Genomic DNA, 115,003 nt, shown 5'->3' with positions numbered 1-115,003 from the left:
GAAAAAAGTACCAAATGAATTACCCGAATGGGCAATGATTCAAAAAGATCAAGTTTCTTTAATGTTTCAATCTACCAACTCATTAACCACTGAATTTCCTCAGCTAAAAGGTCAAACAAGTGGCAAATCTTTAACTTTATGGATTCAAACCGAAAATATTGCTAATTACTATGATAAGATTAAGGGTAAAGTAAAAATTATCAAAGAGCTTGGAATTACAAAGTATAATGGAGCTACAGAATTTGTTATTGAAGACAATAATGGCTTTATCCTCCATTTTTCAAATATGGAACTATAAAAAATACTGCTAATAATCTAAACCATGTGCAGTAGTGTAGGTGTTTAGCCCCTTGCAAATAACTTCATACAGCAACATGGGATATAAACCGGATTTTATATTCACACCTTTTCATCAGCAACTGTTGGTAGAAATTCTAAAAAGAAAGTATGCTTATTCTCTTTTACCATGATATACTATCACCTGATTATACCCGCTGATAAGCTACTGTTTAGTTGCAGAGGAAGGGTGGGCTATAGGAGGCTTTCTCATTTTGAAAAATTATATGCGTTTTGATTTATAAGTAAATCGAACAATACTGACCGTTAATGTACAGTAATTTTGATTTTTTGAAGTATGGTCAATTTTAGAATACCTGGGCTCTTTATTTTTTGAGTGAATACGTAAAAATAGAATTTTCAGTACCACTATGATTCAGAAAAGATGAATATAATTTTTTTATCAAAAGACTATGGTGCTCAAAATACCTGCTCAGAATTACCAATAAGGAATAATTAGAGGCAAACCAGTACTATTCCCACCTGTTGTTGGAAATTTTCCACAACTAAACCACGCTTACAATTATGTTAAAAATTTCGAATGATTTGAAGGAGTGATTTTTCGTGACATTTTGATTTTGGGCGGTTCACCCGGTCTTCTGGCCGGCTGGTCTGGTTTTTGGAAAATCACATTCCTAAAAATCTGTTGACTTAAATTCTAAAGCCTGTGTTTTACCAAAAGATCGCACCTTGTGAACCCTTGAAAGAGCTGGTCAGTCATTATTGGGCTGCAAGCTGGGATTCACGATTATCTCATCGAAAATCCATCTATTATACAATAGCAAACACCTTAACTGACATCACATTTGCTTTTAATGATTCAAGTTCAAATTCTCAACTGCTTTTTACTGCTGTTCAGGTGCATACCGAGCGGCCAAACCAAATTAAGGTGCCTGGATTTAATCATTTGGTAGGAGCCTCTTTATTCTCTCATGCGATACCTGAACTTTTGGATCGTACCCCTGATGGTTTGAAAGGGGAATTTATTCCTTTAAAGGATGTATTGGGAGCAGATGCCGACCGGTTGGCCGGACAATTAGAGGATGCTCCGAATCTTTCATGCCAAATCCAGGTGTTAAATAATTTTTTTTACCAACGTCTGAATCCCAAAAAAGATTTAGATGGCCGGATGGCCTATGCCATTCAATTGATTCAATCGAATCAGGGTCAAAAAAGGATTCCGGAATTAGCCAGTGCCTGTAGCCTTTCGCAAAAGCAGTTCGGGCGGATATTTAAAGCTTATACTGGTTTTAATCCAAAATTATTTTCCAGAATTGTCAGGTTTGAGGCGGTGGTTAAATCTGGAAAAACCTGGAGTTCCCAAACCGAAGCCGCCCATGAACTTGGCTACCATGACCAGGCTCATTTCATACGGGAGTTCAAGTCTTTTACAGGATTGATTCCCAAGGATTTCTGGAAATTAAGTGAGGCTTAAAAATGATGTCCGATTTATACAGATTTTAGGCTGTGCAGCCAACAAAATTGCTACCCCATATTAAAACACCACATATGAAAATATATCCCTGCGGTTTTCATCACAAGAAGACATTTCTTGAAAATACTAAAAAGTACAGCTGTGCTGAGCCGTTTGGTAAGCTTGAACCAAACAACTTAGAAGTTTATCTATGGAATAATAGCGCTACCCTTTACGGTGCCATCCAAAAAGAGAAGTACGATTTTTATATCCCTAGACGTGGACAAAATGACCAGTTCAGCTTTATTCACGCATGTTTGAGCCCTGAAAGGTCAAGACTGGGTACTTGCTGAAGCACTGGATATTGATCATCAAAGACTTCCAAAAACTGTGATTTAACCAAAATGGAAGTTTTAGTACATCGGAAAAGCATTTACAAGACTATTTAGACCCCAACTTTATCCTTTCCCCATTTGAAACTTCAATCCACCTCTATTCAAGAACGCATTCCCAGTCTGGACTTTCTCCGGGGTATAGCCGTTTTGGGAATCCTTTTGATCAATATAGAATCCTTTGCCTATCCTAACCCCTGGAGTTCCTGGCAGTATGGTTATGAAAATGAGATAGACTACCATGTTCGTTTTTGGGTGTACTTCTTAACACAAGGTAAATTTTACACCATGTTTGCCCTGTTATTTGGAGTGGGCTTTGTAGTGTTTTTGGACAGAGTCCAAAGAAAAGTTGAAGGACTTGATGTGCTGGATATTTATGCGAGGCGCATTTTCTGGCTTTTTATAATGGGGTTGATTCATTCCTATTTTATTTGGGATGGTGATATCCTGTATCATTATGCCATATGTGGATTATTGCTTCTTCCATTTCGGTCCATGAAGCGTAGGAGTATTGTTATCGCACTATTTCTTTTGCTGGCCATCCCGCTTTTCAAATCCTATGAAAACGTGGGCAAACGCCAGGATACTTTTCAGAAGTACAGCCAGGCCGTGGGCAAGAGCCCTGAGAAAAGATCCGCAGCGGAAGAAAAAACAGTTAAGAATTGGGAAAATCGATACGCTGAAAAAACTTTTGAATACAAGGAGGTTGAAGCACCTAGGCAGACATATTGGGAGGGAGTGAAGCATTCTTTTAAAGAAGGGCAAGTATTGGATGGTGCATTCTATTATGATTCCATCATATTCTCCTCGCTGATAGTGATGTTGGTTGGTATGCTCTTTTACAGATCCGGGATTTTTTCAGATTATCGCGTTTGGCAATTTTATTGGCCTATAGCTATTGGAGTATTGGTCTTGGGATTAGCGGTCAATGCCTTCCGTTATTATCATTGGACCTACCTGGATCACGAACCCATACTGGAGTTCTGGAAAGGATGGAGTTTTACGTTTCCAAAGGAGATCTTAGGAATAGGGTATGTTCTGATTTTAAATGGAGTATATCAAATGTTTTTAAAGTCATGGAAACTGGGATGGTTGACAGCCATCGGGAGGACTGCCCTCTCGAATTATATAGTTCAAAGCCTGATACTGGGGATTCTGTTTTATGGATATGGATTTGGGTTGCATAATCAAATTTCCCGTGTTGAATTATTGGGTTTTGTGATCGGAATCTGGATCCTCCAAATTATACTGACTAAAGTCTGGCTGAGATTTTATACCCAAGGTCCCTTGGAAATGATCTGGAGGAAATTGACTTATGGTTTCTTGGCACCTAAGGAAACTTAATAACAACAATATGAGATCGATCCGTCGAATATTCTTAGTAAGCCTTCCTATCTACTATATAGTCTGTCAAAAAGACATTGAAACGAATCCGATGTTTTCCAATGTCAATACGGGATTTAGAGAAATTTTGAGGAAGATTTCCTCGGAAAACATACAATCGGGTATGTCGAAAACGACACACAATGGGATGATTATTCACCGTGCGAGATTCCATATGACCGCTGAAAAACAAATTATAATCAGATGAAATACCCATGACGGGCGGACGACACACAGGGGGATGATTATTTACCCCTAGAAACTCGCTCGACTACCGTCCTAAATGAACTAAAAAATCTAACTTATAAACATATGACCCTAAAAACCTTCCTTGGCTTCAGTATGATTTTATTGGGTAGTATCAGTGTGATGGCCCAAACAGACAGTTTGGACAGGACAATAGCCTCCATTCTTAAAAAATACCAGATACCTGGGGCGGCTATCACCTTGGTGGATAAAGATACTGTTCTTTATACGGGATATTTTGGTAAGTCGGATTTAATGGGGAATAGGTCGGTGGATGGTGCCACCAAATTTACCATCGGCTCTATTTCAAAGACATTCTTGGCCTTGGGAATAGTAAGTGCACAAGAACAGGGGCTATTGAGCATTTCAAGTCCATTGAGGGAAATGTCACCTGGATTCAATTTTACAAACCAGTATAGTCAGGAACAACTGACACTGGCCCATCTCCTGGAGCATACCTCCGGATTTGATGAAGCCCATTTCGATATTTTTGCTCGCGCAGATGCCAACACCCCTTTCCAATCTGTATTGGGACAAAGCCAGCATGCCTTGACCACTCGTTGGGCTCCGGGAAGTTATTTTAGTTATAACACACTCAATTACATAGCTGCCGCTGCCATCTTGGAGGATAAAGTGGATGGTGATTTTGTTGGTTTTATGAGAGAAAATATCCTGGAGCCACTTGGGATGAATGATGCTACTTATCATCCAGAGGCGAACCCTGATTGGTCAAAAGGATATTCATCTGCTTATGAAGAGCCTTTTCCGAGCCTGCCTCAGTGGCCAGCCGGTAGCTTGACTACTAATTTGAAAGGGATGCAGAACTTTACCCGGTTTTTCCTCAATGAAGGGTCCTACAATGGAAATCAAGTGGTTTCATCCACTTCTATTCTAGCAATGGAAATCCCTGAAACCTCACTTCTGGCGAGAAATGGGGTCAAATTCGGGTATGGCAAGGGCCTGATGCAGGAGTTTATCGGGAATTCGGTTTTTTATGGACACAATGGAAGCTATGGAGGCTTTCTTTCCGGATTTGGATATTCAAGGGATCTGAATATCGGTTATGTGATTCTGATTAATGACAGAGAGGGGTCCAAAGCTATCAAGGAGATAAAAAATGAATTGCTAAAACCTTATCGGAGTGACCCTACTCCGGCGAATGAAGCTACTCATTCCCCGCCCCAGAAATTTGAGGGTGCTTATCAGCCCATTACGTTTAATGTAGAAGTGCTTTATCCTTTTATGCGGTTAATCGACTTGCAGGTATTAGATGCAGAAGGAGAGCACCTGATCCAAAGCAGTATGATGGGAGGTGCTATTCGATGGACAGCAGTTGATGAGAGGAAATTCCAAAAAGACAATGAGCCTCAGGCATCCACTGTTTTTATTGAGGAAAATAGGGATACCATGTGGTTGGGCGAAACTAGTTACATCAGAATTTCAAAAATAAGTGCATATATCCAGTTTTACCTGGCTTTGCTTTGTATTGCGATTCTCATTTTCTCGTTCTTTAGCCTGGGGATTTCCTGTATAAGAGCACGTGTAATGAAAGGAAAAGTGAACAGGGGAGTATTGTTTCCTTTCCTGGCGTGTATATTCCTGATGGTTTCCTTTACGGGTTTAGTGTTTTTTTATGATCCTGAGAAGCTATACAGCGCCGGTGCAATGGTTTATTATTTCAGCAGCTGGTTATTTCTGGTATTTTCAGTGATTTCTGGTTACTTCTTTGTTCACGGTCTCTTTGTAAAGCCATCTTTAGGTAAATGGATGCGGTTTCAGGTGAGAATTGCCAGTGTGGTGAATCTGATTATCGCATCCTATTTCATGTATTGGGGACTTATAGGTCTGACGCTATGGAACTACTAAGCGGATTAAATATCTATTGAATGGTTTCTGGTCTCTTATTAATATTTATAAAAGCGTAGCAAAATCTCAAATGAAAAAAAGTCTTTTAGTCAACATCGGATTTATTATATCGGCATTACTTTGTTTAGCAGCTAAGGATGGTTATTCCCAGAATTCACTTTATTCCACTATTCAGCAAATTTCAGACACAAGTAGCGGTCAACTAGGTGTAAGTATCTTGCACTTGGAGTCCGGTGAAAAAGTCTCACTAAACGGAGATAAGAAATTCCCTATGCAAAGCGTCTATAAATTTCCCATAGCAATGGCAGTGTTGCAGGAAATTGATAAGGAGAAATTTTCATTGGATGATAGTATAGCTATTCACAAATCTGAATACATTCCTAAAGCAGGGCATAGCCCCATACGTGATCAATTCCCGGAGGGTGTTACCATGACACTCCGTGATATCTTAGCATACAATGTTTCCCACAGCGATGGTACAGCCTGTGATGTGTTGCTCAGGATTCTGGGGGGTACCGAAAAAGCGGAAAAAAAGATCCATGGCTTAGGGATAAAAGATATCGCTATTTCCACCACTGAGATGGTTCAGGTAGCCCATGATACGATCCAGTATCAAAATTGGTCTACTCCTGATGCAATGAATGACCTGTTGGTTGTTTTTTTTAAGGGCAAGGATCTGTCAGAAAACAGTCGTCAATTTTTATTGAAGCTCATGTCCTATTCAAACCCATGGTTTGACCGAAGGATTAAGGGCTTGCTGCCAAAGGAAACCCCTCTTGTCCATAAAACTGGAACTGCAGCCACCTACAATGGCCTTACAAGGGCAACCAATGATGTGGGAATTATTACCCTTCCGGATCAATCGCATCTGGTGATTTCGGTATTTATTTCTGATTCCTACGATTCCCAATCCAAACGGGAATCGATTATTGCGAGTGTATCCAAGGCCGCTTTTGATCATTGGAGCTTACCAAACTAATCCTCGAATTGTAATGAAAAGCAGTATGGAGAAAGAAAAATACCTAAGAAATTGTGTCATCATATATTTCAGTAATAAGTATAGGCTGATGATGGGCGCACTGTTATTTTTTTTGGTTGGAGCCTTGAGCTGCTCATTTAAGAAAAATGACTTGGTTTATTTTGGCCAACAACCTCCTGGTCTAACTCCTGAGATTTTTGCACCTGGATCGATTTCATTGGCTGATCGCTCTGAATTCGGGTCGGTATTCAATGCGGCGGCTAACGAGTTTTATTTTGGGATAGATAGGGATGGAACTTCAGAGATTTGGTGGTCAAGATTGGAATCCTCCGGAGAATGGTCAGCTCCCCTTTTATTAATAGGGGGACAAGATTATAGTTGTAATGATCCCTTTCTCTCTACTGATGAAACCAAACTGTATTTTATTTCCAACCGATCGGCTATTGGAGAAACTCCCAAACAGAATTATGATATTTGGTATATCCAACGGGGAGGAAGTGGCTGGGATACGGAAATGGTCGCCCTGGATACTGCAATAAATTCGCCTGGCAATGAGTACTATATGTCCTTCACCGCCAATGAATCCATATATTTTTCTTCCAATTGGCGGGCTGATAAAAAAGCAATGCGGGATTTTAATATCTATAGATCAGACTATAGGGAAGGTGGATACCAAAAGGCACAAATACTGCCTCAAGAGATTAATTCTTCTTCCTACGAGGCCGATGTGTTTATTTCCCCGGATGAATCCTATATGATATTTTGTTCAATCCGGGAGAATGGTCTTGGGGAAGGGGACCTGTATATCAGCTTTCAGGATGCCAGTGGGAACTGGAGTGATGCTGAGAATTTGGGGGACAAAATCAATACACCCGGTCATGAGCTCTGCCCTTTCATAAGTCGGGATGGGAAGTATTTTTTCTTTACCAGTAACCGGGATATCTATTGGGTAGATGCCAAAGTCATTGAAAGTTTTAGAAATTAATTTAACTGCTATGAATAGAATAATTGTGTTAGGTATTTTTATTTTTCTAGGCTATGGAGCATTTGGGCAACAAAAATCCATTTCCATCACGATTGATGATGTTCCGAATACGTTAAAGTTTCATGATGATGGGTTCCGCTCTGTTTTATTGGAAAGACTGGATTCTGTGGATATTCCATTTACCATTTTCATCAATGAGAGCAGGATATTTCAAAATGAAATAGCTGAGAAAAACAAGATGCTATTGGTTCGTTGGATTGCCCATAGGAATTCCTCCATAGGAAACCATGGTTTTTCTCATTTGCGCTATTCTGAAGTGGGGTTTGACCGCTTTGTGGAAGATGTCCAAAAGGGATCCGTACTATCTGATTCTATAGCTTCTCATTATGGGAAATCCATTGGTTCATTTCGCTTTCCTTTTAATGATCTGGGAAAGGATTCCACCCAGCAGGTACAAATCAAGGAGTATTTAAAAGCTTCTGACGGGCAGATAGCACCTTTTACCGTTGAGAGTTCAGACTGGATGTTTGATTCAGTGTACTGTTATTACCTGGAGAAAGAAGAGTATGAAAAAGCAAAGGAGCTCGGTGAACTTTATGTGGCGAAAACCATGGAGCTTTTAAGTTTTTTTGAAGGCATGGCTGAGGAAATTTATGGAAGACCTATCAGTCAGATTTACCTTTGCCATGACAATGGGATCAACGCGGATTATTTGCCTGAGCTAGTCTCGGCACTGAGGAATGAAGGTTATGAGATAGTTGGATTTGAAGATTCGATGAAAGATCCAGTATACAGCCAAGATGATAAATACAATCAAAAATGGGGAGTGAGTTGGCTTTATCGCTGGATGCAGACCCAAGAGGAGCGGGTTCAGTGGATGAAGCAGGAGCCGGACCTGACTGAGATTCAACAGTTGTTTGAAAAGGTTTCGGATTCTGGTAACCTTTCTGACAAATTAAATTGAGATTGACTATTTTTTACAATTTTCCGGTTTTCCACGTGCCTACTTTTGAGACTTTATAAGCTGAAAACCAAATCTAGATAGTTTGGAGCACCAGTCTTAATCCAGTCATTTCAATTTTCTAAACCGATGCAACAATCAAAAAGAGATTCCAGAATCATTGGGATTTTGATTTTAGGTTCATTTGTAACAGGTCTTTTAAGTGTCGCACCATCGGTGGACTCTCCCGACTTTATTCAACTTGCTGCAGGTGAGGCAACCCAGACCGTCTGGGCAGCAGTTTTTCAGTTCTTGATGGGCTGTTGTTATGCAGGCATTATCATTTTATTCTATCCTAGGATCAAAACCGTTGCTCCCAAATTGGCTTTGGGAGCACTCAGCTTCCGTTTTCTATCCATTGGATTAAGTTTGGTCGGTACTATATTACTGGGAGCTGTGTTGATTTTTTCACAGCAATTCGTGGATTTAGGCATGCCCGAAGATGCTATTTGGATTGGAGTGGGAACGACCCTAAAACAAACCCGGGACATGATCAACCATGGTTGGATGATCATGTCATTAGGCATTGGAAATTTTATACTATATGCCGGTCTTTTGAAAGGTAGGTTAATTCCAGCGTGGATGGGTTGGCTGGGTGTTTTTGGAACCGCCTTATCCTGCCTGGCCAGTGTTTTTATCTTATTCCAGATGGTGGAAGTCATTTCAGAGGCCTACTTATTAATGAATTTACCTACGGCAGTCTTCGAGCTGATTTTGGCGGGATGTTTAATTTTTCGAGGATTAAAGACGTAGAGGTTTCATTTAAAATCCAATTCCTATTTGGGGGCTATTTTGGTAAGCGGTATGCACCCTGTCATTTTTACCCTTACTTACCATTATTCTTATCTCCTGAAGCTCATTACTGTAGGGACTTGCAGGGTCCGCCACTACATTAACCTATTGAACGGGTTGACGGCCTTGTGATTTTAGTTAAGTTCAGTGCAGGTTGGTATTTTCAGGCTCCGAAACCCACCCGAACAAGCCAGCGTTCCTTAGTACCTATGCAGACAAACTTACTCTGGACAGGACAAGAATATTATTCATTAGAGAACTGTTTATTAACCGGTACTGATAAAGGTTCACAGATTAACTCAGTAATAGTCGGCCAATACATGGATTCTATTTATAGGGATGAATATGATATCATTACAAACCGCAATTGGGAAACAACTTTTGCAAAAATAAAAAGCCAGCAAAATAATCAATTTGGAGACCTTACATGGGTAAGCGATGGAAAAGGCCACTGGAAAGTAGGAGGGAACTCCAATGCGGAATTTGAAGGTTGCTTGGATGTGGACATTTCCTTAACCCATTTCACAAATACTTTACCGATAAATCGGCTGATGTTAAATGTAAATGAAAGCAAGGTTATCAGGGTAATTTTCATCGATCTTCTACAGCAAAAAGTTACACTTGTAAGACAGAAATATATTCGGCTTTCAAATACACAATACTGCTATGAGAACATACCGGAAGATTTTGAAGCTACAATAACAGTGGATGATATGGGATTGGTGTTAGATTATCCTTCACTGTTTGTAAGAACAAATTGGTTGGATACTGATTATCCTCAGGCAAATCGATAAATTCGGTCTCACAGAGTCAAACTGGGCCTTAGAAGGGCAGTTTATTAAAGGTTTTGTGGTTCGTTAGTCAGAATTTGAAGAATAAAAAATGAAATGGTAGGGATTCTAGTAGAACTGATAATTTCTTGGGCACTACTTTATCTGATAGAGAGGAAGAGTATCCTGTACCTAGGATTTTTACCACTTACAAAAAGACTAAAGCAATTGGCAATCGGGTTTTTAATTACAGCAATACTTTGTATTGGTGTAGGGTCTCTAGAAATACTTTTGAGATCCTCAAGTTTGCATTTGAATGAAAACTCCAGCACGTCCTTAATTTTAACTATGTTCTGGTGGGACTTTAATTCTGTGTTGACAGAAGAATTACTTTTTAGAGGAGCATTGCTATTTATCCTGATAGAAAGAATTGGACCAAGAAAAGGAATTATGATTTCTGCAGTGGCGTTTGGGATTTACCATTGGTTTTCATTTGGAATATTTGGAAATATTTTCCCGATGTTTTTTGTATTTATCGGGACCGGATTGATGGGGTATGCCTGGGCATTGGCATTCTCAAAAACTAAATCTATTTTTCTGCCCATGGGTCTTCACCTGGGTTGGAATTTTACTTTTAACACCATTTTTTCAAAAGACCCGTTGCAGAAAGGATTACTGGTTTCAGAGGGTAGGATTATAATTAGTGATTGGTTTTCATTAATTGGGCTTTGGGGTGTCCCCGTAATTCTGTTGGTAATAATTAAATTTTCGATCCAAAAAGAGAATACTGAATTAACCGTTAAGGAAGTAAAAACTACCCCCAATATTGTATAAGTGTAATGTGGACCGAGCTGATAGAGGTGTGCGTTTTTGCCCTAAACAAATTTTGCGGTGGGCGTATAGTGGGTCGCATAGAAACCCTCCAAGCGATTATACCTGACCCTTGTTTGCAAGCTGGAGAAATTTCAATCTGACAATAAAATATTGAACAAAATGGGGAATAATAGAATTGAAAATACCGATTTCAAAAAACTAATCGGAAAATGGAAAACTGAAGGTCGGATACTGAAAGCTGGGAAGAGTCCCGAAATGAAAATAACGGGGACGGATACTTATGAAGCCATACTTGGTGGATTTTTCATTTTACACACAGCAGACGTGCTAATGGGAAATGAAAAAAGCCAAACATATGAAATTATTGGATTGGACAAATCTAATGACCAAGCCATACTGCAACATTATAATAACCAGGGTTCATCGGGCAAAATGAAAGGAACTTTAAAAAATGATAAATTTGAAATTAATGGCGAAGGACTTCGTTTTAACGGTCGGTTCAAGAACAACGATAATGAAATTGCAGGAACCTGGGAAAAATTGACCGACCAAAGTAATTGGGTGGAATTTTTAAAAATAAATCTTACCAAAACAGAGTAGGAGTTATAATTAGAGCGGAATGGCCGACAGCATAACAACTAGTTGAACTTCCTTAAAGCAGAGTTTGGCCAAAGCCATGCGGAATATTTTAAGAACCTAGAATGAGAAATTTTAAAGGATTTATCCGTCGGGGTCATCGTGTTAAGTTTGGGGGGGTGGATTTTTGAAAGCTGCAATCGAAATGTTTGAAAACCTCAGAAAGGATAAAAATACTTTGCCCAACAACTATATTTTTGTTTCGTGCAGATCACCGCTTGCGTGCCTTGGGGTGAACAATGCTGTATTAAGTTACTTTTCAGGATATTATCAGACCCAATGATAATAATTGCGACCTGGCTTATGCAGTGCTGAACTACCACCTTAAAAAAGTGAATATTGTCAAGGAGGTTACCCAAAGCGGTCAGCTGATTTACCACAATCCTACCTGGGTACCATGTCACAATTTAATTCATGGGAAAATAGGTTTACCCAAGGGTACTGTTACCAAAACAGTCATGCTCCCGACGGAAACGTATAAATCCTAACGGTGATGACGAAGTGGTGTTCCTTGAATAATCAAAGGTTCATTTTCTGGCTTTTTTTCTTTGTTTAGTTTTTTTAGACTTGATTGCCTGTTTTTTGGACTGGTTGAAAGAAGTCAGGAACGGGCAAGGCGCTGCCTTGCGGGTGGCTTGTCCACTCGCCTTGTTCTTTACTTCTGAAGTATCAGTCCATTTTAACCGCAGTGATTTTTCTATTTGTTTTTAATCCTTTCTTCAAAACGGAAACCTGCCATATTCCGGAGCTGCTTTTTTCGATGAGATTCCTTTTTGGTAGACTGTGGATTCCTTTTTGGTCGCACTGGGCGTGGGGCTAGCATAGTGGTACACACTTCTATAGTATACGCAGATTAATCAGAAATTTTTCATACGTATAACGAAGTGCTGCATCCTGCCGATGTTGCTCTCCGGGGTGAAATGGTCCAACCCTTACAATGCCAAGGCATTTATAGAAGAATCCCTGAGCCCGGAATGGATTGGATCTACGGGACAGGGATTTAAGGATGAGGCTGCTGAAGCTGATCCTGACCTTGGGGATATTAGCTGTTAAAAAGAATCAAGAAATTCTAAGTATAACGGTATACTCCTCTCAATCCATTCTTCTGAGGTATTTAATTCAATACCATAATAAGCAAAAAGAGGCTGATAATCAGCTCTTATGTATTCAAATGTAAGTTCTAAAGGACTGGTCAACTCCTTTAATGTATACTTGTACTTTTCAGTGGACTGATATTCGTGCTCATCAATCCCAGCCGAGATTGCCAGGGCAATTTTTTTTCCGGAAACCTTATACCCACTTTTACTTCCGTAGGCCCACCCATAGGTCAATACCTCATCAATCCATTTCTTCAGCAATGGTGGACAGCTGAACCAATACAGAGGAAACTGAAACACGATCTTGTCATATTGTTCAACCAGTTTTTGCTCTGCGCCTACATCAATTTTCTCATCAGGGTATATCTGGTACAGCTGATGAACAACGTATTTATCAGGATGACCGCAAAGCTCTTCTATCCACCTCTTGTTAATATTCGAACTGTTAATAGCTGGATGGGTTACAATTATTAATATTTTCATTAGCGTTATTCAGGACTGTGATAGGGCAAAAGTAGAGCGCTCTCTTCGAATTTTGTATATTACCAACCCATTGTTATATACTATCAAAAATGTAAGTAATGTCAAAAATTAAGGTAACCTCAACAAATCACGCGAACAAACAGGATTTAGCGGAAAGATGCGTAGAAGTTTACGCTGCCCAGACTATAGGGGGACAGTGGGCTTTAGTGATCAGCTGTTGGCTGATGCACGGAAAACTAAGGTTCGGAGAATTGAAAAAGTTGCTTCCCAACATAACTGAACGGATGCTTACACTCCAGCTGCGTAAATTAGAAGCAGATGGAATCGTAACGCGTACAGTCTTTGCTGAAGTTCCTCCCAGGGTAGAATATGAACTGACTCCCATAGGTTACGAACTTAAGCCGGTCCTGGACCAACTTGAGAAATGGGGTGATAAACACAAAAAATTAAGACAAAAGTAAAACTATGGTTTCTGATTTATCGGGAATGTAAACTTGGTCAAGCCGTACTTTTTTGTTAGGGAGTATTTTTAGGATTCTGGGGTTAGGTGTTTTTTAAAGTGTTTAGCAGTGAATACGGTATAAAAAACCCGAAAGTACATATCATCCGTGGTTTGCATACACCATGCAGGGTTTTGCTTACAGGTCTTTATGCTCTTTTATTGAACTTTGTGTTATCATTAAAACAGAGATTTATGGATATCAAGAAAATAGCATTGGGAAGCCAGGGGCTTATTGTTCCGAAAATCGGTCTGGGCTGCATGGGTATGACAGGCTTTGGGGAAGGGAATATGTATGGCAAAGTTGACGAGAAGGAAGCGGTGGCAACGATTCATCGGTCATTTGAACTGGGAGGAAACCTCCTGGACACTGCGGATCTATATGGCCCGCTCAAAAATGAACAGCTTATCGCCAAAGCAATCAAAGGTAACCGGGGCAACTACCTTATTGCCACCAAATTCGGCTGGGAGATAGACGATAACAACACCGTGACCTGGGCAATCAACGGGAAAAAAGGATATGTGAAAAAAGCGGTAGAACGCTCGCTGAAGAATCTAAATACCGATTACATTGACTTGTACTACCTGCATCGTCTTGATAAGAATACGCCCATCGAAGAAACTGTTGAGGCAATGGGCTTACTGGTGAAAGAAGGAAAAGTGGGGTACCTGGGACTTTCTGAGGTGTCATCTGAAACCGTCAAAAGGGCCCATGCCGTGCATCCGATCACAGCAGTGCAAAGTGAATATTCCTTATTTGAGCGTACGGTGGAAGAGCGGGGTGTGCTGCAGACCTTAAATGAACTGGGAATAGGTTTTGTAGCGTACTCCCCATTGGGCAGAGGGTTTTTATCGGGAAACATCCGCAGTCTGAGTGATTTGCCGGAAGATGATTTTCGGCGTGCAATCCCACGTTTTCAGGAAGCGCATTTTCACAAGAATATTGAGTTGGTGAAATTAATTGAGACTATGGCGGAAGAAAAAGGAATTTCCTCCTCACAACTGGCGTTGGCATGGATCATGAGCAGGGATATATTGCCGATCCCAGGGACTAAACGCAGAAAATACCTCGAACAGAATATTGCTTCGGTAGAAGTCGAACTGAGTCAGGCGGATCTGGCAAAGCTGGAAAGTATAGTGCCTTTGGGTACAGATACAGGTTTGCCCTACGATGAGTTCAGCATGGGGCTTATTGACTAAGCTGTGTTGGCGGCTGCATTTCCAAATGCGGTCGCTGTTTTCTTACAACCCTTCATCTTACAATCCTTTAGTTTTTAGAGTAACACAATGAATACCATTAAATCAATCTCAGAATTTCACCGCTTGCTTTCTCTGCCCGAACCCAGGCATCCGATGGTGAGCATGATCAACCTTGCCGAAAGCATATTTCTGGAGGATGAGGTGTGGAAAGGTTTTGTAAACAACTTTTACTGTGTAGCCTTAAAAAGAGACGCAAAAGGCAAAATAAGATACGGGCAGCAGCACTACGATTACGACAAGGGGGTGTTGAGTTTTACAGCGCCCAATCAGGTTCAATCCTTAGATGTCCAGACCATGGAATGTGGCTCGGGATATCTACTGATTTTCCACCCGAACTTTCTTATAAAGCATCCGCTGGCCCAAAACATCAGCAGCTACGGATTTTTCTCTTATGCCACGAATGAGGCCCTTCATCTATCTGCGGGGGAGGAGGAGGATCTTATGTCCATACTTATGAAAATAGCTAAGGAATGCTCGCATATTGACAGGCATACCCAGGAAATTATCCTTTCTCAGATTGAATTGTTGCTGAATTATTCAAAACGCTTTTACGAGCGTCAGTTCATTACCCGCCAAAACAGCAATCATCAGGTGCTCATTAACTTTGAACGGGTGGTAAACAGATATTTTGAAAATGGGCAAACGGACTTATTGACGGTTCAGCATATAGCCAAACAAATGAACTTCTCCCCAAACTATCTGAGTGACCTGTTGCGCGTGCATACCGGCCAAAGTACCCAGCAGCACATCCATGGGAAACTAATTGAAAAGGCAAAGGAAAAACTTTCTACGACCAGCCTTTCAGTAAGTGAAATCGCTTATGCGTTGGGCTTCGGGCATTCCCAGTCATTCAGTACGCTATTCAAAAAGAAAACCTCGATGTCACCTTTGGAATTCCGTCAGTCATTCAATTGATGTTTTCCGTTAGCTGGACAAAAAAAAACGAATATAGGGTAGGACGTTTTTCAAATCCCCACGCCGCCAAGCCAAACGCCGTAACGGTAAGAAGGCATTTTAAGCGAACTTCTTTATCCAATAGAGAGGTATATTCTTAACATCAATTCAGCTTAACCCACACTCTCCTTCAGTAAAGAAGTCACCAGCTCTACGCTCAATGGTTTCTTGTTTGCTTTTTCCCGGAGTGTATCAAAGGCGTATCTAAAGTCACAACCTTCTTTATAGGCACTGCATCCATAGGCTGTTTTGCCCCTTATTATGGTCCCTTTATTGCACAATGGGCAGGAAATGACCGGAGGGGTATTTTTAGAAGTCGGAGAGTCGGCCGGTTTCTTTTCTTCCAAAAGAAGTTGAAAGCTATCATCGAAACGTAACAATCCTTCCTTATCGCCTGTCGGGGTTTTAAATCCTTTTAAGTTGACAGTAGATCCTTTCTGAAGCAATCGAAAATACTGATTCTCTGAAATTTTCTTTCCTTCGAAGGAAAAGGGAAGCAAAAAGCCGCATCCATTTTTATAGGCGCTGCATCCGTAACTCGATTTTCCTTTTAGCAGCGTCCCTGCCTTGCATTTTGGACAGGCATGTCCCACAACGGCAGTGGTTGGTTTTTCTTTTTCAGGAACCTTGGTTTCAGTGGGGTGGGATAGTTTGGTATGGCTTTGCTCCATCAGAACCTCGACCACCAATTTCTCCACCATATGCTTCATGTTCTTCACAAAGGAACCCGCGTGGAAATTCCCTTTTTCGATTTCCTTGAGTTGTTTTTCCCACTGGCCTGTCAGCTCTGCGGAGGTCAGCAGATTGTTCTTAATGATATCGATCAATTGGACCCCTGTTTCGGTGGGCAAAATCTGTTTCTTGTTCCGCTCAATGTATTGTCGCCTGAAAAGTGTTTCAATAATGTTTGCCCGGGTAGAAGGACGGCCGATGCCGTTCTCTTTCATCAACTCTCGCATCTGTTCATCGTCCACCTGTTTGCCGGCAGTTTCCATGCCCCTTAACAAAGTCGCTTCTGTATAGTGCTTAGGTGCTTTGGTCTCTTTCTCCAGGAAAGAAGGTTCATGCGGCCCTTTTTCTCCCTTTTTAAAGATCGGGAGCTCATCTTTCTCTTTTTTATCCTTGCCATCGGCAGTTTCAAAAACAATCCTCCAGCCTTTTTCTAAAATTACTTTTCCGGTTGTTTTAAACGGAACTGTATCCACTTTTCCGAATACTGTGGTATTGGCCACCGTGCAATCCTCATAAAACACTGCGATGAACCGCCTGGCAATAATGTCATATACTCTTAGGTGATTGCCGTGCAAACCACCTTGCATCCCTGTAGGGATAATCGCATGGTGGTCGGTTACTTTTTTATCGTTGAAAACCTTGGTGGACTTTTTTAATTTTTTGCCCAAGACGGGTTGGGTCAACGGCTGATAAGCCGTTAGCTTCTCTAATATTCCCGGTGCTTTGGGGTAAATATCGTTCGGTAAAAAAGTGGTGTCTACTCTTGGGTAGGTGATTACTTTTTGTTCATATAGTTGCTGGGCTATTTTAAGTGTTTCCTCGGCAGAAAGACCAAACTTATTATTGCAATACACCTGTAACCCCGTCAGGTCAAAAAGCTTTGGAGCGTACTCTTTTCCTTTTTTCTTATCAATGGAGAGAACTTCAAAGTCATGTTCCTTTACTGCGTTGGCAAAAGCCTCCCCCTCTTCCTTCTTTAAAAATTTCCCCTCTTCACAGTTAAATGTTGTCTCTCTATACAGCGTTTGTAATTCCCAGTAAGGTTGTGGCTGAAAATTTTGGATTTCTTTAAACCGGTTAACAATCATAGCCAGGGTAGGCGTTTGGACCCTGCCGATGGACAACACTTGTTTGTATCCGCCATGTTTCACCGTATATAAGCGCGTGGCGTTTATTCCCAACAACCAATCCCCGATTGCCCTGGAATATCCGGCATAATATAGATTGTCGTACTTTGCTGAAGGCTGAAGTTTTTCGAAGCCTTCTTTGATGGCCTCTGTGGTCAACGATGAAATCCATAACCGCTTGACTTCCCCTTTGTACTGCGCCTGTTCGATTACCCAGCGTTGGATCAGCTCTCCCTCCTGGCCGGCATCACCACAGTTGATCACAAGAGTGGCTGTTTCAAACAGCTTTTTTACAATGTCAAATTGCTTCTGGATCCCTGCATTGTTAACGATTTTGGTTTTGAACTTTTCGGGAAGCATAGGAAGGTGACTGAGGCTCCAACTCTTCCAATGGGGGTTATAATCGTTCGGCTCAAATAAGGTACAAAAGTGTCCAAAAGTATAGGTTACACTATATCCATTCCCTTCATAGTACCCTTCATGCCTGTTATTAGCTCCCAGAACAGAGGCAATTTCACGGGCGACACTTGGTTTTTCGGCAATACAAACTATCATCTGAAGCAAAAATAGTTAAAAAAGGATAAGCTGAGTGGACTGCCGGCCTAGTAAAACGCTGGAAAATGATGTAAACCGGGTGCGATGGAGTGTATGGAGATATTTAAGCAGGCTGAGAATTTTAAAAAGTATCAATGGGGAGATTATTCCATATTATTCAAGGATAAATTGGTCAAATCCTGTGGAATTATAATTTATAAGATTTTTAAACTGAAATAGGTAATGTGTTTACGTATTTAGAAGATAAAAACTTGATAAAATACATTTTCTTAGGGGCGGACTTTTATACCTTTAATTCTTGATCCAATCCTAAATTTTTTATTCTGTGCATGGGCAGGAGTTTTAGGTTCACCGGTAATTTCGGAGAAAATCTATTGCCTATACAGAGTGAATGGACATTTGCGTATAAATGGAAACACTGAACTATGCCTAAAAAGTCTACATCCATTCCAGTAAATACACTCTCCGAAGAGTCGGAACACGGAGTTGCCTTTGGCAGAATAGCGATAAAAAATAACCGTATTTTCAAGGAGGCAGCGTATGCGCACAGACACGATTTTCATTTGTTTTTCTGCCAGGAAGAAGGAATGACTCCGATAGAAATTGATTTTCAGCGGTATCAGATGGAAGCACTCTCTTTGGTTTATATCCACCCTTCCCAGGTACATAAGATGGATTCGGTGGACAAAGGTGTGGTGGCAGGTTGGGCAATCAATAATGAAAACCTGAATCCTGAGTATTTAAAATTGCTTGAGGAGATTGCCCCGGCAGGTCCAATGGTTATGGATCAGGAAACTTTCACATTGATTTCCGAGACGGTATCCCTTTGTATCAAATTCACTGCAAGGAAGCAAGAAAGGCTCTATCGGTCATTATTGAAGGATAGTTGTAATGTATTGGTCGCGTTGGTTGTTTCCCAATACCTGGGAAAGGATAAAGCAAAGGATTATTCCCCACGCTTTGCGGAAATCAACAAGGCTTTTAAAGCGGGGCTGGAGCATAATTTTCCCAGGCTTAAAAGGCCTGCATCCTATGCCCAGCTGCTGAACATTTCTACGGCTTACCTGAATGAATGTGTGAAAAAGGCTACAGGTCAATCTGTGTCTTACCATATTCAGCAACGGATCATTCTGGAAGCCAAACGTCTGCTTTACCATTCTGATAAATCCGTAAAGGAAATTGCCGGAGAACTTGGCTATGAGGATTATCCTTATTTTTCAAGACTCTTTGCCAAGGTTGCCGGAATGACTCCCTTGGCATTTCGCAGGTAAAACCGCGATTAGTCCAATAGCTACCCCCTTATTACCCTTGTTTGCCTCTTTGGCTACCCGTTTCTTTGCAGTGGACTAAAAGCTGTAACAGATGATATCAAGTATGCCAAAATGGGTAGGGGATTTAGTTAAAGGTCTTATGGTGCCCAAGGTACGGGTCGTGAAGATTTCCTTGATTAGCCCCCAACTAAAGAAAATCCGTTTTCAAGGCCAAATTGACCGGATGAACTTCCAGATCGGTTATGCCAATGTCATAAGGGTCAGCGAAACGGAGTATAGAAACTACACGGTAGCCTATTATGATGTAAAGGAGGGAATTATGGATTTTGTATTTCACATACATGGCAACGGGATAGGAAGCCGTGTTATAGATGCCTTGAAAATAGGGGATGAACTGTTCATCACCGGTCCGAGAGGAAGGAAGGAATATGACCCAGCAATCAAGCGGTACCTCATCTTCGGAGACGAAACTTCATTGGGACTAGCCTGTGCTTTTCTGCCAGTTCTCCGACGAAACCACCATCTGTTCCAGTTTTCCTTTGAGCTGGATGAAGCAAACAGCAATGCGCCTGCCATGCTGGGTTTGGAGAATTATACTGTTTTTCCAAAAGATGGCTCCTTCAGAAATGGGGAATGGGTCAGTAGGCTCCCCGTTTTTAATCAGCTGGGCTGGAATGAGGCACGTTTTGTACTGACCGGTAATGTAAGATCTGTCCAGACCTTCCGGAAGGTTGTGAAAAACAAAGCAAAGGGTAAAGCCAGCCACCAGGGGTATTGGCTGGAAGGTAAAAAAGGACTTTAAAGAAATAACTGAACAACACTAACTAATTATAGTTGATATGGGACATCATCATGGGCATAGCCATTCAGGCGACAACGGGCTTTCTTTGGCTTTTTGGCTCAACCTGTTATTCTCGGTCATCGAAGTAGCCGGAGGAGTGCTGACCAACTCCACAGCCATAGTTGCTGACGCCTTTCACGACTTTATGGATGCGCTTGCCATCGGGACAGCTGTGTTGCTGGAAAAGCTCTCTGGCAAAAAGCGGACAACAGGGTTCTCTTATGGTTACAGAAGGTTTTCCCTGCTATCAGCTATAGGAATGTCCCTCTTTTTATTGATCGGGGCAGTGGTGATGTGTATAAGCGCAATCGGATCTTTCTTTGATCCTGAACCTGTAAACAGTACAGGAATGTTAGGACTGGCCGTGTTGGGAATCGCTGTCAATGGCTTTGCCTTTCTTCGGATCAAAAATTCAGGAACCCATTCGCACCATCACGGCCACACCCATCCGGAAGATCATAACAGCAAGGCGATTATGCTTCATTTACTGGAGGATCTGTTGGGATGGCTTGCGGTGCTGATCGGGGCAGGTATCATGTACTTTACCGGCTGGTACTGGATAGATGGTGCGCTGACCTTGGCTATTTCGGTATTTATAGGTTTCAATGCGGTTAAAAACCTGGTTGGGACCATGGGGATATTACTTCAGGCTGTTCCGGAACAGGTAAATCTGGCGCAACTTCAGCATGAACTCTCTGAACTTGAAGGGGTAGAAAATGTCCATGATGTGCATGTGTGGACGTTGGATGGCAGCTATCATATAGCCTCGCTGCATGCGGTGTTAAATTCAATGGAGAAGTCAGATGAAGCTAAAATTCTATCAGCTATAAACAGCCTTTTGGAAAAGAACCATATCCAACACCCTACCATACAGTTGGAATCGGCTTCGGCTCCCTGCAATTTGGTTGACTGTTGATCAACGACGGATATTCTGATTCTTATATGTAAGGATAGAATTAAAAGTCCCTTTGAGGATAGTTATTCAAGTCAGGAGACTGCTGGCGTCGTAAAGTACCTGAAAATGAAGTAAACCAGGTGTGGACCTGCTACATTTGATTGGACAGTAAGTTAAGCCTCCTTAACTTAGAACCAATGAAAAAAAGAGAAAGAAGATCCTTTGACAAAGACTTCAAATTGATGGTGGTGGAACTGCATAAAAGCGGAAAATCCTCCAATGAAATCAGCCGTGAGCTTGGTGTTCCTGCCGATATGGTACGGCGGTGGAGTCGCGAGTATTCATCCGCTGGAGAAGGCAGTTTTGCCGGTAATGGAAAGCCCGTTATGACTGCCGAGCAGCGGGAAATAGCCCAATTGAAGAAAGCTTTAAAGGAAGCAGAGATAGAAAGGGACATTCTAAAAAAGGCGGTAGGCATCTTCTCGAAGAGCGACAACAAATATTCCGGTTCATGAAAGACAACCAACAGGTATTTGCAGTCGGGAAGATGTGCCGAGTCTTTCAGGTTTCCAGAAGTGGGTATTATCACTGGCTGAACAGAAACCCCTCCCGAAGAGAATTTGAAAACCAAGAATTGCCTACTAACATTCTGGAAATCCAGAATGGTCTTAAAGAACCTAGTGTTAAGTTAATTATGAAATGACGTATTTATCTTGTGTCTTTAAAAGAAACTATGAAAAGATACGAGATAAAATTAACCCGGGAAGAGGTTGATGAGCTTATGTCTATCATCAATAAAGGGTCCCACACCTCTCATACTTACCGTGCAGCCTATATCCTGCTGAACTGTGATCAGGGAGAATATTCTGATAAGGCTACCAACGAGCAGATAAGCAAAATGCTCAAGGTTGGTATGAGAACCATTGACCGGGTCAAGAAAAGGTTTCTGGAAGAAGGTCTGGAAGGTGTATTGGAGCGTAAGCCGAGTTCCAGAATTTACGACAAGAAGATTGATGGGGACACGGAAGCCAAACTGGTCCAGCTATGCTGCAGTGATCCTCCTGTCGGCCATGCCAAGTGGTCACTGAGGCTTTTGGCCGACAAGATGGTAGAATTGGAATATGTCGAGAGCATCTCCTATGTTTCAGTCAGAAACATTTTAAAAAAAACGAACTTAAACCCTGGAAAGTAAGGGGCTGGGTTATACCTCCGGGCAGGAACAGCGAATTCGTAGCCCCAATGGAGCAGGTTTTAGATGTTTACAAACGGCCTTATGATAGCAAAAGACCCGTTATTTGTATGTACGAATCGCCAAAACCGTTGATTTCCGGCGCAAGGTCGCCCATACCGATGGAGCCTGGCAGAGAAACACGTGTTGATTTTGAATATGTAAGACCCGGGATGGTCAATATCTTTATGGCCAATGAACCTCTGGCAGGAAAAAGGATGGTGGAAGTGACCGACTTTAAAGAAAAGCAGGACTGGGCTATGTTTATCAAAAGGATATCGGAGGAGATGTGCCCGGATGCTGAAAAAATAAAGTTGGTAATGGATAATTTCAAGACACATTCGGCCTCTGCTCTTTATGAGAACTTTGGCCCAAAAGAAGCCAAAAGCCTTTGGGACAGGTTTGAATTTGTATTTACTCCTAAACACGGGAGCTGGCTGAACATGGCAGAAATAGAGCTTCATGTACTGAACGGGCAATGCCTGAACAGACATATCCCTTGCAAGGAGAAAGTAGAACAGGAAGTCTCTGCCTGCCAAAAGCAGAGAAATACCAAAGAAGCAAAAATAAACTGGCGGTTTACAACCAAAGAGTCAAGAATAAAATCAAGAAAATTATTTCCGTCAATTTTAACTTAACATAACACTAGAAATAATTATAACAGATGTAGCGCCTCCAAAAATGGCACAGATGTTTATAAGAATGTGATGTTGGAATAGATTTAGTTCAAGATCCGCTGTAACTCAATGCGCCTGACGGACAATTGGCTATTTGACTCTTTAATTCCTGTTTTGAGGCATTTTCAGGCTTAATCCACGGTTTTGTTTTCGGTTCATATACCTTAGGGAGCATTTTAACGCAGACTCCGGCGTGGATGCACTTTTTTGCGTTCCAGACTATTGTTAAATCGTCTTTTTGGTATTCTTTGATAGTTTCCATGATCGAATAATTTAGGATTTTAATACGTCCCTGATGTCTTTCAATTTTTTGAACATAGCTGCTGCAAAAGGACAAAGGGGAATAATTTTTCTGTTTTTCTCTCTGGCCATTTCTACAGTTTTGTAAAGCAGTTTCTTGCCTACACCTTTACCATTATAAGCTTGCTCAATTTCTGTATGGTCTATGATAATCAATTCCGGCCCTGCGATGGAATAGGTCATTATCCCTGCGCGTTTACCCTTATCCCGTGCCATTGCAAAGCCTTTAGCACCATCTTCTTTTAATAATATTTCCATGGTTCTTTTTTTAAGCCGTTACACTGATTGGTGAAGAAGTGGGATAACCTTTTTACCAATCAATTCAATGGAATGCAACAATTGGAGGTGTGATAAACCTGCATTATCCATTTGAAACGTAAACCGGTCTATACCACCTAGTGCTTTACTATGTCTAAGCAATTTTTCAGCAACATGTTCTGGCCCGCCTACCACGAGTACTCCTTTGGGAGCAATTAATGTATTGAATTGCGATTGGGTAACCGGTGGCCATCCTCGCTCTCTGCCTAATTTTGTCCATAGCTCAGCATATCCAGGGTAATAATCTGCAATTGCCTGCTCGGTGCTTTCGGCCACATAACCCGGTGAATGAAGCCCCACTTTCAATTGATTTGGTGAATAACCTGCTTTTTGCCCTGCTTCGCGGTATAAGTCCACAAGAGGCCGGAAGCGTTCGGTTTCTCCCCCTATGACCGCCACCATCAGCGGCAGGCCTAAAGATCCCGCACGGACAAAAGACTCAGGAGTACCCCCAACCCCAAGCCAGACTGGCAGCTTTTCCTGCAGTGCCCTTGGATAAACGGGCTGGTTGTCCATTGCAGGCCTGAACCTGCCCGACCATGTTGTAAATTCATTGTCACGAACCTGGAGCAATAGCTCCAGTTTTTCTTTAAAGAGTGCATCATAGTCCTTCAGGTTGAAGCCAAAAAGAGGATAAGCTTCAATCGCAGAGCCACGGCCAACGACCAATTCGGCACGTCCGCGGGATATCAGGTCCAGGGTGGCAAAGCTTTGGTACACCCGTACAGGATCATCCGTGCTCAATACCTTTACTGCGCTGCCTAATATAATCCTCTTGGTTCTGGCAGCTGCAGCGGCGAGAATTACTTCCGGTGCAGAATCTAAAAATTCCTTCTTATGATGCTCACCGATTCCAAAAACATCTAGCCCGGCCTCATCCGCCTTCACGATGCGGTCCAGCAGCTGTTCCATGGCATCTGCCCCATTGAGGTTACTGCTGCCATACATTGCAGATGCAAAACTGTCTATTCCTATTTCCATTTGTATTGTTTGTTGTTTACTTGATTATGAAAGCCCATTGGGCGGTAGTCCTCCCGCCGACCAATACTTATATTCAGATAATTCCGTGAATTCTTGATTGTCCTAAAATACATTATCATGTTTCTATAATTAATTGATACGTGATAAATATAAAGCTTAATCCTGCTCATTTAAGGCATGTCATCACCCTTTATCAAGGCATAAGTATTTTCTTCAAAGTTCAGATTTAACAACTAAAATGAAGATGATATATGTCGAAATAAAACGTATACAAATGTCTACAAGATGACCTTAACTACTTTTCTCGCTTTTAAAATTCAAGGATTTTCCGGCACCTGCGCTAAGATCTACAGTGTAATAAAAAAAGGTTAATTTTACTGTCGGAGGAAATGATGGAACAACTATTCGACTATATCAACAGCTATTCGCCTGGTGGTATTTCAAAAAGCGATTTTGAAATTGTCAAGAGCTATTTTACTCATAAACGACTACGTAAAAGACAGTATTTTTTACAGGAAGGGGAAATCTGCAAATATTTTGGGTTTATCCTAAGTGGCGCAATGCGTCAGTATACGGTGGATGACAAGGGTAAAGAATATGTAGTTCAATTATCCATTGAAAATTGGTGGGTAGGAGACAGGGAAAGCTATACAACGTCAAATCCTTCAATTTATAATATTGATGCCTGGGAAGATACGGAGCTTTTGCTTATCTCAAGACCAAGAGTACTGGAGCTGCTTCAGCGCTGCCCTGCATTTGCGGAGACGAGCAGAATTATGGACGAAAGGAATAGTATTGCCAGTCTAAAAAGGCTTACGACCTCGATAAGTGCAGGAGCAGAAAAGCGATATCTTGCCTTTGTAAGCTCTTACCCCGATTTAGTGAAACGGTTTCCACAGCATATTATAGCCTCTTACCTAGGTGTCACAAAAGACACACTCAGCCGAATTCGACGCCAGTTTCTTAATAATGAATAAAGATTTGATATACTTGTAGCAGATTCACTTGCGAAGTTTTTCCAGCTGTGTAAAACCTGCCCAATGGGCTAAATAGGAGATAAATTAGGTGTTTGTAAGAGGGGTATTAGCTAATTTACATGTCTACAGTTTTGTTAGGAATACGGAAAAATGGCAGTACCAGAGCAAAAGCTATAATTTTGAATGATTATCCCATTTTTCATGTGAGCGGAGATATACATCAATTCATGGTTTTGGTTGCCTTCTGACCTTCTGCCTCATCATACGCCCATTTTAGTATACTTTCGAGACTTTTGAACAAGCGGTCTTTACGTTCATTCCCGATTCCGCAAAAGTTGCCTCCTGTCGCATTTGAATGTAGGATCTGATAGTAAATTCCTCCAAGCAGCAGTCCTGATATAGCCCGGATGTCGACAGAGGTTCCCTCAAAAAACGGGTCAGTCATGGCAAATATCTCTGTTCCGAAGTTTTCCCTATCCTCACTTATGTCACGCATAAGCTTACTCTGTTCACTGATTTCCCAAAGGATTATTTTTTGGGTTTCGGGAACTTCAGCCATATGTTCGTAAAGGTTTTTCAGCAAGGTCGTAAGTAATTCTCTTCCGTGGTCATGTTGGTGCTTTTCTGCCAGTTCCTTTGCCAGATGATCAAAACTCATCCAATAATCCCTACTTCTCACATAGGTCTCAATGAGCTTGTCAGCGGTTTCGAAATAACGGTAAATCAACTTCTTGCTGACTCCGGCTGTAGTGGCAATATTGTTTACTCCCAGCTTGGTATATCCTTGTGTGCGGATGATCTCACCCACGGCATTGATCAGCTTTAGCTTTGTACGTTCTTTGTTCCGGAATTCTCCCTCAGGTATTTTTCTTGCCATTTTTCAGCGATATTTTCTAGTCTGGGAGATGAATATAACATTTATGTCACTGAATGGTAACAATTTCATTTATGTCACCACTTGCTTAGATTTTAAAACGCATTTTTGTAATGTTTTCAATTTTAAACACCAAATCACCAGTATTTATCAGTTCGATATTAGTGATAAACCAGGACCGGTTCTTCCCATGAAAAAACAGCAGATTTTATACCTTACTTTATTTCTATCAGCACTTTTGTCCTCCCATTTCAGTGATGCCCAGATTCAATGGGGCTTTCGTGCGGGGATGAATATGTCTGATTCAAAATTTACTGATGCAGATGGGAGGGAAGCTGACCGTGATTATGTTGTCCGCATGCAAATTGGCCTTACCCTTGATGTTGCGGTGTGGAATGATTTTTTTGTGCAGCCATCTTTATGGTATCAGGGAAAAGGCTTCAAAGGAAATGGTGCCTGGCCTGTGGTTAGGGGCAATAATAGCGAATTCAAGGCTAACCTTACGTATGTAGTGTTGCCGGTTAATTTATTGTTTAAACCAAGATTGGGGAAATCTGGCCGATTGTTGCTTGGGGCCGGGCCTTATGTAGGTTATGGGCTAGGAGGATCATGGGAAAGTGATGCGGAGTTGTTATATGGTGACATCATGGTTGCCCAGACAGAAGGTGATGTGCGGTTTACCAAAGATGGGTCAATAGGCGATATGGGGACTTATAATTATGGAAAACCCTGGGATTATGGATTGGGGTTCTTATTGGGATACGAATTTATCGAGCGGTATAGCATTCAGGTAAATGGTGATCTAGGATTGGCCAACCTGCAATATAACTATGGGGATTATAACACTGGGGAAGAGCTAAAAAATATGGGGGTCGGTATTTCTTTGGGTTATAAATTCTAAGACCCTCAGATTCTTATGAACGCTGACCCTTTGGGATTTAGGTCATTGGCAGCAATGAAGAACTGCTTTGCTGTTAGTGTTTAACTATATTTCTATTAGATCCAACAGGTTATTCTTTAAATGAGGCGTACTCCAAAACAATCAAAATCCGGTAAATAATTAACCTTATATCAACATGAAAGATTTCTCCCTTTTCTTAGTTGTATTATTCGTTTTTCTAGTTTCCTGCGCTGATAATCAGGAAGGACCAAGTATCTCCCCATCGGTGGATTTGATAGAAATGGAAGCAGAAGGGGGAATTGGGCATATTGATTTTTCCTCAGGTGACTGGAGTATAGACAGAGTGGAAAATGTAACAGGCGATTCCAGGATCTTCGGCGATATTTATTCCCTGCAAAATGAGAAAATAAATGAAAATGTTTTATTGGGTCTGGAAGGAGAGGGAAGGCTTGAAGCCATTTGGCAGAACAAGGGTTTTGTAATTGTTCGCAACGGACAGGATAAGCTGGAAATCAGCTTGCAGGAAAATAGTAGCGGAGAGCAATTTGCGTTCAGGATTATCCTAACTTCAGCAAATGGCCAAAGAACCATCACCGTATCCCAAAAAGCATCACAAGGCTATGAATTTAAGGGAATCAAATACTACGTCGGTGAGGGGGACGGTGACTCTTTGTATTGGAGAGTTGGAAGTACGTTAAAATTCACGGTACCAAACAGCCAGGAAATAGAGATTATGCCAATTGGAGGAGTTGATGTAAACAGCAGCTTTTTTTTTGAAAGTGATGCACCTGATGCATTTGTATGGTTAATGGCCGATAGTGTGGAAGTGAAGCTTCCTGCCAATTTTCAGGATGGGGAAATATATTATGGACAGGAAAAAGGAACATATACCTCGTATGTACAGTCTGGCAAATCAGAGTACTCAGACCTTAAAGAGATAATAGCTGTTTCTCCGGGGTACTCTGAATTTCGGAGTGAATTTGAAATGAGACACAGGATTTTGAGTTACACCCTTCTGCTAACCAACAATAGGACAGGGGAAGATAAAACAATAGAGGGAAAATGGGTTCAGATAGCTCCCACAGGTAACTACCGGGTGATTTCTGTGGATTGATCCAAAAGTTTTGTCTTTATTGATTTTCATACTTAGGTCAAGTGAGCCCATTTTTCAGCAGAGCCATATTTTTTTTATATCCGGAGTGGATATTTCCGCAATCCCTTAGTAAAATATGTTCCGGTAATTATTCAAAGAGCTCACCACACATCCCAATATAGGGCCGACTTTATTAAGAATATCTTATAGAGGTATATCAATTGATAGTCGGTTTAACAAAACCACATCCAGTACAATTTGATCACAGGATTTATAAAACTTATAGGTGGAGATTCGGATTTGCTCTGATAGATTTTGTTAGGTGCTGATCCGCCTAGTTTTTTGGCTTTTGGGGGAGGGGGAAATAGAATAGGAAGTCAGATGCATGCTTTTTGAAACCCCTTCCTTAGTTTTGGGCAGTTATTAAGTTATTCCCCATTGAAAACTTTTCTAGAATGGAGCTGAAACATGGATTTTATCTGAAAACTAAAAAAGAACAGGTCTGGATTCAGGTAAAAATAGGATTTATTGCTTTACTGATCCTCCTGTTGGTTTTTCTCATTTGTTGGAAGACTGGGCTTTTTCTTCCCTTGATTTTGGGCATTCCGATAACCCTGTCCCTCGTAGCTCCCTTTTTTGATGTGCCGGCGCTAAAAAAGAGCGGGGATTTGATTTATCATTCCCCATTGTTTCTGGCTGAAAAGCCAAAGAAGGGTAAAATTGTCGTGCATGGGGGGACTTTGTTTGATTATGTTTTTGTGATAGACCTGAGTCTCAATGGAAGACAGAGAAATAACTTGATTATGGAACAGTACCTCGAAGGATTGGTAAATCTGATTGATCATCTGCAAAAAGAGAATTCGGAAAACCTTACCATCCGGGGCACCAGCTATATCCTGAATAAGAGAACTGCCAAGAAAATCGGCTTTCAGGTAGTTCAGACCGATTTTTTCCAAAGATGTATTTTGCTATACAACTACTTCAATCTTCTGGTTGCTAGTTCATTTGCAAAAGGTAAACTGACCTTTCCAAGTCTGGGGGAGACCCAAACCTTTGAGGCCAGGCTTTGGGATCTGATGCAGAGAAGGGATTTTATTAACTGCTTGAATAAGAAATTAAAGCAAAGACAAATGGTTTAATTTACTGTCAAAATCCAATTCAATTGGATTTTGAAAGAAGTAGATCAAATGTGAACCTTAGTGATGGGGCCTAGTGAATTATTGAAAATCCTTTTCTCCTGATGGTTCAAACTTCATCAAAAAATCTGAATTGCCAGAAGTCCATTTCCAGCTGCTCCGCCGTCGCTAATGGCTGAGGTTATGAATACGGTTTCGGCAATTTCTTCTTTGCTGGCACCTGTGTTTTGGCATTTTAGATATGGGACTCCATGCAAAAGGCGCATTGGGTAGTCAATGCAACGGCAATGGACATCAATTCCCAGTATTTGACAGGAATTAGGCCATAAGTTCGTTCTGGTATGTGTTTTAAATTCAAAAAAGCAGCTGATTCTTGGGATGCAGATTCCAGCAACTCTTTAGTATAGCTCCGGTCTTTTGGACTTTGGTATTCTTTCATTTGAATAGAGCTTAATGGTTCAATGATTGTGGAGTATAAAGATAATAAAGGTGAATAGCCAAAATTGCCTGCGCTGAATGCCCAACTTGGCTTTGGAGACTAATTGGAACGTCAGAAAAGGAGACAGTGATTCCCAGTTGCTGGATTTGATATCCAGATAAATTTGAATTTACAGGTTGGCCTGATTACAATTGTACTGTTAAAATTTTCTCAACTATGGATTATTCCTCCCTACTCAATAAATGCAACAGAGTCAGTGATTTTTCTGAGCCTGTATTAAACAGGATCATGTATTATGCTGCGGAGCGGAACAAACTGGATCAGCGTTTTGATTTGCTGGTCAAAAGGCATAAAAAGGTTTTTGGAAGAGCAGGTAAAGCAAATCAAGCGATGTTTAAAACCCAATATGTTATCCATGAGCTATTTAAAAACAAAGGACTTATTCATAAATACCTGAACCATGCTCAGATCAAGGCTTTGCCCAAGGAGGAATATGAATATTTGCAGGAGCAGGCAGAGAATCCTTGGAGGTTTACCTATTGGTTTGTACGGGACAATCCCTATCCGGATTTTTTCGAGTCAGTGGATATAATCACAGGAGAGGAGTTTTTATTGTATTCTCCAGGGGCAAGTCGGACATTGGGAGAACAGGGTGTCCTGATATTTGGCGGGTTGATCAGTTCCAATGGGGATTGTTATCAGACCTATGGCCCCTTGATAGGATTCAGTAGTTTTCAGGCTGATGATATTTTCTTTTACGCCGGGGAACTGGATCCTGGAATTGAGACCATTGAAGAGCTGGCAGGTTTGATTGAAAAGGATCTGTTTTCCTTCTTGTTGCTTTCAGTTTACTCAACTATTCCCCTAATGCAGCACCAAGGTCATGAAATGCTGTATGTTCAATCGAGTATGGATGCTAATTCTTTTGAGATGGATCTATGGAAGGATGCCTTCCGGGTGGAGTATGCATCCGATATCTTTAAAATGAGCCTGAAAGAACTGGAGGGATTTCCTCATTATGCCTGTGTGTATTTTGATGAAGAGCTGGAAGAAATGACACTCAGTGCCATGACGGACTTTGGATATGACAGCTTGGTCGGGGAATTGAACAGGTTGGGAGTGGATGCTCCAGCTGAGCCTCATATTCGATTACATGTATCCATGAAATCAGCCATAGAGCAAATTACCGGTAAGGATCCGGAATTGCTTTCTTATGAAGGTCATTTCAGCCAAGTGTCAACCGGACAGGAAGACAGTCTGGAACTGGATGCAATGAACAAGTTCCTGGCAGAGCTCATGCCGGCTATCAACTCCAATACAAAAGTCAGTTTGGATGAATTGATCAGTAGAACGGGAGCTGATCCTGATGCCGCAAAAGAGATTTACGAGGATTTAATGAAGAAATTGAATAGGTGATGTTGACCGATGGCCGAAGTAGCGCATCCTGCCGATGCCGTTTTTAGAGGGGAAGAGTGTACATCCCCACAATGCCAAGGCCTTTATTGAAGAATTCCTGAGCCAGAATGGATTGGGTATAAATGAAAAGGGCCTACGGATGCAGCTGCTAGCTGATCCTGAGTCTGGAAGAAATAGAGGTCAACAAGAGCAGGAAGAATAAGTTGAATGGATATGATATATAGGGATTTAGAGAGATCCTGTTAAAGGGAAGAACGAATACGCTGAATGTTTGGACTAATGGTGTCCTGCTATGGGCAAACAAGACATTTCAGATCACTGATTGCAATCTCTCATGATTAAACCTTCTTGAAAATAGACCATCACCGATTCTGACTTTATCAAATAGCTTGACAAGCTAAACCTCATCGAACATACGCATGGCAAGTAATCCGTTTCCCACTGCCCCGCCTGCACGTATGGCTGAGGCTATAAAAACCGTCTCAGCTATCTCTTCTTTGGTGGCACCGGCTTTTTTTGCATTTTGGATATGCGATTCCATGCAGTAGGCACATTGTGTGGTCAGTGCCACGGCTATGGACATCAGTTCACGGTATTTAACAGGAATGATTCCATCGGATCTTTCTGCGGTATGCTTTAAGTTCATAAAAGCTGCTGATTCCTTCGGTGCAGATTCAAGTAATTCTTTGGTGTATTTACGGTCTTTTGGATTTTGGTATTCTTTCATGGTAGGGATTTTTGATTAATTATATAGCATTAGAAATTACGATGATTCCTGCTTTTAAAGCAAACATACCGATTGTAAGTAATTTAGGAAGCTGGTTTATTGGAAAAAGCCATTAACTGGATTTACTGCAATAAAGTAAAACTTAAACATTGCTTAACAGGATTTAAGTGTAATTTCCAGGGATATGATATTGATTTGGGAGGTTAAATCCCTTACCAATGAAGGAAGCAAGTGATGAAGAACTTTATGAAAGAATAAAAAAATCAGATCATTCAGCTTTCAATGAACTGCTTAACCGCTATTGGAAGAGTATGTTTGGTTTTACCTTTCGAATGCTCCAAAATCTTGAACAGTCAGAAGACATCGTCCAGGAAATTTTTTTAAGTATTTGGGAGAAAGCTCCGGAAAAAGAAATAAGACATTTATAAAGCTATCTTTTCTCTGCTGTTAAATACCAGGTGTCCACAGTGATTAGAGACAGAAAATGGGAGTTCTAATTTCAAATAATCCGGATTTTACCATCTTCAGAAAAAAAGACCGGCAAATCTGGTAGATACTAGTGGAGAGTTTAAGCTGGGACTGTAAACAGTTTATGACCGGTCCTATTTATCAATTGCTATGTTTTATATAGGTGATTTAGCTATAAATAATATTTCTAAGTTAAAGAAGGCCCAGCACAACTGGTATTTGCTCTGGGCCTTCTCTTTTTAAGTTAGGGATTCCTGATTGACGTTATTAGTATCCTGGATTTTGGACAAGTTCCTTGTTTCGGTCAATCTCACTCTGTGGGATAGGATAGAAGTAGTTTTTGTCCTCCCATGGTGCCCTTGTAAAAACTACTGACCTCTCATGAAAATCCTTGGAAGACAAATTCTCCCCTTTATTGATATTCATTCCGTGAAATGCCCCTCCCTGGTGATATTCTGGCTGGTCGGCTACTTTCCATCTCCTTACGTCCCAGTATCGATGGCCTTCAAACATCAATTCTATTTGCCTTTCCTTATAGATGGCCGTTCTCATCCCATCCTGACCTGTTTCCCCTTCATAGTCAGGAAGACCAGATCGATTTCTTAGCTCATTGAGGTAAAATACGATGTCTGGGTGACCGGGTGAATATTCGTTTAATGCCTCTATATAGTTTAAGTAAATCTCCCCAAGCCTAATGTTCATAGCCGGCCTTGCAAAACTCCGGTTATCCCGGTAGTCGTTGTTCGGATGGATGTTTTTCCTTGCGGTATAACCTGTTGAAGGGTAATCTCTTGTAGCTCCCTGTTTTCCCGAGTTGCCTGTGAAGAAAAATTCAACCACATTGCTCCATCCCGGGTTGGGTACCACGGGGCAATAGGATCCATTAAAGGTAACATTCACGTAAAACCTGGGCTCACGATCAACGTACATCTTATAAGTGCCTGGGGCATAATAGGCATTCCCTTCTTCTACAAACCCATCCTCTGAATAGCCACTGCCCGGATCCTCAATTTCCAACCCATTGGACATTCTGAACGCATCTACCATTTCCTGGGGCACTGCTATTCCGTTCCATGCATTTCCATTTGAATTTCGGGGCGAAGAATGTCTTTCCCAGTTGCCATACATGTCTGAGCTTGGCCTGAGCCATATGCCTTCGGTTTCCCATCCATCAAACATGAGGTTTCTATAGGATAAAAACCCTGCCCGGAATGGATCTTCATTTTCTACCCTATAAAGTGAATAGTATCCTAGGTCTATGACTGCTTTTGCTGCATCTGCGGCCATTTTCCACTTATTCTCATCATAGACCTGATTTATTAAACCCGTGCCATCGGGATTAACAAAGCCTGACAAATCAGTGTTACCATTTACCAGCGGACTTGCATTGAATAAAAGTACCTGGGATTTGATTGCCATTATAATTGGTTTGGTGATTCTTCCTGTCTGGGCTAAATCCAATTCCTGTGGATTAGTTGGATTCAGGTGTTGTTCTGGTACATCCACCATGGCGAGGTCCATTTCTGAAATAATATAGTCAACGCACTGATCCCATGTGCTGCGCGGTATCTGAAAATTCGCATCAGGGGGCAGAGAGGATTCTCCCATGAGGACGACAGGTCCATATTGCCTCAACAAGAGCCAATAATAATAGGCCCTAAGAAAACGGGCTTCACCCTTATATTGCTGGACTAGTCTACCGCCATTGGGCTCGGCAGGGATTTCCTGGTTTTTGTCCACATTCTCCAAGAATATTGCAGCATAGCGGATGGCTTGATAATAGCCAGACCAAACATTGTGGTTGGTGTTGTCCGGGGTCATTGCACCTGAATTAATTGCCGGGAAAGTCCAGGCATAATCTGCTTCATCGCTCTGTCCAGACCACTGTTGATCATAGGGCTGATTCCACATATCGGGCAAGGGATTATATATTCTGGCAAGCCATTGCTCAGTCATGCTTTTATTGGTGAATACATCCTCAAGAGTGGTGATGTTATCGGGTACTGTATCCAAGAAATCCTCCGAGCAGGATAAAATCATACATATTGATAGGATACCCAGGTATTTTCCGGCTTTATTTTTAATATTTTTCATAGTACAGATCAAATTTTATTGAAAACTAGCCCTCAACCCAATATTGAAAGTGGTCGTATTGGGGTAACTTGTCCCTCTTCCGTCCCCTAATTCCGGGTCCCATATTTTCCATGGGCTTAAGGTGAACAAATTGGTCCCGTTCAAATACAGCCGTAAATTCTTCATCCCGAACTTCTTGAGTTTGCCCATGTCGAAGTTGTAGGCAATTTCCGCATTTTTAAGGCGCAGGTAATCTGAGCGGAAAAGCCACCAGGTGCTTTCGTAGTAATTGGTGGTTATATCCTCTCTGGTGGACATCCGGGGATAAAACACATCCTGGGAGGGGTTTTCGGGAGTCCATCTATCCAATGCCATATCGTACAGGTTGCCCCGGGTCGGCCCATCATAGAACGGGTTGGTGCCCTGGCCCCCAGAGTACATAAAATCAACCAATCCTGCCCCCTGAAAAAACAAGACCACCTCAAACCGTTTTATCCCGGCACCAAAGTTCAATCCATACATGACCTGCGGAACCGGACCATACCCGATTGCCCTTTGGTCATAGGTATTGATTATGCCGTCTTCATTAAGATCCTGATATTTAATATCCCCGGGACGTACATCCCCGGCCTGCACTGCTGAATTTGCTATTTCCTCCTCATCCACAAACAGACTCTCAGCAATGTATCCGAACCGTTGGTCAATTCTGTGGCCCACCCGGTTCAGCCATGGATATTGCCACTCGGGCAGACCATCATGTACATTTTTGTTTTTATTATACGTGAACGTCCCCTGAAAAGTAAAGAAGTTTACCAGTGAGCTGCTTCCAAAATGTTTGTTGTAGTTCAATGTCAGATCAAATCCTTTGTTTTCCGTAATACCTATATTTCCATAAGGGGTATTGTCACCATACCCTGAGGCAGCCGGTATGTCGCTCAATTTCATAAGAATCCCATTTCTTCTTTCCTTGAAAAATTCGACAATAAAGGACAGGTCGTCATTGAAGAAATTCACTTCCAATCCCAGATTATGTCTTCTTCCGGTTTCCCAGGTTACATTAGAGCCAATCTGGCCTTCCTGCATCCCGTCATATCCCCTGGTATTGCCCGGAACCCCAAACGTATATCCGTCTCCCGAGTCGATCCTGGTCTGGAACAGGAACCTGTCGCTTGTATTGCTGTTGCCGGTCAGCCCAAAGGTGTACCTGATTTTCAGGTGGGAAATCACATTTTCCATCGGCTCAAAAAAGGACTCGTTTGAAATCACCCATCCAGTTCCAAATGATGGAAAGAACCCAAACCTGTTGTCAGGGGAAAAATTCTCTGAGCCGGAGTAGCCAAAATTCGCCTCAAAAAAATATTTGGACTTAAAGCCATAAGTTGTCCTGGCGGAGACCCCTCTCAGCCTAAACGGAATGGAAGAAACCAAATCCCCTGCGTCTGCATTGATATAATCTGATTGATAATAAAGCAGCATAGCAGATACATCATGGTCAGTCTGGAATGTACGGTTGTAATTCAGGGCTGATTCGGTGTAAAATTTTCTGTTGCCTCCCCTGGACTGTTCGAAACCCAATACATCGGACCCCTGGTCAACAAGCTCGGTAATAAGGTTCCCTTCTTCATCTCTACCGCTTGCATAGTAGGTCTGTACACTTTTTTTCCTGTTCAGATTGTTCCAGTTATATGCATCAAAGGAAAACATGGTAGTGAACCTAAGCCCTTCGGTGATCATTCCAAGATCTTGCTTCAGACGAATGTTGGATCTGATCGTGTTACGGTATTCCGTCGCATATCCCGACTGCGTAAGTGCTTTGTAGGGATTTTCAAATCCACCGGGTACCCGTGGCCACTGACCGTTGGAATACTGGGGCGGGGCTATATGTGGCGGGTTTTGGGTTGCAAGGTCAAACAGATACCCTGTTCCGACCCCAGGATAATTGGTGTTTATAATATAACCATTTATGCCCAGCTCAATATTTGTTGTCTTGGTCAGGTTTACATCCACATTCGTCAAAAATGTGTACCTGTCTAAAGAAAGGCGGTTATTGTAGGTTTCCACATTGCCTGCTTTGAACATGCCCGTTTCGGAGTAATACCCTGCCGAAACATAATATCTGGCATATTCTGAGCCGCCCCTGATATTTATGTCTGCACTTCTGTTCTGTGCATGTTTGTTGAATATCTCATCATACCAGTTCACATTGGGATATAGGTCAGGATCCTCGCCGGATTCAACCATCCTGATCTGCTCTTCTGTGTATTGCGCACTTCTACCTCTCATTGCCAATCCTTCATTGTAAAGCCGCATAAAATCTGGTCCATCAACAAAGCGGGGCAACTGGGTAAAGGAGCTCACGGCCTGGCGCACCTCAAAGTTTATTATCGGTTTTCCAATCTGGCCTGATTTAGTATTGATAATTATCACGCCATTGGCGCCCCTGGCTCCATAAACTGCGGTAGCGGAAGCGTCTTTTAGAATAGTAAAACTTTCTATGTCTTCAGGGTTGATGTTGTCTATGGGACGGTCAGGAACCCCATCCACAATCAGAAGCGGGCCCCGGGGGGATGATCCAAAAGTTGCAATGCCCCGGATAAAAATCTCAGAGCCATCATAGCCAGGCTCCCCGCTTCGCTGCACTGACACCAATCCGGCCAGACGTCCTCCAAGGGAATTGGTCAGATTACGCACCGGGAGTTTTAATTCTGCCGGCTTTATGGTAGACTGCGAACCTACCAGGCTTATCTTCTTTTGCTCTCCAAACCCAACCACTACAACTTCTTCCAGCGCCGCTTCATCTTCCCGAAGAATTATTTCGTATTCCTTATCGGCCCCGATTTCCACAATCTGCGTTTCAAATCCAATAAAGGATACTTCGATTTTGGGATCTGCCGTGATCAGATTAATCACAAATTCCCCGTCATTGTTGGATACAATCCCATTGGTCGTACCCACTTCCTTTATGTTGGCACCTGGAAGAGTGAGGCCATCAGGTGTTTTTACAACTCCTGATATTTCATGGTTCTTTGTGGATTGACTTTTCTGTTGGGCTACTTTTTTTTGGCTTTGCTTTACATGGATTACCTGGTTGATTTCTTTAAATTCAAGATCGTAAGTCTGGGATAGCCTGTCTAAGATATTGTTTAAGGATTGCTTGCCCTGCTTTAATTTAACATTTTCCACCCCTTTTAGTTTGTCCTTATCATAGGCGAAGGTGAAATCAGTTTTACTTTCTATCTCTGTAAATATTTCAAAAATAGAACCTTCTGATTTTTCCAGGTTGATGATCACATCTTCTTGCCAATATGGGTAGTAGGGGGAAGGCGTTTTTGCTTTTGATGTTGTTATAATGAAACAGAGCAACAGCATAATACTGCTATAACGCAATAGCCATTTTTTGCTAGGTATTTTTCTTACCATAATGATTTTGGGTTAATTGGTGAGGTTTATTGTTTAAGTTGATTCTTCAATTGCTCTATTGCTTAGACACAAAAACTTTGTCTGCTTTAATTTCAAATTGCAGCTCAGATGCATAAGCCAATCCTTTTAGGATGTCATCTAGTTTTTGATCTCGGTAGGTGGCACTGTAAAGGCCATTTAGGTCCAGGCTTTCATGATAGATGAATTCGACACCGTACCAGTTTGAAATTCTTTCAAAGACCACCTTATAGGATTCATCTTTGAACTTGAGTATGTTTTGCCTCCAGCCAAGAATTTGATCGGTGTCAAAAGCCCCTTTGGTAATTTTATTTTCCCCCAGGTCTATATAGGCTGCTTCATTAGGCAACAATCCTATTTCTTCTGCATTCTCTATCTTTACCTTCACCTTTCCGGTGACCAGCGCGACATGTCCACTGCCCCTTTTCTCATCCGTATTCATGTCGAATGAGGTTCCCAGAACCTTTACCCCAAACATGTCGGAAAAAACTTCGAACTGTTTTCCATTTAGTTTTTTAACCTCGAAAAATGCCCTTCCAGTTAGCTTGACCCGGCGGTCGCTTTCAAAATCACTTATATACTCCATCGATGAATGGGAGTCCAGCATAACAGAGGAGCCATCTGGGAGAATGATGTGTTTTCTTTCGCCTTTTTCAGTTATAACTTCCGTCCAACTATTTGAATGTAAATCGGTTATATAAGAATAAATCAATGTCCCCATTGTAAAAATCAAGGCAATTGAGGCTGCCATAGCCCATTTTGATAAGTGCCAGTTGGAATTAAGTTTTTTCGTTCCAATGTGATTTTCATTCTGATTATGCTTTACAGAAATTCCCAAAAGCTTTTCACGTATGCTATCCAGTCTGGAATCGTCAATTTTTTCCTCCCCTGAAAATTGGAAGGAGTTGATTATGGCTTTGGCTTTGTGAAAGTATTCTGCTTTGGAAGTGTTTTCATGCAGCCACCTATGCCACAATTCGGTTTCTTCCTGATTTTGGTGGTTTACCCACAGTACGAATGCTTGATTTTTCAAAAAATCAAATTCGTTTTTAGGATTAAAATTCATATTACCGGATTATACATTGCAAAGCCATTACTGACTTTACACTATAGAGAGCAAAACGATCAAAGTGACATCAAAAAAAAACAGGCAACTGTTTTTATTGCCCTTGGCAGGCAGGATCCATTTGTTCAAATTTTATCGAACCTGGAATCAGGGGGTTGAGTTTGTGTTTGGTGCAGACTGCAGCAAAGGGGAGATAGCGCCCGAAGATGTTGGGGAGCTTTATGGCTGAAACTTTCAAGAAACTATAAAATCATACCGGACTTCGTAGAGGACATAGGACTAATAAAAACTGGTAATTGGTTGGAAAGGAGTATCTGATTCAATTAAAGGTTCTTTATGTATGTAAATGTATGTTTCAGGGAAAATTTAGTTTCTTGAATTTTGAAGTTTACAAAATAATCAATTGATTAGCCTTTCCTTTTTAGTGATTTTCGGGATATAATCATGGAATAAAACAATAACCAAGCATGAACGCTAGAGAATTACAGCCTTATAACCACAGTCAGGAAAGCAGTTCGGAGAGTTCTTATCCGGCAGATAAGGGTAGGGATGATGAATTGTGGCTAAGGGTTGTTTCCGGTGATACAGAGAGTATTGGGCTACTTTATAACCACTATTCTTCCAGACTCTGCAAATATGGATTTCAGCTGACCAGTGAAGAATCCATTGTTTATGATGCATTACAAGATACTTTTCTCTATTTAATCCAGAAGGCTGAGAAACTCAGTTCAAGTGTAAATGTAAAGGCATATTTATTCGCCAGCTATAGAAGAAAAGTATTTTCGTTGCTCAAGGCGAATAGAAAAGAAAAAGTGGTTCATGACAAAATTTTGACAAATGAGACGTTTTTTGAAAACGGTGATTCCATATTGATGTCTGTCAATGAAGATTACAGACCGGAAATTAAAAAATTAATATCAGCGGCTTCAAAAAAGCTTTCGGCCAGACAACAGGAAGTTATATTCCTTCATTTCTATGAAGGGATGTCGTACAAGGATATAGCGGAGGCTATGGGGTTTCAGCATATTCGATCTGCAAGAAACCTGTTGTATAAATCAGTGGATATATTAGCCTATACCCTTAGAAAGTATAAGGGTGATATTTGGCCTTTGATAATTTTTTCGGCACTTCTTTCTTGATTGCCTTGCATAATAAACTGAGCTATTAGAAAGCTACTGCGATTCAGTCAGGACCAAAACAGGCAATTTGTATATTGTCTACTTTGAAAGAGTCGAATCTACAGCCAATGATGATCATTTGGTCTACGAGCCAAAAGCTTACGACTATTGTGGGGGTGGCAATATGGATTAAAGTTCTTTCTCAAATATGGCAGCTAGAGGAGTCAATGAAGTATACCCCTTCTTTGGTAGGACTGGTAATTCAGTCGATAGAACTTAGTTAAAAAGATATAAGTGGTGGCACAAGAAAATAACGCTTATCAGCTTGGCATTTGGTAGGATGGGGCTTGTGTTATTTAACTAGTATTCAAACAATTATCCTATGCGTGCAGGAATACTTAATAAGATAGATTCTGTACTGGCAGAGGTATGACTTGCCTTAAACCAAGTTTCATTATAGGGAAAAGGACTTTTGCCAGAACTGAAATGACAGTTACTTTGGATGAGGTGGAAGCAATTTACTGTGAATGTAGGTAGGTAATTGAACTATGGCACATTTATTTACGGAAATTAAACGGCGGATGCGATGTTCATGACATATTCCGTCCAAACTCCATTAGGAAAATGTTGTTTTCTCAACTTGAAATTAACCAACAGGTAAGCTATAGGTGACAAAGGAGGTATTTCGACTTCACCCTGATTCACGGTTAGTTTGAATATTCCTTGTGGTAACACATTTATTATCATTTGACTAGATGATATATTTCCGCATTTCATAGTCCGACCACACAATGTGTATTTTACAAAAGTGAATCATGGGACTTTCGGATTTTCAACCCCTATTTTAAGTTTTTTGAGGAGTTATAGATTTTGTGGACAAATAAATTCATGTACATTTGTTATGACTGACTAAACAGTCACTAAATTATAAAACATGAAAACAAAAGAAACCGCAGAAAAATACTTCAATGCAATGGTGGCCGGAAAGTTCGATGAAATGGCTAAATTAAAAACGCCTGATTGTGTTTATTGGCTGAGTGGAGAGGGATCTTGGCCGTTTGGAGGTTACCAATCATTGGAAAACCAGGGGAAATTATGGGGTACTGTAGCGGAACGATTCCCGGAAGGGATGAAAATGACACTCCGCTCTATTACTGCAGATGATGAGCGGGCAGCGCTTTATGTTCATATTCGGGGAATGCGAAAGGATGGTCGTATTTACGAAAACAATGTGATGTTGCTTTTGACCTTTAAGGACGGCTTAATCAGTGGGCTTTATGAATATTTGGATACCATTATGGTCAATGAATTATTCTGTGGACCGATGGACCATGTAAAATAATAGTTAAAGCACTAGGAATGCGATTGGTGTATATAAGCGTTTTTAAGCTTCGGTTACCTTCTAAAATCAAACTTAATTTATGGATAAAAGGGAAAAGCTACTTCAAACGGCATTGGAATTGTTTGTAACACAAGGATTTAACGATACTCCGACAAGTAAAATTGCAAAAGAGGCAGGAATAGCAACAGGGACTCTGTTTTATTTTTTTCCGACTAAGGATAAGTTGATCATTTCACTTTACTTAAAATTAAAGGGGCAGGCAGCAGAAAGTATAAATGCGGCATTGGCTGAAGTTAAATCAACAAAGGAAGTTATCAAGACTTATTATACAGAATCGCTCAAATGGTCGCTCGGCAATCCCAACGAGTTTTTGTTTCTGGCGCAGTTCTCCAATTCTCCCTATCTGAAAAAAATTGGTGCGGATGAAATTTCGGCTCAGATAGCACCCATATTACAACTTTTTAGCCTGGCTATCGAGGAGCAACAGATTGCTGAAAATGATGTGAATTTATTGTATGCGTTACTCAGCAATCAGGTATTTGGTGTAAACCAATATCTTTCTTCAAATCAATTCTCCAAAAAAGCACAACATAAAATCATTGAGGATACATTCTCTATGTTTTGGAGAATGATTGAACGCTGATAAGTATAATGATAGAAATAAGAAAATGAAAATAATAATTACGGGAGCCACAGGAATGATTGGGGAAGGCGTTTTGCTGGCTTCTCTTGATCGTCCTGATATTACCGCGGTATTGATGGTAAACAGAAGAGCTTCTCCGTTAATGCATCCCAAACTTTCTGAACTGATTGTAAAAGATTTTACAGATTTAGCTGCCCATAGCGACCAGCTAACCGGCTACGATGGCTGTTTCTATTGCGCCGGGATAAGTTCTTTAGGTATGGACGAGGACAATTACAACCGTATCACTTTTTATACCACAATGATGTTTGCAAAGGACCTTGCCTGTTTGAATCCGGACATGGTTTTCTTTTACTTATCGGGAGTTTATGCCGATAGTTCGGAAAATGGAAAAATAATGTGGGCAAGGATAAAAGGCAAAACAGAGAATGCATTAAATGGTCTACAGTTTAAAGCTGCTTTCAGCTTCAGGCCAGGTTTTATTATTCCGATGAAAGCACAAAAAAATGTGAGGGATTCTGTTACTTAATGATACTGCTTCTATTTATCTTTAAGTCAGTTAAATATGAGGTTTTAAATTTTTTGATTTAGTTATAGACTTTCCTATGCTGATCTCATTTGATTTCGAATTCTAAGAGGTAAGCTAGTTTTTAAATTTTCTGACTTTTGGCTTTAAAAAAATATTATCATATCATTATTGCCTGATAAAGAACTTGAGTTACTAGTTCCTTTCCTTACTGCATGTGAAACAAACTTAAGCTATCCGGTTTTGGATGTAAAAGATTCTACTTATTTGAAGCAACTTGTGGAAGGGCTTGTCCAGGGGGATGAGGCATGCTTTAAAAATCTTTATGAGCTGTTTTCTGTTAAAGTTTACAACATCACCAGAAAAATGGGGCTTGGGCACGAAGACGCAGAAGGAGTGGTTCAGGAAGTTTTTTTGAAAATCTGGAAAAACCGGGCCAAACTAGACCCAGAGCTTTCCATAAATGCCTATATTTTCGCGATTTTAAGGTCTCGGGCTATAAATCAACTAAAGAAACAAGCACGTTTTTTTGCATTCCAAAAATATCAGATACCACTTTTGCAACAGGTCACGAACTTAAGTGCAGACAGTGAACTGATATATGCTGAATTTCATAATCTATCCCTGGAGCTTATTGAAAAATTGCCCCCTTCGCAGCGTCAGATATTCAAGTTGCGGCACCTGGAGAATAAATCGATAGAGGAAATATCAGAAGCCCTTAACCTTTCCAGGCGCTCAGTTGAAAATCACATATTCAGGGGCACGAAACTGTTTAAGGAAGGACTCGATAAATTAGAAATTGTTTCCAAAAGCGTTTGGGTAATCGCTATAAATGCAATACTTGATTCGTTTTTAATGGTGTAATCCAGTTCAATTTTAGGGTAAATTACGAATTCCCTGATTTTTTTTTTGATTTGTCTTGAGTATAAATTACCTGCTGATGGTATATACTGTAGAACAAAGACAAAATGAACCATCATAAAAGAATAAAGGATTTTTTTGAAGGAAACCTTACAAAGGAGGAAGCCCAGGAATTTCTGGACTTTTTAGAAAGCAAAGAGGCAGAGGAATTCTTGACTGCCGACATGATTCAATTGTGGTCAGACAAATTAAAATCAGGGGAGTATAATTGGGACAATAAGGCTTTGTGGGAAAAATTAAACCATAACAAGTCCAATTATGCACGTCCCTATGTTCAGCGGGACAGCATCCGAAAGAGAAACTGGCTTCCTTGGACCCGGGCAGCTGCCGTGTTTATTGCAATTGGTCTATCAACCCTGTTTTTTGTCAACCGGGATAAATATAAAGCCGATCAAGAGCAAGAACTGCTATTGGATACCAAATTAATCACGCATTACAATCCTGCTGGTAAGAAAACCAGGATTACCCTGCCGGATGGATCCACCGTGTTTTTAAATTCAGAAAGCAAGCTGGTTTATCCGGCTGATTTTCAACGGGACAGATCAGTTTCTTTGGAAGGGGAAGGCTTTTTTGAAGTGACGAAAGATACTGAACATCCTTTTAAGGTGGAGTCCAATGGTATTGTTACCACCGCTTTAGGGACCTCTTTCAATATATCCACTTTTGAACCTGACGATAAAGTAGCTGTCACCCTGCTGACTGGGAAGGTAGAATTGAGGCAGAAAGGGAAAGGAAAAGCTATACAGCTTATTCCCGGTGAGGAATCAGTTCTTTCCAAATTCGATGAAAACCTGAACAAGAAGACGGTAGATGCCCTAGATATGATATTGTGGACCCAAGGGGTTTTGAAATTAAACGATACCGGCTTTGATCAATTGACCGCCATACTCGAAAGGTGGTATGATGTAGAAATTACTGTGCAGGGAAGCGGGACAAAGCTACTTGCCCGCGGGACTTTTGATTCGAACGAAAGCCTAAGGAATGTCTTGACCGTGCTGGGCGAATCCATGAATTTCAGCTATGAATTAAACGATAAAAAGGTACTGATTAAACTAAACTGACTGGCCTATGAAAAAATTTAAGTAGGGAAAAAAACAGGAACGTACTGCGAATACGCTCCTGCTGAAATCAAAACACATTGCCCCGTTCAGAAGATTTGCAACTGTCGTCTGGGGAATTATCATGTTTCAACTTACCATCCAAACATATGAAAAAAATATTACCATTAATAGTCATGTCTATTAAGCTACTGGCCAGAGGGATTGCCCTGCTCTGCATTTCTATCAATCCACTATTGGCCAACACCTCAAAAGCACAGGTAAAAAGTATTGATAAAGTGTTTCTAAAACTGGAAAAACATCCCAGGTCTTTGGTCAAGTTTTTTAATGAAATTGAGAAAAAGACGGAATTCAAATTCTTTTATACCTATGAGGCGATCAGGCCAGACTCGGCTATTTCTTATTTAGAAGAATATGAAAGCGTAGAAAATCACCTGTATTACATCGCTTCACAGACAGAACTTAGGTTCAAACAGGTTAATAATGCGATCAGTGTGATCAGAAAACCAACCCAGGATAATTCTTTGTTTGTGAAGAGATCAGATGGAGAGATTATTAGGGGTACGGTAAAAGATTCGTTTGGTGTGCCAATGCCCGGTGTTTCTGTTTTGGTGAAGGGTACAAGCGAAGGAACCGTGACCGAACTGGATGGCAGCTTCTCGATAGAGGTTGATCCGGGACAGACTCTGCTGTTTTCATTTATCGGTTATGAACGAAAAGAAATCCTGGTCAATTCGGATTTTGTACTGGAGGTGGTAATGGTGGAGGAGGAGAATTCCCTGGATGAATTTGTAGTGGTTGGGTACGGTACCGTTAAAAAGAAAGACATTACCGGAGCAGTCAGCGCCATAGAATCCGAGGAACTCAAGGATCAGCCGGTAGTAAGCATTGACCAGGCAATCGCCGGTAGATTGGCAGGTGTGGTGGTAACCCAGGCAACAGGCGCTCCCGGTGGAGGGGCTTCTGTCCGTATCCGGGGGGCAGGTTCATTAAGTGCCGGTAACGAGCCTTTATATGTTGTTGATGGATTTCCGGTAACCAATGATTTTGATCAGCGGAATAACCCGCTCAATACCATTAATCCTGCAGACATTGATAATATCCAGGTATTAAAAGACGCTTCTGCCACTGCTATTTATGGCTCAAGGGGATCCAATGGCGTGGTGCTGATCACAACAAAATCGGGAAAGGAAGGACAGGCAAAAATTGAGTTGAATGTGAGTTCCGGGTTTCAGCAGGTAGAAAAGACATTGGATGTGCTGAATGCATCCGAGTTTGCAACTTATATCAATGAAGCCAGAAATAATGCATGGGTGAATTCTGGACCAGGCAGATCTGCCTCAGATCCCAACGCTAATAGAATTCAGAATGTCATGTACCTGATTCCTGAGGGGTTTGAAAATCCACAAAGTCTGGGCGAAGGCACAAACTGGCAAGATGCTATTTTCCGGACCGCACGTATGAGCGATTACCGCCTTAACTTTTCTGGGGGAAATGCAAAAACCAGGTATTTCGTATCCGCAGGATATTTGGAGCAAGAAGGGGTGATCATAAATTCTGATTTGAAACGGTACTCCTTTAGGGTAAACGTGGAATCCCAGATGAATGAGCGGGTAAAAGTGGGTGTGAACATTACTCCATCCTATACTTTTTCCAACCAGTCACTGGCCGAAGGAAACTGGCAGGGGGGAGGGATAATCCAGTCTGCAATCACGGCAGGTCCTCATTTGACCCCCTACGATTCAGATGGCAACTATACCAAAATAACCGGACAGGGAATTGGTACCTCGGAGGTTGACAACCCGGTCAAAATAGCCCGGGAATATTTTCATCAGCAAAAAAACCTGAGATTGCTGGGCACGGCATTCACAGAAATTAGTCTGATCGATGATCTTAAGTTCAAAGCTTTGGTAGGTACTGATATTCGAAGCTTTAGAGAGGATATTTTCAGCTCTTCCATTATCAATCCAAACAGTGTCAATCTTACACGGCCTGCGGTGGGATCCAATAATACGGCACAGACGGTAAACTGGCTTTCAGAATTTACGCTAAGCTATGGGAAAACGTTGGGCAAACATACTTTTGATGCCGTTCTTGGATATACTATCCAAAAAGAGAAACTCGAGGCCAGTCAGATCACAGGAACAAATTTTGCGAATGACAATATTAAAACAACAAATGCTGCAGGATTGATAACCCGGGCGCTCAATACCGAGGAAGAGTGGTCATTGTTGTCCTTTCTTGCACGATTGAATTACAATTATGATGACCGTTATCTTTTAACGGCAACTTTCCGACAGGATGGTTCATCCAGGTTCGGATCAGATAACAGATGGGGGGCATTTCCCTCCCTATCACTTGGATGGAGACTTTCTGAAGAGGATTTTCTGAACCAGGTAAGCTGGTTGTCGGAACTTAGGCTGCGGGCCAGTTACGGTCTTACAGGTAATAATTTTATTTCAAACTATGGCGCAATCGGTCTTACGGCCATAGAGAATTATCCACTGGGTACCAGCATCAGCAACGGAATAAGATTGGCGAATGTACCCAACTCCACGTTGGGATGGGAGAAAAACAAACAGCTGGATTTTGGGTTGGAGTCAGGTGTATTCCAAAATAGGATTTACCTGGCAGCAGATTATTACATCAAACGTACTTCTGATTTATTGTTGAATGTTCCGGTGCCAACCCTTACTGGGTATACCAATGCACTGCAGAATATCGGGGAGATTAAGAACAAGGGGATAGAATTTACCCTGACCAGCAGAAACCTGGTGTCTGATTTTACCTGGACAACAGATTTTAATATTGCTTTTAATCAGATTGAGGTGATGGCATTGGGCCCAGACGGGTCGCCGATTATTTCCAGACAGGCAACTTCCTCCTCTTCACCAACACATATTACACAGATCGGTTCTGTCCCGGGAAGTTTTTATGGTTATCAGGTAATCGGCGTTTATCAAAATCAGGAAGATGTTGAAAACAGTGCGGTAGTATTGAACGGCGATGGAACTGTTCAGTCCATTCCGGGGAGATTGAAATTTGCCGATATCAATGGTGACGGGATTATCAATACTGATGACAGAACGATTTTAGGGGATCCTTTTCCTGATTTTACCTATGGGATGACAAATAGGTTTTCATTCCGGAATGTGGATTTTTCTTTTACCCTGCAAGGGGTACAGGGATTTGAGGTACTCAACCTGGCCAGAAGATATTATGGCAATTATGCCGGGTCTTACAATGTCCTTCGAAGTGCGTCAAATGGATGGAAATCCGAGACTGATCGGGGAGATGGGACCTCACCGATGATTGATAGGAATTTTAATGCCTACGCAGGAAGTAATGTGGTAAACAACGTGACTTCGCAGTTTGTAGAGGACGGATCATTCTTAAGGATCAGAAACATTACTATAGGATATACCTTCCCGGCAACTATTCTGGAGCGTATAAAGGTTTCCAATGCACGGTTGAATTTCACCGTTCAAAATGCCTACACCTTTACCAAATATGAGGGATTCAACCCAGAAGTTTCGGCACAGGGAGGAAACCCACTTGTGCCAGGTGTTGATGCCGGTGGATATCCTCTGGCGAGGACATACATGTTGGGTTTAACTATTGGCTTCTAAACGGATTATCTTATGAATAACAAACTAAAATATAAATTGGTTGGTGCTTTGCTCCTGATGGGACTCAGCGCATGCAACAGTGATTTCCTGGATTTGGCACCTATTTCCCAGGGAAACAGTACTAATTTTTACAAGACCGCTTCTGATTTGGAAAATGCCCTTACGGCAGTTTACGGGTCGCTCCAATATGGTGGAACCTATTACTCTTCCATGCACGTAATCGGGGAGCTCAGATCAGACAATACTGAAATCACAAACCCTAATGCTGGCGCAAACCTGCAGGCTGTGGATGACTTCACCAATGACGCGGTCAATTCCATCAGCAGCACTACCTGGAATGCGCATTATCAGGGAATCCAGGCCGCAAATATTGTAATTGATAAAATCGCCTCTGTAGAAATGGATGACGCACTCAAAGCACGCTACACAGGCGAGGCCAAATTCCTTCGGGCTTTGTTGTATTTTAACCTGGTCAGGATCTATGGGGATGTTCCTTTGGTGTTACAGGTGATTACCAATCCTGAGCAAGGCTATACTTTCGGCAGAAATCCTAAACAGGAAGTATATGAACAGATTATAGCTGATTTGGGTGATGCCGAAGCAAGTCTTCCTTTCTCTTATGGCAATGCTGACGTGGGCAGGGCAACACGAGGCGCCGCCATGGCCTTACTGGGTAAAGTTTATCTTACCAGAAAAGAGTGGACGGCTGCTTCACAAAAACTCAGGGAATTAACCGATGCTTCAGGGGAAACTGGCTATCGGTTAATGGACTCTTACGGGGATATTTTCGGGCCAACGAATGAAAATAATGCTGAATCCATCTTTGAAGTACAGTTTAGTAGCAGTTCAAACGGGGAAGGAAGTCCCTTTACCAATCAGTTTGCCCCAATAGGATCAGGAAAGGCAGTGGTCTCCGTTGGCAATCCATTGGGGCAGAATATTCCTACCGCGGATATGGAAGCTGCCTACAGCATTGGGGATGCCAGAAAAGAATTTTCAATGGCCACTTCCTATCAGCTAAACGGGGATGAAGTGGAACATAATTTTATCCTGAAGTATTCGGGAACTCCTGCCGCTTACCTGGACAGTGACAATAACTGGATAGTTTTACGCTATGCCGATGTGTTACTGATGTATGCCGAAGCGCTCAATGAGATTTCCTTTCAGCCGGATGGGGAGGCCTTTTTACTGCTCAACCAGATCCGGTCAAGAGCAGGCCTACCTATGATGAGTAGTTCAGGCCCAGACCCCGCATACGTGTTGGCCACCCAGCAGGATTTCAGAGCGGCAGTTGCCAATGAGCGAAGAGTGGAACTTGCCTTTGAGGGACACCGCTGGTTTGATCTGGTCAGGACTGATGAGGCATTGAATGTACTTTCCTCAAAAGGTATCCAAGCCCACCACTTGTTATTTCCGATACCTCAAAGTCAGATAGATATTAATCCCGGTCTGATCGTACAGAATCCGGGATATTGATCCGGAAAAACTACTATCCATATCTCTATTCTCTAGCTACCACCCCAGATTTTTGGGGTGGCTGGGGATTCTTTGCTACCATGTGCTGATTTGAGATAAGGAAAATCAGTGAATTAAGAAAACTATCAAATGTCAACTCTACTACACAGATCGGGGGTATGCTGTCTTATTATCATCCTCCTGGTAAACACTTCACTTGCCCAATCTATAAGTACGCCCAACCTGAAAGAAACGGGGTACAGCGGGATTTGGTATAGCAATGAGCCCTCTGAAAATGAGTATATCTATAAATACGGTGGCGGTTTAGCTACCTATCCGGCAAATCATTACCCCTTTTCGGTGTATGCAGAAAAGGTAAACAAGACTTTTTTTTGCTATGGGGGAGCAGATTCGGAGGGGAAAACCCTATACCACATGGTGTCCTACTTTGACCATACGACAGGTCAGGTTCCCAGACCAACACTGGTCATGGATAAACAAACGGATAATGCCCATGACAACCCTGTCATGAACATTGACAAGGAGGGCTATATCTGGATTTTCTCTACATCTAATGGAACATTGCGGCCTTCTTATATCCACAAGAGCACACAACCCTATGATATTTCTGAGTTTGAAGCTGTGTTTGCCACTAAAATCGAGCAGGGCGAAACAGTCCCAATGGATAATTTTTCCTATCTCCAAAGTTGGTATCAACCCGACAAGGGATTCATCAATTTATTCACCCATTACCAGACCGGAGTGATACCCGGACAGCAGGAAAAGCCCAGAAGAACGATTGGTTTTATGACCAGCACGGATGGGAGCTCGTATTCTGAGTGGCAGGATATTGCCAGGATTGAGGAGGGGCACTATCAGACCAGTGGGCAGTCAGGTAACCTGCTTGGGACATCCTTTAATTTTCACCCTTTCGTCAAGGAGGGCAATGGGCTCAACTATAGGACGAATCTATATTACCTGCAGACGGATGATTTTGGGGAAATCTGGACAAATGCAAGTGGTGATCGGCTAACTATTCCTCTTAAGGATGTTCAAAATATGGCATTGGTGAGGGATTACCAGTCCGAGGGATTATTGGTTTACATCAATGACCTGGAATTTGATAGCCAAAATAGGCCTGTGATTCTATACCTGACCAGTAAGGGGTATGAAGCTGGACCTGAAAATGGACCAAGAACCTGGCATACAGCAAGATTTACCGGTAATGAGTGGGAAATCCTGCCAGTAACTTCCTCTGATAATAATTACGATATGGGATCCCTTTACATTGATAGCCAGGGGACATGGAGGATAATTGGGCCCACTGACGCTGGTCCTCAAAAATATAACACCGGAGGTGAGATGGTGCTCTGGACCAGTGTAGACCAAGGTAAAAACTGGACCAGTAGAAAGCTCACCCGTAACAGTAGCCACAATCATTCCTATGCCCGGAAACCAGTGAATGCCAATGAGGGGTTTTATGCCTTTTGGGCCGATGGGCATGGACGGGAAAAATCAGTTTCTACACTCTATTTTTCTGACCGTTCTGGAAATGTCTATAGGCTTCCCGCACATATGGATGGACAGTTTTCCAAACCTGAACTAATCTTTAATGTCCATGGAAATTAACAGGTCGGTACTGGGGAGAGTATTGCTGGGTCTGTACCTGTTAACGGGCTGCAGGCAGGAGAAGGATCGTGAACTGGATCGTCTTGATATGGTTTATCTGGATTCATCGCGTCTGAAAGTAGAGGTGCTGGCCTCTGGGCTGGAGGTCCCTTGGGACCTGGAGGTTGACGGACTTGGGAATTTGTGGATCGCTGAACAAAAGGGCAAAGTTTCCCTGATGAACCTAAAGACAGGTTCTTTGAAACATCTTTTGACGCTTCCTGATGTCTGGCAAGAGCGAACCTCTGGCTTATTGGGGATGACAGTACATCCTGATTTCATGGGATTTCCACATGTTTACCTCAACTATACTTTAAAACAAGGCAGTGGGATTGTTAGCCGTCTCATTCGATATACATACCATAACGATACGCTAATCCAACCATTTGTACTATTGGAAATCGAAGGTGGGACATCCCACAATGGCTCTAGACTGGATTTTGGACCGGATAATAAATTGTATTGGGCTACCGGGGATATACATGATTTCTCGAATGCACAGAATCCCCAATCCCTGAACGGGAAAATCCTTAGAATCAATCAAGATGGAAGCATTCCTAAGGACAACCCTAATCCCAATAGCTATGTGTGGTCGATGGGATTTAGGAATATGCAGGGGCTGGTGTTTTCTTCCAATGGAATGCTCTATACCTCTGAACATGGAGATGCAATTGAAGATGAGGTAAACCTGATCCGGAAGGGCGGAAATTATGGCTGGCCTAACATAGAGGGAAAAGAGGATCTGGATGAGGAGCGGGATTTTGCCCGCATACATAACACGTTAGAGCCTTTGCGTTCCTGGACGCCGGTAATCGCCCCTGCAGGATTGACTTATTATGGGAACAAGGCTATACCGGAATGGACTAATTCTTTATTGTTGACTACCCTAAAGGGGAAGAGCCTCAGAGTACTTTCATTAAACGAAAAAGGGGACGATATCATCTCAGAAGAAATTCTGTTTGAAAACCGCTATGGTAGGCTTCGAGATATCGTGACAGGTAGTGAGGGGGAAATCTATCTGAGCACCAGTAACCTCGACTGGAATCCCCAGCCCGGGTTTCCCTTGGACGGCGATGACAAAATCTTAAAAATAAGCCGTTCGGACGAAACATCTACCTCGCCGCTCAGCCCGGTGAAAGCACAACAAGGGCCATTGTTGAGTGGCAGTGAGCTCTACTTAAGTTACTGTGCTTCCTGTCACAAGGAGGATGGAAGTGGTATTCCTGAGATATTCCCTTCCTTAAAAGACTCCCGATTGATCACGGGAGACCCTTCCGCTTTGGTTGGACTCGTGCTGAAGGGCTCAGAATCCTCCGAGAGCGGGCAACAGATGCCAAGCTTTGCGTTTTTGGACAACAGGCAAGTAGCTGAAATCCTCAATTATGTCCGTGGTGAATGGTCAGAAAATATGCAAAGAATCGATCCGGATTTTATTGAACAAAACAGATGAGCAAACAGGTGGAAAAAATGATCAGTGGGCTCAAGAGCCTTGGTCCGGGTATCATCACTGCGGCCTTGGTCTTCGGGCCTAGCAAGATGACCATTACTTCAAAATTGGGGGCCTTATATGGGTATAGCACCTTATGGTTGGTCGTGGTGGCTATATTTTTTATGCTGGTTTTTACCGATATGGGGGCAAGGATCGGCCTGAGCAGCCAGGAGACCTTACTGTCCCAGATAAGAAAAAAGTGGGGCAGGACAGTAGGGATCACCATAGGGATGGGTGTGTTCTTGGTAACTACCTCCTTTCAGGCGGGGAACTCCATAGGGGTGGGTATCGCTGTTGCGGAAGCAACCGGAACTTCCAGCTGGGTTTGGGTTTTAGTGTTTAACCTGGTTGGGATGAGCTTGTTGTTTTTCAGGAGTTTTTATAAGACGCTGGAAAAGTTGATGATTGGTCTGGTCGGTTTGATGCTGCTTTCATTCCTGACCACTGCGGTATTGATTAAACCGGATTTCTCAGCCATCGGCAGTGGATTGGTTCCCAATGTTCCTATTGGTTCGGAAGCTATTATGATTGCTTTTGTTGCTTCATGCTTTTCAATTGTGGGGGCATTTTACCAATCCTATCTCGTCCAGGAGAGAAACAAGAGCAAAGGAGGAAATACTGACAAAAATACCAGTATCACAGGAATTGTCCTGTTGGGGTTGATGAGTGCTGTGGTGATCATTTGCGCAGCCGCGATTTTATACCCACAGGGAATCCAGGTCAATTCGGCGTCTGAAATGTCCAAAGCTCTGGAGCCACTGTTCGGTTCAGCCGCAGCTTATCTGTTCTTGGCCGGCCTGTTCGGTGCCTCATTTTCATCACTTATTGGAAATGCCACAGTCGGGGGAAGTTTGTTGGGCGACGCCATGGGGTTTGGCAGCGGATTGAGCTCGGGAAAGGTCAGAAGCTTGATCGCCCTGGTCATGGTCTGTGGCGCAGGCATCTCACTGGCTTTTGGCAAGCTCCCTCTGGAGCTGATCATCTTTGCCCAAAGTGTGACCATTTTCCTTGTCCCTTTCATCGGGGGAGCCATGTATGTGGTTGCCAATGACAGGCAGCTAATGGGGGAGCGGGCCAATACCCCTTTTGCAAAGGCCTCAGGCGGAATCGGCCTGCTGCTGCTGATCGCTTTGGCCAGCTGGAATTTCAAGGCACTTTTTATCAACTAGAATAAAAATATAAACCGATAACAATGAAAAATTTAAGGGAAATAGAAAAAGAACTGACTATTCCATCAGAGGCACTGATTGAAGATATGGCCCGGGTAGAAGGGGATATCATGTTGCTGGGAATAGGAGGAAAAATGGGGCCAAGCATGGGTAAGCTTGCCGTAGATGCCATTAAAGCCGCAGGATTGGAGAAACGGGTATATGGTGTATCCAGGTTTTCAGATGCAGGGGCAATGAAGTCATTACAAGATGCAGGGGTTGAAACTATTTCCTGTGACCTGCTCAATGATGGCGAACTCCGGAAGTTGCCCCAGGTGCAGAATATTATTTACCTGGCAGGCCACAAATTTGGAACCACAGGGAATGAGGGATTTACCTGGGCAATGAATGCCTATTTACCGGGGAGGGTTTCGGAGAAATTCAAAAATTCAAGGCTGGTCGTGTTTTCATCAGGAAATGTGCTGCCCTTTGTGCCTATCTCTTCAGGCGGGGCAACAGAGAAGACCGCACCGGAGCCTATAGGGGAATATGCACAGTCCTGCCTAGGAAGGGAAAGGGTTTTTGAGTATTTCTCTAAAGCAAACAAAACGCCTATGTTGATCTATAGGCTAAACTATGCGGTGGACTTTCGGTATGGGATTTTGCTGGAAATGGCCAAAGCTGTTTTCCACGAAAAGGAAATTGATCTAAGTACCGCTAATGTGAATGTTATCTGGCAAAAAGATGCCAATGAAATAGCACTAAGAGCGCTTTTGCACACCACCGCACCTGCAAAACTGCTGAATGTTACCGGGCCGGAAATTCTTTCCCTTCACTGGATTGCCTCGGAGTTTGGAACAATTTTCAACAAAGTGCCGAAGTTCATCAATGAGCCTGTTGGGACTGCATTGTTGAGCAATGCTTCAGAATGCCACCGCTTGTTCGGTTATCCTAAAACCACTCCGGGGGAGATGGTGGAAATCACTGCCAACTGGCTGCTTCAAGGTGGTGATGACTTTGGTAAGCCTACACATTTTCAGCAGAGAGGAGGGAGGTTTTGATGAAGGAATTAAGCAAAGAATTGTATCAACATCTGCTTCGAGGAACCGTAATTCCTGCACATCCACTCGCTTTAGACCAGGACAGATCCATTGATGAGCGAAGGCAAAGGCAACTGACTAGGTATTATATAGCCAGCGGGGTAGGAGGAATCGCAGTAGGCGTGCATTCTACCCAATTTGAAATACGGGATCCCAGACACAACCTGTACGAAACAGTGCTAAAATGGGCATCAGAGGAGATTGATGGAGCAATTCCGGACCGTCCTTTCCTGAAAATTGCTGGTATCTGTGGAAAAACCAGGCAGGCGGTATCTGAGGCGAAAATGGCTTTGGGATACGGCTATGAACTGGGATTGCTCAGTATGGGAGGGTTGCAGGGCTGGACAGAAAAGGAACTATTGGATAGGGTGCGCCAGGTGGCTGCTGTGATTCCTGTTTTTGGATTTTACCTGCAGCCCTCAGTTGGAGGACGGGTTTTCAGTTATGGTTTCTGGAGACAGTTCGCTGAAATCAACAATGTGGTGGCAATAAAATGTGCTTCATTCAACCGCTATCAGACCTTGGATGTGATGCGGGCTGTATGCAACAGTTCAAGGGTAGATGATATTGCCATGTACACCGGCAATGACGATAATATCGTAGCGGATTTATTGACCGACTATAAGTTTACCGTTTCCGGGAAGCTGGTTGAAAAAGGTTTTGTGGGAGGACTGCTGGGACATTGGGCAGTATGGACCCAAAAGGCAGTAAGCCTCTTGGAAGAAGTCAGGCATTGCAAAGCCCAGGGAAGTGGTGAGGACTGGGCAAGACTCCTCTCCAAAGGTGTTGCTGTTACGGATGTAAACGCAGCTATGTTTGACCCATCCCATCAGTTTCATGGCTGTATTCCGGGTATGCATACCATGCTTAAACACCAAGGCCTGCTCGGCACCACGCATTGTCTAAATCCAGATGAGCGCTTATCTGCGGGTCAGTTGGAAGAAATCCAGCGTGTACATCAAGATTATCCTGCCCTGAATGATGACTCATTTGTAAGGGAGTTTTTACTCAACGATAAATTCTAAACTAATGAAATCACTTTTAAAACCCGCTGCGCTATTTATTCTTCTGTTTCCGGCTATACCTGGGGTTTGCCAGGTGGATACAACCCAGTTTAAAAATCATGGTCCCCAATTATTTGCCTCAATGATACAGGGCAGTGCTTTTGTAAAGGATGAGGAGGGTAGGGAATTGGTTTATACGGTGGTAAGGGGGGAACCTGCCCACCTGCTTGGCTATGATGTTGAAACCAAAGACTTACTCACAGATCTTCCTTTGGGAGAGGCAGATGGTGCATGGGATATGGCCCAGGCTTCAGATGGTACACTTTATGTCCCCGGAGCTGATGGTACGATGTTTTCCCATAAACCCGGAACCGCGGAAGTGAAGGATCTGGGGGTGGCACTCGAAGGGGAGACTTACCTGTGGAATCTTACGGCAGGCAAAGATGCTGAGGTTTTCGGGGCTACTTATCCCGGATGTCGGGTGTTTAGGTACCATCCCGCCGATGGATTTTCCGATGTAGGTAAGGGACCTTTGGTCGAAGATGAGAATTATGTGAGAAGCATAGCCTATTACCCTAAAACTGAAATGGTTTATGCCGGAGTGGGTTCCAATGCACATCTGATTGAAATCAATCCCAAAACAGGGGAAAAGAGGGATATTCTTCCAGAAAAATACCAAGACTATGAATTCGTGTATGGGCTGGAAATCGTTCCTGGCATAGACGGGGAAGACAGGTTATTCGTTTTGCTGACCAATGGCAGTGTGACGCTGGTTTATAATCTGAGATCAGGGGAATTTGAACAGGAAATAAAAAAGATGGACATGCGCGCAATTACAGGGGTTCCTGGTGGGGATGCCGTTTATTACACTTCAGGGGGTTCTTTAAAAAACTTTAACCCCGCCTTTCCGGAAGCTAATGCCGAGGTTTTGGGAGAAGACGTTGGTACGGCCAACGCTTTCAGCGTGGGAACAAAAGGGGAAGTATATGCATTGACCTCCGGTAAGAATCTGATTAAATATGACCCGAAAACCAGGCGGCTGGACAAGACTAAATTAAAGGTGCCAGGTCAACCTATTCCGATTCAGTCTTTAATGTATGGTCCGGATGGGAACATTTGGTCTGGTGGATACCTGGCAGGGGGAAATGCTACCTATAATCCAATAAGCGGAGAGCATAGATTTCTGCCGGGATTGGATCAGACTGAAGGGATGTCCTATCTAGGGGAAAAGATTTATTTTGGGGTTTATCCGAAAGGTAAATTCTATGAATATGACAGCAATTTTCCGTGGGATCCCAAAGGTGGAAATCCTAGAATGCTTGGACAAATCCTTGACCAGAGCAGGTCATTTGCCCAGGCCAGTATCCCTGAAAAGGGGATGGTGGTTTTTGGTATGATCCCTGAATATGGTAAACTTGGGGGCGCCTTAATCACCTACGATCTTAACGGCAACGAACTAAAAAGTCATCCCAGTCCGGTTGGCTCACAGGCTATATCAGGTATTATTTATACTGATGGATACGTTTTGGTCGGTACTACTATTTCCGGTGGGCTTGGGGTGAAGCCTACTACTACGGAAGCGGTTTTGGTTGGATGGGATCCGGAAAACGGAAATACCCTCTTTCAGACTGTCCCTATTTCAGGTGCCTCAGCATTAACAGGTTTTATTAAAGGTCCTGACGGTAATATATGGGGGATGGGAGATGGGACTCTTTTTAAGTTCGACCCGATAGGCAGGAAGGTGGTCAATACACATAAAATGTATGAATTTCCAGAGTTTAAAAGCCACATCTGGAGAAGTGCTTTTCTCATACAACATCCAGATGGCTACATATATGGAACAGATAATAAGAAGCTGTTCAAGATTGACCCTGAGTCAATGGTCATTACCGAACTTTCCAATAAAGCAGGTTTACTAGTCATGGATAAGCAGGGAACGCTTTTCTTCCGAAGGGGCACGGACCTTTGGTCATTCAGGCCGTAAGTAATAAGCAAGTGTTTGATGCATATACTAATTATAATCAGTTACCCGTATGGTACAGGATAATGGCTTTATGGATTTATCGAGAAGAAGGTTTTTGAAGAAATCTGCGGTTTTCGGGGTTGGGGCGGGATTGGACTTAAGTTCAATTCCCCACTTCGGAAATTCTCCGGTCAGGATTGGTATCATTGGTCTGGATACTTCCCATGCAGTGGCATTCACTGGATTGTTTAATGCCGAAAATCCCAAAAAAGAATTTGAGGGATTCAAAGTGGTTTCAGCTTATCCTTTTGGCAGTAGGAAAATCCCAGTGAGTATGAAGAGGATTCCGGAATATACACAGGCTGTCCAGGGTATGGGAGTAAGAATTGCAAATTCCATTGAGGAGCTCCTTGAAGAAACAGATGTCGTTCTTCTTGAAAGCAATGATGGGACCCTTCACCTCGAGCAGGCAAGAAAGGTTTTTAAAGCTAATAAACCTCTATTTATTGATAAGCCTGTTGCGGCTAATTATAAAGAAGTCAAAACGATTTATTCTGAGGCAATGGACAGGGGAATTCCTGTATTTTCTTCCTCTTCCCTGCGTTATCAGCAAAATGTGAATGCTGTTCGGAATGAAAAGGCAATCGGCAAAATTATCGGTTGTGATACATTTAGTCCGGCAGGAATAGAAGCTAGCCATAGTGACTTGTTCTGGTATGGGATTCATGGCGTGGAAATGCTTTTTACTGTGATGGGACCCGGATGTGAATCTGTCAGGAGGATTTATAGCCATGACGCGGACATAGTGGTCGGAAAATGGGCTGATGGAAGAATCGGGACTTTTAGGGGAATGCGTACAGGTGTACATGAGTATGGTGGGACTTCCTTCGGAACAGAGGGCAATCTTACACTGGGTTCCTTTGACGGCTATGAAGCCTTGGCAATGCAAATCGCACGGTTCTTTAGAACCCACATTTCACCGGTTGACTATACTGAAACCTTGGAAATCTATGCCTTTATGGATGCTGCTGATAAAAGTAAAAAGCAAGGAGGGGCAGAAGTTCTATGCCTGGTTTAGCCTAATCTGATATTGCACATGGATTTATTCATATACTGTCCTAAATCTCCTGCTGTGCAAGGGATTGTTTAATAGGATGTTGGAAATTACATCAACGTATTACCTGGAGGCAAGCATCGCCTATTGGCATACGGTGGATAATGACAATCCCGACAAGGGGCAAAGCATTTTGAAACTGTATGATCTATTGTTGTCAGCGAACCATTCCCCGGTTGTGGCCCTAAACAGGATATGGCATTCTCAAAATTCCATGGGAACAGGCCTGCAATCAAAGAAGCCAAAAAACTGGATTTAAAGGTAGATCATTTTTACCATGTCCTTTTGGCTGAATTGTATAAAGAGGTTGACGTAGGTCAGGCCGGCAAATATTTGGCAGAGGCACACCGTACCTGCAAGTCCGAAAAGGAAAAAGAGCTGATACAAAAGCAGATAGATAAGCTAACCAAAAAGCTGTCCGCATAATATGCCCTTTCCATAAAGTAACAAAAGTCCATTTTTTTGATTTTTCATTTGTTTTGGAGTGGATTTATATTAGTTGGCTGTAAATGAATAGGTTAGCGTAAATCATGAGGTGGCAAAGATGCGCTACATTAGCCTTGCCCACTCACTTCGAGCCGCTATTTCTGAGCATCATTCAATATGAATTTGATCCATCATGATTACCTGGCAGAGTGTAAAAATGCCTGAATATCTGCCTGGCCACCACTGTTTTTCCATCTATCGCAGTCCATTGAAAAAGTTATGAGGCAAATCCAAACAGGTTTTATTGCAAGCAAGAAGATACAGAGCGAAAATAAATAGAAATAGGTTTTGGGGTCAAAAAAAAAATCTATAAAAGGGATATTAAAGTTCAAGCTATTTCAGGACGATACAGTGTCTTTTTGTAGCATTTTAGGTGGTTTCTGTTTAAGCGAAAATTTTCTTCAACCAAATCACTTTTTGGGGTAGTGTCCCAAAGTAAATATATTCATATTGCGGGTTGTCCCCTTAGGATCACTATAGTCTGTATTGTTCTATTTTTTTAATCTTTCATCAAATTTCATTTGAGTTTGGCGAATCACTTTAATCCTTTTAAAATCAGGATGAAGAGGATTTATTAGGTAATTATATTCCTGAGGTACAATACAGCTAGGAACTTTAAGGACTGCGGCTTCATTATTTAGAACAAAATCGTCCCCAATTATTTGGGTTATTAGCAATGGTGGTTTTGAATCCCATTTTTCGGGTAAATCTGCTAATTCTACTTCAAGTGCGGGTATATCATCAGGTACTTCTATTTCAACAAAATATCTGTCATTTGGTAAATCTTCACTAATATCTAAATGGACTGAAACTTCTAGCATTGCAAGCGCTCTGGTCTCTGCTGTGTATACAAGTCGTGTGTTTTCACTATTCCATCTGAAACCTTTTGATTTTGATGCCCCAATCCCCGTTAAAGTTGTTTTAAGATATTTCCTGCGTTCAATTCTGTAAAGTTTCATTAGGCAAAATTCCCGTATTCAATTCTGTTCAAACAAAATGTTACCTCGTTTATACCGCTGATTGTATCAAAGAATTTTATTGGAGGAACTCCCCTTAATGAAAGGTTGGGTTTGTTTAACCATCGTTGAAACTTTTCTTCTTCATTATTGAAAACGTCAATTCCAAAATCAATAAGTTCGGATATGCGCAGAACAAGTTCACTGTCTCTGCTATCCAAAAGAGAATGGCTACTCTTTTTTTTATTATAGGTGGTTTGTGGTACCCCAATAATATTGAGAACCACTTTAACAGGGCTATTTATTTTTTTACTGAGGATTTCTAATGAACCATAAGGAATACCTTCGCGAATCACTTGGACCCTTTCAAGCCTATTTGACCAAGTAAATGTTTTACCATCTGCATCTAAAGACCATTTTCGAATATTCCTTTTTCGGAGTTTTGCCTTATTAATGCTATCTCTAGTTTTAAACCGAGTTGTTTTAAGTGAATTCTCCATGGCAGTAAATTTATTGTAAAGATACAGCCATTCTGTTGGAATTACAAGGTTGTTTAGGGCCTGCTGAAAACCCCAGGCATGCCAGTGCCACCCCGGCCAATTTGACCAGGTTCAACACTAGGATAACGGAGGCAATCCAGGATTGATTGGTGTTTTTAAGTCTTGCCCTGATCCGGTTCATCCCGTATTTTTTCTGATTTATTTGGATAGTATTGTTGGGTTGTTGTGCTGCCTTATCGAGTTGGCTTTTAATTTCTCTCCACTTGAGGTTAAATTTAGGCATGTACTCAAGAGGAACAGAGAAATCTATGTCTTCAAAATAAACTAATGCTTTTTGAGCTATTGCACCGCTTACGTCGGGGTATTCTTGCTCGTAGGCTATCAAAAGCTTTTGGAGAGGGATTAAAATAAGTAAGCAGGAAATATCTACATAATCTTTAAGTCTTGATCCGTTTTGGAAGATGGCATTGAACTTCATGGCGGCAATTTCCTTTAAGGAGGCCATCCTTATCCTTTCTACTGGGCCAACATCGTTGATCATCGGATATTGATGGGCAATAAGATCTACTTTGACATCCCCTACGAAACCTAAAATGGGATTTGTAAGTAAGAGGGGGATGATAAAATAAAAAAAACCGCTGATATCAGCGGTTTTTTACGTTTCGTGGGCCCACCTGGAATCGAACCAGGCACCTACTGATTATGAGTCAGTTGCTCTAACCGAATGAGCTATAGGCCCTTTACTATAAAAACCTCAGGTTTTAGCTTGTATTCGCCTTAAACCTTGGTTTTGGGACTGCAATGTTACATATTTGAATGCAAATACACAACCCATATTCTAAATGAAAAATGCACCTGATGCTGACTTTTTGATTTTTGATTTAGGCAATGTCATCATTGATATTGATTACCAGCGGGCTATCCAGCTTATCAAACAGGAAATCTCCACCGACTTTCATCATAAGGTAGATGGCTTTTATCTGACTGATTTTCATAAGGATTATGAGGTTGGAAGAATGGATTCGGATAGGTTTAGACAAGAGGTCAGAGCCTATTTTCAGCAGGATTGGAGTGATGGAAAAGTGGATGAATTATGGAACAATCTGCTGCTGAAAATTCCTTCAGAAAGACTGGAATTAATTTCGAAATTGAGAGAAAATTTTCAAGTAGGCGTATTGAGCAATACCAATTCTATACATATTCAAGCGGTAAACAGTATTTTAAAAAATGAGCATGGGTTAGAAAATTTCGATCCGATTTTTGACTGGGTGTTCTTCAGTCATGAAATGGGCCTGTCCAAACCATCCCTGGAAATCTATGAGAAAATGCTTGTTGACTTAGGCACTTCAGGTGACCGCGTGATATTTTTTGATGATCTACCAGCCAATGTAGAAGGAGCTAAAGCAGTGGGGATTCAGGCAGTGCATGTGACCGGACCCGAAGTTATTTTCGATTATTTTAAGAATGTATAGTACTAAAGAATACCTACGTCACGGAATCCTGTTTCTCGCTACACTGATTTGTACCACCTTGGCGGGAGCAGAATTGGTTTATGGCAAATCAGTTTTAGGAGTAGCGGAGAGTGTCCTCACCTGGGAATACTTCTGGAAATCGCTGGCCTACTCCGTTCCTTTCCTGGGGATTTTGCTTGTTCATGAGCTAGGGCATTTTTTCACTGCTATTTATCATAAGGTGAAATGTACCCTGCCCTTTTTTATTCCCGGCTGGTTGGGATTTATAGGTATGCCATCCATCGGAACATTTGGAGCGGTGATCCAGATGAAAGGCTTTGTCAACAGCAGAAAGAAATTCTTTGATATAGGCATTGCCGGACCACTGGCTGGTTTTGTGCTTGCTGTTGGAGTACTTGTATATGGTTTTTCCTCTTTACCAGAACTGGATTACATCCATACTATACATCCGGAATATGCCGATCCTGACTATACTCCGGAAGAAGGGGCGCTTGGTTTTGAATTGGGAAATAACCTGCTTTTCTGGGGGCTGGGAGAAGTGTTCGCTGATCCTGAACGCCTGCCGCCCATGTCCGAAGTGATGCACTATCCCTATCTGTTTGCGGGATTTCTAGCCTTGTTTTTCACAGCGTTGAACTTACTTCCGATCGGTCAGCTGGACGGAGGTCATGTGATTTTCGGACTTTTTCCAAGGCATCATAAAGAGGTCTCCCTGGTAGCGTATATTTTGTTCATCGGATATGCAGGTCTTGGTATAATCAGCCCCTATGCGCCTATAGAGGATTTGATGCTCTGGATTCCATTATACGTAGGGTTCCTGTTTATCTGTTTTACGAAGTCTGGCCTAAGCGTGCAGACCAGGATAACCCTTGCGTTGGGCATTGCTGCCGTGCAGTATGTTCTGGCGTATACCATTCCCGGCATACAGGGGTATCAAGGCTGGTTGCTGTATGGCTTCTTGCTGGGCAGAATAATGGGATTAAGGCATCCGGAAGTCTCAGGCTATAAGGAGCTGGATGGAAAAAGAAAGCTATTGGGCCTACTGGCAATTGTGGTTTTCATTCTTTGCTTTTCTCCTGAGCCATTTATAATCAGGTAAACAAATCGAGCATGTCGAAAATGACACACAGAGGGATGGTTATTTACCATGCGAGATTCCGTCTGGCCATAAAAAAAACTCCCCGTAGGGAGTCTCTATTATAAATTACGGTAAGCTAAAATTCCGCCCGTGGTATTGCGGACCTTGGAGAATCCCTTGGATTCAAGAAATTTCTTGGCATTCATACTCCTTGCCCCCGAGCGACAGTGAACTACTATTTCAGTATCTTTATATTCCTCCAACTCGTCAAGTCTGGTGGGCAAATCCGCCAAAGGGATATTTTTTGCTCCCAAGTTGTCATCATCGTATTCCCATTCTTCGCGAACGTCTATAAACACGAATTTTTCATTGTTATCCAATCTGGATTTCAGGTCTTCTACAGTTATGTCTTCCATATGCTTATTTAACTAAAACTCTATACGATTGCATTCCGGATTCAGTGGTCAGGTTGAGCACATATATCCCGGGACGCTGTCCATTAAAATTAACAATTTCTCCCTTGGATGAAAGTTGACGCTCAAGAAAAATCTCTCTTCCGAAAGAATCAAAGACTCTGGCTTCACTAAATTCCCCTTCAAGGTTGAGTAGCGTCTCTACAGGATTGGGATAAATCCTGATGCCTCCCTCTTCTGCCGGCACCTCTTCAAAAGGCGCATCCATGCTGATGTGCGGCCTGATCATCAGCGAACCACGGATTTCCTCATTTTGGACCCAGGTGCCTACTACGTTGTAAAACAGTTTGTCCCCAGTGTCATTAACCTTATCCAGCCCCACATGGAGGAAATCATTGGTGAATTGGGTGAAGCCTATATAAAAATCTCCGTCCACTTTCAGATTGGTGTCAAGGGAATAATAAAGAAACTCTTGCCCTGCTTCCTTCACGGCAATGAGATCTTCCCTGGTGAAAATCGGGGGCTTGTCCAACTCTTTCCATACATTGATATCCACCGCCTGATTGGCTTGCTTTGGGTTGGTGAAATTGATAGAAATTCCCTTGAGGTAAACTTCTTCCGGTGTGTTATAGTGCACAGCCAGCTGCCCGGAGCGTTGATTGATCCCGGCAGCATAATCAGCAGAACCATTGTCATAGGCAAAAAAGTCCAAAAGGGGGAATGATGTCCTCACCGTATCATTCAACTCATAATTTACTGTGGTGAAAAAAGTTGTATCCCCTTCCACGACTTCGTAAAGCAATCCGTCCCCTGAGGTAATTGCAGAGATAATCTCCAGGGTAGTCTCATTCTTCGGGACAGGGATTTCATCAACTTCCCTGCTTTCAAATACCCTACGCTCCAGTGCATTGGGAACGGGATTGAAGGGGGTGTTGAGATTGATGGGGGTAGGTGTAGAAGAGTCGCTGATGACTATGGAATACTCCATAGCGCGAAAGCGATTTTCCAGATTATAGAATTCATTTTTCACAGTGCTCCACAGCCCTTCTTGATTTGCTTCCAACAGGGCAAATGGATAGGCTCCATAATTCCCGATCCGTAATTCGTTTGTCCGTGTCAGGCTTCGGTCAAGGTAGTCCAGATCAGTGGCGGTACGGCCATCGTTTAGGTAGATGTAGTCTATCAACCAACTGTCAAATGGGCCAGATTGTCTGCCTTGGGCAAAGAACCGAAACTGGAATGCTGCATGCTGCCACGCCGGGATAATCTGGATGGTTTCCTGGGTGAAGGTGTCCTTATCAAGTTCCACACCGCCGAGCTGGCTCCAGACAGTCATCCAACTACCTTCAGGATCCAGAATCTGTAAAGTTAGCTGATCACTTTCATCCGGAAGTTCGGCTCTTCCCGCAGCTTCCCAAAAGAAGCTTAAATAAAGACTTTCACTGTCGGACGGGTTCAAAGTACCCAGGTCAAAAGGTTTGGAAGTAAGGTAATCCGTTTCTCCCTGATCACGCTGCGATAAAGAGTAAGGATTGCCATTTGCATCCACTCCATCCAGCAGTACCATTCCTATTGATGGGGCATTTATCCCAATGGTTTCTGTGTAGGAAGCCCCTGAAACAGTCCATTTCAAGGTGTCTATTCCCTGGGAAAAATCATCCCAAAAGGGAAGAGTATTACCTTCTAAAATCCGTGAATTCTGTTCCTGGAGACTATGGGCTTTTATTTTTTGATGCTGAATAGGAGCAAACTCCACTAATTGACCATAGGCCAGTGTCGATGTGGCAAGAGCTGCAATCAGCCCGGCCAGTCGAAGAATATGGAGCTTTTTTAGCATGTAGCTTAAAAATTATCCTTAGCTATCCAAAGATCAATCAATTCACCGGTTTTCACTTGGGTGGAAGGCTGTGGAGTTTGTCTCAAAACCTGTCCTGCACTCACAGAATCTGTGTCAAGATAGTATTTATTGCCGACTCTTAAGCTAGATCCCAAGATCAGGAATTCAGCCTCGACTTCATCCATGCCTTTCAGGTCAGGTACCGCCAGGATTTGATTGCCCATTCCATCACCTACTACCAGATCGACTCTTGCTCCTTTAGGGATCTCGAATCCTTCTGGGACATTAACACCTCTATATTTTTGCTCTAACACTACGTTGCTCGCAATATCCGGCACATAAACGATATCGCCCCGCTCTAATCCCATATTGGCCAAAATCTCCTGTACGTTCTTCAGGTGAGTATTGACCAGATTTGGCATTTTTAGCATCGGAGGATTCTTTGCATTTAAGGTAAGGTAAACCTTTTTACCGCTCTTTACCTGGGAATTTGCTTCCGGGATTTGCTTCAGAATAGCAAAAGTCTTAAGATCTGTATTGAACCCTGAATCGAGCGAAACTTCATACTGTAAGTTTGCCCGTTCTAAAATTTCAACACCTTCGTCGTAGGTATAGCCGGATAGATCAGGAACTGAGACCGACTCCCCATGATTTGTGTACATAGGAAGGTATATTTTCAAAAAAAGGAACCCCAGTAAAAGGGAAATTCCGATAATCACAAGGAGGTTAATTAATATCTTTTTCAAAAGGGATGTTGGATGAAATACCTGAGAAATTTTAATAGTTAAAGATAAGAGGGAATTCAATCCTTACAAAGAAGGACTACGCTAAAACCGATGAAATCCATAGGCAAAAAATAAGCCGAAGAGGGTTGCTTCGGCTTATTTTTGATTAAATACTCTGTATTTCCGCTTTTCTGCCAGTAAAACAATAAAAGCATCATGGATCCTAAAAACATGGGCTCAAGGTTACTTCGCTCAAGCGGGCGGTAAACCAAACAGAATAGGGACACCGTCATCATTGAGGATAATCACATTAGTTAATGATCAACCTTCTGGTTTCCCGTATTGTATTGCTGGATATTTTCACGATAAATACACCCTTGGAAAAGAGCTGGGTGCTGAATGAATAAGTCTGGTTTAGCGTAGCCGGATATTCAACCTCATGGATTATCGCCCCCGTACTTGAGATCACCTGAATGGTCACATCTTCAAAATCAGGCAGATTGAAAGCGATATTAACTACTTCCCGGGCCGGATTAGGATACAATAGCGACATACCTACTGCCGGTATAACCGGCTCGGGATTCGCGTTTAAGAAGAGTTCGATATTATCCAGATAAACAGGTGAATCGGATTGGTCCCCACCTTCCACTACAAATGCCAATCTTACCTTAGTCTTTCCTGTCCCGGCAAAATCACTGAGATTGATGAATTTCCTGACATAATCCCCTGGACTGTTTGGATTGGCTTCTCCCACGGAGACCGTAGAAAGTTCTGCTCCACTCACAGCCCATACTTCTGAGTACCCATTTCCCCCATTGGCACTGGCCAGCAGGCTCAACGTGGTAGTAGGGCTAACCTGTCCCGCCGCTAAATCAAAGAATATACTGGCTTGATGGCTCACCGAAAGGTCAAAAACCGGTGTCCCCAGCCAATAGGTTTGATTGTTACTTTTTGTTGTAAGTGCTGCTGCGTTATTAGGCCCTTCTCCTGAAGTAATTGAGGCAATAGACCAAGCCTCAGCATCCGATTCGGGATTGACTGTCTGCCAGGGATCAAGAGAACCGGAGTTATTGAAATTTTGCCTCCAGGGAACAGGGATGGTAGTGGCATCTTCAATGACATAGCGGGTCAGGCTATCAGAATTGTTTCCGTTCTGATCGAAATTCGGCAATGAGGCTACAAACTTAAGACTGTTTTTTCCTTCCGAAGTGGAATTTGCTGTGCTGATAGTAAAGCTTTCACCTGCAGCCACTGTGCTGCCACTGGCTGTATACGTTTGAGTTCCGGCATTGTTGACCGTTGTGGAAAATAAGAAACCTGAAAGGGGAAGGTTTCCGAGGTTGGTCAATGCGACTGTATCTGATTCACTGGTGCCGTCTGAAATTGGCGTAGGGGATATGATGTCATCTACACTAAGATCATAATTATATTCTTCATTTGGCAGAATCCTGATATTTCGAAGATATATATTGTTTCCATAGGCATTTTCCGTGATAAAGGCCAGCCGCACCTGGCCCAGATCGGAGAACCCGGAAAGGTTTACCAGTTCTGTTCTGAATTGGTTGTCATCTGTTGGGATAAATTCATCGAGTGTAGTAGTGGCTGTCCCTAACTGTTGTCCGCTCTTGTTATAAGGCGCATTTACCAAGTCAAAGGTGTTACCACAGTCCTGGGATACGGCTACGATCAATTTGTCCGAAAAGCCTGACTGATCGTACTGGGAATAAGCCATTTCAAATACAAGTTGGGCATTTGGATAGCTGGCCAGGTCAATAATAGGGGAGATATAGTAATCAAACTGTCCCGGTGATTCGTATTCGTAATGTCTGATATAAACCAACTCCTGCGAAGCGCCTGAAATTGTTAAGGTTCTCTTTTCCCAGGTCATCAAATTGTCAGGGTTGGAAATAGTCCATGGTGACGGGAATGAAGTAAGGCTTTCCGAGTAAGGCAGATCCACAGCCTGCTCCTGAACAGGAGAAATGTTCCGCGTGTTATTGTCGACGTTATTGTCTGTGGCATCATTTGCCTGAATAATTCTGAATTCTATGGTATTGGCACCTGACAAAAGTGAGAACTCTTCAAAGTTTACGGTTATGCCCTCACCTGTTTTCAGGTTGAAGGTGAATCGCCTGGATTCCAATAGTTCTCCATTTCTTCTAAGTTCAACTCTCCCTGAGGTCAATTCGTTTTTCCCTGCATTGAGCAGTTCGATGGCTGGATTGATCAAAGGATCGCATTCAAAGGCACCAGGTTCAATAATCCGGGCTATTGCTAGATCATTTTCAGCAAGCACAGGCTCTTGGGTGGCTCTGTTGTTGATCAAAGTGACTCTCCTGGGACTATTTGCCAGTACCACTTCAAAGCGCTCTACCTGTCCTTTTGTAAAAAGATTCATACAGGCATCAGGGGTATAATCCATGAAATTTTGGATCATATCGTTTGAATCACAACTAAAGCGGGAAGCATTCGCGCCGCAGGAATTATTTGAATTATCCTGTAGAGGGGTGTCGGCAACAAAATCATCCACACCACAGCCTCCATCACCCCAAATATGTCTTAAACCGAAGAAATGACCTACTTCGTGGGTGGCAGTTCTTCCTCTTGAGGCAGATACTGCACTTCCTCCCATGCCAAAATACCTATAGTCAATAACTATCCCATCTGTAATCGAGGAGGAAGCTGACTCGCTGAGCCCAGGTAAATCAGATACAGGGAAAGAGGCATACCCTATGTAGGGACTGACCAGCGGGGCCACGTAGAGATTCATGTATTCATTTGGATCCCATTGAATAAGCTGCCCAAGAATCGTTGCATCTGTATTGGGGTCATAGGATGCTTTTGGGCCAACCGTGCGGGTTATCCCATCGGTAGGGAGTCCGGAAGGATCTTGTTTGGCCAACACAAATTCTATATTGATCTGTCCGGCGACCGGTAAAAATTCAGAAGGGGTATTTGCAGCGTCGGCATTTAGGCGTTGAAAATCTTCGTTTAATATTCTGATTTGTTCCTCTATTTGGGACAGGGGTACATTGGCGCCTTGTCCGGGAGTATTTCCATTATGAACTACGTGGACAACTACAGGTATTAGAATTGGATCAGCATTGGTTCTGGACAGGATTTGAGGTTGGTGAGTTTTGTCCTCAATTTTGTCATCTATCCATTTTTCAAAAAATGGTTTTGAGCCGAAGTAGCCCAATTCCTTTTCCATTTTTTGTTCTAAAAGCACATGCCCACATTTTTCTCTGTGGGTATGTGGGTTGCCCTGGTTTTGCTGATCTGTGATGTCAAAGGTTTGAAATTGCTGTGTAAAGCCAGTTGAAAACACAAAAAACGCTCCGAATAGGAGCATAGAGGCTTTGTCAAAAAACCGTAAACCTTTTTTCATTCAAATTCTGATTAAGCTACAGTTAGATTGACGGCTTCTACACGTGTGATTTCCGGAATCGCACGCTTGATAGCTTCTTCTACCCCGGCTTTCAGCGTCATGGTGGACATGGGGCAAGAACCACATGAACCCAGTAATTCCAGCTTTAAAACCATATCATCTGTCAGCTCTATGATCCTGACATTTCCTCCATCTGCTTCCAGATACGGACGGATGGTGTCCAGTGCAAATTCTATTTGTTCTCTAAGTTCCGGTTGCATAATGTTAAGCTTTAATTTCTACTACCTCTGTTTTATTCTGTGAGGCATTTCTTATGGCAATTTGCCTGGCTATTTCTTCGGCCAGATTCATGTAAGATTCTTGGGTGATCCCGTTTTTCAAAACAGCAGGGTATCCTGAGTCTCCACTTTCACGGATACTTTGTACGATTGGGATCTCGCCCAAAAAAGGTACATCATATTTTTCAGCCAGTCTTTTCCCGCCCCCATTGCCAAACAGGTAATACTTGTTGTCAGGTAATTCCTCCGGTGTAAAATAAGCCATATTTTCAATAACACCTAAGACAGGTACGTTAATTTGTGGCTGTCTGAACATCGATAAGCCCTTATTGGCATCTGCCAAAGCGACTTTCTGCGGGGTAGTCACGATCACTGCGCCTGTCACAGGTACTGTCTGCACCATAGTAAGGTGGATATCAGAAGTTCCTGGAGGCAAATCAATCAATAAGTAATCCAGTTCTCCCCATTCTACATCGGAAATAAATTGCTTCAATGCTGAACTTGCCATGGGGCCTCTCCACACGACAGCACTGTCAACCGGAGTGAGAAAACCAATGGACATCAGCTTCACTCCGTATTGTTCTATCGGGATGATCACATTTTTTTCGCCGACTTTTTTTACGGTAGGCTGTTCTGCTTCCACATTGAACATGGTGGGAATCGATGGGCCGGATATATCGGCGTCTATCAGTCCGACTTTTGCCCCTGATTTTGCCAATGAAACGGCCAGGTTTACCGCCGTGGTAGATTTACCTACACCGCCTTTGCCTGAAGCAATAGCGATGATATTTTTCACTTTTGGTAAAACCGGCGCTGCATCTCTAATGGTAGTGACCTGGGAGGTCATGAATAAATCCCATTCCGGGTCCATTCCGAAGTCCTCTTCCAGTACTTCCAGGCAATTATTTTTAATTACCTCTTTAAGGGGACACGCAGGAGTGGTTAAAACTACTTTGAAGCTGACTTTGTGGCCGTTGATTTCAATGTTTTGTATCATCCCCAAAGTCACCAGATCCTTTTTTAAATCAGGATCCTGTACCCGGGAAAGCGTTTTCAGGATATTATCCTTAGTTAACTGCATGAGGTAAATGTTGTAATTTTGCGCAATTTAGGGCTTAATGACTTCTAAATAAAGTGCAGATTGAAATGTATTGTACTTGTGAACTGGCAGAATCTATAGAAAGTTCTCATTTTTTGGCTTGAGCAATTAACTTTGTCCTATTCATTTTCCTATGGGCATCAGCAAACTTACTACGGACAAGGTCAAAGAACGCATGGACATCGAAGAGGTGATCGGCGATTATTTACCCATGAAAAAGAAGGGCCAAAATCTCTGGGCCAATTGTCCATTTCATGGAGAGAAAACCCCTTCATTTTCAATATCACCCGCAAAGCAAATTTACAAATGCTTTGGCTGCGGCAAGGCCGGTGATCCGATCCAGTTTGTGATGGACATAGAAGGGATTGGTTTTCAGGAAGCCATCAAGCATATAGCAGGTAGGTATGGTATTGAGGTAGAAGAGGACGAAACCCGTACACCAGAGCAGAATGAAGCCCAAAATGAGCGGGAAAGTTTATTGATCGCCTTGGGATTTGCCCGGGATTTTTTTGTGAAGAACCTTAAAACTGATGAAGGCAAATCAATCGGCCTGAGCTACTTCAGGGAACGTGGATTTACCCCTGCAATAATTGAAAAGTTTGACTTAGGCTACGCATTGGATGGATGGGACAATCTGCTGAAAGCTGCAAAGTCAGCAGGATTCAGTGAAGAGACTCTCCTGAAAGCAGGGCTGGTCCTACAGAAGGAAGGTGATGCCTCACGGGTATATGACCGGTTCAGAAACCGGGTGGTTTTCACCATTCATAACGTCGGCGGTAAGCCGCTTGGTTTTGGGGCACGCATCCTCACCAGGGATAAAAACCAGCCCAAATATATCAATTCTCCTGAAACGCCTGTCTATCATAAAAGTGATGTGCTCTACGGCATGTTTCAGGCAAAAAAAGCAATTAGGGAGAAGGATAATTGCTACCTCGTAGAAGGCTATACCGATGTGGTGAGCCTGCATCTATCAGGAATAGAAAATGTGGTTGCCTCTTCCGGGACCTCCCTGACGGATGGACAGATCAAACTCATCAAACGATTTACTGATCAGGTCACGGTGCTTTACGATGGGGATGCTGCAGGTATCAAAGCTTCTCTACGTGGTATTGACCTTTTGCTCGAGGGTGGACTGAATGTCAAAGCGGTGGTTTTTCCGGATGGGGAAGACCCTGACAGCTATTCCAGAAAAGTAGGTTCACAGGCATTTCAGGATTACCTGGAAAATAACGGCGGCGATTTTATCGGTTTTAAGATCAGCTTATACAAAGAGGAGTTTAGTAAAAACCCGATCCGAAAAGCTGAAGTAATCCGTGAGGTAGTTCAGAGTATAGGCAAAATCCCTGACCCGATTATTCGCTCTGTATATGCCAAGGAAGCTTCCGGACTTCTGGGTATAGAAGAGGATATCATCCATGCTGAGCTGAATAAATTGATCCTGAAAGGGCAGAAGGAGAATTTCAACACGCAGAAGGAAGATCTCTTTGCTGAGCAAGCAATGGATGAATTGGTTCCTGATGAGACTGCCACTTCTTTCTCGGAAATCCTCAGAATCCAGGAACGTGAAATGGTCAGGATCCTGGTTAATTATGGATGGCAGAAATTAGTTGACGAAGAGACGCATCTGTGCCAATATCTGCTCTCGGAGACAGAAGAACTGGAATTCACCACTCCTATATATACTAAAATTCTAGCGCTTTACCGCTCCAATTTGCTTCAGGGAGAAATCCCTACTTCTGAGTATTTTATAAGGCTAGGGGACCAGGAAGTGCAAAAAGAAGTGATAGACCTAATCACTGCGAGGCATGAAGTGTCCCATCACTGGGCAGATACACATCAGATTATTATCAACACAGAATCAGATGATCTTACCCTGACAGGTTTTAAATCCATCCTACGGCTGAAGCGTAAAATGGTGCAGAAGCTTATGGAGGAGGCCAAGGAAAAAATAAAGAATGCAGAATCCGATCATCTGGACGATGACAAAGTGCATGAGTTCCAGGTAATTTACTTCGAGCTTAAAAAAGTGCAGCTTGAGATTGACAGGGAGCTGGGGATAGTGATAGGATAAAGCCAAACTTTATTTGGCTACAACCTGTTTAAGATCTGAAAGGGTGTAAATTTGCCTTTCTAACTACTAATTCAAACACAAACTTCGTGGAAAAATATATTCTGGATCCAATAGAAGAAGCTATAGAAGCTATCAAAAATGGAGAGGTAATCATCGTCGTAGATGATGAGGATAGAGAAAATGAAGGCGATTTCATCTGTGCTGCCGAGACAGTGACTCCTGAGATCATCAATTTTATGGCTACCCATGGACGTGGGTTAATTTGCGCCCCTTTGATTGAAGACCGTTGCGAGAAGCTGGGTTTAGACCTGATGGTAGGCAATAATACCGCTGCGTTCGAAACTCCTTTTACAGTTTCGGTGGACTTGATCGGGCATGGCTGTACTACAGGTATTTCAGCCTCAGACCGGGCCAAGACCATTAAAGCACTGGTGGATGACTCTATAGATCCAAGTGAACTCGGCAAGCCAGGTCATATCTTCCCACTCAAGGCCAAAAGAGGTGGAGTACTCAGAAGGGCAGGTCATACTGAAGCAGCGATTGATCTGGCCCGGCTGGCAGGATATTCCGCTGCGGGCGTGTTGGTGGAAATAATGAATGCAGATGGGACTATGGCGCGGCTGCCGGACCTGGTGGACGTTGCCAAGAAGTTCAATCTGAAGTTGATCTCCATCAAGGATTTGATCGCTTACAGGCTTAAACATGAGTCACTGATCCAGCGAGAAATCGGAGTGGATTTGCCTACCGATTTTGGCGATTTTGAACTGATAGCCTTTCGGCAGACCAATACCCAGGAGCTTCATCTGGCACTGATCAAAGGAAAATGGGAGAAAGATGAGCCTGTTTTGGTTCGGGTTCACTCCTCATGTATGACCGGGGATATCTTTGGTTCGTGCAGGTGCGACTGTGGCCCTCAGCTTCATGGGGCCATGCAGATGGTTCAAAAAGAAGGGAAGGGAGTGATTCTTTATATGAACCAGGAAGGAAGAGGAATAGGACTTATCAACAAGTTGAAGGCATATAAGTTGCAGGAAGAAGGGATGGATACTGTTCAGGCAAATCTTGCACTGGGACTTCCTTCAGACAGTAGGGATTATGGTGTCGGGGCCCAGATCTTAAGGGATTTGGATGTAAGAAAACTACGTTTAATTTCAAATAATCCCCAGAAGCGTGTGGGCCTGCTAGGCTATGGGCTGGAAATAGTAGAGCAAGTTCCTATTGAGATCGCTCCAAACGTGCATAATGAAAAGTATCTCCAGACTAAGCGGGACAAGATGGGACACAATATTTTGAAGTAAAACACTGTTCTTATCTTGTTATTTGTCAATTATTCGATGATGTGTTTCAACCTGAGACGCATTATTGCGTAAATAAAACCATGATGACAACCATGAAAAATGCATTATTCTCATTAAGCTTATTGCTTTTGGGAATGACCAATTCATTTGCGCAGAATCAATTCCCTTCCCAGGTTTGGCATAAAGGGAATATCTATACCACTGATGGCCAGGTGTATGGAGGGCAGATTAAGTACGATCTTGAGAACAATGTGGTACAGCTTCAGAATCAAACGGTTGACACCTTCACTGCCATTAACGTCACTTACTTTGAATTGTATGATGAAACATATGGAGGTATCCGCAAGTTTTTCAGTCTTCCTTATTCTTTAAACAGTGATTATGAGACGCCGATTTTTTTTGAAGTATTGACAGAAGGTGATGACGTAGCCTTACTATGCCGTGAATATGTAGCTACCGACTCAAGAGGCATGGGTGGATACGGTATGATGGGTGGATATGGCATGAATCCCTTTTATGGTCCCCAGTCTATGATGGGCTATAGGCTTGCATTTAAGTATTACTTTCTGAAAAATGGCAAGATTGAACAATATAGCATGAAGAAAAAAGACCTTTTCGAGATGCTTCCCGGTCATGACGACCAGATTTCACTTTTTATGCGGAAAAACCGCTTGGATTATGATAAAAGAGGGGATCTTTTACGCATAACTGCTTACTATAACGAACTGAATCAAAACTAAATGTCCAAACCATTAATTCTCGTCTCAAATGATGACGGGATCACATCCGTAGGGATACAAATACTCGTATCTGTGATGAAGAAACTCGGAGATGTGGTGGTAGTGGCCCCGGATAGCCCTCAGTCGGGAATGGGGCATGCCATTACTATTGGAGAAACCCTGAGACTTGAAGAAGAATATATTTTCAAAGATGTAAAGGCTTATAAGTCAAGCGGTACTCCCGCAGACTGTGTGAAGTTGGCTAAGCATTATGTGATGAAGGATAGAGGCCCGGATTTGATTGTGAGTGGGATTAACCACGGATCCAACACATCGATTTCGGTCCTCTATTCAGGAACTATGTCTGCTGCTATAGAAGGTGCAATGGAAGGCTATCCCTCCATAGGTTTTAGTTTATGTGATTTTTCTTCGAAGGCTGAATTTTCCCATGTGGAAGAGTGGGTGGAGAAAATCACAAGACAGGTGCTTGAAAAGGGAATGCCCAAGGGGATAGCATTGAATGTGAATTTCCCGCCGAAGCAGAATGAGGGGATCAAAGGCATTAAAGTGTGCCGCCAGGCTGAAGCCAAATGGCAGGAAGAGTTTGATGAGCGAAGGGACCCAAATGGGAGAAGATATTTCTGGCTGGCAGGTAATTTTGTGAACTTTGATAAAGGAGAGGATAATGATGAATGGGCAATTGCAAACAATTATGTTTCAATAGTCCCATGCCAATATGATCTGACGGCGCACCATGCCATCAGCCAGATGAACAAGGAATGGGACTGGGAACAACTTAAATAGTAGATAATCAGGTGTTTTACCCATTGTAATTTGATGTATTTAGTTATTTTTACCATTCTTATAATATTATTGTCTATTGAATCTGAAATTTTACATTTTTCTACTTTTTACCGTGGGTACTCCAATGGGTGCATTTGCCCAGGTACTGAATATAGACAGCCTCAAAAATCTTTTGCCTCTGGCAAAGGGAGAGGACAGGCTTACTATATTAAATGAGTTATCAACCCAGTTGCGTGAGGTCGAGCAAAAACTGGCTTTGGATTTTGCTGTGGAGGCTGAGAGGTTGGCACAATCCCTAGATGATAAATCAGCAGAGGCAATAGCCAAAGAAAATATTGGCTGGATTTATTATCGTAAAGGACAATGGCAAAAGACCTTTGATTACGCTAAAGCAGCTTACCAGCTTTCTATGGAAGCTGATAATTTAGAGCAGGCGGCCAGGGTTTTGAATAGTATTGGTGCTCTATATTATGAACAGAAAAATTACCCTTTCGCCATTGCACAGTTTCAAAAAGCCTATCAGATTAGCAATAGAGCAGGTGATCTCTACACCAGAATAAGGAGTCTGAATAATGTTGCGTTCAGTTACCTGCATTTGGATGAGTTAGACTCTGCTATGCATTATACAGCTAAGGCTATTTCACTAAATGGCAGTGCCGGATCAGCTTATATGCTATTTTTTTCCAACCGTGTCATCGGTGATATTTATTTAAGAAGAAACCAACTTGATTCGGCCGAGAACGTCTATAAAAAAGCGCTGGAGAATGGAGAAGAGCAAGGTCTTAAAGCATTTAAAGCGAGTGTTTTACATAGGCTCGGCAGAACTTATCTTTTAAATGGAAAGCCAGAAGAAGCAAAGAAAATTTTACTAGAAGGTGTAAAGTTGTCAAGTGAGAATAATTTTCTTGATGAACTTTCAAAAAGCCATAAATACCTCGGCGAGTATTATGGTCAGGTTGGTGACTACCGCAGAGCCTTCGAACATCAGTCCTTTTTTGTGGAGTTGAATGACTCTTTGACGGATAAGTCCAGTAGAGACAGACTTGCCTTGATGCAAGGGATGTTTCAGGATGATTTGGAACAATCAGAGTTAGATTTACTGGTGGCACAAAATGAGCACCAGTCAACTAGACTGGCGATGAACAGAAGGATTATGACCTTGGTTGGAATTGGCTCTTTCTTTATTTTGGTTTTGGTGATTTGGTTGTTTTACCTAAACCGTCATATCAAGAGATTCAATGTTGGGTTGCTAGGGCAAAAGCAGAAAATCCATATACAAAACAGGGAATTGAAAGCCAAATCAAAACAGCTCCAAGAAATCAATCAAACCAAGAATAAGCTCTTTTCTATTATCGGTCATGATCTTAGGGGCCCCATAGGGCAGGTGAAGTCAATTGTTGATTTACTGGTTTCCGGGAATCTGGATCAGGAGGAATTTGATGAACTGATTCAGAATTTAAAGAAGGATGTGGATTCAGTATTTTTTACACTGAACAATACCTTGAAATGGTCTATGGCCCAGATGGAGGGATTCAAACTCCACAAAGTGAACTTTAACCTTTCAGAGCTGGTAAGCACTACAATAAATCTGATTACCCCGCAATTAAAAGAGAAGTCTCTGGAAATAGATTATTCCCCCTTTTTTACTGATTTTGAGGTGTATGCTGACCGTGATCTGCTAGAGGTGGTGATCAGAAATATTCTAAATAATGCAGTAAAATTCTCCAAACCGGGCGGTGTGATCCAGCTTTCAATTGAAATAGATAATGGATTGCTGGTCTGGTGTGTAAAAGACAATGGAGTCGGTATGGAAGAAGGAAGGATCAATGAGCTCCTTTCTCAGGAGTATGTCATTACCAACTCTACTCCGGGTACAAAAAATGAGAAAGGGTCGGGATTGGGACTCCAGATATGCAAGGAATTTACCAGAATGAACGGAGGAGACTTATACATTAAAAGTAAAGTTGGGGAAGGTACAAGAGTTTGTATAACGCTTCCCTTTAGTAAAGTCCTAGTCAGTAATTGATAACTGTTGATAAGCCAGGAAATCTTCCAAGGGAATTTCTTCTGTAATAATCCCAAGTTCTTTCATAATAGTCATGGACTTGATCAGCTGGGTTCGTGAAATAGTCCCATCAACAGCCCAGGTTGTCTGCATAAACCATTCGCTTACATCATTTCTATCCAACCCATAGTGCTTTGAGATTTCATCAATCACAGAATCGCTTGATTGAAGGTCTTCGGAAGACTGATAGACCATGTCCCTTAGCTGAAAGATCAGCTCTCCAAACCTGTCCAATGCCTTGTCGGTAGCAATAATGGCAAAACAAGGCCAAGGGCTAGGCACCTCGCCGATACGCTTCATTTGGTTAGAATCAACCCAAGGTTTGGTAGTGTATTTTTCCCAAAGAAACATCTCTGGCTTTTCCGGGGTCATTACCTCCAAAGCACCCGGTAAGTTGCTTACTGTTTTAAAATCCAGTCCAGTAGAATCCCAGCCTTCCCGCTTGGCAAGTACGTAACTCATAAGCTGTGATCCGGATCCTGGCCTACTGATTAAGAAGGAAGGGGATGTTATTTCCTGCAATGAGTTTACTGGAGAAGTTCCAGAGATATGGATCCCCCAGATGAGAGGGGATTTTACGTGGAATCCTATCATTTTAGATGGATTCCCTGCTTCGAAATCTTTGAGAAAGCTTTCAGTAAGTACAATAGCGATATCAGTTTTATCCTCTCTCAAATCTTTGTTCATTTGGCCGGAACCTCTGGATTCATCGCTCCACTGAAGGGAAACCCCATCTTTTTCGAAGGGTTGTGCTTTTACGACTTTTATCCAGGGGAAATTAAAATGCTCAGGAACTCCGGTGATGCGAAGGGTTTTCATCTGTTTATAATTTGTCTTTTAAAGGCCATATGGAATCTCGCATGCATTATAATCATCCCAGTGTGTGACGTTTTCGTCATGCTCGATTTCATCTGTTTATTATTGTTTTAAATGGTCAGATGGAATCTTTGACGATTAAAATAATCATTGCCCTGTGTGTTTTAATGATGATTTTAATCGTGTCGATTTCATAGGTCTGGATTTTACTGACTGTAAAGGTAAGGGGCAAAAATTATATTGAAGCTCCACTCAAAGAAATCATTTCCGGGCTCAATCATGGGATGCCCGCCTGTCTGTAATCAGAAGGTTGCTCAGACCTGCTAAAACCAGAAACATCCCAGCCAATAGCATGGTATTTATTACAGCCTCCCCAAAGAGTAATTTGTAAAGGAAATTGATTCCTCCCAGCGCAGCTACGATCTGCGGAATAACGATGAACATATTAAAAATACCCATGTAAATCCCCATTTTTCTGGGATCCACTGAGGAGGACAGCATCGCGTAAGGCATCGATAGGATACTTGCCCAAGCAATTCCGACAAGCCCAAAACAAATATGAAGCATCCACGGCTCGATAATGAAATAAATCATGATAAATCCGGCTCCTCCGGCTACTAAGCATACCAGATGAAGTAGTTGTCTGTTGATTCTATACTTACTTGTAATAACGGACAGCACCAAGGCGGTAAACATAGAAATCAACCCGTAGGTGCCCATGTAGGTACCGACGCTGTCCGCAGCGTTGTTATAAGCGGCCGAACTGGTATCTGTGGCCCCAAAGATATGTGAGGTGATCGCCGGTGTAGCAAAACTCCACATGGTGAAGAAAGCAAACCAGGAAAAAAACTGGACTAATCCGAGCTGCTTCATGACTACGGGCATATCCGATACACTTCTGACTATTTCTTTAACCCCTTTCAATAATCCTTTACTTTTTTCTTTCTGAAGCTCAAATTCATCCAGGTCTTCGGGTGGATATTCTTCAGTTTTTAGAATGGTGAACAAGATGGAAAGGAAAAGCACCAGCCCCCCGATTCCAAAAGCATACTTCACCGAATCAGGGACTACGCCGGCCGGAGCTGTATTCGGAATACCAAGCTTAGTCATCATCCAGGGCAGATTGGAAGCAATCCAAGTGCCTGTACCTATAATCAGCGTCTGCACCATAAAGCCGTAAGAGCGCTGAGAATTGGGAAGCTTGTCGGCCACCAAAGCACGAAAAGGCTCCATACTGATGTTGATCGAAGCATCAAGAATCCACAGGGCACCTGCTGCCATCCATAACGCAGAAGAATAGGGTGTGAAAAACAGTGCAATAGAGCTCAGCAAAGCCCCGACAAAAAAGAAAGGTTTTCTTCTGCCAAACCTAGCATGCCAGGTGCGGTCACTCAGGTATCCTACAATAGGCTGAATCAATAGTCCTGTCAAAGGTGCAGCTATCCAAAGCATGGGAATGGCGTCTTTGTCAGCACCTAGGGTCTGAAAAATTCTGGACATGAACCCTCCCTGGAGTGCAAATCCAAATTGAATTCCCAGCATGCCAAAGCTCATGTTCCAGATCTGCCAGAAATCTAAGTCCTTTTTTAAATGGGCCATTTGGGTTAGTTATAGAACAGCAAGCTATTTGAAGGACTAAACTAAACCACAGATTTCCATTTCCCCGGATTGAACAGCTATATCCAAGTATTTTAAATTGGAAATGGACAAATGTGGATAGCTCACATCCGCCAGCGGATCAAACTCACTCAATTTATCCAAAAATGCAAAACTCTCCTGGTTCAAGCTACTATTTTTTAAATCCAGAATGGCACTGTCAGTCATGAAACCATGGAGGTATATATTGAATGTTTCATAGTGACAGGGATAATTTCCTTTCACTGCGTTGATCATTCATTTTTGCTCCTCTGAACATATCTGAACACACTCAAAATAGTTACCCGAATTATCCCTTGAGTTCCTGCATATAGTTGAATCCATTAAAAAAAAGTGCAGTTTTTCCCTTAAAATCTTTTTGAAGAACCTCTTTCCATCAGTTTAGTTTCCAAAACCAAGGATTGTTCCATGATTTTAGGATCAAGTTTTTTCTCAATAATATCAAGTAGGATCTCTGTGGCCCTTGTTCCCATCATAAATCCGGGCTGTGACACAGACGATAGCTGCGGCTCCAACATAGCGCAAAACTGCCAGTCTGAAAAACCCACGATCCCTACTTCCAAAGGAATTCTCAGTCCGGCATCCCGGCAGGCCATCATAGCCCCAACGGCCCCTATGTCATTGCATGAAAAAAAAGCATCAGGCCGCCGGGGTAAAGAGGCCAACAACGCTGAGACCAGTTCCTGACTTTCCTCCAGGGTTCCCAGGGGACATGAAATAATGTGTGCCGGATTGACAGGAAATCCATTTTGCTCCAATGCATCTTTATAGCCGTTTTCCCGGTCAATACTAATTTTAAGTGTTTTTGGGCCTGCTAGATGCACGATGTTTTTGTAGCCTTGGCTGATCAGGTGTGCGGTAGCATCAAAAGAACCCTGGTAATCATCCACCATAACATTTACCGCATCGGGAATAGCCGGGGCGCGGTCAAAGAAAACGATAGGGAATCCCTGATCCATCACCCTTGTAAAGTGATCAAAACTCTTTGTCTCCTTGGAATAACTTACCAAAACCCCATCGATTTGGTTGGTAAGCATGGTTTCCAAACTTGATATTTCCCGGTCTAATTTTTCATTGGATTGAGATAAAATAACATTGTATCCTCTTGAATTTGCGATTTCCTCTATTCCGCTAATTACTGTGGAGAAGAAAAAATGAACTACTTCGGGAATGATTACCCCTATGGTAAATGACCTGCTTTTGCGAAGGGACAGGGCAATAGCATTTGGCCGATAATTCAATTTATTAGCTACTTCTTTTACTTTTCGTTTAGTTTCTCTGTTGATTCCAGGGTAATCTTTCAGTGCCCTGGAGATAGTGGAAACCGATAAGTTCAACTCGCGCGCGATATCCTTGATAGTGGCTTGACCTAATTTCATACGTTAGAAGTGTAAAAAGTATAGCAATAGTTACCCTTGATTTGTCTCCAAGCTATTGATTTTTGATGGAAATAGTAGAAATTCCAGGAGAATGATTCCCTGTTCGCTTATGCATTTTGGCATTAATTCTTTCGGATCCATGACTGCTACACGTGATTAACGTACCTTAAAAAATCCCGATTTCTGTTTTTTTTAAAAACTGGTGTTTTGGAATCGATTGCGCACGGAAAAATACTTTTGAGAAGGATATTTTAGAATTAGATGTGGGTAATTATAAGTAAGGGATTTATATCTTTGGGGCCTACGATGTAAAAACGGGCCTTTCCCGGCAGACAAAATTTGAAATAAACAAACCTAATAACACATGAAATTTAAACCTGGAGTAAAATACGGTGAAGAACTTCGAGATCTTTATGCTTACGCTAAAGAGAACGAGTTTGCAATGCCTGCGGTGAATGTGATCAACACCAATTCGGTGAATGCAGTGCTTGAGACGGCCAAAAAGCTGAACTCTCCTGTGATCATTCAGTTCTCTAACGGCGGAGCACAGTTTTTTGCAGGAAAATCTCTGGCAAACGATAAGCAGCAGGCAAGCATCGCCGGCGGTATCTCAGGTGCACACCATGTGCATTTGATGGCTGAAGCGTATGGTGTGCCGGTTATTTTGCACACAGACCATGCAGCTAAGAAGTTATTGCCATGGATTGACGGGCTTCTAGATGCCGGTAAGGCATATTATGCCACCCACAAAAGACCGTTGTATAGCTCCCATATGCTGGATCTTTCTGAAGAACCTTTGGAAGAAAACGTAGAGATTTCCTGTCGCTATTTCAAGGAATTCGAAAAGCTGGAAATGGCTATCGAAATCGAATTGGGTGTAACAGGTGGAGAAGAAGACGGGGTTGACAATACTGATATTGATTCTTCTAAGCTTTATACCCAACCTGAGGAAGTAGCCTATGCCTACGAGCATTTGAAAGAAATTGGTGACCTGTTTACTATTGCTGCTGCTTTTGGCAACGTTCACGGTGTATATAAGCCAGGTAATGTTAGCCTGAAGCCGATCATCTTGAAAAATTCCCAGGATTTCATCAAAGAAAAGCATGGGTTGACCGGTAAGCCGTTGAACTTTGTATTCCATGGGGGATCAGGATCTACAGTAGAGGAGATCAGAGAAGCTAATAGCTATGGTTCTATCAAAATGAATATCGATACAGACATGCAATGGGCATTCTGGGAGGGTATCTTAAATAACTATAAAAAGAACGAGGCTTACCTCCAGACCCAGCTGGGTAATCCTGAGGGTGCTGATAGCCCTAATAAGAAATACTACGATCCAAGAAACTGGCTTCGTAAGGGGGAAGAGAATTTCGTAAAACGCCTTGAGCTTGCTTTTGACATGCTAAATGCCGTGAATAGAAATTAATCGATCACCCTTATCTTAAGATCCAAAAAGTCACCTATCAGGTGGCTTTTTTGGTTCTTGCCAAAGTGACCAAACCAGTGGGCACCCATGGCTTTTAAAATTTTGTAAGTTTTAACGCTAAGGGAATTGAACAATCTAAATCCGGGCCGGAGAAGGATGTGCCCTGAGTTATTTCTAAAAAACTGCTCGGGTATGTCCAGATCTAGTTGGCTATTTTGGCCTGCCCGGCTTCATCCTGCAATTCTTTCAGTCGATTGACCGCGGTTTCATTACCTGGTTCCAGTTCTAGAACACGTTTAAACAGTTGAATGGCCCGATCATTCTGATTATTGGCCATAAGGGCTTCACCATAGCTGTGCAGCACATTTGGAGAGTAAGGGAATATCGCTGAGTTGATCTCAAATGTCAGTAGCGCCTCTGGCATCCGGCCGGAATATTTAAATACATAGCCTAGTGTATTTAATTCTTTTTCTTTCCCTACCAGCCTGTAAACAGTGCTGAAGTGAGTCTGAACATTTTTATAAACCGAATCCAGGGGTTCTGACCCAACTAATTCAAGAAGGTAAGTGGCAGCCCTGTAATTGGGTTCAGAGGCATAGCCCAATGCAATTTGGGCTAAATCTGTCTCCAGATCATTGACCGGAAACTCGACAATCCTTGAGTACTCTTTCCCTTCTTTTTTGAAAATGAAAGTTGGTACCCGATGAATTAGCTTTCCTTTTTCCTCTCCGTTAGGTCCTTGTTTATAGTGTTCCTCCCCATCGTAAAGTGCAGTGAATTTTAACTGGTTTTCCTCAAGACCGAGCTCCTTCCACAGTTTGACAAACTGCGGGACCCAGCGTTTACTATCCCCGCACCAAGTCCCTAGGAATATTTCAACTTCTGTCGTTGATAATGCATTTTTCCAAGCTGTATTTTTTCCGGAAAGCTTGAATAAACGTTCATTCTCAACATACCATGTCTGATAAGTGCTATCAGATTTAAGAACTTCCAGCTCAAATTCCCCTGCCAGGTGCTTATCTCCGGCAGCATTGAAGTAAGTCTTTGGGGTATGTGCCGATAGGATGTATGAAAGGAATATAAATAACGTGATTAGAAAATAGTTCTTCATGGGGGATGTAAAATTAGATCCGGGTAAAAATCCAAAATAATGCAAAAAGTCCAAGTTAATCAGCTTGGACTTTTATTTTTCTAATCTGCGGGATTAAATTAGGTAGATAGGATCTTAGCTACACGGAAATCATCCTCATCTACCGACTTATCATCAACGATGGCTTTTTTGATAGGGGTATAGACTACTTTGTTGTTGATCAAACCTGCCATAACATCGTATTTGCCCTGAAGCAATCCTTCTACGGCTGCCACACCCAGTTTGGAAGCCAGGAGCCGGTCATAAGAACTCGGTGAACCACCGCGCTGCAAATGCCCCAGAATGGTCACTTTGATATCGTAGTATGGAAGGTGCTTTTTTACCAATGCAGCAATTTCTGTAGCTCCACCGCTTTTGCCCCCTTCTGCCACTATCACAATATTAGATGCTTTTTTGGCTTTGGTCCTGATCCGTAACTTGTCCACCAAGTGTTCGATAGGCATTTTTTTCTCAGGAATCAGAATAGCTGCCGCCGCACTTCCAATGCCTGCATTGATCGCAATGAATCCAGCATCTCTTCCCATTACTTCCACGAAGAAAAGTCTATCATGGGAAGTGGCAGTGTCACGGATTTTGTCAATTGCCTCGATAGCAGTGTTACATGCCGTATCAAAACCGATGGTAGAATCCGTACCCGAAAGATCATTGTCAATTGTGCCGGGAAGTCCGATCGCCGGTACACCAAATTCTTTGTAGAATAAGTGTGCTCCGGTCAAAGAACCATCTCCGCCGATCACCACAAGAGCATCTATACCATGGGATTTTAGATTGTCATAAGCGATTTGACGTCCTTCAGCTGTGCGGAATTCTGCACTTCTGGCTGACTTCAAGAAGGTGCCACCACGCTCTAAAACATGTGTGATGTGCCTGGATTCCAGTTTTTTTATATCATTTTGGATCATTCCCTCGTAGCCGCGGTAGATGCCATACATTTCTATGTCATAATACAATCCTGCCCTTACAACGGCGCGGATAGCTGCATTCATTCCCGGTGAGTCACCACCAGAGGTAAGAACGCCAATTTTCTTAATGGTTTTAAGTTCCATTTTTTAGGTTTGAGTGAAGGCTTTAAACATAAGTTCGGCCGAAGCCGGATTCGTTGCCAAAGGAATATTGTGGACGTCACAAATCCGCATAAGCATTTGCACATCCGGCTCGTGCGGATGTTTGTCAAGTGGATCCCTGAAGAAGACAACCATCGCAAGTTCTTTCTGAGCAGCCATCGCTGCAATCTGCGCATCACCTCCGAAGGGGCCGGATAGTAATTTTTGAACTTCAAATCCAGCTTTTTCAATATGGGAACCTGTGGTGCCGGTAGCCACTAAGTCCACATCTGCCTGATGCAGTCTCTCCCGGAATCCACTTAAAAAATGAACCATGTCGGCTTTTTTACCATCATGGGCTATAAGAGCAATTTTCATCGAGTTTCAGTATAATAGGTTCATGCCAAAGTTAGGAAAAATTCTTTCCGTGATTGGCCGATTCATGGTATTTAAAGGCAAGTAATTGGCCGGCTTAAATCAACTTTTCCAAATAAAGCAGGAAAGTGTATTCCAAGGCCAGTTCTTTTAGGGAATTGAACCTTCCGGAAGCTCCTCCATGTCCGGCATCCATATTGGTATGAAGAAAAAGTAAATTGGAGTCGGTTTTCATTTCACGTAGTTTAGCTACCCATTTGGTAGGCTCCCAATATTGTACCTGGCTATCATGAAGCCCTGAGGTGATCAGAAGATTAGGATAATCCTTAGCTTCCACATTATCATAAGGTGAGTAGGAGAGCATGTATTCATAATATTCCCTGTCCTTGGGATTGCCCCATTCCTGAAATTCACCTGTAGTCAATGGAATACTCTCGTCCAGCATAGTCGTGACCACATCTACAAAGGGAACCGCGGCAATTAGGCCATTGAATAGCTCCGGACGCATATTCATTACAGCACCCATCAGCAATCCTCCTGCACTTCCGCCCATAGCATAGAGATGCGCAGGCGAAGTGTATTTCTCTGCAATCAAATGCTCCGCACAGGAAATGTAATCGGTGAAGGTATTTCGTTTTTTTAGCATTTTGCCGTTCTCATACCAACTACGACCCAAGTCTTCTCCGCCACGGATATGTGCTATAGCAAATACGAATCCTCTATCCAATAAGCTCAAACGGCTACTGGAAAAATAAGCGTCCATACTATAGCCGTACGATCCATAGGAATAGAGCAGGAGGGGATTGGAACCATCAGGAGAGAATTTGTCCAGTTTGTAAACCAGGGAAATAGGCACCATGACACCGTCGGTAGCTTTTGCCCAGATTCTGGCAGAAGTATAGGTTGAAGCATCATAACCGCCCACGATTTCTTGCTGTTTAAGCAACGTCTTCTCTTTTGTCACCATATGGTAATCATAGGTACTCGCAGGGGTTACAAGGGAATTGTAGCCATATCGAAGAACCGGTGTATTGAATTCGGGATTGGTGCTGATCCAGGCAGTATAGGTTTCATCGTCAAATTCCAGAACGTGTCCGGGAGTTCCATCCCATGGTTTGATATTGATTTTACAAAGTCCGTTTGATCTTTCCTGAACGACCAGAAAATCAGAGAAAATATCAAAGTCCTCCAGTAAAACTGAAGCACTATGCGGAATCACATCTTCCCAGTTTTCCAGGGTAGGATCAGCGATTGGGGCTTTTACTAACTTGAAGTTCTGGGCCTCATGGTTGGTTCTGATCCAAAAGTGATCCTGATAATGATCAGCTGCATATTCCAGGAATGGAACCCTGGGTTGAAGAAGCCTGAATTCTCCATGGGGATCGGCAGCATCCAGAAATCTCATTTCTGAAGAAATGGTACTTTCTGAATGGATGAGGATATATTTTTCGGATTTTGTTTTATGTACAACGCAGGAAAATTCTTCATCCTTTTCCTCATAAATAAGTACGTCGTCCGATGTGGCGGTGCCAAGTCTGTGCGAATATATCTGATAGGAGCGAAGGGTCTCGGCGTCTTGCTTGGAGTAAAAGAGCGTTTGGTTATCTGCTGCCCACGCGAAATTCCCGGTAATATTGGGGATCTGGTCTGGCAGAATTTCACCGGTTTCCAGATCCTTGAAGCGAATGTCATAAATCCTTCTCCCTATCTCATCTGTTGCAAATGCAAGTATGCTCAGATCCTGAGTGGCTGCAGTGCCACCTACCTGGTAATAAACCTTGTCTTTGGCCAGCAAGTTGACATCAAGAAAGATTTCCTCGACAGCATCCAGACTGCCTTTTTTACGGCAATATAAGGGATATTCTCCGCCGGTTTCGTATTTGATATACCAGAAATAGCCTGATTTCAGGTAAGGAACACTTTCATCGTCTTCCTTGATTCGCTCTTTCATTTCCTGAAATAATTTCTCCTGAAATTCTTCGGTGGATTTTAAGCTTGATTTTAAGTACTCGTTTTCAGCATTTAAGTATTCTATGACCTCCGGGTTTTCCCTGCTGCGCATCCAGTAGTAATTGTCTGTACGCTGATGACCGTGTGCTTCTAAAAGCTGAGCTATCTTTTTGGCTTTGGGTGCCTGCATTTTCTAAGTAGTTAAGCCTGCAATGTTAAGAAAAAAATTGTCCCTTGGGGTCTCTTTTTCGATGGAAAATGAGATGATAGCGGCATTTTTCCCAATTAAAATTGCGCAGATAGTAGAACAGGTCTTGGATTGAATTTTTTTTTTTGAAATATTCAGTAAATAATTTAAACCATTAACCAAATACTTATGGGAATGCTGAAAGAGTTTAAAGAGTTTGCTGTGAAAGGCAATGTAATTGATCTGGCTGTTGCAGTGATTATCGGGGGTGCCTTCGGTAAGATTGTCGCATCTTTTGTAAAAGATATCGTAATGCCTCCTATCGGCATATTACTAGGAGGGGTAAGTTTTACTGATCTGGCTTTAGTGCTGAAGGAGAATAGTGTGGGGCCAGCCGGAGAAGAACAAGGACCGGTATTGCTTACTTATGGTATTTTTATCCAGAATGTAGTGGATTTCATTATCGTTGCATTTGTGATATTCATGGCTGTGAAAGCTATGAACAGTATGAAAAAGAAAGAAGAAGCTGCTCCTGCACCTCCTCCTGCACCACCAAAATCAGAAGTATTGCTTGAAGAAATAAGAGACCTTTTGAAGAAAGGATAAGATAAAAAGTAAAAGCGGCATTTGCCGCTTTTTTACTTTTTATCTTCTTCTCTTCGCCTTTGCCAGATGTGTCTGGCAAACTCCCTGGAAAGTCCGTCCAATTGGATGATTTGATTATAGGTGAGAACGCTGGAGAGTTCCTTGACAAACATTTCTTCGTCCAAAATCATTTTTCGCTGAATTTCAAATTTCTTATTGATTCTTGACTGGGCTTCACCCTCGCTTAAGTTAAGATCCCGAACTTTACCTAATTCGATCATTTCTCTCAGGTTTTTATTCCTGGTTTCATCATATACATTATAGATAGGCCAGAATTTCTCGGCTTGCTCGGGCTTCAGATCCAACCTTGTGGTAATAAATGCAATTCGGGCAGCCTCAAGTTTTTCGCGATCATATCTAGTATCGGAACGTTGGGCAATAGAAGTCCCGATCCCCAAAACAAAAATGGCTACTAGTAGTGTATATTTTTTCATATGATTATAATTTGTCTTTCTAAGGTCATATGGAATCTCGCATGCATTATAATCATCCCGGTGTGTGTCGCTTGCGTCATGCTCGATTTCATCTGATAATAATTTGTCTTTTAAAGGCCATATGGAATCCCGTGTAGCGTATAATCATTAGGAGGTGGGTTGCCTGCAACATGCTGTATTTTATAAGCCTAAAACCAGATTTGTACATCTTCTTCCATTACATCAACTTGGTAAACCATTTCTTCTTCAATGATCTGATCCAGTATTTCATCAGGATTATCGACCATTGTCAATACATCTTCTGCAGTCCAATATTGACTTTCTATATACAAGCTGACCTCTTCATCCATGGATAGCGTATCAAACTTAGAAAAAGAATTGAATTGCCATATTCCGAAACTTACCACAAGCAAGGCTGCCGCTGCGGCATATTTCATCCAGTTTACTGTGCGCGGGGCATTGACTTTAGCTAGTATGGTGTCCGGAAGATTATCGAAATAATTTTCAGGGACCCTGAAATCCTGAATTTTTTGAAATTTTTTCATAGTTTCTAGTTAGACTGGGTTGAGGATCAATAGTTTATTCGTATGCTAAGGAATGTTCAATTTTTTTCACAGCGTGATGATAGCTTGCCTTGAGTGCGCCCACACTGGTACCAGTAATTTCTGACATTTGCTCATAGGTAAGCTCTTCTTGGTACTTCAGATGAAAAACCAGCCGTTGTTTATCAGGAAGCCCCAAAAGTGCTTTCTGAAGTAAGCGCTGGATTTCGTCCCCGTCAAAATTTCCGGGCTGATCTACATAAGATTCCATCTTCTCCTGATAGTCCTCTATGGAAAAGAAGTAACGCTTTTTCTTCTTTTCCAGAAAGGTCAGGGATTCATTTGTTGCTATCCTGTACAGCCAGGTAAAAAGGCTGGATTGCCCATTAAATTTTCCAAGGTGCTGGTGCGCCTTTATAAAGGTGTTTTGGGTGATGTCATCTGCATCCTCATGAATCAAAACCATTCTCCTGATTACATGGTATACCCGCTTTTGGTAGGTCAGGATAAGCTGCCTGAAACCCATCTCCCTGGTTTTGGAGTTTTGGATGAGTTGGAGAATTTCCTGATCACCATTATTCTTCATTCGCCTTTTAGACCCAATTTATAGAAAAGGGTTTAGAGGAGCATGAGGAAATGAATCTTACCCATTGATTTTCAGCGGAAAAAATTATATTTCAAGGATATAATCCAGAATGCCGGCGTTCTTGCCTTTGGGCCTGGTCACCAAAAGCGGAATGCTGTCATTATACTGAATCAGTCGCTCAGCCATACTTCCCAGAAATAGGGCGGTGGCAGCTGTACGGCCTTTTGCACCTATGATTATGCCATCTGCACCGATTTCCTTTGCCTTTGCCACGATCTCTTCCACCGGATCATCATTTACATCCTGGGTATATACAGGAGTGATCCTGATTCCTTTTGTATCTATTTTACGTATGAATTTTTTGTAATTAATCTCGGCATGCATACGCATGATCTGGGTAAACTCTTCATAGCTCTTACCTGTATAATGATAGCCAGATGGGACTGTAAACACATTTTGGCATACTATTTCAAGTCCTCCATGCTTTTCAGCTATTAAAATAGCCTCTTCTAAAGCATCTTTGGAATAATCCGAAAAATCACTTGGCACCAGCAGGCACTGCATTTTGGTAATGGACCCTTCGGGTACAATCAGTAGAGAGCAGCTTGCGCGCCTAGCCAGTCTGGAGGAGGCGACACCGGTGCCAGGAAGATGAACCTTTCTGCCTATCAGGATCATGTCCGCAGATTTTTCCTCAGCAAGCTTTAATATCTTCTTAGAGAGGGAGCCTTCTTTTACGATGTAATTCAAAGAAATTCCCTTAGGATTTTTGAAGTGCTCATTCACCACAGATTCCATGGCTTCCTGTCTTTCGTTGACCATGTTCTCTACCAAATTTGGGAATTCCTCCAGCACCTCCTTTGGAATGCTGAGGTTCTTAATCACATTTACGAAGTAGATTTTTTTGGTTTGGTTCACCTGAGCTATAAAAGCCGCATGTTGGATCAGCGTCTGATCCAATGAGGTCTGATCCAGGCAAACGACCATCTTTTTAATCAAATACATAAAGCGCCAAATGTTTTAGAAATGCAAATTTAAGAGGAATACAAGGAATACTTTAGGTATTGGGTGAAATAAAATTTCGAATAAATCCTGATTCCAGCTAGTTAGAGCTTTCCTTGTCTTGGATTAGTGATTTATCTAAAATAATATACTGGTATAAATAATTAAGGCCTACGGACTTCGCAGTTCTTGACTATACATTATCGGAATCATAAACCAATTTCACCAACCTATCATGTAATAAATCGTATATTTGTGCTGTCCGGGTCGTCGACATGTTCAAACTTCACAAATTACAAATTTACCGAGTGAAGCTCTTCCCAAAAACAGGCCTCATCCTGCACCCGCGGGACCTCGATTCGCAAGAGTCAGGATAACAGTGGAAGTTTGCGGTTAATAGGCAGCTCAAATCTTGTCAAGTAGGAGGTTTGCAACACTCTAAGACCCGGACTTTTTTATTTTGCTTTTTACCCATTCCCACTCTTGCTTTCCTACGCCAAATAATCTTGAAAAGAATAAATAGGTAGTTAGAACCAAGGTACTAACGAAGACTATATTTAGAAGAGGGGATTCAGAAATAGTATTGAAGTAACCTGACCCCAACCCCAGGATACCTACAAGGATTATCTTCACTGTTTCTATAGAAAATGGCTCAAAGCCCAATTTGATTTTAAGAAATAAGTACTTGGTGAGGTTGTATAAAAACATGACCGTTACAGAAGCCATTGCAGCCCCTTCGATTCCATAGCGCGGTATCATCAGGTAATTCAATACGATGATTAACATACTCATTCCTATGGTGGCGATCAGGTTAAAATGATAATGTCTTGAAAAAACCAAAATTTCCCCGTTGACAGAGAACATAACATCAAGGAGCTTGCCCAGTCCGATCAGCAATACCACATATTTTCCGGCTTCATAGATTTCCCGGTTTGGTATGAAGTGGTACAGTGAATCAAGATTTGCCCAAAGTCCTATAAACAGCAGCAGGCACACGTAAAGCTGACGATTGGAAACTTGCTTGTATAGCTTGTTGATTTCGTCATGGTTGCCTTTGGCAAAATGATCTGCTATCACTGGCATCACCACCTGGGATATCGCTCTTCGGGGTAACTCTATCACCAGTGCCATACTAAATGCAATGGTGTAAATGGCATTTGCTTCAAGGCTGATCATGGAGCTTACCATAATGCTGTCAATCTTCATGATTAGTGTAGAAGCAGCGGTGGCCAAGAAAGTAACCAGACTGAACTGTATAAAAGAGGTACGGAAGCCTTGAGGAAAGGTATTCCAGCGGAAATCCAATTTTAGAACTCCCAACCAAAGTAAATAAACCAAGACTCCCAAGAAAGCAAATCCATAAACTGCCACCAAACCTTGCATCACTTGCGGAAAGCTGATCAATTCTAAAAGATATGTGCCTACCAGAATTCCTGTAAGTAGGCGAAGAAATACCTCCCGGATGAGAGTAGGGACGGCTACCTTGACAAAAGATCGACTGTATGCATCAAAAATACTGCTCAACAATGCAAACAAGGTGATCAGCAGGACTATACCGAAAAAGTCAATTACTTCGGGGGAGTTTACTGCAAACAGTTCTATGATCTGTCTCTTAAAGCCCAAAAAAACCATGCTCACAACAGCAAATCCGGCCATCGAAAAAACCAATCCATAGCTCAGAAATGCGGATTGATTGGATTTTAGCTGAGGAAAAAACCGTGTGATACCGTGTCCTACACCCAGCTGGGCGAAAGGGACAAATAACAATCCCAGATCCTGAATCGTGCGGAAAGTCCCGAGCTGGGAAGCATCCAATGCATAAGGATAAAGCCAAAGCACGTTGACATAGCCAATGACAACTCCCAGATAGGAAAAAACGGTGGTTTGGATACTCTGCTTGGCTACTTTGCCCATGAGCTTAAAAGTATCAAAAAACTTGCATTAAGAGATTGTTTCAAGCAAAATTCAGGGTTTTGCACATTTATCACAGCCAGCTTCGGTCTTTGATTTGAAGAAATATTTTTTCACCAAATAACCCAATGCCGCCAATACAATAATGCCAACTATAATTTCCTGCCACATCCTAGGATAAAATCTGATAGACCAAAAGCGCTGAAAAATACGCCAATGCAGTCATGTATACTGTTTGGATCAACGGCCATTTCCAGCCTTTAGTTTCTCTGTATACTACAGCAAGTGTACTCATGCATTGCATGGCAAATGCGTAGAAGACCATTAAAGAAAATGCTGTCGCAGTATTGTATACCTTTTCGCCAGTTTCAGGGTTGACCTGTTGATTGAGTTTTTCCCGGATGGTAAGCTCATCTTCAGTATCTGATCCTATACTATAGATGGTCGCAATGGTCGATACAAATACCTCTCTGGCTGCAAAGGAAGTGATCAATGCGATACCGATTTTCCAATCATAGCCCAGGGGCTTGATTACAGGCTCTATTGCTCTTCCCATGATGCCTATAAAGGAGTTTTCCAACAAGTGTGAAGCAGTTTCATTTTCAATTGTCGGGATTTCTTCAGGGGAAGCCTGGGCAAGTTTTAGTTCGCTTTCTGCTCTGATTGCATCCATACGCTCAGGTGGACCATAGGAAGCCAATACCCAAAGAATGACTGAAATTGCAAGGATCACTTTACCGGCTTCCAGCACAAAAGTCTTTGACTTAGTATACATGGTAAGCAATACATCGAACCACCTAGGTGCACGGTAAGTAGGAAGCTCCACCATCAGAAAACTCTTCTCTTTGGTTTTCAAAATGTTTTTTAGAAGAAGTGCAGTAAAAAAAACACCAATTACTCCCAGCAAATAAAGCCCAAGCAGGGCAACAGCCTGGAGATTGAAAATTCCAAAGATAAGCTCATCAGGAACTACCAGGCCTATCAGAATAATGTAAACTGGCAGACGTGCTGAGCAGCTCATCAGCGGTGTCACCATGATGGTAATTATTTTTTCTTTCCAGTTACCAATATTTCTGGCAGCCATCACACCTGGAATAGCACATGCCACTCCAGAAACAAGAGGAACGATGCTTTTTCCATGTAGTCCAAAAGGACGCATCCAGCGATCCATTAAAAATACTACCCTGGACATGTAACCTGTGTCCTCCAGTATGGCCAAAAAACCAAATAACATCGCGATCTGTGGGATAAATATTACAACTCCCCCGATTCCCGGAATAATTCCTTCTGTAATTAAACTGGTCAGTGGCCCTTCAGGGAGCAGATTTGAAACCCAGCCCGAAAGTTCTGCGAAAAAGCCATCGATCAAATCCATAGGCACTGAAGCCCAGGCAAAAATGGCTTGGAAAATTAGGAGAAGAATCCCTGCGAAAATCAGGTACCCGAATACAGGGTGAAGTAAAATCTTATCGACGCCCGCTTCCTGACTTACATCTGGGGTTTTTTGTACCGCTTTGTCAACAATCTCTGTGATTTGCCTGTACCGGATCTTTGTTTCTTCAAGCTGGGCCTTGTCCAGGTCAATGGTGCTCTCAGCTAGTTTCGTCTTTAACCAATTTCTGTCATCCTGTGAATATGCCTTGTCTTTTTCTCCAAACCGGAGCATCTGATAGGCCTGGTAGGAATTGGAAAGACCAAATTTAGACTTGACTTCATTGAGCAAAGAAGCAGGCACTACCTCTTCGATGTTGATGAAGGAAGATTTTTTACTGAAATTTTGCTGATGTATTAATTCACGGATCTGATCCAGTCCTTTTTCTCCCCGGGCATCAGTACTCAAAATCGGAACACCTAGTGTTTTGAATAGTTCAAAGCTTTTGATCGCAATATTCTTCCTTGTCGCGATATCAGCCATATTCAGTACTAAAGCAAGGTTAAGTCCCAAATCTATTAATTGGGTAGCTAAAAACAGGCCACGGGAAAGCTGACATGAATCGATGATCATTAAGACAAATTCGGGTCTTTCCTCGTCGCTTAATTCATTCAATACACGGTGAGCTATGATTTCATCTTCAGAATTTGGGTAAAGGCTATAAGTGCCGGGAAGATCAATGATCTCATAACTGCTTCCATGGTAATTCATCCACCCGGTTTTTTTATCCACAGTTACCCCAGGATAGTTACCGATTTTTTGGCTTAATCCTGTAAGTTGATTGAAGATGGTCGATTTGCCGACGTTCGGGTTTCCGATAATGGCAACTTTCGGTGATTTGACTAGAGAGGGGGTTGGGGACTCAGGCATGAAATTAAAGCAATTGTACTTCGATGAGTGAAGCTTCGGTTTTTCTTAAGGCAAGTATGGTTTCTTCAAGTTTGAACGCCATAGGGCCTCCCATTGGAGCAGAATGATGGAGAGTAATTGTTTTACCCGGTAGGAAACCAAGTTCCATTAAATTGATTTTCAACGGAGAATCTAAGATTTCTTGGATAATTGCAGCCCGGGTGACAGGTATTGTATCAGCTGTTATGAACATAGAATTGCGTTGGTCTTTTGACCGAACGCAAAAATAGAATTATTTGGAATGAATCTAAAGAAAAATAAAGAAGATTTTTGTCATGTATTGAACCAGCACGCTTATGTTAATGCAAAGTTTTCATGATTTAGACTGAATTCTTTCCTGTCTTCCACGAAAATGCGAATGCTAATCTCGCACGATGAATAATCATCCCTATGTGTGTCGTTTTCGAAATGTTCGATTTTATCCGTTTATAATTGTTTTTCAGAGGTCATTTAGAATCCAGCACGAAGGGTAATCTTTCCTCAGTTAACTAATGGCTAGCCTAAGCCTAAGGTGATGATTGGAAGCAGCACTGCCGCAGAAATCATTGTAAACTGTATTATATCGGAAAGGCAGAATAGTTTAGTAGTCCATAATTCTTAAATTATACTAAAATTAATTGTGTAATTATTGGATTTTCAGTGATTTACATTGGTGTTTGAAAGAATATTTTTCTAGCTTGACAGTGCTTTTTTTATCAAGGATTGTTTTTGAGTTTATTTTTATTTGAAACCGAGTTTTACAGTTTTTGAGTGAAAAAGCTCCCCATTCTAAACACTTTTTACCATGGAAAAAGATCAACTAGAATCCTTATTGGCAGATATCTTCGGCCATCTAAATGCAGACAAAGCAATTGATAAGAAACAATGGGAGGAGGGAGTCCCTCTGTTGGCAAAATCGCTGTTGATTCAGGATAGTTCTGAAATTAAAGCTGAATCATTCAGTTTTGAGCGTTCGGAGCTTTTTTTTCAGGACAGAATTCCAAAGAAAAAAATTGAGCTGATACGGAAAGAGGCCGGGAAAGCCACTAAAGAAAAGGCAACAACAGAAAAAGGGCCAGAATTAAAAGCATTTGTCCGGGAGGTTCCTGTCCGGAGCACACAGATAAAGGGCAGTGTTCCCGCATGGGCTGCTGGTGCCAAAGTGGAAAAGACAATTGGCCCGTTAACAAAGACTGACGGTAGAGTTATCGCAATTGATTTTTATAAGATCATCAAGTTGGTTGCCATATATCAGCAAAACAGCAATCTTCCTGTGCTGTTATTCAAAGCATCCTTTCAAGAGCTTGTTAGTAAGCCGGTCAATTCTCCAAAGATTGGTGTGTCCAAAAACTATGATGTCACAGCAGGTAGTTTTTATATACGGGCCGACATGCTTGCTTCAACTGCTCCTAACACTCGATATGCGGCACTGAAAGTCAAAGACGGTAAAATCCAGTTGAGTGCCAATCCGGTACTGCAGGGAGAGAAACTTGTGTTGGGGGCTAACACTACTGTCCAGGTTCAACTGGATGTGGATCAGACTCCTGATGCGACAGATTCTAAAAAGAAACACGGCAAAGATGCTTTTGAGGCAAAAGTCCAGAATCCAGAAAGTTTGAGTTTTTCATTCTCAGGAGCTTCAAAGGCCCAAATTGCCGCAAGTGGTCCAGCGCAATGGTCTGTATATGGGCAAACGGCATCTTTTAGTCGCCTTAATAAAGTGCCTGCTTACAGCACCCAGTTATCCCGATTACTGATTCCTTATAGCTGTTCTGTAGCTGAATTTGCTCCCAAAATGCAAAAGAGCCCGATGGTTGAAATTCAGGAGTCTGCTTCTGTCAGCAATTCCTGGTGGGCAATCCCGGCAGCGGAATTGGATGTCTCAGCACCTTTGGAAGTAGCAGGTTCGGGAGGGATACTGCAAGAATTGAAGACGGGGTTGAAGTTCAGCTGGAAAGGCCTTCAGGGTAAAAACCTAAAACTGTTGAAACCACAGATTCTTGTTGAAAATGGAAGAATAGGAATCACTGATCTGATAGCTGATGGGGAGGGTGGTTTTCAGGAATTGGATCATTGGAAAGATGATTTTAATCCCTACGGCACGGCTGTTTTTTTAGCACTTAATAAGTCGGCCATGTTTATGTACAACGCGCTTGCGGAAGGTACCGAGATGTTGGTTGCTTTGGCAAATGCCCAGATCAAAGTGGATAGGCCTTTACAGGTGAATGGTCTTCCTGTGGCAGTCAAAACCAAAAACTCGGCCTTGGTTTTGGCAGGATCCGATGTTAAGAAATTAATTTATATACTGGACGATAATATTTTGTGGGACAATAAATTACCTTTTGATAAAGTCCCTGATTTTAAACCCATTGCAGTAGCGTTGGAAAACGCACTTTTTACACTTTCTCCGGTTAATGGTGCTTTGGTTTTTGGTGAGTGCGCAGAGGATTGGAGCAGGATTGTTAAAAGCCAGACATTCTTGGTTTTCGGAATGCTGAGTTACATGCCAACTTTACCGGATCCTTATGTCGCTAATTTGGGCATCCTCAGCCGGCAGTTTGGTAAAAGAGGTAGAGGTATCGATAGCATCCAAAGCTGGCTGATTTGTCAGATTTCCCAGGAGCCAATAGATGAAAAAGAAGATAAAGTCCAGGTGAGTTTTCATTTTGGAGCAGCGAATAATACCACTGCTGCCGCTGGTGCCTCATCTGCTGTGGAGTCTCCAAGCCTTTTGGCTGTGAATCAGCTGAAATCCTCAGCTATCCGCCATGAAACGCTAAAGGCTACATCAGCAGCAATCGCTAGGGACAATTCAATGCCTCCATATGAAGACCAGCTTCAGCCATTTACCAGGCCTTTTGAAACGGATTTTTTTGCATTGCTTGACGTAAGTTCCAATGCCAATCAATTAGGTGTCAGTTTAGGGTTCTCCAGAGGCCAGCGCGTGACTACCGGTGTCGCCAGCTCGGTGGGCGAGTCTGAGGCCACTATTTCGCAGACAGGAAATCAGCTGATTTCTGTTGAAGGGATGGAAGTTATCGCACAGGGAGCGATGACCCGCTTATTCATGCTGCCGCAGGTAGCGTGGGAACCAATATTTAATTTGACACCACCAGGCCAAAATAAACCAGGGGATCCACCGGTTTTATTTAACTATTATCCTAACGATGGAGGGCCTACAAGATTGGTTAACAACCATCAGGAACGGATCGCAATTTCACCTAAACCTCTTGTTGAATATATACTGGAGAAATACCAGAAGAAACAAACACCGGTTGCGGCCTTGTTTACTCTTCCCTTTGGACTTAGGGCGATGGCCGAATTATCCCATACTAACTCAAAAGAGACCGTAAAGCCACAGCTTGATCAAGTAAGCCCTAATTTTCCGAATGAGCTGAGGGGAGGAATTCAGATTAGGGCTACGGCCGGAAATTATGGGAAGAAATTTCCTGGGGAACCAAAGAAAAATGACCTGCCGATGTTTGCTGGTTTTACCGTTCAGCTGGCAAATGTCCTGGGAATGAATGGAAGTGCCACAGGTGCAAGTACGCTTGGAGACAGTGTTACAAGAATTTTCAATGGGGAGTTTTTTGTTGATCAGGCCAATCCTTCCCAAATCCATGAGAGAGGAGTACCGGTGAGTAAGATTGACTTTACAGGTTATGGCGCGAGCACATTCAGTAATTGGCTGAGCCCTTCTGCAGCAATCGCGCAGACGAGTCAGGCCCGGTTTGATATTATGCTGGGAAGGACAGCGCATGAGGTGATTCAGGTGAAAAGCTTAATATATCCCTGGGGAATCCGTGTGGTTCGGACAATTACCATTTTTAGGACAAGTTCTGGATTTATCTATAGGACCGATAGTGGCTGGCAGCCGGAATCTGATGGGATTTTTGACTTTAGGGCAAAATTCATAGATGAAAGTATGCCTGGGAATCTGGTTGAAGACCAGCGCTATGAATTGCATCCGGGTACCTTAAGGGGGTTATTCAACATTAGCAATATCAAAGAGGATGGCACAATAACTGATTTTGTAACAACTAATTCCATACCGACTGGCAAAGCGTATATCAATGAAAGCGGAGATACTATCGTCAATCCTGATCCACCATTTAACCAGGAAGTGAGATGTACGGCAGTATATTTTGATGCTGATATAGCCATTGAGAATCTGGTCCAGGGCCATAAAAACGGAAAAACGCCTGCCAAGAAGATCCTGGGTTATGTCCAATTATCCCCTCCTGGTATCCCGTTGACACCAGCCCAGCTCAAATTATTGCTGGATAGTCAGGGAGGCTTAATGGGAGGCGATATCAATTGTGTGATGGATGTAGGGCAATCCGGACAACAGATGCAGATCAACCGCTTCGATATTTCCCCTTCTGTTAAGCCAGGGAACCCTTCAACTGCACCGATTTTTGTAGCCTCCACCCGGGGGTCAGTTCTTCTGCCAAAAGACGGTAGCTGGAGTATGGTTCAGCACGAAACAGGCTCAGGAGAAATAACTCCACTTCCCCCGCATGTTCCAATCCCATTAATACGGATTGGGAAGTGGGTGAAAGAGACAGTTGTAAACCCGTCTGAAGTGGCTAATAATCTGGTACGATTCGCACATCCAATGGAGATTCTCAGAAATCCTGTCGAATCCACCATCAATTACGGGTTTCTGCAGAGCACTTCCACCCAAAAGGCACTTTTCCTTACTCCGAGTTATAAAAAGGGAATTTCAAAACTCCTGAGTAAAACGCCACCGATATTTTCAGACGCTTACAAACTCATGAACGGAAGCAGCATTTTCCCTAATGTAGGAGATGCCTATTCTAACTTCGGGAAAGCCATTGCGCTGTTAGATGGAGTTGACGGGGAGGGCAATAAAGTAGCTGCCTTTATAGAAAATGCTGCTACTGATGGGGGAAGGAAGGTTTTGGAGTTAATGGAGATCACTGCCAAAGAAGAGGCTGGGAAAATCATAGATAAAGGATTTAAACTGCTTTCAGGCGAAGCCAATGGTGTTTTGAACAAAGCTTTGGCATTTGATATTCCCAATTTTGATCCACTTTATCTGGTCAATATGGATGCTTTGAAAATCTATATTGAATACAAAGCTGAGCAAACGAAAAATGGATCTAAACAGTACGTGGACTCAAAACTCAATTTTGATGTGGATTCATTTGCAACCGACCTGGCAGATACCTGGAAAAGCAAGGTGAATAATGTGGCAATGGTAGTAGATCTGGGCTCTTTTGAGCGATTGATGACTATCAAAGGCAATTTTGATGCAGGAAAGGGGAAAGAGTCTGGATACGCAGGAGATAAAGATAGTCCGGGACCTCTGGACGGAATACCGCTGCCAGAAGTAGAATTTAGTGAAGCATTGGAACCCGTGATTGAATTATTGCAGATGCTTGCGGCCCTGAGTACCGGGGATTATGGGGCTGTGATGAGGAAAGGTCTTCAAATAGCGATGAGTAATGCAGGTGAGATTTGGGAGTATAAGTTTGAAGCCTCCAAAGAAATCCCGCTTATCCGGTTCCCACCGGAAGATTCAGTTTACAACTCCCCACAGTGTCCGCTGAGGTTGGAGGCAGGCCTTGCTTTGGGGGTATATTTCAATGCAGCATTAAAAGTTACTACTGATCCAGCACAACTGTTGCCGACTGCCGGGGGATTTGTACAATTCAACGGAGGCTTGGAAGTCATGTGTGTGACTGTAGGTGCAGCTACTATTTATGCAGTAGGATCTGTAGAAGTCAGGATCGCCTGTGACACCAAGATCGGACCTAGTCTGATGTTGAAATTTGGTTTTGGAGCTACTATCTCTGTTGGACTTCCGGTTGTTGGGAATGTCAGCGTAACCTATATGGTGGGATGCGAAATGTACGCAGACGCCAACACCATTGAGCTCACCGCATTTATGCTTTTCAAAGGGCATGCCAACCTTTTGGGGGGAATAGTAAGTATAACGATTTATATCGAAGCAAGTGGTACGGTGAAGCGAATCTCCAGTCCTGAAAGAACCGATTGCACCGCTTCAGTGACCTTCGGCTTAGATATCAGTATCTGCTTTATTATTAATATCAGCTTTGAAGAGACCTGGCAAGAAAGCCGTCAGATAGCTTAATTTTTTACCTCAATAACTAAATTATGGAACCTAGAAGATTAATTTCCTTAATGACTTTTCCTCAACGATTTGATGGAAATATATTGACTGTTAACATTGTGGTTGTTCCAAGAAATGCAAATCCGTTCTCGGATTGGTCAACAGGTTTGGCTAATCCGGCCAATGTCCCTGGATTTGCAAATCTGCAACCTGAATTTAGCTTTTCGATTGTCAGGGGCACGGATGATTTTCCTTTGAGCAATGCAACTGCACCGGGGAGAATCCCGATTCAAAGATCGGTCAATGTAATCCCGGCAACGGAAAAGGCAGGGATAATCCAAAAAGTGGCTGACGCTATGCCTCTGCCGATAACCGACAATAGCGACAAGCTGCCGGATCCTGTCCCAGTGGAGAAAAGTATCAAGAAATACCTGCCTAAATCATACCGAGAGCGGTTTAATTTCACGCAACCCAGACATCCCAACGCCCTCACTGATGATGGGTATCATTGTGCTGTGCGGGATAAAATCCCAACAGTCAATTACCAGCCGAAGACCAACTTAAGCTGGGGCAAAGTATTTGCGAATATCCTACGGCAGCCTCTTCTAGCAAAAGCTTGCGGGATGATCTATGAAGTTCAGTTGGAAGTTGAGGCCGGCTGGTTTGAAGAGGGAGGCTATCTATATGCGGATATCACCAATGATCCCTATTCAGGGGCACAAGCCGCTCTTTTGGAGGAAACCGACGGCCCATTGATAAAAAGATATGCCGCCAAGATTCCTACATTGTCCATCGGGACTGCAAGACCTGTCTTTGCGCCAGTACTATTTCCGGTTCTTTATCAGAAGGTTTCTGATCCAAGCGAACCGGTACCATTAGGACCATGGGATGAACTGTTTATGGAAGCGCAAACCTACAATGATGGATTTGCTAAAATAGTACATGCAAATCAGCCGGTAAGCGGGAACTTGTTAGAGGAAAGCCAGGACGAGCTTCCTCCTCAATCGGATTCAGGAATTAGATTAGGATGGGATGATGAGCAGATTCTTGTTTGGTACTTACGGCAAATGATTGAGAATCCGGCTGATCCCGGATCTATGAGCAGAATTGATGCTCCATTGGGGGTAATGGGTTATCATATTGATGTCAGACAGAAAGCTGAAGGAAATCAGTGGGAAAGTCTAAACAGCATTGAGATCAATGAGGCCGAAAATATGTTTTCCGGGCAATTGGACTCCGGCTCCACTGAGCTTCCATATCAGGTTTATCCCAATAAAATCAGCGGGCCTAACAGTGACCATTTTTGGTTACCAATGTATTATGCCCATTGGATAGGTAAAAGCCTGGTGACTGAGGACCAAGATGCACTGGAGATCTATAGAAATAATGAGGACAATGGTAAACAGCTGAATGAATTTCAGGATAAAAAAGTAAAGCAAAATCAGGCATTGATACCAACACCGCTTGATACTCAGCTTAGGTATGGGAATTCTTACGAGTTTAGAATCCGTATGACTGATATTTCCGGTGGGGGACCCAATCTGACAGATTCCCCGCTTAATGCAGCGCCAAGCCCTGAAACCAGTGTTTCTTTTAAGAGATATGTAAACCCGGGTATGCTCAGAATCGAGAAGCCGATTGAAATTAAAAATAATCTGCGTACCTATTTCAATGCTACTGATGATGGGGAAACACAGTTTGATGCGAATCCTACTTTTACTATCCAAAGACCTTTATTGGAATATCCTGCTGTTGTTTTCACAAATAAATACCAAAACATAGGGCAGGACCCTATCGGCTTATTGAAGGGATTGGCATTCCAGGAGAATATGCTAAAACCTGCTTTGTCGGATCCGGATGTGCAGCAGGTTAAAATACGGGTTGAGGTGAAGTCGCTCCGTATGGATACACAATTGAGTCAAAATGGTAGGGATAGTTATATCACGCTTTATGAAACGACCAGGGCATTTCCTTCTGACTTTGACGGGATTTTAACTGTACCAATAGAATTTATTGATGTTCCTGTTTTGAATCTTGGCGAACCTGCCAATCCATTCCTGGATGATGAATTACTCCTTGATGACATCAATGGGATGGAACAATTGATTGTACCTACCGGAAGGCATATTCGTGTATCACTCCGTGCAGAAGCCAGCTCAGAAGGCGCACCTGAAAGTTATTTTGGTTTTATTGATGAGGATGAAGACAAGGATAGCAGGTTTGGGAAAGTTCAACAATTCATGTTGTATAAAGAACCTGCTGCCGAACTGGATTTGCTGCAGCCCTTTGAGACAGTTCAGCCGGTTCAGGCATTATTTTTAAAACCTGATAGCGTTCCTACAATTAAGAAGAACATCTTTTCATCTTTATTGAGGAGGGATTCTGAAGAGCAACAGTCAGGCGTTGTAGAGCGGCTTGCCAACGCGCTTGGGCTGGAAGCAAAGGGCCTTACCCTGGTAGCGCCGAAAGGGGAACGAATTGCTATCGGATGTAATTCCAGAATACGGCATACACTGGCACCTGATGGTAGTTCCATTACGTTTGCCACCAAAGCAGATCTCTATAATCAGTGGATTGCTACACTGAGCTACAAAATCAACAGAGATTGGGCATGGGACAGCCTGGAAGATGTAGCATTTGTAATTGAGAGAGAATTTAAGTTCAGGAAGGATAAAAATACTGAAGCGAGAAAAAATACCTATTTAGGTGATATTGAATTAAAGCATACAGTATCCTTTGAAGCACTACAGCCGGATCGATTTGACCGGGTCAATAGAAATTATACCAGGATAGTATACATAGATGCCCTGGATCCAAAAAATGAATTGAAGCAAACTAACGGGGACCTAAGATTTCCGGATGAGCTTTGGGCTGAGTATAAAATTAACCCTAAAACCAAGAACGGCCACCCAAATGCGCAGACAGTAGAGACAGACCGACTTACCTTGCCTACAGTCCTTCCACCTGTTCAGATACCTAAGTTGGTCAGTGTAGGTATTGCTTTTTCTCCTTATGAGAGAACAGAAGATTATAGTTCCTCAGAAGCTAGGCAGCGGTATTTGTGGGTGGAGTTTGACCAGCCAGTTGAGAATCCGGATGATACTTATTTTTGCAGGATGCTTGGCAATGCACCTGACCAGCTGATTGCAAGTAATGAGGGGGAGCAGTTTGTGCCACCTGAGGAGGCTCCAATAAGCCTTGACCCAGAATTTACTAGGCAGATCATCCCAGGTCAAAGCGATGACAAAGCTGGAATCGGAGCAATGCAACTAATGGTTCAGGCTACTGACAGCGATAGGCATTATATGATGCCCATACCTGCTGGTTTGCATGCTGAAAGCGCGGAAATGTTTGGCTTCTTTACGTATGAATTTAGGGTCGGTCATGGTCATTGGCCAGATCGGGAAGATAATCTTTGGTCCACTGCTCAAGGTCGATTTGGGAGACCTTTGAGAGTAACCGGGATTCAACACCCTGCACCGACCTTGCTTTGCTCACTCAATAGAAATGAGAATCATCTTTATGTAAGTGCTCCGTATGCAAAAGCTGTACATAATGGTAAAAATGTGACGGCCAAACCCCCGCGGACCAGCTTGTGGACAATGGTATATGCCCAGGTATTTCAAGCCGATGGAAGAGATCATCGAAATATTTTATTGGGCGAAATAGAAATGAAAATCGGAGTGAGGGTAAATACAGATCCGAAACGTCTGAAGAAGATAAATGAGTTAACCCAGCAGGTATATTTTAAACCTACAATAGGAGAATATACCACAGGAAGTGTAAAGCTAAATCAACCTGCCTTGCAATTGGGGAATCTGTTGGCAAGTATAAAAGATGAACAGCCTGTGGGCACAGCTATAGTGACCTCAGAAGATATCGCGGAAAAATTGAAGTCTTTTGGATTACCGGAAGACAGCCCGCTCAGTGTGTTGGTCGTAGAAGTATTTGGTAATATCACAAATATCCATGATCATCTGTCTGACATTAGAAATGCTGGGGCGAACGCAGTTTCTGGACGCTTTGCTGAAGGATTAAAAGCCAAAAGGCCTGAGATAAATCTTATGTCTGAGATACAGCCTTTAAGCAGAGGGTTAGGTCATTTTAGGATTTTACGTACATCTCCACTGACTAAAGTGCCTTTTGTCTGCTGTCCTACCTGTGTGTAAATGGAAAATTGTGAAACCTTACATGCCTTTCAGAGTTAATGGACGGCATTGCAAACGATTATAATTTGTCTTTATAGCCCATATGGAATCTCATATGCATTATAATCATCCCAGTGTGTGACGTTCTCGTCATGCCCGATTTCATGTATACTTGTGATATAAATCACCTAGGCACAAGCAAATGCTTCGTAGATTTGGCCTCATTTGAAAATAATATGACTACAGACGAACTTCGGAAAGCATTACCAAATTTCACTGATCCAGAGCTATTGGAGCAGATTTTGTCAAAAGGTAAATTAATGGATCTGAAGGCGGGGACAGTAATGATGGAACCGGGGCAGTTTGTCAAGATGGTTCCGATTGTTTTGGATGGATCCATCAAAATATCCCGTATGGATGACGATGGCAGGGAATTGTTTTTATACTTTCTGGATGCCGGAGAGACCTGCGCACTCTCTTTGACCTGTTGTTCGTCTTCGAAACCAAGCGAAATTAAAGCAGTCGTGGAAGAAGATGCGACTATTATCGGAATACCCATCACTGCTATTGATCAGTTTTCTGATAAATTTAAGCAGTGGAAGGACTTTATAGCGAATACATATCAAAGCCGTTTTCAGGAAATGCTGGTGGCCCTGGACGCAGTAGCCTTCAAACGCATGGATGAACGGCTGATGAGGTATATAGTGACTAAAATGAAACAACATAAAACAAATGAGCTCCATACCACCCATCAGGAAATTGCAAACGAGCTGACCACCTCTAGAGAAGTGGTATCCCGTCTTTTGAAACAACTGGAAAAAAAGAAGTGGATAGAACTCGGTAGAAATGTGATCTACATCCGAGATGATTTTGAGGAGCTGATAAACAAATGATTAAGGCATAATCAAGAGAGGGACTTTGGAATGAAAAACCATTTGCATAGTCTGGCTGCGGTTGAGAACCTGATCCCAGAGATTTTTATGTGCATGACACATGACCAGGATTACATTTTCATTTTCTTCCAAAAATTGATCTAGGCCTTCCACAGGGGTTTTAGCATAAAAGGTGTGGATTTTCATTGGCAATCCAGGATGATGGGTAGCAATAAAATCTTCTAACTTTTTGATTCCCGGTTCTTCTTCGAAATCATAAGCTGTCTGCACGTGGATGAATTCCAGCCCACGTTCCCACCTAATACTCATGTCAATGACCCAGTCGATAAACTTTTCTTCATGAGTCGCAAATTCCAGTGCTAAGGCTACTTTAGATATTGCCGAAGCATTTGACTCAGCCGGGACAACTAACACAGGGATGGAAGATTCCCGGATCAGATTAATAGTGGTACTGCCGATAAGCGTGATTTTTATGCCGCTTGCCCCTTGGGTACCCATCACTATTAAAGTAGCATTCACCTCTTTTGCTATTCTCACTATCGAGATAGAGGCGGTGCCTTCTTTGATCAGTGTTGTGAACTTTAGCTTGGAGTCCTGATACTTTTCCAATGTATTTTGCATCATTGTTTCAGCATCCCGGTGCATATGTTCCAGGGTTACAGCAGCCTGCGATGCAAAATCAAAAACAGATTCTATCACATGAACCAGAATGATTTCTCCCTCTCTTTTTCCTGCAAGAGCTATGGCAAAATCCAGGGCATTTATGGAATTATCTGAAAAATCTATAGCTAGGATTATCTTCATCGGGTTGGCTTTATTCACTTTAATTTAGGCAATTGTAAATGAATTAATAAACTATTTCAACCTATAAGGACAGAATAAATCCGGGATTAGGTAGTTTCGGTTTTTTGAAAATAATCCAGAGACTGCCAACCTTAATACAATAAGTGTAACATTTGTCACTTCATTGCCTAGAGATCACAAGTACTTTTGTGAGATCAATTAGTAGAATAGTATTATGGAGTTAATAGAACTTGTAGGGTATGTAGCCGCAGTAGTAATTGGCGTCAGTTTGGGACTTATTGGGGGAGGAGGATCGATTTTGACAGTACCTGTTCTGGTTTACATTTTAGGCATTGACCCAGTTTTAGCTACAGCGTATTCACTTTTTGTGGTAGGAAGCACCTCTCTGGTAGGATCCTTTACCTATATGAGAAAGCAGTTGGTGAATTATAAAACTGCGTTGGTTTTTACTATACCTTCCTTTATTGCCGTCTTCTTAACCAGAAAATTTATCGTCCCGGCCTTGCCTGACCCCTTGGTTGTTATGGGGGATCTGGTAGTTACCAAGAGTATTGGGATAATGGTGTTTTTTGCATTGATCATGCTTGCTGCATCTTATTCTATGATCAAGGGGAATGGGAAGAATAACGTGGAGGAAGTAAGTGAGTTGAAATTCAATATTCCATTAATAGCTGTAGAAGGTATTTTGGTGGGTTTAATTACCGGACTGGTGGGGGCCGGTGGGGGATTTTTGATTATTCCTGCTCTGGTGCTTTTAGCAAAGCTTCCTATGAAAATGGCTGTTGGCACCTCGCTCTTGATAATCGCGGCCAAATCATTGATCGGTTTTTTAGGAGATGTCTCAAATCAGACTATTGATTGGAGTATGTTGTTGGTTTTTACAGGATTATCTATAATTGGTATATTCATAGGAAGCTCCATGTCCAAAAAGATTAATGAAAAAGCACTCAAAATAGGGTTTGGATGGTTTGTGCTGATAATGGGAATCTATATAATAGGCAAAGAGCTATTGTCAATATAAAAATCACATCAATAGAAAATCTCCGGTGTTTTATAAAAATTAAAGTATTTTTTGATTTTTCAGGTGTCCTTTGAATTTTTTGACAGGTTTGAAAATCCAGTTGAATAGTTGAGTTCGTAAATGATACAAATCAACTATTCAACCAAAATCTGAACCAATGAAGCGCACCAAAATTTCCCTAGCCCTCCTTGCCGGTATGGCAATCTCACTGGCTTTTGTTTCCTGTGATGACAAAAATGATGACATGGACCCTATCCTTGACATGCCTGGAACCGCTCCAGAAGTAAGCTTTGCTGCTTTGACTTCTGATAATAAAATTTTAATGTATGATGCTCAAAATTTAGCGTCACCTACCGCATCTACAGCTATAACAGGTTTGACATCAGGTGAAATGATCGTATCGATAGATTACAGGCCTGCAACGGGACAACTCTATGCTTTAAGTTCTGCAAGCCGACTATATCACATCAATGAAAATTCCGGTGCTGCTACAGTTTTGGGGACAGCGCCTTTTTCTCCTGCATATTCAGGTGATAATCCTTCGCTGGATTTTAATCCTACTGTAGATAGGGTAAGGTTGGTGACAGAGTCTGGTCAAAACCTAAGATTACACCCCGAATTAGGTACAGTAGTAGCCACCGATGGGTCGATTAATGGGGGAATGAATCCGCGCATTGGTGCGGTGGCTTATTCCAATAGCTTTTCGGGAACCACAAGTACTACTCTTTTTGATATTGATTTCGAACAGGATAAACTTTACAAACAGGTTCCTCCGAACGATGGTGGTCTTGAAGAAGTAGGAGACTTGGGTGTTGATTTTGATGGAATAGGAGATATGGATATAAATCCTGATAATTCAGTAGCTCTGGCTGTAAATAGAAAAGATGATGAATCTAGATTGTATACCATTAATCTTACTACTGGTGAAGCAATGTGGGTTGGTACTTTTACCGGGCCAGTGGTAAGCATAGCATTTAAAACCAATCCAATCGCTTACGCAACAGATGCAGCCAATAAATTATACAGGTTTGATCCCACTGATCCAAACCCGATCGTCGTGGATATTGTAGGCTTGATGGATGGTGAGATGATTTCTGGGCTTGATTTTCGTCCCGAAAATGGTCAGTTGCTAGCTATTTCCAATATGAGCCAGTTATATAGCGTGAACCCTTCTAGTGGCGCAGTGACCGCTATCGGGATGCCGCTTGATCCTATGGCTAAGGGTGATTTTATAGGATTTGATTTTAACCCTACAGTAGACAGAATACGCCTGATAACAGAACAGGGTCAGAACCTAAGGTTGCATCCTGATTTAGGGACAGTAGTTGCAGTGGATGGGAGCCTTAACCCAGGAAGCCCGATGGCTAGTGGAGCCGCCTATACCCAGAGCTTTGCAGGAACTGCTTCCACTGCCCTTTTCGTAATCGATGCCCAAAAAGACATGGTATATCAAGTGTCTCCTCCAAATGACGGGGTATTGGTTGAGATAGGTTCTCTTGGGATTGATATCACGGATGCTAACGGATTTGATATCGGAGGGACCTCTGATATGGCTTATGGCGTGTTTGCTGTAGGAGGAGCTTCGGGAGTGTATTCAGTAAATCTAATGACAGGAGCAGCAGCCAAGGTGTCGGATCTTGATTTTATGCCTGCTTCTATGGCCTTAGGTCTGGGGTTTTAATTCTGAATACCAGAAAACCAGATGGGGTCAGGCAAAAATTGTCTGACCCCTTTTTCTTTTCGGTCATGTTGGATTAAGGTTCTTCTAAATGCAGGGATTAAAGGGAAACACCAGGACTTCAGTTTCCTTTAGGAAGACAATGCCTTCTGTCCAAGTCTAGCCGGTTTTAAAGCAGGATTAAGGTCCTGTTTAAAGTGAATTTTAATTTTTATAAAAATTCCGGATACAAATTTGACGGATTGAATATAGGGCAGACAAATTATCGATAGATTTGAAAGGGCAAATCCAAAGAAATCAGGGAAGGGAATTGAAAGACTTTATCCAAAAATACAAATACGAGTTACTTCTATTCGCATTACTCCAACATCTGTTTATAGGGATTTTTCTGACTGATTTACCTTTATACACTGGTGTAATATGGCCTGCTAACATGTTTGTTTTAGGTGTTGCCAGCATAGGGGTATATTTGGAAAAAGGAAAATGGAAGAATATACTCCGTAACCTGTTTTTTATAATGGTTTTTGCTTTGCCTTTAGGGCTGACTTTTTTTGGTAATAGTCAAACCTATTACCTGTTTCTGAACATTTCCTATGTTGCCTATTTCATTTTTATATTTTATGAAATCATCCGGTTTTTGGTCAAGCCGAGCTATATCAATCAGGATATAATCCTGGCTTCAGCTTGCGGTTATCTCTTGTTGATCGAAATTTCAACCTTTTTTTTCCAATATTGTCTTACACAAAATCCCGGGAGCTTTAACGGAATAGACACGACCAACAATGCCACTATTTATATGGATTTTGTGTATTTCAGCAGCATTACAATGACTAGTATCGGCTATGGAGATATTTCTCCTGCCAGCTATTTTACCAAGTTAGCGGTAGCTATCATCGGTATCGTAGGTCAATTTTATACGGTCGTTCTAGTAGGTATTTTGATCAGTAAATTCACAGCCCGGCAAAACAAAACGTAATAGTATGAATACAGGCAGTTATTACAAACTCAAACATTTTATCCCTTGGACCCGAAGGAATATTTATCGCTTACTGGTTTTAGCTACTGTCCCAACGGTAGTATTTGCCCTTTTTGGAATTCATTGGATTGCCATTCCCTGGCCTATAATTGCTCTGGTGGGTGTAGGGGCCTCCTTTATTGCAGGATTCAGGAACACACAAACCTATAACCGTCTCTGGGAAGCCAGAAAGATCTGGGGTGCTATCATCAATGACAGCCGTACCTGGGGAATAATGACCAGGGATTTTATCACTGAAAAGCAGGAGGGCAAGGATGGCCCATACCTGGCAGAAATCCATCAAAGAATCATTTACAGGCATTTTGCATGGCTTACGGCCTTGCGCCATCAGTTGCGGAAACCTCAAAGTTGGGAAAACCAGTCAAAACCCTACTTTAAGGAATACTTAACTTATTACAAGGTTCCCGAGTGGGAAATTGATATCCGGGATGATTTAAAACCATTTTTGTCACAGGAAGATCTGGAACATATCCTGGAGAGGAAAAACCGTGCAACGCAGCTTCTTGCTTTACAATCCGAAGATTTAAAACGACTGAAAAAGAAGGGCTTGATAGAGGAGTTTCCCTATGTGAATCTGGGAAATCAATTAAAGGATTTTTATAACCATCAGGGTAGATGTGAGCGGATAAAAAATTTCCCTTACCCCCGTCAGTTTACAAGCATCAGCTTATATTTTATATGGATGCTGGTAATTCTTGTTCCCTTTGGATTGCTGGAGCCATTGAGCAGCCTGGGGGAATATGGTATTTGGCTCACCATTCCTTTCAGTGTAATTATAGGTTGGGTTTTCACTTCATTGGAACAGGTCGGAGAAAGTACCGAAAATCCCTTCGAGGGGGGAGCCAATGATATTCCAATGGCCCAAATAAGCAGGGCCATTGAAATTGATTTAAGGGAAATGCTTGGGGAAACGGAATTGCCGGATCCAATTGTAGCTACCAATGAGATATTGCTGTAGAAACAATAACAATGAATTCATTTACAGGACATCGCCGGTTATAAATCCTAACGAATCATCTGTTGATGTCGCATCTGGTTGTTCAGGGTGGTAAAAAAACAGTTGGGTCAAATACCCATCAGTTACCGGATGCAGTCTGGCTATAGTAATGTCAGGGGTCCGGATTCCCGATTTTTAACTGTAATGTACCTGCCAACTTATAAGGCCCAGGGGTTCTTTAATGGGTTCTATCTCGCTTTAGACTTGTACGGACAACCGATATACCTAGTAGTTATTAGGCTCTGTATACCATTATATACCATGTAAGCCAAATTGCCAGTGGAATGTAGTAGCTTACGAAAACAACAATTGAACATTCTCCAAATGGCCTCCGGCTGATCATGTGGAATCCATAAAGCCACACGATTCCGTAGATGATCTCGAACACATTAACAGTGGCCAACGCGTAATGATACTGTGGGGCTATATTTTCCGTACCTAATAAAGAAAGCATGGAAAGTGCCCTGAATTCATCGATTTCAGTATAGGTCACTCCGGATTGGGGAGAAATATAGACCAAAAGCCGTATCAGCTCCGGGAAAATAAAGACTACCTCAGCAACAAGAGCAAATTGCCACAGTTCTTTATAGGGTACCTTGTAACCCATCAAGAAGGCTCCCAGCCAAAAAAGAAAAGAGATAACGGTGAATTTCCAAAGTAAGGCGAAGGGGGTCCAGAGGTAATTTAAAGCATTGAAAATGTGAAAAATCATGAAATCACCCCGAGCTTCCAAATTGGTGTAATCCGGGATAGCTTCAATGATCAGCGTATTGGTGAGGAATCTGATAAGCAAAAACAGGAAAACTAAAACAAAAAAATAAATCCGTTTGTCGAAATCTATCAGCTCTTTGAGTCGTTGTCCTTCTGTAGTTAAAGTTTTAGCCATTTTTAAGATGAATCTTGCCCAAATCTAAAATTTTGTTTGGGAATACAGCTAATTTTGAAGTCTAAATGGAAAGAAATATATGTTAGCACGAGTTGCTGTAATTTTAAGTATTTGGTTGGCCGGGGCTGGCGTTTCCCAGGCGCAGGTTGCAGAAACTGATTCTATGATCTATTCACCTTCCAGGTATCTGTTGCTTGACAAGAGCCTTCAGTTTAGGATCACTAAGGCGATCAACAGCATGTATAACTTTGATTTTCCCACTGCCGAGCATGACTATGCTGTGCTGGCCCTACAATATCCCGAACATCCTTTACCTGAGTTTCTGGTGGCGCTCGGCTATTGGTGGAGGATAGAAGTGGATGTGACCAATGAAAAGTACGATGCTATTTTTGTTAAGTATTTAGACAGGGCTATCGAAAAAGCTGAAGTGATGTTTGAGGAAGATGAGACCAACAAGGAAGCAGCATTCTTTCTGGCAGCTGGATACGGGTTTCAATCGCGGTTATATTCCGAAAGGAAGAGCTGGACCAAGGCTGCATTTGCAGGAAGAAATGCACTGAAATACATGGATCTGAGCAGGGGAGAGGAGGAATTTAATCCGGAGCTGCTTTTGGGAGATGCCCTTTTTAATTATTTCTCTGAATGGATTCCTGAGAATTACCCTCTCCTAAGACCTGTTATGGCACTTTTCCCAAAAGGGAATAAGGAGCTGGGTCTTCAGCAACTGGAGGAGGTGGCAAATAATGCGTTTTATACTCGTGTAGAAGCACAGTATTTCTTGTTCAGGCTTTACGCATCCGAAGAGAAGGAGCCCTATAAGGCGCTTCAGATTTCAGAGTATTTACATAGTAAATTTCCCAATAATCCCTATTTCCATAGATCCTATGCACGGCATCTCTATGCTGTTGGAAGGTGGCCCGAATCGGTGCAGCAGTCCAAAGAAATATTAGATCGCATTGATTCGGGAATGCCTGGTTATGAATCGAATAGCGGGCGCTATGCAGCATTTTATATAGCACAGTTTAATGAGCGCATGGGGGATAGGACGGAAGCCAAAAAATTTTACCTGAAGACGCTATCCTATGGGGAGGAATCTGAGTCACAGGAAAGCGGGTATTACCTACATTCTTTGCTGCAATTGGGTAAGATAGCAACTGAAGAAAAAAACAAGACGTTAGCTAAAAAGTACTTC

Annotated in this window: 98 protein-coding genes, 1 tRNA gene and 1 pseudogene (1 of these 100 running past the window's edge); 61 read left to right on the top strand and 39 right to left on the bottom strand. The window is 42.4% G+C overall.

The window, feature by feature from the left end; translation table 11 throughout:
* The 12 genes and pseudogenes from AS141_RS06205 to AS141_RS26525 form a co-directional block, all read left to right on the top strand.
* A pseudogene (locus AS141_RS06205) lies at window positions 1-298 on the top strand (hypothetical protein); the annotation flags it as partial.
* 705 nt (window positions 299-1,003) lie between these two features.
* Window positions 1,004-1,771, top strand: a complete 768-nt coding sequence (locus AS141_RS06200) for a helix-turn-helix domain-containing protein (RefSeq protein WP_157243404.1) — start codon at window positions 1,004-1,006, stop codon at window positions 1,769-1,771.
* Between the two features lie 452 nt (window positions 1,772-2,223).
* The gene (locus tag AS141_RS06190) at window positions 2,224-3,486 is read left to right on the top strand and encodes a DUF418 domain-containing protein (protein ID WP_157243403.1); all 1,263 of its coding nucleotides are present in this window, start codon (window positions 2,224-2,226) and stop codon (window positions 3,484-3,486) included.
* A gap of 351 nt (window positions 3,487-3,837) precedes the next feature.
* Window positions 3,838-5,637, top strand: a complete 1,800-nt coding sequence (locus AS141_RS06185) for a serine hydrolase domain-containing protein (protein WP_057936738.1) — start codon at window positions 3,838-3,840, stop codon at window positions 5,635-5,637.
* Window positions 5,638-5,707: 70 nt separating this feature from the next.
* Window positions 5,708-6,616 carry a class A beta-lactamase gene (bla, locus tag AS141_RS06180; protein ID WP_057936737.1) on the top strand — a complete coding sequence of 303 codons (909 nt, stop codon included), beginning with the start codon at window positions 5,708-5,710 and terminating at the stop codon, window positions 6,614-6,616.
* Window positions 6,617-6,629: 13 nt separating this feature from the next.
* A complete protein-coding gene (locus tag AS141_RS06175; RefSeq protein ID WP_198293500.1) occupies window positions 6,630-7,601 on the top strand; it encodes a TolB family protein in 972 nt (323 codons plus the stop codon).
* Window positions 7,602-7,611: 10 nt separating this feature from the next.
* Window positions 7,612-8,565, top strand: a complete 954-nt coding sequence (locus AS141_RS06170; protein WP_057936783.1) for a polysaccharide deacetylase family protein — start codon at window positions 7,612-7,614, stop codon at window positions 8,563-8,565.
* Between the two features lie 126 nt (window positions 8,566-8,691).
* Entirely contained in the window at window positions 8,692-9,354 is a 663-nt protein-coding gene (locus AS141_RS06165; protein ID WP_057936736.1) for a DUF4386 domain-containing protein, read from the top strand.
* 248 nt (window positions 9,355-9,602) lie between these two features.
* On the top strand, window positions 9,603-10,187 hold the full coding sequence (locus AS141_RS06160; protein ID WP_082632196.1) for a putative glycolipid-binding domain-containing protein: 585 nt from the start codon (window positions 9,603-9,605) through the stop codon (window positions 10,185-10,187).
* Window positions 10,188-10,511: 324 nt separating this feature from the next.
* Complete coding sequence (locus AS141_RS06155; RefSeq protein WP_232424833.1) at window positions 10,512-10,997, top strand: CPBP family intramembrane glutamic endopeptidase; 486 nt, start codon at window positions 10,512-10,514, stop codon at window positions 10,995-10,997.
* A 159-nt stretch (window positions 10,998-11,156) separates the two neighbouring features.
* Window positions 11,157-11,597: a DUF1579 family protein gene (locus AS141_RS06150; RefSeq protein ID WP_057936733.1), complete on the top strand. Its 441-nt coding sequence runs from the start codon at window positions 11,157-11,159 to the stop codon at window positions 11,595-11,597.
* 951 nt (window positions 11,598-12,548) lie between these two features.
* A complete protein-coding gene (locus tag AS141_RS26525) occupies window positions 12,549-12,686 on the top strand; it encodes a hypothetical protein (RefSeq protein ID WP_157243402.1) in 138 nt (45 codons plus the stop codon).
* On the opposite strand, the gene AS141_RS06145 is transcribed toward AS141_RS26525, so the two are convergent.
* Window positions 12,683-13,213, bottom strand: a complete 531-nt coding sequence (locus tag AS141_RS06145; RefSeq protein ID WP_057936732.1) for an NAD(P)H-dependent oxidoreductase — start codon at window positions 13,211-13,213, stop codon at window positions 12,683-12,685. The two genes, AS141_RS26525 and AS141_RS06145, sit on opposite strands and share 4 nt — an antisense overlap.
* Window positions 13,214-13,311: 98 nt before the next feature.
* On the opposite strand from AS141_RS06145, the gene AS141_RS06140 reads away from it, so the two are divergent.
* The 3 genes from AS141_RS06140 to AS141_RS06130 all read left to right on the top strand — a co-directional run bounded on the left by AS141_RS06140 (window position 13,312) and on the right by AS141_RS06130 (window position 15,887).
* Window positions 13,312-13,674, top strand: coding sequence for a winged helix-turn-helix transcriptional regulator (locus tag AS141_RS06140; RefSeq protein WP_057936731.1), 363 nt, complete (start codon window positions 13,312-13,314; stop codon window positions 13,672-13,674).
* Between the two features lie 233 nt (window positions 13,675-13,907).
* The gene (locus AS141_RS06135) at window positions 13,908-14,912 is read left to right on the top strand and encodes an aldo/keto reductase (RefSeq protein ID WP_057936730.1); all 1,005 of its coding nucleotides are present in this window, start codon (window positions 13,908-13,910) and stop codon (window positions 14,910-14,912) included.
* Between the two features lie 87 nt (window positions 14,913-14,999).
* A complete protein-coding gene (locus tag AS141_RS06130) occupies window positions 15,000-15,887 on the top strand; it encodes a helix-turn-helix domain-containing protein (protein WP_057936729.1) in 888 nt (295 codons plus the stop codon).
* 152 nt (window positions 15,888-16,039) lie between these two features.
* Here AS141_RS06130 and AS141_RS06125 read toward each other — a convergent pair whose 3' ends face one another.
* Window positions 16,040-18,340 carry a DNA topoisomerase 3 gene (locus AS141_RS06125; RefSeq protein ID WP_057936728.1) on the bottom strand — a complete coding sequence of 767 codons (2,301 nt, stop codon included), beginning with the start codon at window positions 18,338-18,340 and terminating at the stop codon, window positions 16,040-16,042.
* Between the two features lie 425 nt (window positions 18,341-18,765).
* On the opposite strand from AS141_RS06125, the gene AS141_RS06120 reads away from it, so the two are divergent.
* From AS141_RS06120 to AS141_RS25930, 6 genes are all read left to right on the top strand, one after another.
* The gene (locus AS141_RS06120; protein WP_057936727.1) at window positions 18,766-19,611 is read left to right on the top strand and encodes a helix-turn-helix domain-containing protein; all 846 of its coding nucleotides are present in this window, start codon (window positions 18,766-18,768) and stop codon (window positions 19,609-19,611) included.
* A gap of 91 nt (window positions 19,612-19,702) precedes the next feature.
* On the top strand, window positions 19,703-20,413 hold the full coding sequence (locus AS141_RS06115) for a siderophore-interacting protein (RefSeq protein ID WP_082632195.1): 711 nt from the start codon (window positions 19,703-19,705) through the stop codon (window positions 20,411-20,413).
* A gap of 37 nt (window positions 20,414-20,450) precedes the next feature.
* Window positions 20,451-21,368, top strand: a complete 918-nt coding sequence (locus tag AS141_RS06110; RefSeq protein WP_057936725.1) for a cation diffusion facilitator family transporter — start codon at window positions 20,451-20,453, stop codon at window positions 21,366-21,368.
* Between the two features lie 176 nt (window positions 21,369-21,544).
* Window positions 21,545-21,862, top strand: coding sequence for a transposase (locus AS141_RS06105; protein ID WP_057936724.1), 318 nt, complete (start codon window positions 21,545-21,547; stop codon window positions 21,860-21,862).
* Window positions 21,859-22,050: a hypothetical protein gene (locus AS141_RS06100; protein WP_057936723.1), complete on the top strand. Its 192-nt coding sequence runs from the start codon at window positions 21,859-21,861 to the stop codon at window positions 22,048-22,050. Before AS141_RS06105 ends, AS141_RS06100 begins: the two co-directional genes overlap by 4 nt.
* A gap of 30 nt (window positions 22,051-22,080) precedes the next feature.
* A protein-coding gene (locus AS141_RS25930) for an IS630 family transposase (RefSeq protein WP_394331071.1) occupies window positions 22,081-23,213 on the top strand; the annotation gives its coding sequence in 2 pieces (ribosomal slippage) (window positions 22,081-22,507 and window positions 22,507-23,213; 1,134 coding nt in all).
* 88 nt (window positions 23,214-23,301) lie between these two features.
* Here AS141_RS25930 and AS141_RS06085 read toward each other — a convergent pair.
* Genes AS141_RS06085 through AS141_RS06075 form a run of 3 tightly spaced genes read right to left on the bottom strand, consistent with a single transcriptional unit; the run spans window position 23,302 to window position 24,851 of the window.
* Window positions 23,302-23,514, bottom strand: coding sequence for a (4Fe-4S)-binding protein (locus AS141_RS06085; RefSeq protein WP_057936720.1), 213 nt, complete (start codon window positions 23,512-23,514; stop codon window positions 23,302-23,304).
* A gap of 11 nt (window positions 23,515-23,525) precedes the next feature.
* Window positions 23,526-23,810 carry a GNAT family N-acetyltransferase gene (locus AS141_RS06080; RefSeq protein WP_057936719.1) on the bottom strand — a complete coding sequence of 95 codons (285 nt, stop codon included), beginning with the start codon at window positions 23,808-23,810 and terminating at the stop codon, window positions 23,526-23,528.
* Between the two features lie 18 nt (window positions 23,811-23,828).
* Window positions 23,829-24,851 carry an LLM class flavin-dependent oxidoreductase gene (locus tag AS141_RS06075; protein ID WP_057936718.1) on the bottom strand — a complete coding sequence of 341 codons (1,023 nt, stop codon included), beginning with the start codon at window positions 24,849-24,851 and terminating at the stop codon, window positions 23,829-23,831.
* 389 nt (window positions 24,852-25,240) lie between these two features.
* Here AS141_RS06075 and AS141_RS06070 point away from each other — a divergent pair, with 389 nt between their 5' ends.
* Window positions 25,241-25,828, top strand: a complete 588-nt coding sequence (locus tag AS141_RS06070; protein ID WP_057936717.1) for a Crp/Fnr family transcriptional regulator — start codon at window positions 25,241-25,243, stop codon at window positions 25,826-25,828.
* A 220-nt stretch (window positions 25,829-26,048) separates the two neighbouring features.
* Here AS141_RS06070 and AS141_RS06065 read toward each other — a convergent pair whose 3' ends face one another.
* A complete protein-coding gene (locus tag AS141_RS06065) occupies window positions 26,049-26,705 on the bottom strand; it encodes a TetR/AcrR family transcriptional regulator (protein WP_057936716.1) in 657 nt (218 codons plus the stop codon).
* A gap of 187 nt (window positions 26,706-26,892) precedes the next feature.
* Here AS141_RS06065 and AS141_RS06060 point away from each other — a divergent pair, with 187 nt between their 5' ends.
* From AS141_RS06060 to AS141_RS06050, 3 genes are all read left to right on the top strand, one after another.
* Window positions 26,893-27,603: a porin family protein gene (locus AS141_RS06060; RefSeq protein ID WP_157243401.1), complete on the top strand. Its 711-nt coding sequence runs from the start codon at window positions 26,893-26,895 to the stop codon at window positions 27,601-27,603.
* Between the two features lie 175 nt (window positions 27,604-27,778).
* Complete coding sequence (locus AS141_RS06055) at window positions 27,779-28,717, top strand: hypothetical protein (protein WP_057936714.1); 939 nt, start codon at window positions 27,779-27,781, stop codon at window positions 28,715-28,717.
* A 434-nt stretch (window positions 28,718-29,151) separates the two neighbouring features.
* Window positions 29,152-29,835, top strand: a complete 684-nt coding sequence (locus tag AS141_RS06050; protein ID WP_198293499.1) for a hypothetical protein — start codon at window positions 29,152-29,154, stop codon at window positions 29,833-29,835.
* 232 nt (window positions 29,836-30,067) lie between these two features.
* Here the strand turns inward: AS141_RS06050 and AS141_RS27025 are convergent, their stop codons facing one another.
* The gene (locus AS141_RS27025) at window positions 30,068-30,271 is read right to left on the bottom strand and encodes a hypothetical protein (protein ID WP_232424832.1); all 204 of its coding nucleotides are present in this window, start codon (window positions 30,269-30,271) and stop codon (window positions 30,068-30,070) included.
* A gap of 216 nt (window positions 30,272-30,487) precedes the next feature.
* On the opposite strand from AS141_RS27025, the gene AS141_RS06040 reads away from it, so the two are divergent.
* Together AS141_RS06040 and AS141_RS26520 are read left to right on the top strand one after the other, a co-directional pair.
* On the top strand, window positions 30,488-31,687 hold the full coding sequence (locus tag AS141_RS06040; RefSeq protein WP_057936712.1) for a hypothetical protein: 1,200 nt from the start codon (window positions 30,488-30,490) through the stop codon (window positions 31,685-31,687).
* Window positions 31,688-31,721: 34 nt separating this feature from the next.
* Window positions 31,722-31,889: a hypothetical protein gene (locus AS141_RS26520; RefSeq protein WP_157243400.1), complete on the top strand. Its 168-nt coding sequence runs from the start codon at window positions 31,722-31,724 to the stop codon at window positions 31,887-31,889.
* Window positions 31,890-32,084: 195 nt separating this feature from the next.
* On the opposite strand, the gene AS141_RS06035 is transcribed toward AS141_RS26520, so the two are convergent.
* The gene (locus AS141_RS06035) at window positions 32,085-32,414 is read right to left on the bottom strand and encodes a carboxymuconolactone decarboxylase family protein (RefSeq protein ID WP_057936711.1); all 330 of its coding nucleotides are present in this window, start codon (window positions 32,412-32,414) and stop codon (window positions 32,085-32,087) included.
* A 218-nt stretch (window positions 32,415-32,632) separates the two neighbouring features.
* On the opposite strand from AS141_RS06035, the gene AS141_RS06030 reads away from it, so the two are divergent.
* The gene (locus AS141_RS06030; protein WP_057936710.1) at window positions 32,633-32,842 is read left to right on the top strand and encodes an RNA polymerase sigma factor; all 210 of its coding nucleotides are present in this window, start codon (window positions 32,633-32,635) and stop codon (window positions 32,840-32,842) included.
* Window positions 32,843-33,149: 307 nt separating this feature from the next.
* On the opposite strand, the gene AS141_RS06025 is transcribed toward AS141_RS06030, so the two are convergent.
* Genes AS141_RS06025 through AS141_RS06015 form a run of 3 tightly spaced genes read right to left on the bottom strand, consistent with a single transcriptional unit; the run spans window position 33,150 to window position 39,459 of the window.
* Window positions 33,150-34,976 carry a RagB/SusD family nutrient uptake outer membrane protein gene (locus AS141_RS06025; protein ID WP_057936709.1) on the bottom strand — a complete coding sequence of 609 codons (1,827 nt, stop codon included), beginning with the start codon at window positions 34,974-34,976 and terminating at the stop codon, window positions 33,150-33,152.
* 15 nt (window positions 34,977-34,991) lie between these two features.
* Window positions 34,992-38,375 (bottom strand): SusC/RagA family TonB-linked outer membrane protein, encoded by a 3,384-nt coding sequence (locus tag AS141_RS06020; protein ID WP_057936708.1) that lies wholly within the window; start codon window positions 38,373-38,375, stop codon window positions 34,992-34,994.
* Between the two features lie 55 nt (window positions 38,376-38,430).
* The gene (locus AS141_RS06015; RefSeq protein WP_057936707.1) at window positions 38,431-39,459 is read right to left on the bottom strand and encodes a FecR family protein; all 1,029 of its coding nucleotides are present in this window, start codon (window positions 39,457-39,459) and stop codon (window positions 38,431-38,433) included.
* 467 nt (window positions 39,460-39,926) lie between these two features.
* Here AS141_RS06015 and AS141_RS06010 point away from each other — a divergent pair, with 467 nt between their 5' ends.
* The 16 genes from AS141_RS06010 to AS141_RS05930 all read left to right on the top strand — a co-directional run bounded on the left by AS141_RS06010 (window position 39,927) and on the right by AS141_RS05930 (window position 60,063).
* The gene (locus AS141_RS06010; RefSeq protein ID WP_057936706.1) at window positions 39,927-40,598 is read left to right on the top strand and encodes an RNA polymerase sigma factor; all 672 of its coding nucleotides are present in this window, start codon (window positions 39,927-39,929) and stop codon (window positions 40,596-40,598) included.
* Between the two features lie 913 nt (window positions 40,599-41,511).
* Complete coding sequence (locus tag AS141_RS06000) at window positions 41,512-41,919, top strand: nuclear transport factor 2 family protein (protein WP_057936704.1); 408 nt, start codon at window positions 41,512-41,514, stop codon at window positions 41,917-41,919.
* A gap of 79 nt (window positions 41,920-41,998) precedes the next feature.
* Complete coding sequence (locus tag AS141_RS05995) at window positions 41,999-42,562, top strand: TetR/AcrR family transcriptional regulator (protein WP_057936703.1); 564 nt, start codon at window positions 41,999-42,001, stop codon at window positions 42,560-42,562.
* 25 nt (window positions 42,563-42,587) lie between these two features.
* Window positions 42,588-43,091 (top strand): NAD-dependent epimerase/dehydratase family protein, encoded by a 504-nt coding sequence (locus tag AS141_RS05990; protein WP_157243399.1) that lies wholly within the window; start codon window positions 42,588-42,590, stop codon window positions 43,089-43,091.
* Window positions 43,092-43,259: 168 nt separating this feature from the next.
* Window positions 43,260-43,952: an RNA polymerase sigma factor gene (locus tag AS141_RS05985; RefSeq protein ID WP_057936702.1), complete on the top strand. Its 693-nt coding sequence runs from the start codon at window positions 43,260-43,262 to the stop codon at window positions 43,950-43,952.
* Window positions 43,953-44,056: 104 nt separating this feature from the next.
* Window positions 44,057-45,070: a FecR family protein gene (locus AS141_RS05980; RefSeq protein ID WP_057936701.1), complete on the top strand. Its 1,014-nt coding sequence runs from the start codon at window positions 44,057-44,059 to the stop codon at window positions 45,068-45,070.
* Window positions 45,071-45,216: 146 nt separating this feature from the next.
* Entirely contained in the window at window positions 45,217-48,696 is a 3,480-nt protein-coding gene (locus AS141_RS05975; protein ID WP_232424831.1) for a SusC/RagA family TonB-linked outer membrane protein, read from the top strand.
* Window positions 48,697-48,708: 12 nt separating this feature from the next.
* Window positions 48,709-50,172 carry a RagB/SusD family nutrient uptake outer membrane protein gene (locus AS141_RS05970; RefSeq protein WP_057936700.1) on the top strand — a complete coding sequence of 488 codons (1,464 nt, stop codon included), beginning with the start codon at window positions 48,709-48,711 and terminating at the stop codon, window positions 50,170-50,172.
* Window positions 50,173-50,301: 129 nt separating this feature from the next.
* On the top strand, window positions 50,302-51,780 hold the full coding sequence (locus AS141_RS05965; RefSeq protein ID WP_057936699.1) for a BNR-4 repeat-containing protein: 1,479 nt from the start codon (window positions 50,302-50,304) through the stop codon (window positions 51,778-51,780).
* A complete protein-coding gene (locus AS141_RS05960) occupies window positions 51,770-53,269 on the top strand; it encodes a PQQ-dependent sugar dehydrogenase (RefSeq protein WP_057936698.1) in 1,500 nt (499 codons plus the stop codon). The genes AS141_RS05965 and AS141_RS05960 overlap by 11 nt, the downstream gene beginning before the upstream one ends.
* Complete coding sequence (locus AS141_RS05955; protein WP_232424830.1) at window positions 53,266-54,477, top strand: Nramp family divalent metal transporter; 1,212 nt, start codon at window positions 53,266-53,268, stop codon at window positions 54,475-54,477. Before AS141_RS05960 ends, AS141_RS05955 begins: the two co-directional genes overlap by 4 nt.
* Before the next feature lie 23 nt (window positions 54,478-54,500).
* The gene (locus AS141_RS05950) at window positions 54,501-55,517 is read left to right on the top strand and encodes an NAD-dependent epimerase/dehydratase family protein (RefSeq protein WP_057936697.1); all 1,017 of its coding nucleotides are present in this window, start codon (window positions 54,501-54,503) and stop codon (window positions 55,515-55,517) included.
* Complete coding sequence (locus AS141_RS05945; protein WP_057936696.1) at window positions 55,517-56,581, top strand: dihydrodipicolinate synthase family protein; 1,065 nt, start codon at window positions 55,517-55,519, stop codon at window positions 56,579-56,581. Before AS141_RS05950 ends, AS141_RS05945 begins: the two co-directional genes overlap by 1 nt.
* Before the next feature lie 4 nt (window positions 56,582-56,585).
* Window positions 56,586-58,544, top strand: coding sequence for a hypothetical protein (locus tag AS141_RS05940; RefSeq protein ID WP_232424829.1), 1,959 nt, complete (start codon window positions 56,586-56,588; stop codon window positions 58,542-58,544).
* Window positions 58,545-58,593: 49 nt separating this feature from the next.
* Window positions 58,594-59,601, top strand: coding sequence for a Gfo/Idh/MocA family protein (locus AS141_RS05935; RefSeq protein WP_057936695.1), 1,008 nt, complete (start codon window positions 58,594-58,596; stop codon window positions 59,599-59,601).
* Window positions 59,602-59,832: 231 nt separating this feature from the next.
* Window positions 59,833-60,063 carry a hypothetical protein gene (locus AS141_RS05930; protein WP_057936694.1) on the top strand — a complete coding sequence of 77 codons (231 nt, stop codon included), beginning with the start codon at window positions 59,833-59,835 and terminating at the stop codon, window positions 60,061-60,063.
* Window positions 60,064-60,614: 551 nt separating this feature from the next.
* Here AS141_RS05930 and AS141_RS05925 read toward each other — a convergent pair.
* From AS141_RS05925 to AS141_RS05910, 4 genes are all read right to left on the bottom strand, one after another.
* Window positions 60,615-61,082, bottom strand: a complete 468-nt coding sequence (locus tag AS141_RS05925; RefSeq protein WP_057936693.1) for an RES family NAD+ phosphorylase — start codon at window positions 61,080-61,082, stop codon at window positions 60,615-60,617.
* Entirely contained in the window at window positions 61,082-61,579 is a 498-nt protein-coding gene (parS, locus tag AS141_RS05920) for a type II RES/Xre toxin-antitoxin system antitoxin (RefSeq protein ID WP_057936692.1), read from the bottom strand. The genes AS141_RS05925 and parS overlap by 1 nt, the downstream gene beginning before the upstream one ends.
* A gap of 10 nt (window positions 61,580-61,589) precedes the next feature.
* Entirely contained in the window at window positions 61,590-62,120 is a 531-nt protein-coding gene (locus tag AS141_RS05915) for a nucleotidyl transferase AbiEii/AbiGii toxin family protein (RefSeq protein ID WP_057936691.1), read from the bottom strand.
* A gap of 124 nt (window positions 62,121-62,244) precedes the next feature.
* Window positions 62,245-62,318, bottom strand: a tRNA-Ile gene (locus AS141_RS05910).
* Between the two features lie 103 nt (window positions 62,319-62,421).
* Here AS141_RS05910 and AS141_RS05905 point away from each other — a divergent pair.
* Together AS141_RS05905 and AS141_RS05900 are read left to right on the top strand one after the other, a co-directional pair.
* Window positions 62,422-63,051, top strand: coding sequence for an HAD family hydrolase (locus tag AS141_RS05905; RefSeq protein ID WP_057936690.1), 630 nt, complete (start codon window positions 62,422-62,424; stop codon window positions 63,049-63,051).
* On the top strand, window positions 63,044-64,150 hold the full coding sequence (locus AS141_RS05900; RefSeq protein WP_057936689.1) for a site-2 protease family protein: 1,107 nt from the start codon (window positions 63,044-63,046) through the stop codon (window positions 64,148-64,150). The genes AS141_RS05905 and AS141_RS05900 overlap by 8 nt, the downstream gene beginning before the upstream one ends.
* 98 nt (window positions 64,151-64,248) lie before the next feature.
* On the opposite strand, the gene AS141_RS05895 is transcribed toward AS141_RS05900, so the two are convergent.
* The 6 genes from AS141_RS05895 to AS141_RS05870 form a co-directional block, all read right to left on the bottom strand.
* Window positions 64,249-64,545, bottom strand: a complete 297-nt coding sequence (locus AS141_RS05895; protein ID WP_057936688.1) for a rhodanese-like domain-containing protein — start codon at window positions 64,543-64,545, stop codon at window positions 64,249-64,251.
* A gap of 4 nt (window positions 64,546-64,549) precedes the next feature.
* Window positions 64,550-66,379, bottom strand: a complete 1,830-nt coding sequence (locus AS141_RS05890) for a T9SS type A sorting domain-containing protein (protein ID WP_057936687.1) — start codon at window positions 66,377-66,379, stop codon at window positions 64,550-64,552.
* Between the two features lie 5 nt (window positions 66,380-66,384).
* Complete coding sequence (locus AS141_RS05885) at window positions 66,385-67,041, bottom strand: PASTA domain-containing protein (protein ID WP_198293498.1); 657 nt, start codon at window positions 67,039-67,041, stop codon at window positions 66,385-66,387.
* A gap of 373 nt (window positions 67,042-67,414) precedes the next feature.
* On the bottom strand, window positions 67,415-70,492 hold the full coding sequence (locus AS141_RS05880; RefSeq protein WP_232424828.1) for a M43 family zinc metalloprotease: 3,078 nt from the start codon (window positions 70,490-70,492) through the stop codon (window positions 67,415-67,417).
* Between the two features lie 11 nt (window positions 70,493-70,503).
* On the bottom strand, window positions 70,504-70,752 hold the full coding sequence (locus AS141_RS05875; RefSeq protein ID WP_057936686.1) for a NifU family protein: 249 nt from the start codon (window positions 70,750-70,752) through the stop codon (window positions 70,504-70,506).
* Between the two features lie 4 nt (window positions 70,753-70,756).
* Complete coding sequence (locus AS141_RS05870; RefSeq protein ID WP_057936685.1) at window positions 70,757-71,851, bottom strand: Mrp/NBP35 family ATP-binding protein; 1,095 nt, start codon at window positions 71,849-71,851, stop codon at window positions 70,757-70,759.
* 151 nt (window positions 71,852-72,002) lie between these two features.
* Here AS141_RS05870 and dnaG point away from each other — a divergent pair, with 151 nt between their 5' ends.
* The 5 genes from dnaG (at window position 72,003) to AS141_RS05845 (ending at window position 78,787) form a co-directional block, all read left to right on the top strand.
* Window positions 72,003-73,940, top strand: coding sequence for a DNA primase (gene dnaG / locus AS141_RS05865; RefSeq protein WP_057936684.1), 1,938 nt, complete (start codon window positions 72,003-72,005; stop codon window positions 73,938-73,940).
* Between the two features lie 86 nt (window positions 73,941-74,026).
* Window positions 74,027-75,238, top strand: a complete 1,212-nt coding sequence (locus AS141_RS05860) for a bifunctional 3,4-dihydroxy-2-butanone-4-phosphate synthase/GTP cyclohydrolase II (protein WP_057936683.1) — start codon at window positions 74,027-74,029, stop codon at window positions 75,236-75,238.
* Between the two features lie 92 nt (window positions 75,239-75,330).
* A complete protein-coding gene (locus tag AS141_RS05855; RefSeq protein WP_057936777.1) occupies window positions 75,331-75,978 on the top strand; it encodes a hypothetical protein in 648 nt (215 codons plus the stop codon).
* The gene (surE, locus tag AS141_RS05850) at window positions 75,979-76,761 is read left to right on the top strand and encodes a 5'/3'-nucleotidase SurE (RefSeq protein ID WP_057936682.1); all 783 of its coding nucleotides are present in this window, start codon (window positions 75,979-75,981) and stop codon (window positions 76,759-76,761) included.
* A 76-nt stretch (window positions 76,762-76,837) separates the two neighbouring features.
* Window positions 76,838-78,787 carry a tetratricopeptide repeat-containing sensor histidine kinase gene (locus AS141_RS05845; protein ID WP_157243397.1) on the top strand — a complete coding sequence of 650 codons (1,950 nt, stop codon included), beginning with the start codon at window positions 76,838-76,840 and terminating at the stop codon, window positions 78,785-78,787.
* Here AS141_RS05845 and AS141_RS05840 read toward each other — a convergent pair.
* The 4 genes from AS141_RS05840 to AS141_RS05825 all read right to left on the bottom strand — a co-directional run bounded on the left by AS141_RS05840 (window position 78,773) and on the right by AS141_RS05825 (window position 82,677).
* Window positions 78,773-79,645, bottom strand: coding sequence for a type 2 periplasmic-binding domain-containing protein (locus tag AS141_RS05840; RefSeq protein ID WP_057936680.1), 873 nt, complete (start codon window positions 79,643-79,645; stop codon window positions 78,773-78,775). The two genes, AS141_RS05845 and AS141_RS05840, sit on opposite strands and share 15 nt — an antisense overlap.
* A gap of 270 nt (window positions 79,646-79,915) precedes the next feature.
* Entirely contained in the window at window positions 79,916-81,241 is a 1,326-nt protein-coding gene (locus tag AS141_RS05835; protein ID WP_057936679.1) for an MFS transporter, read from the bottom strand.
* Between the two features lie 36 nt (window positions 81,242-81,277).
* Complete coding sequence (locus tag AS141_RS05830; protein ID WP_057936678.1) at window positions 81,278-81,535, bottom strand: hypothetical protein; 258 nt, start codon at window positions 81,533-81,535, stop codon at window positions 81,278-81,280.
* A 110-nt stretch (window positions 81,536-81,645) separates the two neighbouring features.
* A complete protein-coding gene (locus tag AS141_RS05825) occupies window positions 81,646-82,677 on the bottom strand; it encodes a LacI family DNA-binding transcriptional regulator (protein ID WP_057936677.1) in 1,032 nt (343 codons plus the stop codon).
* A gap of 364 nt (window positions 82,678-83,041) precedes the next feature.
* On the opposite strand from AS141_RS05825, the gene fbaA reads away from it, so the two are divergent.
* Window positions 83,042-84,103 carry a class II fructose-bisphosphate aldolase gene (gene fbaA, locus AS141_RS05820; protein WP_057936676.1) on the top strand — a complete coding sequence of 354 codons (1,062 nt, stop codon included), beginning with the start codon at window positions 83,042-83,044 and terminating at the stop codon, window positions 84,101-84,103.
* Between the two features lie 202 nt (window positions 84,104-84,305).
* Here the strand turns inward: fbaA and AS141_RS05815 are convergent, their stop codons facing one another.
* The 4 genes from AS141_RS05815 to AS141_RS05800 all read right to left on the bottom strand — a co-directional run bounded on the left by AS141_RS05815 (window position 84,306) and on the right by AS141_RS05800 (window position 88,811).
* A complete protein-coding gene (locus tag AS141_RS05815; RefSeq protein WP_057936675.1) occupies window positions 84,306-85,214 on the bottom strand; it encodes a tetratricopeptide repeat protein in 909 nt (302 codons plus the stop codon).
* A 98-nt stretch (window positions 85,215-85,312) separates the two neighbouring features.
* On the bottom strand, window positions 85,313-86,299 hold the full coding sequence (gene pfkA, locus AS141_RS05810; RefSeq protein WP_057936674.1) for a 6-phosphofructokinase: 987 nt from the start codon (window positions 86,297-86,299) through the stop codon (window positions 85,313-85,315).
* A 3-nt stretch (window positions 86,300-86,302) separates the two neighbouring features.
* Window positions 86,303-86,674, bottom strand: coding sequence for a methylglyoxal synthase (locus AS141_RS05805; RefSeq protein ID WP_057936673.1), 372 nt, complete (start codon window positions 86,672-86,674; stop codon window positions 86,303-86,305).
* A gap of 94 nt (window positions 86,675-86,768) precedes the next feature.
* Window positions 86,769-88,811 (bottom strand): S9 family peptidase, encoded by a 2,043-nt coding sequence (locus tag AS141_RS05800; RefSeq protein ID WP_057936672.1) that lies wholly within the window; start codon window positions 88,809-88,811, stop codon window positions 86,769-86,771.
* Between the two features lie 186 nt (window positions 88,812-88,997).
* On the opposite strand from AS141_RS05800, the gene mscL reads away from it, so the two are divergent.
* Window positions 88,998-89,414, top strand: a complete 417-nt coding sequence (gene mscL / locus AS141_RS05795; protein WP_057936671.1) for a large-conductance mechanosensitive channel protein MscL — start codon at window positions 88,998-89,000, stop codon at window positions 89,412-89,414.
* A 32-nt stretch (window positions 89,415-89,446) separates the two neighbouring features.
* On the opposite strand, the gene AS141_RS05790 is transcribed toward mscL, so the two are convergent.
* The 8 genes from AS141_RS05790 to AS141_RS05760 form a co-directional block, all read right to left on the bottom strand.
* Window positions 89,447-89,887 (bottom strand): hypothetical protein, encoded by a 441-nt coding sequence (locus tag AS141_RS05790; RefSeq protein WP_057936670.1) that lies wholly within the window; start codon window positions 89,885-89,887, stop codon window positions 89,447-89,449.
* A 188-nt stretch (window positions 89,888-90,075) separates the two neighbouring features.
* The gene (locus tag AS141_RS05785) at window positions 90,076-90,432 is read right to left on the bottom strand and encodes a hypothetical protein (RefSeq protein ID WP_057936669.1); all 357 of its coding nucleotides are present in this window, start codon (window positions 90,430-90,432) and stop codon (window positions 90,076-90,078) included.
* A 34-nt stretch (window positions 90,433-90,466) separates the two neighbouring features.
* Window positions 90,467-91,015 (bottom strand): RNA polymerase sigma factor, encoded by a 549-nt coding sequence (locus tag AS141_RS05780; RefSeq protein WP_057936668.1) that lies wholly within the window; start codon window positions 91,013-91,015, stop codon window positions 90,467-90,469.
* Between the two features lie 84 nt (window positions 91,016-91,099).
* Window positions 91,100-92,020 (bottom strand): universal stress protein, encoded by a 921-nt coding sequence (locus AS141_RS05775; RefSeq protein ID WP_057936667.1) that lies wholly within the window; start codon window positions 92,018-92,020, stop codon window positions 91,100-91,102.
* Window positions 92,021-92,455: 435 nt separating this feature from the next.
* Entirely contained in the window at window positions 92,456-93,931 is a 1,476-nt protein-coding gene (locus AS141_RS05770) for a lipopolysaccharide biosynthesis protein (protein ID WP_057936666.1), read from the bottom strand.
* Window positions 93,932-93,982: 51 nt separating this feature from the next.
* Entirely contained in the window at window positions 93,983-94,099 is a 117-nt protein-coding gene (locus AS141_RS27370; RefSeq protein ID WP_082632191.1) for a FeoB-associated Cys-rich membrane protein, read from the bottom strand.
* Window position 94,100: 1 nt separating this feature from the next.
* On the bottom strand, window positions 94,101-96,230 hold the full coding sequence (gene feoB, locus AS141_RS05765) for a ferrous iron transport protein B (RefSeq protein ID WP_057936665.1): 2,130 nt from the start codon (window positions 96,228-96,230) through the stop codon (window positions 94,101-94,103).
* Window positions 96,231-96,234: 4 nt separating this feature from the next.
* A complete protein-coding gene (locus AS141_RS05760) occupies window positions 96,235-96,462 on the bottom strand; it encodes a FeoA family protein (protein ID WP_057936664.1) in 228 nt (75 codons plus the stop codon).
* 591 nt (window positions 96,463-97,053) lie between these two features.
* On the opposite strand from AS141_RS05760, the gene AS141_RS05755 reads away from it, so the two are divergent.
* The 3 genes from AS141_RS05755 (at window position 97,054) to AS141_RS05745 (ending at window position 107,389) form a co-directional block, all read left to right on the top strand.
* On the top strand, window positions 97,054-102,369 hold the full coding sequence (locus AS141_RS05755; protein ID WP_057936663.1) for a hypothetical protein: 5,316 nt from the start codon (window positions 97,054-97,056) through the stop codon (window positions 102,367-102,369).
* A gap of 23 nt (window positions 102,370-102,392) precedes the next feature.
* The gene (locus AS141_RS05750; RefSeq protein ID WP_157243396.1) at window positions 102,393-106,517 is read left to right on the top strand and encodes a hypothetical protein; all 4,125 of its coding nucleotides are present in this window, start codon (window positions 102,393-102,395) and stop codon (window positions 106,515-106,517) included.
* A gap of 215 nt (window positions 106,518-106,732) precedes the next feature.
* On the top strand, window positions 106,733-107,389 hold the full coding sequence (locus AS141_RS05745; protein WP_057936661.1) for a Crp/Fnr family transcriptional regulator: 657 nt from the start codon (window positions 106,733-106,735) through the stop codon (window positions 107,387-107,389).
* Here the strand turns inward: AS141_RS05745 and AS141_RS05740 are convergent, their stop codons facing one another.
* Window positions 107,390-108,193 carry a universal stress protein gene (locus AS141_RS05740; protein WP_057936660.1) on the bottom strand — a complete coding sequence of 268 codons (804 nt, stop codon included), beginning with the start codon at window positions 108,191-108,193 and terminating at the stop codon, window positions 107,390-107,392.
* A gap of 214 nt (window positions 108,194-108,407) precedes the next feature.
* Between AS141_RS05740 and AS141_RS05735 the strand changes: the two genes are divergently transcribed.
* From AS141_RS05735 to AS141_RS05720, 4 genes are all read left to right on the top strand, one after another.
* The gene (locus AS141_RS05735; protein ID WP_057936659.1) at window positions 108,408-109,214 is read left to right on the top strand and encodes a sulfite exporter TauE/SafE family protein; all 807 of its coding nucleotides are present in this window, start codon (window positions 108,408-108,410) and stop codon (window positions 109,212-109,214) included.
* A gap of 157 nt (window positions 109,215-109,371) precedes the next feature.
* Window positions 109,372-110,895, top strand: coding sequence for a DUF4394 domain-containing protein (locus AS141_RS05730; protein ID WP_057936658.1), 1,524 nt, complete (start codon window positions 109,372-109,374; stop codon window positions 110,893-110,895).
* 271 nt (window positions 110,896-111,166) lie between these two features.
* Window positions 111,167-111,868: a potassium channel family protein gene (locus tag AS141_RS05725; protein WP_232424827.1), complete on the top strand. Its 702-nt coding sequence runs from the start codon at window positions 111,167-111,169 to the stop codon at window positions 111,866-111,868.
* Window positions 111,869-111,872: 4 nt separating this feature from the next.
* Entirely contained in the window at window positions 111,873-112,886 is a 1,014-nt protein-coding gene (locus AS141_RS05720) for a bestrophin family protein (protein ID WP_057936657.1), read from the top strand.
* 274 nt (window positions 112,887-113,160) lie between these two features.
* On the opposite strand, the gene AS141_RS05715 is transcribed toward AS141_RS05720, so the two are convergent.
* On the bottom strand, window positions 113,161-113,811 hold the full coding sequence (locus AS141_RS05715) for a hypothetical protein (RefSeq protein ID WP_057936656.1): 651 nt from the start codon (window positions 113,809-113,811) through the stop codon (window positions 113,161-113,163).
* A 79-nt stretch (window positions 113,812-113,890) separates the two neighbouring features.
* On the opposite strand from AS141_RS05715, the gene AS141_RS05710 reads away from it, so the two are divergent.
* Window positions 113,891-115,003, top strand: partial view of a hypothetical protein gene (locus AS141_RS05710; protein ID WP_057936655.1) — the 5' portion only. 81 nt of this gene lie beyond the right edge of the window; 1,113 of the gene's 1,194 nt are visible here — the first part of the coding sequence; its start codon is at window positions 113,891-113,893; the stop codon falls past the right edge of the window.

Source organism: Algoriphagus resistens (assembly GCF_001442615.1).
GTDB lineage: Bacteria > Bacteroidota > Bacteroidia > Cytophagales > Cyclobacteriaceae > Algoriphagus > Algoriphagus resistens.
The sequence above is the reverse complement of the archived record's forward strand: the minus strand, read 5'-3'. Positions and strand labels throughout refer to the sequence as shown.

What these genes read in the sequence shown, in the direction of transcription:
- AS141_RS06185 (WP_057936738.1), top strand. Translation starts at nt 3,838, where the DNA reads ATGACCCTAAAAACCTTCCTTGGCTTCAGTATGATTTTATTGGGTAGT.
- AS141_RS05735 (WP_057936659.1), top strand. Translation starts at nt 108,408, where the DNA reads ATGGAGTTAATAGAACTTGTAGGGTATGTAGCCGCAGTAGTAATTGGC.
- AS141_RS06035 (WP_057936711.1), bottom strand. Translation starts at nt 32,414, where the DNA reads ATGAAAGAATACCAAAATCCAAAAGACCGTAAATACACCAAAGAATTA.
- AS141_RS05900 (WP_057936689.1), top strand. Translation starts at nt 63,044, where the DNA reads ATGTATAGTACTAAAGAATACCTACGTCACGGAATCCTGTTTCTCGCT.
- AS141_RS05750 (WP_157243396.1), top strand. Translation starts at nt 102,393, where the DNA reads ATGGAACCTAGAAGATTAATTTCCTTAATGACTTTTCCTCAACGATTT.
- AS141_RS05925 (WP_057936693.1), bottom strand. Translation starts at nt 61,082, where the DNA reads ATGAAACTTTACAGAATTGAACGCAGGAAATATCTTAAAACAACTTTA.
- AS141_RS05935 (WP_057936695.1), top strand. Translation starts at nt 58,594, where the DNA reads ATGGTACAGGATAATGGCTTTATGGATTTATCGAGAAGAAGGTTTTTG.
- AS141_RS05770 (WP_057936666.1), bottom strand. Translation starts at nt 93,931, where the DNA reads ATGGGCAAAGTAGCCAAGCAGAGTATCCAAACCACCGTTTTTTCCTAT.
- AS141_RS06060 (WP_157243401.1), top strand. Translation starts at nt 26,893, where the DNA reads ATGAAAAAACAGCAGATTTTATACCTTACTTTATTTCTATCAGCACTT.
- AS141_RS05715 (WP_057936656.1), bottom strand. Translation starts at nt 113,811, where the DNA reads ATGGCTAAAACTTTAACTACAGAAGGACAACGACTCAAAGAGCTGATA.
- AS141_RS06050 (WP_198293499.1), top strand. Translation starts at nt 29,152, where the DNA reads ATGGAGCTGAAACATGGATTTTATCTGAAAACTAAAAAAGAACAGGTC.
- AS141_RS05880 (WP_232424828.1), bottom strand. Translation starts at nt 70,492, where the DNA reads ATGAAAAAAGGTTTACGGTTTTTTGACAAAGCCTCTATGCTCCTATTC.
- AS141_RS05885 (WP_198293498.1), bottom strand. Translation starts at nt 67,041, where the DNA reads ATGTACACAAATCATGGGGAGTCGGTCTCAGTTCCTGATCTATCCGGC.
- AS141_RS05780 (WP_057936668.1), bottom strand. Translation starts at nt 91,015, where the DNA reads ATGAAGAATAATGGTGATCAGGAAATTCTCCAACTCATCCAAAACTCC.
- pfkA (WP_057936674.1), bottom strand. Translation starts at nt 86,299, where the DNA reads ATGGAACTTAAAACCATTAAGAAAATTGGCGTTCTTACCTCTGGTGGT.
- AS141_RS05840 (WP_057936680.1), bottom strand. Translation starts at nt 79,645, where the DNA reads ATGAAAACCCTTCGCATCACCGGAGTTCCTGAGCATTTTAATTTCCCC.
- AS141_RS06065 (WP_057936716.1), bottom strand. Translation starts at nt 26,705, where the DNA reads ATGGCAAGAAAAATACCTGAGGGAGAATTCCGGAACAAAGAACGTACA.
- AS141_RS05720 (WP_057936657.1), top strand. Translation starts at nt 111,873, where the DNA reads ATGAATACAGGCAGTTATTACAAACTCAAACATTTTATCCCTTGGACC.
- AS141_RS05805 (WP_057936673.1), bottom strand. Translation starts at nt 86,674, where the DNA reads ATGAAAATTGCTCTTATAGCCCATGATGGTAAAAAAGCCGACATGGTT.
- AS141_RS06000 (WP_057936704.1), top strand. Translation starts at nt 41,512, where the DNA reads ATGAAAACAAAAGAAACCGCAGAAAAATACTTCAATGCAATGGTGGCC.
- AS141_RS06030 (WP_057936710.1), top strand. Translation starts at nt 32,633, where the DNA reads ATGAAGGAAGCAAGTGATGAAGAACTTTATGAAAGAATAAAAAAATCA.
- AS141_RS05870 (WP_057936685.1), bottom strand. Translation starts at nt 71,851, where the DNA reads ATGCAGTTAACTAAGGATAATATCCTGAAAACGCTTTCCCGGGTACAG.
- AS141_RS05905 (WP_057936690.1), top strand. Translation starts at nt 62,422, where the DNA reads ATGAAAAATGCACCTGATGCTGACTTTTTGATTTTTGATTTAGGCAAT.
- mscL (WP_057936671.1), top strand. Translation starts at nt 88,998, where the DNA reads ATGGGAATGCTGAAAGAGTTTAAAGAGTTTGCTGTGAAAGGCAATGTA.
- AS141_RS06075 (WP_057936718.1), bottom strand. Translation starts at nt 24,851, where the DNA reads ATGGAAATAGGAATAGACAGTTTTGCATCTGCAATGTATGGCAGCAGT.
- AS141_RS05975 (WP_232424831.1), top strand. Translation starts at nt 45,217, where the DNA reads ATGAAAAAAATATTACCATTAATAGTCATGTCTATTAAGCTACTGGCC.
- AS141_RS05940 (WP_232424829.1), top strand. Translation starts at nt 56,586, where the DNA reads ATGAAATCACTTTTAAAACCCGCTGCGCTATTTATTCTTCTGTTTCCG.
- AS141_RS05965 (WP_057936699.1), top strand. Translation starts at nt 50,302, where the DNA reads ATGTCAACTCTACTACACAGATCGGGGGTATGCTGTCTTATTATCATC.
- AS141_RS05980 (WP_057936701.1), top strand. Translation starts at nt 44,057, where the DNA reads ATGAACCATCATAAAAGAATAAAGGATTTTTTTGAAGGAAACCTTACA.
- AS141_RS06130 (WP_057936729.1), top strand. Translation starts at nt 15,000, where the DNA reads ATGAATACCATTAAATCAATCTCAGAATTTCACCGCTTGCTTTCTCTG.
- AS141_RS06105 (WP_057936724.1), top strand. Translation starts at nt 21,545, where the DNA reads ATGAAAAAAAGAGAAAGAAGATCCTTTGACAAAGACTTCAAATTGATG.
- AS141_RS06160 (WP_082632196.1), top strand. Translation starts at nt 9,603, where the DNA reads ATGCAGACAAACTTACTCTGGACAGGACAAGAATATTATTCATTAGAG.
- AS141_RS27025 (WP_232424832.1), bottom strand. Translation starts at nt 30,271, where the DNA reads ATGAAAGAATACCAAAGTCCAAAAGACCGGAGCTATACTAAAGAGTTG.
- AS141_RS05830 (WP_057936678.1), bottom strand. Translation starts at nt 81,535, where the DNA reads ATGATCAACGCAGTGAAAGGAAATTATCCCTGTCACTATGAAACATTC.
- AS141_RS06020 (WP_057936708.1), bottom strand. Translation starts at nt 38,375, where the DNA reads ATGGTAAGAAAAATACCTAGCAAAAAATGGCTATTGCGTTATAGCAGT.
- AS141_RS05995 (WP_057936703.1), top strand. Translation starts at nt 41,999, where the DNA reads ATGGATAAAAGGGAAAAGCTACTTCAAACGGCATTGGAATTGTTTGTA.
- AS141_RS06070 (WP_057936717.1), top strand. Translation starts at nt 25,241, where the DNA reads ATGATGGAACAACTATTCGACTATATCAACAGCTATTCGCCTGGTGGT.
- AS141_RS05955 (WP_232424830.1), top strand. Translation starts at nt 53,266, where the DNA reads ATGAGCAAACAGGTGGAAAAAATGATCAGTGGGCTCAAGAGCCTTGGT.
- AS141_RS27370 (WP_082632191.1), bottom strand. Translation starts at nt 94,099, where the DNA reads ATGTGGCAGGAAATTATAGTTGGCATTATTGTATTGGCGGCATTGGGT.
- AS141_RS05790 (WP_057936670.1), bottom strand. Translation starts at nt 89,887, where the DNA reads ATGAAAAAATATACACTACTAGTAGCCATTTTTGTTTTGGGGATCGGG.
- AS141_RS05875 (WP_057936686.1), bottom strand. Translation starts at nt 70,752, where the DNA reads ATGCAACCGGAACTTAGAGAACAAATAGAATTTGCACTGGACACCATC.
- AS141_RS06155 (WP_232424833.1), top strand. Translation starts at nt 10,512, where the DNA reads ATGTTCTGGTGGGACTTTAATTCTGTGTTGACAGAAGAATTACTTTTT.
- AS141_RS05835 (WP_057936679.1), bottom strand. Translation starts at nt 81,241, where the DNA reads ATGGCCCATTTAAAAAAGGACTTAGATTTCTGGCAGATCTGGAACATG.
- AS141_RS06025 (WP_057936709.1), bottom strand. Translation starts at nt 34,976, where the DNA reads ATGAAAAATATTAAAAATAAAGCCGGAAAATACCTGGGTATCCTATCA.
- AS141_RS06015 (WP_057936707.1), bottom strand. Translation starts at nt 39,459, where the DNA reads ATGAATTTTAATCCTAAAAACGAATTTGATTTTTTGAAAAATCAAGCA.
- AS141_RS05895 (WP_057936688.1), bottom strand. Translation starts at nt 64,545, where the DNA reads ATGGAAGACATAACTGTAGAAGACCTGAAATCCAGATTGGATAACAAT.
- AS141_RS05730 (WP_057936658.1), top strand. Translation starts at nt 109,372, where the DNA reads ATGAAGCGCACCAAAATTTCCCTAGCCCTCCTTGCCGGTATGGCAATC.
- AS141_RS05755 (WP_057936663.1), top strand. Translation starts at nt 97,054, where the DNA reads ATGGAAAAAGATCAACTAGAATCCTTATTGGCAGATATCTTCGGCCAT.
- fbaA (WP_057936676.1), top strand. Translation starts at nt 83,042, where the DNA reads ATGAAATTTAAACCTGGAGTAAAATACGGTGAAGAACTTCGAGATCTT.
- AS141_RS05760 (WP_057936664.1), bottom strand. Translation starts at nt 96,462, where the DNA reads ATGTTCATAACAGCTGATACAATACCTGTCACCCGGGCTGCAATTATC.
- AS141_RS06170 (WP_057936783.1), top strand. Translation starts at nt 7,612, where the DNA reads ATGAATAGAATAATTGTGTTAGGTATTTTTATTTTTCTAGGCTATGGA.
- AS141_RS05915 (WP_057936691.1), bottom strand. Translation starts at nt 62,120, where the DNA reads ATGATCAACGATGTTGGCCCAGTAGAAAGGATAAGGATGGCCTCCTTA.
- AS141_RS05785 (WP_057936669.1), bottom strand. Translation starts at nt 90,432, where the DNA reads ATGAAAAAATTTCAAAAAATTCAGGATTTCAGGGTCCCTGAAAATTAT.
- AS141_RS06125 (WP_057936728.1), bottom strand. Translation starts at nt 18,340, where the DNA reads ATGATAGTTTGTATTGCCGAAAAACCAAGTGTCGCCCGTGAAATTGCC.
- dnaG (WP_057936684.1), top strand. Translation starts at nt 72,003, where the DNA reads ATGGGCATCAGCAAACTTACTACGGACAAGGTCAAAGAACGCATGGAC.
- AS141_RS05990 (WP_157243399.1), top strand. Translation starts at nt 42,588, where the DNA reads ATGAAAATAATAATTACGGGAGCCACAGGAATGATTGGGGAAGGCGTT.
- AS141_RS05745 (WP_057936661.1), top strand. Translation starts at nt 106,733, where the DNA reads ATGACTACAGACGAACTTCGGAAAGCATTACCAAATTTCACTGATCCA.
- AS141_RS06010 (WP_057936706.1), top strand. Translation starts at nt 39,927, where the DNA reads ATGAACGCTAGAGAATTACAGCCTTATAACCACAGTCAGGAAAGCAGT.
- surE (WP_057936682.1), top strand. Translation starts at nt 75,979, where the DNA reads ATGTCCAAACCATTAATTCTCGTCTCAAATGATGACGGGATCACATCC.
- AS141_RS06120 (WP_057936727.1), top strand. Translation starts at nt 18,766, where the DNA reads ATGCCTAAAAAGTCTACATCCATTCCAGTAAATACACTCTCCGAAGAG.
- AS141_RS05775 (WP_057936667.1), bottom strand. Translation starts at nt 92,020, where the DNA reads ATGTATTTGATTAAAAAGATGGTCGTTTGCCTGGATCAGACCTCATTG.
- AS141_RS05825 (WP_057936677.1), bottom strand. Translation starts at nt 82,677, where the DNA reads ATGAAATTAGGTCAAGCCACTATCAAGGATATCGCGCGCGAGTTGAAC.
- AS141_RS05800 (WP_057936672.1), bottom strand. Translation starts at nt 88,811, where the DNA reads ATGCAGGCACCCAAAGCCAAAAAGATAGCTCAGCTTTTAGAAGCACAC.
- parS (WP_057936692.1), bottom strand. Translation starts at nt 61,579, where the DNA reads ATGGAGAATTCACTTAAAACAACTCGGTTTAAAACTAGAGATAGCATT.
- AS141_RS06140 (WP_057936731.1), top strand. Translation starts at nt 13,312, where the DNA reads ATGTCAAAAATTAAGGTAACCTCAACAAATCACGCGAACAAACAGGAT.
- AS141_RS05740 (WP_057936660.1), bottom strand. Translation starts at nt 108,193, where the DNA reads ATGAAGATAATCCTAGCTATAGATTTTTCAGATAATTCCATAAATGCC.
- AS141_RS06055 (WP_057936714.1), top strand. Translation starts at nt 27,779, where the DNA reads ATGAAAGATTTCTCCCTTTTCTTAGTTGTATTATTCGTTTTTCTAGTT.
- AS141_RS06115 (WP_082632195.1), top strand. Translation starts at nt 19,703, where the DNA reads ATGATATCAAGTATGCCAAAATGGGTAGGGGATTTAGTTAAAGGTCTT.
- AS141_RS06085 (WP_057936720.1), bottom strand. Translation starts at nt 23,514, where the DNA reads ATGGAAACTATCAAAGAATACCAAAAAGACGATTTAACAATAGTCTGG.
- AS141_RS05930 (WP_057936694.1), top strand. Translation starts at nt 59,833, where the DNA reads ATGGCATTCTCAAAATTCCATGGGAACAGGCCTGCAATCAAAGAAGCC.
- AS141_RS06145 (WP_057936732.1), bottom strand. Translation starts at nt 13,213, where the DNA reads ATGAAAATATTAATAATTGTAACCCATCCAGCTATTAACAGTTCGAAT.
- AS141_RS06040 (WP_057936712.1), top strand. Translation starts at nt 30,488, where the DNA reads ATGGATTATTCCTCCCTACTCAATAAATGCAACAGAGTCAGTGATTTT.
- AS141_RS06165 (WP_057936736.1), top strand. Translation starts at nt 8,692, where the DNA reads ATGCAACAATCAAAAAGAGATTCCAGAATCATTGGGATTTTGATTTTA.
- AS141_RS05970 (WP_057936700.1), top strand. Translation starts at nt 48,709, where the DNA reads ATGAATAACAAACTAAAATATAAATTGGTTGGTGCTTTGCTCCTGATG.
- AS141_RS05890 (WP_057936687.1), bottom strand. Translation starts at nt 66,379, where the DNA reads ATGCTAAAAAAGCTCCATATTCTTCGACTGGCCGGGCTGATTGCAGCT.
- AS141_RS05855 (WP_057936777.1), top strand. Translation starts at nt 75,331, where the DNA reads ATGAAAAATGCATTATTCTCATTAAGCTTATTGCTTTTGGGAATGACC.
- AS141_RS26520 (WP_157243400.1), top strand. Translation starts at nt 31,722, where the DNA reads ATGCCGTTTTTAGAGGGGAAGAGTGTACATCCCCACAATGCCAAGGCC.
- AS141_RS05945 (WP_057936696.1), top strand. Translation starts at nt 55,517, where the DNA reads ATGAAGGAATTAAGCAAAGAATTGTATCAACATCTGCTTCGAGGAACC.
- AS141_RS06150 (WP_057936733.1), top strand. Translation starts at nt 11,157, where the DNA reads ATGGGGAATAATAGAATTGAAAATACCGATTTCAAAAAACTAATCGGA.
- AS141_RS06135 (WP_057936730.1), top strand. Translation starts at nt 13,908, where the DNA reads ATGGATATCAAGAAAATAGCATTGGGAAGCCAGGGGCTTATTGTTCCG.
- AS141_RS06100 (WP_057936723.1), top strand. Translation starts at nt 21,859, where the DNA reads ATGAAAGACAACCAACAGGTATTTGCAGTCGGGAAGATGTGCCGAGTC.
- AS141_RS05960 (WP_057936698.1), top strand. Translation starts at nt 51,770, where the DNA reads ATGGAAATTAACAGGTCGGTACTGGGGAGAGTATTGCTGGGTCTGTAC.
- bla (WP_057936737.1), top strand. Translation starts at nt 5,708, where the DNA reads ATGAAAAAAAGTCTTTTAGTCAACATCGGATTTATTATATCGGCATTA.
- AS141_RS05815 (WP_057936675.1), bottom strand. Translation starts at nt 85,214, where the DNA reads ATGAAGAACTATTTTCTAATCACGTTATTTATATTCCTTTCATACATC.
- AS141_RS06175 (WP_198293500.1), top strand. Translation starts at nt 6,630, where the DNA reads ATGAAAAGCAGTATGGAGAAAGAAAAATACCTAAGAAATTGTGTCATC.
- feoB (WP_057936665.1), bottom strand. Translation starts at nt 96,230, where the DNA reads ATGCCTGAGTCCCCAACCCCCTCTCTAGTCAAATCACCGAAAGTTGCC.
- AS141_RS05950 (WP_057936697.1), top strand. Translation starts at nt 54,501, where the DNA reads ATGAAAAATTTAAGGGAAATAGAAAAAGAACTGACTATTCCATCAGAG.
- AS141_RS06110 (WP_057936725.1), top strand. Translation starts at nt 20,451, where the DNA reads ATGGGACATCATCATGGGCATAGCCATTCAGGCGACAACGGGCTTTCT.
- AS141_RS06080 (WP_057936719.1), bottom strand. Translation starts at nt 23,810, where the DNA reads ATGGAAATATTATTAAAAGAAGATGGTGCTAAAGGCTTTGCAATGGCA.